The 114,004-nt window shown below is 71.6% G+C and carries 112 protein-coding genes (1 of these 112 cut by a window edge); 78 read left to right on the forward strand and 34 right to left on the reverse strand.

The window, feature by feature from the left end; translation table 11 throughout:
* Positions 1-214: 214 nt before the first annotated feature.
* The gene (locus FFT09_RS16275; protein WP_024876661.1) at positions 215-952 is read right to left on the reverse strand and encodes an IclR family transcriptional regulator; all 738 of its coding nucleotides are present in this window, start codon (positions 950-952) and stop codon (positions 215-217) included.
* A gap of 88 nt (positions 953-1,040) precedes the next feature.
* Between FFT09_RS16275 and leuC the strand changes: the two genes are divergently transcribed.
* The 3 genes from leuC to FFT09_RS16290 all read left to right on the forward strand — a co-directional run bounded on the left by leuC (position 1,041) and on the right by FFT09_RS16290 (position 4,185).
* On the forward strand, positions 1,041-2,456 hold the full coding sequence (gene leuC, locus FFT09_RS16280; RefSeq protein WP_138383249.1) for a 3-isopropylmalate dehydratase large subunit: 1,416 nt from the start codon (positions 1,041-1,043) through the stop codon (positions 2,454-2,456).
* Between the two features lie 44 nt (positions 2,457-2,500).
* A complete protein-coding gene (gene leuD, locus FFT09_RS16285; protein ID WP_138383250.1) occupies positions 2,501-3,094 on the forward strand; it encodes a 3-isopropylmalate dehydratase small subunit in 594 nt (197 codons plus the stop codon).
* A 245-nt stretch (positions 3,095-3,339) separates the two neighbouring features.
* Entirely contained in the window at positions 3,340-4,185 is an 846-nt protein-coding gene (locus FFT09_RS16290) for an HU family DNA-binding protein (protein ID WP_138383251.1), read from the forward strand.
* Between the two features lie 85 nt (positions 4,186-4,270).
* Here FFT09_RS16290 and FFT09_RS16300 read toward each other — a convergent pair whose 3' ends face one another.
* The 3 genes from FFT09_RS16300 to cofC are packed head-to-tail and all read right to left on the reverse strand — an operon-like array spanning position 4,271 to position 8,220.
* Positions 4,271-5,188: an NUDIX hydrolase gene (locus FFT09_RS16300; protein ID WP_138383252.1), complete on the reverse strand. Its 918-nt coding sequence runs from the start codon at positions 5,186-5,188 to the stop codon at positions 4,271-4,273.
* Complete coding sequence (locus tag FFT09_RS16305; RefSeq protein ID WP_138383253.1) at positions 5,185-7,458, reverse strand: RNA degradosome polyphosphate kinase; 2,274 nt, start codon at positions 7,456-7,458, stop codon at positions 5,185-5,187. Before FFT09_RS16305 ends, FFT09_RS16300 begins: the two co-directional genes overlap by 4 nt.
* Before the next feature lie 57 nt (positions 7,459-7,515).
* Positions 7,516-8,220 carry a 2-phospho-L-lactate guanylyltransferase gene (cofC, locus tag FFT09_RS16310; protein ID WP_138383254.1) on the reverse strand — a complete coding sequence of 235 codons (705 nt, stop codon included), beginning with the start codon at positions 8,218-8,220 and terminating at the stop codon, positions 7,516-7,518.
* Positions 8,221-8,311: 91 nt separating this feature from the next.
* On the opposite strand from cofC, the gene FFT09_RS16315 reads away from it, so the two are divergent.
* The 3 genes from FFT09_RS16315 to FFT09_RS16325 all read left to right on the forward strand — a co-directional run bounded on the left by FFT09_RS16315 (position 8,312) and on the right by FFT09_RS16325 (position 10,809).
* Positions 8,312-9,025, forward strand: a complete 714-nt coding sequence (locus FFT09_RS16315) for a lysophospholipid acyltransferase family protein (RefSeq protein WP_081194389.1) — start codon at positions 8,312-8,314, stop codon at positions 9,023-9,025.
* Between the two features lie 2 nt (positions 9,026-9,027).
* Entirely contained in the window at positions 9,028-10,038 is a 1,011-nt protein-coding gene (locus FFT09_RS16320) for an NAD(P)H-dependent glycerol-3-phosphate dehydrogenase (protein ID WP_024876653.1), read from the forward strand.
* Positions 10,039-10,314: 276 nt separating this feature from the next.
* A complete protein-coding gene (locus tag FFT09_RS16325) occupies positions 10,315-10,809 on the forward strand; it encodes a cysteine dioxygenase (protein ID WP_081194391.1) in 495 nt (164 codons plus the stop codon).
* On the opposite strand, the gene FFT09_RS16330 is transcribed toward FFT09_RS16325, so the two are convergent.
* Positions 10,731-11,423, reverse strand: a complete 693-nt coding sequence (locus FFT09_RS16330) for a pyridoxamine 5'-phosphate oxidase family protein (RefSeq protein WP_138383255.1) — start codon at positions 11,421-11,423, stop codon at positions 10,731-10,733. The genes FFT09_RS16325 and FFT09_RS16330 overlap by 79 nt on opposite strands.
* An 84-nt stretch (positions 11,424-11,507) precedes the next feature.
* Here FFT09_RS16330 and pdxR point away from each other — a divergent pair, with 84 nt between their 5' ends.
* Positions 11,508-12,890, forward strand: a complete 1,383-nt coding sequence (gene pdxR, locus FFT09_RS16335; protein WP_138383256.1) for a MocR-like pyridoxine biosynthesis transcription factor PdxR — start codon at positions 11,508-11,510, stop codon at positions 12,888-12,890.
* Between the two features lie 10 nt (positions 12,891-12,900).
* The gene (locus tag FFT09_RS16340) at positions 12,901-13,998 is read left to right on the forward strand and encodes a D-alanine--D-alanine ligase family protein (RefSeq protein ID WP_081194397.1); all 1,098 of its coding nucleotides are present in this window, start codon (positions 12,901-12,903) and stop codon (positions 13,996-13,998) included.
* A 24-nt stretch (positions 13,999-14,022) separates the two neighbouring features.
* Here the strand turns inward: FFT09_RS16340 and FFT09_RS16345 are convergent, their stop codons facing one another.
* Together FFT09_RS16345 and FFT09_RS16350 are read right to left on the reverse strand one after the other, a co-directional pair.
* Entirely contained in the window at positions 14,023-14,580 is a 558-nt protein-coding gene (locus FFT09_RS16345) for a DUF3515 domain-containing protein (protein WP_138383257.1), read from the reverse strand.
* A gap of 19 nt (positions 14,581-14,599) precedes the next feature.
* Positions 14,600-14,833 (reverse strand): Lrp/AsnC ligand binding domain-containing protein, encoded by a 234-nt coding sequence (locus FFT09_RS16350; protein ID WP_024876647.1) that lies wholly within the window; start codon positions 14,831-14,833, stop codon positions 14,600-14,602.
* Between the two features lie 128 nt (positions 14,834-14,961).
* On the opposite strand from FFT09_RS16350, the gene FFT09_RS16355 reads away from it, so the two are divergent.
* Positions 14,962-15,930, forward strand: coding sequence for a thiamine-phosphate kinase (locus FFT09_RS16355; RefSeq protein ID WP_081194401.1), 969 nt, complete (start codon positions 14,962-14,964; stop codon positions 15,928-15,930).
* A 44-nt stretch (positions 15,931-15,974) separates the two neighbouring features.
* Positions 15,975-16,445, forward strand: a complete 471-nt coding sequence (locus FFT09_RS16360; RefSeq protein WP_138383258.1) for a GNAT family N-acetyltransferase — start codon at positions 15,975-15,977, stop codon at positions 16,443-16,445.
* Between the two features lie 287 nt (positions 16,446-16,732).
* On the opposite strand, the gene FFT09_RS16370 is transcribed toward FFT09_RS16360, so the two are convergent.
* Positions 16,733-17,143, reverse strand: a complete 411-nt coding sequence (locus tag FFT09_RS16370) for an RING finger protein (protein ID WP_081194407.1) — start codon at positions 17,141-17,143, stop codon at positions 16,733-16,735.
* A 171-nt stretch (positions 17,144-17,314) separates the two neighbouring features.
* On the opposite strand from FFT09_RS16370, the gene FFT09_RS16375 reads away from it, so the two are divergent.
* Positions 17,315-18,463, forward strand: coding sequence for a helix-turn-helix domain-containing protein (locus tag FFT09_RS16375; RefSeq protein WP_081194409.1), 1,149 nt, complete (start codon positions 17,315-17,317; stop codon positions 18,461-18,463).
* Positions 18,464-18,574: 111 nt separating this feature from the next.
* Positions 18,575-19,252, forward strand: coding sequence for a uracil-DNA glycosylase (locus tag FFT09_RS16380; protein ID WP_138383259.1), 678 nt, complete (start codon positions 18,575-18,577; stop codon positions 19,250-19,252).
* Between the two features lie 64 nt (positions 19,253-19,316).
* On the opposite strand, the gene rpmB is transcribed toward FFT09_RS16380, so the two are convergent.
* On the reverse strand, positions 19,317-19,508 hold the full coding sequence (gene rpmB, locus FFT09_RS16385) for a 50S ribosomal protein L28 (protein ID WP_005462220.1): 192 nt from the start codon (positions 19,506-19,508) through the stop codon (positions 19,317-19,319).
* Positions 19,509-19,656: 148 nt separating this feature from the next.
* On the opposite strand from rpmB, the gene FFT09_RS16390 reads away from it, so the two are divergent.
* The 6 genes from FFT09_RS16390 to FFT09_RS16415 all read left to right on the forward strand — a co-directional run bounded on the left by FFT09_RS16390 (position 19,657) and on the right by FFT09_RS16415 (position 30,177).
* Positions 19,657-21,246, forward strand: a complete 1,590-nt coding sequence (locus FFT09_RS16390) for a DAK2 domain-containing protein (protein ID WP_138383260.1) — start codon at positions 19,657-19,659, stop codon at positions 21,244-21,246.
* 1 nt (position 21,247) lies between these two features.
* Positions 21,248-23,422, forward strand: coding sequence for an ATP-dependent DNA helicase RecG (gene recG / locus FFT09_RS16395; protein ID WP_138383261.1), 2,175 nt, complete (start codon positions 21,248-21,250; stop codon positions 23,420-23,422).
* A 136-nt stretch (positions 23,423-23,558) separates the two neighbouring features.
* The gene (locus tag FFT09_RS16400; RefSeq protein WP_138383262.1) at positions 23,559-26,942 is read left to right on the forward strand and encodes a pyruvate carboxylase; all 3,384 of its coding nucleotides are present in this window, start codon (positions 23,559-23,561) and stop codon (positions 26,940-26,942) included.
* Between the two features lie 139 nt (positions 26,943-27,081).
* Positions 27,082-27,903, forward strand: coding sequence for an arginase family protein (locus tag FFT09_RS16405; protein ID WP_138383263.1), 822 nt, complete (start codon positions 27,082-27,084; stop codon positions 27,901-27,903).
* A 174-nt stretch (positions 27,904-28,077) separates the two neighbouring features.
* The gene (locus FFT09_RS16410; RefSeq protein WP_081194421.1) at positions 28,078-29,301 is read left to right on the forward strand and encodes a PucR family transcriptional regulator; all 1,224 of its coding nucleotides are present in this window, start codon (positions 28,078-28,080) and stop codon (positions 29,299-29,301) included.
* Positions 29,302-29,502: 201 nt separating this feature from the next.
* Complete coding sequence (locus tag FFT09_RS16415) at positions 29,503-30,177, forward strand: haloacid dehalogenase type II (RefSeq protein WP_138383264.1); 675 nt, start codon at positions 29,503-29,505, stop codon at positions 30,175-30,177.
* 99 nt (positions 30,178-30,276) lie between these two features.
* Here FFT09_RS16415 and FFT09_RS16420 read toward each other — a convergent pair whose 3' ends face one another.
* Genes FFT09_RS16420 through FFT09_RS16465 form a run of 10 tightly spaced genes read right to left on the reverse strand, consistent with a single transcriptional unit; the run spans position 30,277 to position 39,470 of the window.
* Positions 30,277-30,774: a hypothetical protein gene (locus tag FFT09_RS16420; protein ID WP_138383265.1), complete on the reverse strand. Its 498-nt coding sequence runs from the start codon at positions 30,772-30,774 to the stop codon at positions 30,277-30,279.
* Complete coding sequence (locus FFT09_RS16425) at positions 30,771-31,292, reverse strand: hypothetical protein (protein ID WP_244231396.1); 522 nt, start codon at positions 31,290-31,292, stop codon at positions 30,771-30,773. Before FFT09_RS16425 ends, FFT09_RS16420 begins: the two co-directional genes overlap by 4 nt.
* A complete protein-coding gene (locus tag FFT09_RS16430) occupies positions 31,277-32,470 on the reverse strand; it encodes an MCE family protein (protein WP_138383266.1) in 1,194 nt (397 codons plus the stop codon). Before FFT09_RS16430 ends, FFT09_RS16425 begins: the two co-directional genes overlap by 16 nt.
* Entirely contained in the window at positions 32,470-33,507 is a 1,038-nt protein-coding gene (locus tag FFT09_RS16435; RefSeq protein ID WP_081194593.1) for an MCE family protein, read from the reverse strand. The genes FFT09_RS16430 and FFT09_RS16435 overlap by 1 nt, the downstream gene beginning before the upstream one ends.
* Positions 33,508-33,548: 41 nt before the next feature.
* Complete coding sequence (locus FFT09_RS16440) at positions 33,549-34,547, reverse strand: MCE family protein (protein ID WP_138383267.1); 999 nt, start codon at positions 34,545-34,547, stop codon at positions 33,549-33,551.
* Between the two features lie 5 nt (positions 34,548-34,552).
* The gene (locus FFT09_RS16445) at positions 34,553-35,533 is read right to left on the reverse strand and encodes an MCE family protein (RefSeq protein ID WP_024876632.1); all 981 of its coding nucleotides are present in this window, start codon (positions 35,531-35,533) and stop codon (positions 34,553-34,555) included.
* Positions 35,530-36,540: an MCE family protein gene (locus FFT09_RS16450; RefSeq protein WP_138383268.1), complete on the reverse strand. Its 1,011-nt coding sequence runs from the start codon at positions 36,538-36,540 to the stop codon at positions 35,530-35,532. The genes FFT09_RS16445 and FFT09_RS16450 overlap by 4 nt, the downstream gene beginning before the upstream one ends.
* Entirely contained in the window at positions 36,537-37,823 is a 1,287-nt protein-coding gene (locus FFT09_RS16455) for an MCE family protein (RefSeq protein WP_138383269.1), read from the reverse strand. The genes FFT09_RS16450 and FFT09_RS16455 overlap by 4 nt, the downstream gene beginning before the upstream one ends.
* Complete coding sequence (locus tag FFT09_RS16460; RefSeq protein ID WP_024876629.1) at positions 37,820-38,665, reverse strand: MlaE family ABC transporter permease; 846 nt, start codon at positions 38,663-38,665, stop codon at positions 37,820-37,822. The genes FFT09_RS16455 and FFT09_RS16460 overlap by 4 nt, the downstream gene beginning before the upstream one ends.
* Before the next feature lie 4 nt (positions 38,666-38,669).
* Entirely contained in the window at positions 38,670-39,470 is an 801-nt protein-coding gene (locus FFT09_RS16465) for an MlaE family ABC transporter permease (protein ID WP_081194439.1), read from the reverse strand.
* A 473-nt stretch (positions 39,471-39,943) separates the two neighbouring features.
* Here FFT09_RS16465 and FFT09_RS16470 point away from each other — a divergent pair, with 473 nt between their 5' ends.
* From FFT09_RS16470 to FFT09_RS16480, 3 genes are all read left to right on the forward strand, one after another.
* Positions 39,944-40,570: a hypothetical protein gene (locus FFT09_RS16470; RefSeq protein ID WP_138383270.1), complete on the forward strand. Its 627-nt coding sequence runs from the start codon at positions 39,944-39,946 to the stop codon at positions 40,568-40,570.
* A 100-nt stretch (positions 40,571-40,670) separates the two neighbouring features.
* Positions 40,671-42,242, forward strand: coding sequence for a DUF6801 domain-containing protein (locus FFT09_RS16475; RefSeq protein ID WP_138383271.1), 1,572 nt, complete (start codon positions 40,671-40,673; stop codon positions 42,240-42,242).
* A 49-nt stretch (positions 42,243-42,291) separates the two neighbouring features.
* Positions 42,292-43,272, forward strand: coding sequence for a hypothetical protein (locus tag FFT09_RS16480; RefSeq protein WP_081194445.1), 981 nt, complete (start codon positions 42,292-42,294; stop codon positions 43,270-43,272).
* A 122-nt stretch (positions 43,273-43,394) separates the two neighbouring features.
* Here the strand turns inward: FFT09_RS16480 and FFT09_RS16485 are convergent, their stop codons facing one another.
* Together FFT09_RS16485 and FFT09_RS16490 are read right to left on the reverse strand one after the other, a co-directional pair.
* A complete protein-coding gene (locus tag FFT09_RS16485; RefSeq protein ID WP_081194447.1) occupies positions 43,395-44,108 on the reverse strand; it encodes a SagB family peptide dehydrogenase in 714 nt (237 codons plus the stop codon).
* 101 nt (positions 44,109-44,209) lie between these two features.
* Positions 44,210-46,333: a HelD family protein gene (locus FFT09_RS16490; RefSeq protein WP_138383272.1), complete on the reverse strand. Its 2,124-nt coding sequence runs from the start codon at positions 46,331-46,333 to the stop codon at positions 44,210-44,212.
* 108 nt (positions 46,334-46,441) lie between these two features.
* Here FFT09_RS16490 and rsmD point away from each other — a divergent pair, with 108 nt between their 5' ends.
* The 9 genes from rsmD (at position 46,442) to FFT09_RS16535 (ending at position 52,501) form a co-directional block, all read left to right on the forward strand.
* The gene (rsmD, locus tag FFT09_RS16495; protein ID WP_138383273.1) at positions 46,442-46,996 is read left to right on the forward strand and encodes a 16S rRNA (guanine(966)-N(2))-methyltransferase RsmD; all 555 of its coding nucleotides are present in this window, start codon (positions 46,442-46,444) and stop codon (positions 46,994-46,996) included.
* A gap of 62 nt (positions 46,997-47,058) precedes the next feature.
* Positions 47,059-47,532, forward strand: a complete 474-nt coding sequence (gene coaD / locus FFT09_RS16500; RefSeq protein WP_024876621.1) for a pantetheine-phosphate adenylyltransferase — start codon at positions 47,059-47,061, stop codon at positions 47,530-47,532.
* Positions 47,533-47,649: 117 nt separating this feature from the next.
* Positions 47,650-48,339: a DivIVA domain-containing protein gene (locus FFT09_RS16505; RefSeq protein ID WP_024876620.1), complete on the forward strand. Its 690-nt coding sequence runs from the start codon at positions 47,650-47,652 to the stop codon at positions 48,337-48,339.
* A gap of 94 nt (positions 48,340-48,433) precedes the next feature.
* On the forward strand, positions 48,434-49,036 hold the full coding sequence (locus FFT09_RS16510) for a YceD family protein (protein WP_024876619.1): 603 nt from the start codon (positions 48,434-48,436) through the stop codon (positions 49,034-49,036).
* 79 nt (positions 49,037-49,115) lie between these two features.
* Positions 49,116-49,298, forward strand: coding sequence for a 50S ribosomal protein L32 (gene rpmF / locus FFT09_RS16515; protein WP_081194453.1), 183 nt, complete (start codon positions 49,116-49,118; stop codon positions 49,296-49,298).
* A gap of 11 nt (positions 49,299-49,309) precedes the next feature.
* Complete coding sequence (rnc, locus tag FFT09_RS16520) at positions 49,310-50,083, forward strand: ribonuclease III (RefSeq protein WP_138383274.1); 774 nt, start codon at positions 49,310-49,312, stop codon at positions 50,081-50,083.
* A gap of 6 nt (positions 50,084-50,089) precedes the next feature.
* On the forward strand, positions 50,090-50,956 hold the full coding sequence (mutM, locus tag FFT09_RS16525; protein WP_138383275.1) for a bifunctional DNA-formamidopyrimidine glycosylase/DNA-(apurinic or apyrimidinic site) lyase: 867 nt from the start codon (positions 50,090-50,092) through the stop codon (positions 50,954-50,956).
* Positions 50,957-51,044: 88 nt separating this feature from the next.
* Complete coding sequence (locus FFT09_RS16530) at positions 51,045-51,368, forward strand: PadR family transcriptional regulator (protein ID WP_024876218.1); 324 nt, start codon at positions 51,045-51,047, stop codon at positions 51,366-51,368.
* On the forward strand, positions 51,365-52,501 hold the full coding sequence (locus tag FFT09_RS16535) for a DUF1700 domain-containing protein (protein ID WP_138383276.1): 1,137 nt from the start codon (positions 51,365-51,367) through the stop codon (positions 52,499-52,501). The genes FFT09_RS16530 and FFT09_RS16535 overlap by 4 nt, the downstream gene beginning before the upstream one ends.
* Positions 52,502-52,508: 7 nt before the next feature.
* On the opposite strand, the gene FFT09_RS16540 is transcribed toward FFT09_RS16535, so the two are convergent.
* From FFT09_RS16540 to FFT09_RS16550, 3 genes are all read right to left on the reverse strand, one after another.
* Positions 52,509-53,030, reverse strand: a complete 522-nt coding sequence (locus FFT09_RS16540) for a YflT domain-containing protein (protein WP_081194461.1) — start codon at positions 53,028-53,030, stop codon at positions 52,509-52,511.
* Positions 53,031-53,142: 112 nt separating this feature from the next.
* The gene (locus FFT09_RS16545) at positions 53,143-54,438 is read right to left on the reverse strand and encodes an ROK family protein (protein ID WP_081194463.1); all 1,296 of its coding nucleotides are present in this window, start codon (positions 54,436-54,438) and stop codon (positions 53,143-53,145) included.
* Between the two features lie 184 nt (positions 54,439-54,622).
* Positions 54,623-55,354: a hypothetical protein gene (locus FFT09_RS16550; RefSeq protein ID WP_138383277.1), complete on the reverse strand. Its 732-nt coding sequence runs from the start codon at positions 55,352-55,354 to the stop codon at positions 54,623-54,625.
* 112 nt (positions 55,355-55,466) lie between these two features.
* Between FFT09_RS16550 and FFT09_RS16555 the strand changes: the two genes are divergently transcribed.
* The 4 genes from FFT09_RS16555 to FFT09_RS16570 all read left to right on the forward strand — a co-directional run bounded on the left by FFT09_RS16555 (position 55,467) and on the right by FFT09_RS16570 (position 60,934).
* The gene (locus FFT09_RS16555) at positions 55,467-55,754 is read left to right on the forward strand and encodes an acylphosphatase (RefSeq protein WP_167305394.1); all 288 of its coding nucleotides are present in this window, start codon (positions 55,467-55,469) and stop codon (positions 55,752-55,754) included.
* 286 nt (positions 55,755-56,040) lie between these two features.
* Positions 56,041-59,640 carry a chromosome segregation protein SMC gene (smc, locus tag FFT09_RS16560; protein ID WP_138383278.1) on the forward strand — a complete coding sequence of 1,200 codons (3,600 nt, stop codon included), beginning with the start codon at positions 56,041-56,043 and terminating at the stop codon, positions 59,638-59,640.
* A 111-nt stretch (positions 59,641-59,751) separates the two neighbouring features.
* Entirely contained in the window at positions 59,752-60,048 is a 297-nt protein-coding gene (locus tag FFT09_RS16565; RefSeq protein ID WP_081194469.1) for a hypothetical protein, read from the forward strand.
* An 82-nt stretch (positions 60,049-60,130) separates the two neighbouring features.
* A complete protein-coding gene (locus tag FFT09_RS16570) occupies positions 60,131-60,934 on the forward strand; it encodes a DUF3239 domain-containing protein (RefSeq protein ID WP_081194471.1) in 804 nt (267 codons plus the stop codon).
* A 39-nt stretch (positions 60,935-60,973) separates the two neighbouring features.
* On the opposite strand, the gene FFT09_RS16575 is transcribed toward FFT09_RS16570, so the two are convergent.
* Together FFT09_RS16575 and FFT09_RS16580 are read right to left on the reverse strand one after the other, a co-directional pair.
* The gene (locus FFT09_RS16575) at positions 60,974-62,482 is read right to left on the reverse strand and encodes a sodium:solute symporter (protein WP_024876209.1); all 1,509 of its coding nucleotides are present in this window, start codon (positions 62,480-62,482) and stop codon (positions 60,974-60,976) included.
* 8 nt (positions 62,483-62,490) lie between these two features.
* A complete protein-coding gene (locus FFT09_RS16580) occupies positions 62,491-63,696 on the reverse strand; it encodes an anhydro-N-acetylmuramic acid kinase (RefSeq protein ID WP_138383279.1) in 1,206 nt (401 codons plus the stop codon).
* Between the two features lie 133 nt (positions 63,697-63,829).
* Here FFT09_RS16580 and ftsY point away from each other — a divergent pair, with 133 nt between their 5' ends.
* Positions 63,830-65,269, forward strand: a complete 1,440-nt coding sequence (ftsY, locus tag FFT09_RS16585) for a signal recognition particle-docking protein FtsY (protein ID WP_138383280.1) — start codon at positions 63,830-63,832, stop codon at positions 65,267-65,269.
* A 21-nt stretch (positions 65,270-65,290) separates the two neighbouring features.
* Here ftsY and FFT09_RS16590 read toward each other — a convergent pair whose 3' ends face one another.
* Positions 65,291-66,067, reverse strand: a complete 777-nt coding sequence (locus FFT09_RS16590) for an IclR family transcriptional regulator (RefSeq protein ID WP_138383281.1) — start codon at positions 66,065-66,067, stop codon at positions 65,291-65,293.
* Positions 66,068-66,162: 95 nt separating this feature from the next.
* Between FFT09_RS16590 and aceB the strand changes: the two genes are divergently transcribed.
* Both aceB and FFT09_RS16600 read left to right on the forward strand, forming a co-directional pair.
* Entirely contained in the window at positions 66,163-67,737 is a 1,575-nt protein-coding gene (gene aceB / locus FFT09_RS16595; protein ID WP_138383282.1) for a malate synthase A, read from the forward strand.
* 70 nt (positions 67,738-67,807) lie between these two features.
* Complete coding sequence (locus FFT09_RS16600; protein ID WP_138383283.1) at positions 67,808-68,569, forward strand: LamB/YcsF family protein; 762 nt, start codon at positions 67,808-67,810, stop codon at positions 68,567-68,569.
* 12 nt (positions 68,570-68,581) lie between these two features.
* Here the strand turns inward: FFT09_RS16600 and FFT09_RS16605 are convergent, their stop codons facing one another.
* The 3 genes from FFT09_RS16605 to FFT09_RS16615 all read right to left on the reverse strand — a co-directional run bounded on the left by FFT09_RS16605 (position 68,582) and on the right by FFT09_RS16615 (position 70,664).
* Complete coding sequence (locus tag FFT09_RS16605) at positions 68,582-68,992, reverse strand: pyridoxamine 5'-phosphate oxidase family protein (RefSeq protein WP_024876203.1); 411 nt, start codon at positions 68,990-68,992, stop codon at positions 68,582-68,584.
* Positions 68,993-69,117: 125 nt separating this feature from the next.
* Entirely contained in the window at positions 69,118-69,792 is a 675-nt protein-coding gene (locus FFT09_RS16610) for a (2Fe-2S)-binding protein (protein WP_138383284.1), read from the reverse strand.
* Between the two features lie 8 nt (positions 69,793-69,800).
* Positions 69,801-70,664 (reverse strand): putative RNA methyltransferase, encoded by an 864-nt coding sequence (locus FFT09_RS16615; RefSeq protein ID WP_081194481.1) that lies wholly within the window; start codon positions 70,662-70,664, stop codon positions 69,801-69,803.
* A 185-nt stretch (positions 70,665-70,849) separates the two neighbouring features.
* Between FFT09_RS16615 and FFT09_RS16620 the strand changes: the two genes are divergently transcribed.
* From FFT09_RS16620 to FFT09_RS16725, 22 genes are all read left to right on the forward strand, one after another.
* Positions 70,850-72,151 carry an ammonium transporter gene (locus FFT09_RS16620; protein WP_138383285.1) on the forward strand — a complete coding sequence of 434 codons (1,302 nt, stop codon included), beginning with the start codon at positions 70,850-70,852 and terminating at the stop codon, positions 72,149-72,151.
* Complete coding sequence (locus FFT09_RS16625; protein ID WP_024876199.1) at positions 72,148-72,486, forward strand: P-II family nitrogen regulator; 339 nt, start codon at positions 72,148-72,150, stop codon at positions 72,484-72,486. The genes FFT09_RS16620 and FFT09_RS16625 overlap by 4 nt, the downstream gene beginning before the upstream one ends.
* 9 nt (positions 72,487-72,495) lie before the next feature.
* The gene (locus FFT09_RS16630) at positions 72,496-74,868 is read left to right on the forward strand and encodes a [protein-PII] uridylyltransferase (protein WP_138383286.1); all 2,373 of its coding nucleotides are present in this window, start codon (positions 72,496-72,498) and stop codon (positions 74,866-74,868) included.
* 143 nt (positions 74,869-75,011) lie between these two features.
* A complete protein-coding gene (ku, locus tag FFT09_RS16635; protein WP_081194487.1) occupies positions 75,012-75,863 on the forward strand; it encodes a non-homologous end joining protein Ku in 852 nt (283 codons plus the stop codon).
* Positions 75,864-76,229: 366 nt separating this feature from the next.
* Positions 76,230-77,774, forward strand: a complete 1,545-nt coding sequence (ffh, locus tag FFT09_RS16640; RefSeq protein ID WP_081194489.1) for a signal recognition particle protein — start codon at positions 76,230-76,232, stop codon at positions 77,772-77,774.
* Positions 77,775-77,780: 6 nt separating this feature from the next.
* A complete protein-coding gene (locus FFT09_RS16645) occupies positions 77,781-78,857 on the forward strand; it encodes an amidohydrolase family protein (protein ID WP_138383287.1) in 1,077 nt (358 codons plus the stop codon).
* A 57-nt stretch (positions 78,858-78,914) separates the two neighbouring features.
* Positions 78,915-79,646, forward strand: coding sequence for a CPBP family intramembrane glutamic endopeptidase (locus tag FFT09_RS16650; protein WP_024876194.1), 732 nt, complete (start codon positions 78,915-78,917; stop codon positions 79,644-79,646).
* Between the two features lie 153 nt (positions 79,647-79,799).
* On the forward strand, positions 79,800-80,534 hold the full coding sequence (locus tag FFT09_RS16655) for a CPBP family intramembrane glutamic endopeptidase (RefSeq protein WP_081194598.1): 735 nt from the start codon (positions 79,800-79,802) through the stop codon (positions 80,532-80,534).
* Positions 80,535-80,652: 118 nt separating this feature from the next.
* On the forward strand, positions 80,653-82,194 hold the full coding sequence (locus FFT09_RS16660) for an aldehyde dehydrogenase (NADP(+)) (protein WP_138383288.1): 1,542 nt from the start codon (positions 80,653-80,655) through the stop codon (positions 82,192-82,194).
* Positions 82,195-82,350: 156 nt separating this feature from the next.
* Complete coding sequence (rpsP, locus tag FFT09_RS16665; RefSeq protein WP_081194495.1) at positions 82,351-82,839, forward strand: 30S ribosomal protein S16; 489 nt, start codon at positions 82,351-82,353, stop codon at positions 82,837-82,839.
* Complete coding sequence (locus FFT09_RS16670) at positions 82,836-83,075, forward strand: RNA-binding protein (RefSeq protein WP_024876190.1); 240 nt, start codon at positions 82,836-82,838, stop codon at positions 83,073-83,075. The genes rpsP and FFT09_RS16670 overlap by 4 nt, the downstream gene beginning before the upstream one ends.
* A gap of 19 nt (positions 83,076-83,094) precedes the next feature.
* A complete protein-coding gene (gene rimM / locus FFT09_RS16675) occupies positions 83,095-83,619 on the forward strand; it encodes a ribosome maturation factor RimM (RefSeq protein WP_024876189.1) in 525 nt (174 codons plus the stop codon).
* A 54-nt stretch (positions 83,620-83,673) separates the two neighbouring features.
* Complete coding sequence (gene trmD / locus FFT09_RS16680) at positions 83,674-84,423, forward strand: tRNA (guanosine(37)-N1)-methyltransferase TrmD (RefSeq protein WP_208544460.1); 750 nt, start codon at positions 83,674-83,676, stop codon at positions 84,421-84,423.
* Between the two features lie 140 nt (positions 84,424-84,563).
* Positions 84,564-84,923: a 50S ribosomal protein L19 gene (gene rplS / locus FFT09_RS16685; RefSeq protein WP_024876187.1), complete on the forward strand. Its 360-nt coding sequence runs from the start codon at positions 84,564-84,566 to the stop codon at positions 84,921-84,923.
* 30 nt (positions 84,924-84,953) lie between these two features.
* Positions 84,954-85,967, forward strand: a complete 1,014-nt coding sequence (lepB, locus tag FFT09_RS16690; RefSeq protein WP_425273065.1) for a signal peptidase I — start codon at positions 84,954-84,956, stop codon at positions 85,965-85,967.
* Between the two features lie 4 nt (positions 85,968-85,971).
* Positions 85,972-86,820 (forward strand): ribonuclease HII, encoded by an 849-nt coding sequence (locus tag FFT09_RS16695; protein WP_024876185.1) that lies wholly within the window; start codon positions 85,972-85,974, stop codon positions 86,818-86,820.
* Positions 86,817-87,140: a DUF2469 domain-containing protein gene (locus FFT09_RS16700; RefSeq protein WP_024876184.1), complete on the forward strand. Its 324-nt coding sequence runs from the start codon at positions 86,817-86,819 to the stop codon at positions 87,138-87,140. The genes FFT09_RS16695 and FFT09_RS16700 overlap by 4 nt, the downstream gene beginning before the upstream one ends.
* Before the next feature lie 152 nt (positions 87,141-87,292).
* Positions 87,293-87,697, forward strand: a complete 405-nt coding sequence (locus FFT09_RS16705; protein ID WP_081194501.1) for a YraN family protein — start codon at positions 87,293-87,295, stop codon at positions 87,695-87,697.
* Positions 87,698-89,209 carry a YifB family Mg chelatase-like AAA ATPase gene (locus FFT09_RS16710; RefSeq protein WP_138383289.1) on the forward strand — a complete coding sequence of 504 codons (1,512 nt, stop codon included), beginning with the start codon at positions 87,698-87,700 and terminating at the stop codon, positions 89,207-89,209. It abuts the gene before it with no gap.
* A complete protein-coding gene (gene dprA, locus FFT09_RS16715; protein ID WP_081194505.1) occupies positions 89,206-90,360 on the forward strand; it encodes a DNA-processing protein DprA in 1,155 nt (384 codons plus the stop codon). Before FFT09_RS16710 ends, dprA begins: the two co-directional genes overlap by 4 nt.
* A gap of 111 nt (positions 90,361-90,471) precedes the next feature.
* Entirely contained in the window at positions 90,472-91,449 is a 978-nt protein-coding gene (locus tag FFT09_RS16720; protein WP_081194507.1) for a tyrosine recombinase XerC, read from the forward strand.
* A complete protein-coding gene (locus FFT09_RS16725; RefSeq protein ID WP_138383291.1) occupies positions 91,421-92,458 on the forward strand; it encodes a FliA/WhiG family RNA polymerase sigma factor in 1,038 nt (345 codons plus the stop codon). Before FFT09_RS16720 ends, FFT09_RS16725 begins: the two co-directional genes overlap by 29 nt.
* Here the strand turns inward: FFT09_RS16725 and FFT09_RS16730 are convergent.
* Positions 92,384-93,052: a M23 family metallopeptidase gene (locus FFT09_RS16730; protein ID WP_138383292.1), complete on the reverse strand. Its 669-nt coding sequence runs from the start codon at positions 93,050-93,052 to the stop codon at positions 92,384-92,386. The two genes, FFT09_RS16725 and FFT09_RS16730, sit on opposite strands and share 75 nt — an antisense overlap.
* A gap of 360 nt (positions 93,053-93,412) precedes the next feature.
* Here FFT09_RS16730 and rpsB point away from each other — a divergent pair, with 360 nt between their 5' ends.
* The 5 genes from rpsB to FFT09_RS16755 all read left to right on the forward strand — a co-directional run bounded on the left by rpsB (position 93,413) and on the right by FFT09_RS16755 (position 97,403).
* A complete protein-coding gene (gene rpsB / locus FFT09_RS16735; RefSeq protein ID WP_024876177.1) occupies positions 93,413-94,240 on the forward strand; it encodes a 30S ribosomal protein S2 in 828 nt (275 codons plus the stop codon).
* Positions 94,241-94,283: 43 nt separating this feature from the next.
* Entirely contained in the window at positions 94,284-95,102 is an 819-nt protein-coding gene (gene tsf, locus FFT09_RS16740) for a translation elongation factor Ts (RefSeq protein WP_081194513.1), read from the forward strand.
* Between the two features lie 101 nt (positions 95,103-95,203).
* Positions 95,204-95,953, forward strand: a complete 750-nt coding sequence (pyrH, locus tag FFT09_RS16745) for a UMP kinase (protein ID WP_024876175.1) — start codon at positions 95,204-95,206, stop codon at positions 95,951-95,953.
* 2 nt (positions 95,954-95,955) lie between these two features.
* The gene (gene frr, locus FFT09_RS16750) at positions 95,956-96,513 is read left to right on the forward strand and encodes a ribosome recycling factor (RefSeq protein ID WP_081194515.1); all 558 of its coding nucleotides are present in this window, start codon (positions 95,956-95,958) and stop codon (positions 96,511-96,513) included.
* Positions 96,513-97,403: a phosphatidate cytidylyltransferase gene (locus FFT09_RS16755; protein WP_081194517.1), complete on the forward strand. Its 891-nt coding sequence runs from the start codon at positions 96,513-96,515 to the stop codon at positions 97,401-97,403. Before frr ends, FFT09_RS16755 begins: the two co-directional genes overlap by 1 nt.
* Positions 97,404-97,414: 11 nt before the next feature.
* Here FFT09_RS16755 and FFT09_RS16760 read toward each other — a convergent pair whose 3' ends face one another.
* Positions 97,415-98,260 (reverse strand): VOC family protein, encoded by an 846-nt coding sequence (locus FFT09_RS16760; RefSeq protein ID WP_138383293.1) that lies wholly within the window; start codon positions 98,258-98,260, stop codon positions 97,415-97,417.
* A 66-nt stretch (positions 98,261-98,326) separates the two neighbouring features.
* On the opposite strand from FFT09_RS16760, the gene FFT09_RS16765 reads away from it, so the two are divergent.
* From FFT09_RS16765 to FFT09_RS16775, 3 genes are read left to right on the forward strand one after another with little or no spacing between them, the layout of a single operon-like run.
* Positions 98,327-99,115 (forward strand): class I SAM-dependent methyltransferase, encoded by a 789-nt coding sequence (locus FFT09_RS16765; protein ID WP_138383294.1) that lies wholly within the window; start codon positions 98,327-98,329, stop codon positions 99,113-99,115.
* Positions 99,116-99,120: 5 nt separating this feature from the next.
* Positions 99,121-100,242: a dual-specificity RNA methyltransferase RlmN gene (rlmN, locus tag FFT09_RS16770; RefSeq protein ID WP_024876170.1), complete on the forward strand. Its 1,122-nt coding sequence runs from the start codon at positions 99,121-99,123 to the stop codon at positions 100,240-100,242.
* Between the two features lie 58 nt (positions 100,243-100,300).
* The gene (locus FFT09_RS16775; RefSeq protein WP_208544445.1) at positions 100,301-100,552 is read left to right on the forward strand and encodes a hypothetical protein; all 252 of its coding nucleotides are present in this window, start codon (positions 100,301-100,303) and stop codon (positions 100,550-100,552) included.
* Between the two features lie 15 nt (positions 100,553-100,567).
* Here the strand turns inward: FFT09_RS16775 and FFT09_RS16780 are convergent, their stop codons facing one another.
* On the reverse strand, positions 100,568-100,828 hold the full coding sequence (locus FFT09_RS16780; protein WP_024876168.1) for a DUF2631 domain-containing protein: 261 nt from the start codon (positions 100,826-100,828) through the stop codon (positions 100,568-100,570).
* Positions 100,829-100,929: 101 nt separating this feature from the next.
* Between FFT09_RS16780 and dxr the strand changes: the two genes are divergently transcribed.
* The 10 genes from dxr (at position 100,930) to FFT09_RS16830 (ending at position 112,721) form a co-directional block, all read left to right on the forward strand.
* Complete coding sequence (gene dxr, locus FFT09_RS16785) at positions 100,930-102,135, forward strand: 1-deoxy-D-xylulose-5-phosphate reductoisomerase (protein ID WP_208544446.1); 1,206 nt, start codon at positions 100,930-100,932, stop codon at positions 102,133-102,135.
* A 3-nt stretch (positions 102,136-102,138) separates the two neighbouring features.
* Positions 102,139-103,347: a M50 family metallopeptidase gene (locus FFT09_RS16790; protein WP_138383296.1), complete on the forward strand. Its 1,209-nt coding sequence runs from the start codon at positions 102,139-102,141 to the stop codon at positions 103,345-103,347.
* 101 nt (positions 103,348-103,448) lie between these two features.
* Positions 103,449-104,600 (forward strand): flavodoxin-dependent (E)-4-hydroxy-3-methylbut-2-enyl-diphosphate synthase, encoded by a 1,152-nt coding sequence (gene ispG / locus FFT09_RS16795; RefSeq protein WP_024876165.1) that lies wholly within the window; start codon positions 103,449-103,451, stop codon positions 104,598-104,600.
* 57 nt (positions 104,601-104,657) lie between these two features.
* Positions 104,658-104,855: a hypothetical protein gene (locus tag FFT09_RS23335; RefSeq protein ID WP_244231397.1), complete on the forward strand. Its 198-nt coding sequence runs from the start codon at positions 104,658-104,660 to the stop codon at positions 104,853-104,855.
* Between the two features lie 64 nt (positions 104,856-104,919).
* On the forward strand, positions 104,920-105,774 hold the full coding sequence (locus FFT09_RS16805) for a GNAT family N-acetyltransferase (protein ID WP_138383297.1): 855 nt from the start codon (positions 104,920-104,922) through the stop codon (positions 105,772-105,774).
* A gap of 77 nt (positions 105,775-105,851) precedes the next feature.
* Positions 105,852-107,678, forward strand: a complete 1,827-nt coding sequence (locus FFT09_RS16810; protein WP_244231398.1) for a penicillin-binding transpeptidase domain-containing protein — start codon at positions 105,852-105,854, stop codon at positions 107,676-107,678.
* A gap of 120 nt (positions 107,679-107,798) precedes the next feature.
* The gene (gene map, locus FFT09_RS16815; RefSeq protein WP_024876161.1) at positions 107,799-108,656 is read left to right on the forward strand and encodes a type I methionyl aminopeptidase; all 858 of its coding nucleotides are present in this window, start codon (positions 107,799-107,801) and stop codon (positions 108,654-108,656) included.
* Positions 108,657-108,745: 89 nt separating this feature from the next.
* Positions 108,746-109,498 carry a 3-hydroxybutyrate dehydrogenase gene (locus FFT09_RS16820; RefSeq protein WP_081194605.1) on the forward strand — a complete coding sequence of 251 codons (753 nt, stop codon included), beginning with the start codon at positions 108,746-108,748 and terminating at the stop codon, positions 109,496-109,498.
* A 51-nt stretch (positions 109,499-109,549) separates the two neighbouring features.
* Positions 109,550-110,869: an MFS transporter gene (locus FFT09_RS16825; protein WP_081195388.1), complete on the forward strand. Its 1,320-nt coding sequence runs from the start codon at positions 109,550-109,552 to the stop codon at positions 110,867-110,869.
* Positions 110,870-110,873: 4 nt separating this feature from the next.
* Positions 110,874-112,721 (forward strand): helix-turn-helix domain-containing protein, encoded by a 1,848-nt coding sequence (locus tag FFT09_RS16830; protein ID WP_081194607.1) that lies wholly within the window; start codon positions 110,874-110,876, stop codon positions 112,719-112,721.
* 22 nt (positions 112,722-112,743) lie between these two features.
* On the opposite strand, the gene FFT09_RS16835 is transcribed toward FFT09_RS16830, so the two are convergent.
* Complete coding sequence (locus FFT09_RS16835) at positions 112,744-113,418, reverse strand: FadR/GntR family transcriptional regulator (protein WP_024876157.1); 675 nt, start codon at positions 113,416-113,418, stop codon at positions 112,744-112,746.
* 50 nt (positions 113,419-113,468) lie between these two features.
* Between FFT09_RS16835 and FFT09_RS16840 the strand changes: the two genes are divergently transcribed.
* Positions 113,469-114,004, forward strand: partial view of a CynX/NimT family MFS transporter gene (locus FFT09_RS16840; protein WP_081194609.1) — the 5' portion only. The gene runs 694 nt beyond the window's last position; the window shows 536 of its 1,230 coding nt (coding positions 1-536); it begins with the start codon at positions 113,469-113,471; the stop codon falls past the right edge of the window.

Genomic DNA, 114,004 nt, shown 5'->3' on the forward strand with positions numbered 1-114,004 from the left:
GGCACAGCTCGTGCTCTACGCCCTGGACGATCTGCTGCTGAGCGAGGCCGCGTTCGGTCTCTTCGCACTCGGGGGCGAGCCCCCGGACCCCCGGCTGGGCGCGTTCGCTTCGCTTCGCTCGCTTGTGCCGACCGTGTCCGCAGTCCGCGTAGTCGTGTCCTCAAGTTGCGTAGTCGTGTCCGCAGGTGGCGTTGCCGTGTCCTCGGGTGGCGCGTCAGAGGCGCGCGTGGAGGGCTTCGGCGGCCTGGAGGAGATCGCCCGCCCACTTCGAGCCCGGCCTGCGGCCGATGCGCTCCACGGGGCCCGACACCGAGACGGCGGCCACCACATTGCCCGCGCCGTCGCGCACCGGTGCCGACACGCTGGCCACGCCCGGCTCCCGCTCCGCCACGCTCTGCGCCCAACCCCGGCGGCGCACCTCCAGCAGGGTGCGTTCGCCGAACACCGCGTCCGCCAGCACCGCCTGCCGCGTGTGAGCGTCGGCCCACGCCGCGAGGACCTTCGCGCCGGAGCCCGCCGTCATCGGCAGGCGCGCCCCCACCGGGACCGTGTCACGCAGCCCGCTCGGCGGCTCCGCCACCGCCACGCACACGCGCACCACGCCGTCCCTGCGGTACAACTGCACACTCTCGCCCGTCAGGTCACGCAACTTCGGCAGCACGACGCTCGCCGCGTCCAGCAGCGGATCGACCGTGCCGCCGGCCAGCTCCGCGAGCGCGGGCCCCGGGCGCCACCGCCCGTCGGGGCCGCGCCGCACCAGCCGGTGTACCTCCAGGCCCACCGCGAGCCGGTGTGCCGTGGCCCGGGGCAGGCCCGTGCGCGCGCAGAGTTCCGCCAGGCCGCTCGGCTGGTCCGCGACGGCGTGCAGCACCGACACGGCCTTGTCCAAGACGCCGATCCCGCTCTGTTGCCCGGGCTCGGCGTCGCTGTTGCTAACATCGGGTTGTCCCACAAGGCGATATCTTAATCTCGTAATCTGGGATAGTCCACGTTCCACGAAGTGAGTCCGCTCGCTTTCCGACGCTCATGGAGGAGCCCTGATGACCGAACGGCGGGGCCGCACACTGGCGGAAAAGGTGTGGGACGCACACACGGTGCGTCGCGGCGAGGGTGCCGAACCGGATCTGCTCTACATCGACCTGCACCTCGTCCACGAGGTGACCAGCCCGCAGGCGTTCGACGGGCTGCGGCTGGCCGGAAGGCCGGTGCGGCGTCCCGACCTCACCATCGCGACCGAGGACCACAACGTGCCCACCACCGGGCTTGATCTGCCCATCGCCGACCCGGTGTCGCGCACCCAGGTGGAGACGCTGCGGCGCAACTGCGCGGAGTTCGGTGTGCGGCTGCATCCGATGGGTGACGACGAGCAGGGCATCGTGCACGTCATCGGGCCGCAGCTGGGCCTCACGCAGCCGGGCACGACCGTGGTCTGCGGGGACAGCCACACGTCGACGCACGGCGCGTTCGGAGCGATGGCGTTCGGTATCGGCACGTCCGAGGTGGAACACGTGCTCGCCACGCAGACGCTGCCGCTGCGGCCGTTCAAGACGATGGCGATCACCGTCGACGGCGAGCTGCGTCCCGGGGTGACGTCGAAGGACATCATCCTCGCCGTCATCGCGAAGATCGGCACGGGCGGCGGCCAGGGCTACGTCCTGGAGTACCGCGGCAGCGCGATCGAGTCGCTGTCGATGGAAGCCCGCATGACGATCTGCAACATGTCGATCGAGGCGGGCGCGCGCGCCGGCATGATCGCTCCGGACGAGACGACCTTCGCCTACCTGAAGGACCGGCCGCACGCGCCGCAGGGCGCGGACTGGGACGCCGCCGTCGCCGCGTGGCGGGAGCTGCGCACCGACGACGACGCGGAGTTCGACGCCGAGGTCCACGTCGACGCCGCCGAGCTGACCCCGTTCGTCACCTGGGGGACGAACCCGGGGCAGGGCCTACCGCTGGGGGCGTCGGTGCCCGATCCCGCCCTGCTGGCCGACGAGAACGAGCGGTTCGCCGCGGAGCAGGCCCTGTCCTATATGGATCTAGTGCCGGGCACCCCGCTGCGGGAGGTCGCGGTGGATACCGTGTTCCTCGGCTCCTGTACCAACGGCAGGCTGGAGGACCTGCGTGCCGCGGCGGAGGTCCTGAGGGGCCACCGGGTCGCCGACGGGGTGCGCATGCTCGTCGTGCCCGGGTCCATGCGGGTGCGGCAGGCGGCCGAGGTCGAGGGCCTGCACGAGGTCTTCGCGGAGGCCGGGGCCGAGTGGCGGGCGGCGGGCTGCTCGATGTGCCTCGGGATGAACCCGGACCAGTTGCAGCCGGGGGAGCGCAGCGCGTCGACCTCGAACCGCAACTTCGAGGGCAGACAGGGTAAGGGTGGCCGGACCCACCTCGTGTCGCCGCTCGTGGCGGCGGCCACCGCGGTGCGCGGCACCCTGTCCTCGCCCGAGGACCTCGCCTGAGCACCCGGCAGCGACCCACATCACCAGCGACGAGGAGCAACGTCATGGAACCGTTCACCACCCACACCGGCGTCGGCGTGCCGCTGCGCAGGTCTAACGTGGACACCGACCAGATCATCCCGGCCGTCTACCTCAAGCGCGTGTCCCGGACCGGCTTCGAGGACGGCCTGTTCGCCGCCTGGCGGGGCGACGCGGAGTTCGTGCTGAACCGTGCGCCCTTCGACCGGGGTTCCGTGCTCGTGGCCGGGCCCGACTTCGGCACGGGCTCGTCCCGGGAGCACGCCGTGTGGGCACTGCTGGACTACGGCTTCCGGGTCGTCGTCTCGTCCCGGTTCGCCGACATCTTCCGGGGTAACGCGGGCAAGCAGGGTCTCGTCGCGGCGCAGTGCGAGCAGGCCGACGTCGAGTGGTTGCAGCGCCTGCTTGAGGACGACCCCGGCACCGAGGTGACGGTGGACCTGCGGGAGAAGACGGTGCGGGCCAAGGACTTCTCCGCCTCGTTCGACATCGACGACTACACCCGCTGGCGGCTGCTGGAGGGGCTCGACGACATCGCGCTGACACTGCGCCATGCGGATGACATCGCGGAGTTCGAGACCCGGCGGCCCTCCCACAAGCCGGTCACCACGCCGAGGTGACGAAAGCCCGGATTCTCCCGGCTGAGCAACGAGAATCCGGGCTCGCCAGGCCGTGAACCACGGTCGGCACCCACGCCGAACGGCACGCGAAAGCCGCCCGAGACGGCTCATCGTGAGGCGTAACCGCGCACACGATAAGGAAAAAAACCGCGTGCCGTTTGGAATTTGTGCTGCGTTGGTAATACCGTGTGCGCATGTCGGCCGGTGTGGCCGGGTAACACGTAGTTCTTCTTGGGAGGACTGGAATGGCCAACAAGGCCCAACTCATCGAAGCGCTCTCCGAGCGCTTGGGCGACAAGAAGGTCGCGTCGCAGGCCGTCGACAACCTCGTCGACATCATCATCCGTACGGTCAACAAGGGCGAGAAGGTCAACATCACCGGCTTCGGGGTGTTCGAGAAGCGCGCCCGCGCCGCCCGGACCGCGAGGAACCCGCGCACCGGCGAGACGGTGAAGGTGAAGAAGACCAACGTTCCCGCCTTCCGCGCGGGCACGACCTTCAAGGACGTGGTCAGCGGCTCCAAGAAGCTTCCGAAGGCCACGACCGCGAAGCGCAGCTCCACCACGTCCACGTCGTCGCGGACGGCGGGAACGGCGAAGACGGCCGCCACCCGTCCGACGTCCACGCGCACGACCACGAGCAGGACCAGGGGTGCCACCACCACGCGGCCCGCCTCGACCCGTACGGCGAAGGCGCCGGCCAAGAGCACGGCCACGAAGGCAGCGCCGAAGTCCACGGCGAAGTCGAGCACGGCGAAGTCGAGCACCACGAAGGCCGCGCCGAAGACCGCGGCGAAGTCGAGCACGGCGAAGTCGAGCACCGCCAAGGCCGCGCCGAAGACCGCGGCGAAGTCGAGCACGGCCAAGACGGCCACCAAGTCGACGGGCAGGACAGCGGCCAAGTCCACCGCGAGCAAGTCGGCGTCGAAGGCCACGACGAAGGCCGCGCCCAAGACCACGGGGAAGACCGCGACCCGGTCGACGGCGAAGAAGTCGACCGCCAAGACGACGAAGGCGGCCACGAAGACGTCGCCGAGGACGACCGCGAGCACGTCCCCCGCGAAGAAGACCACCGCCGCGAAGAAGAAGTAGTGCCGCCCGCCGCGCGTGCGGCGTCAGACTTCTCGGCAGGGCTCCCGCGCCATACGGTGCGGGAGCCCTGCCGTGTGCCGGGCCCTCAGCCGACGTCTCCCAGCGCGCTGGGCACGTAGTGCGCCGCGACGAGCCGCGGCCGGGGCGTGGTCTCGAACGACAGCACCCACACCGAGCCCTTCTTGCTGGGCACCTCGCCGGTGTGCTTGCGGGGAGTCACGTCGACTCCGTCCCGTTCGGCCAGGGTGTCGAGCAGGTGGGGGATGACACCGCCCTGACTGCACACGACGGCGCCGGAGTGGGAGGCGGGAACCGAGCGCAGCCATTCGAGGGCCGCGTCGGTGTCCTTCCAGTACGTCTCCTCCGACATCGACGGTTCGAGACACACGTCGTCGCCGAGGCCGTCGGCGACGGCACGCACGGTCTGCACACACCGCAGGCGTGGCGCCGAATACACCCGTTCGGGCCCGAACGTCCGGAGCAGCGGGCCGAGAGCCGTGGCCTGCCGCGCCCCGGCGTCGGACAGCGGACGCAGGTCGTCGTCCCCGCTCCACGCGTCGCGGTTGCCCGCCTTGCCGTGGCGCACCAGCAGCACGGTGGCGGTGTCCAGCGGTTCACTCAAGGCGAGGTCGCAGACGTCGCGGTCCGCCGGATAGGTCAGCAGGGCACGCGCCTCGTCCGGCGGCAGCCATCGCAGTTCGTCCACCTCCGTATTGGGGACGAACTCGCCGGGCGAAGCGCTCGCGGCGAAGTAGTCGACCGTTTTCGGGGACCCGGCCACGCGGTATTCGACGGTGGTGAGAAAGCGACCGAGAACGGCGTCGAAGCCCGTTTCCTCCGCGATCTCCCGCACGGCCGCGGCGGCGGGTGTCTCCCCTGGGTCCAGTTTGCCCTTGGGCAGGGACCAGTCGTCGTAGTGCGGCCGGTGAACGACCGCGATCTCGGTTGTCGTGGGGTTGCGGCGCCACAGCACCGCCCCCGCGGCTCGTACGAGCATGCTCACCCTGCGGCTCCGTGCTTGCGCAGCATTTCCTTCTGATGGTCGCGGACCTGGCCGCTGTCCGTCGGAGAGGGTACCCATTCCCCGGACGGCAGCAGGACCCAGCACCGCGTCATGGGGGCGAGTGCCGAGTCCAGCACGGCGTCGAGCTGGGCCGTGAGTCGCGGGTCCGCGACCCGCACGAGCGCCTCGATGCGGCGGTCGAGGTTGCGGTGCATGATGTCGGCACTGCCGATCCAGTGGGTGTCGGCGCCCCGGAAGTGGAACACGCGGGAGTGCTCCAGAAACCGCCCGAGAATGGACCGCACGGTGATGTTCTCGCTCAGGCCGGGCACGCCCGGCTTCAGCGAGCAGATGCCCCGCACCACGACCTCGACCGGAACCCCGGCCTGCGACGCGCGGTAGAGGCCGTCGATGACCTGCTCGTCGACCAGCGAGTTGCACTTGATGCGCACGCCGGCCTGCTTGCCGGACTCGGCGAGTGCGATCTCCTCGGCGATGAACTTGAGCAGCCCGAGCCGGACTCCGTTGGGGGAGGTCAGGATGTTGCGGTAGGTCTGCTGCCGGGAGTAGCCGGTGAGGACGTTGAACAGGTCCGTGACGTCGGCACCGATCGCGGGATCGGCGGTGAACAGGCCGATGTCCTCGTACAGCCGAGCCGTTCTCGGGTTGTAGTTGCCGGTGCCGACGTGGCAGTAGCGGCGGATCGTGGACCCCTCCTGGCGCACCACGAGCGCGATCTTGCAGTGGGTCTTGAGCCCGACGAGGCCGTAGACCACGTGGACGCCCGCGCGCTCCAGCGTGCGCGCCCACGCGATGTTGGCCTGCTCGTCGAAGCGGGCCTTGATCTCCACCAGCGCCACGACCTGTTTGCCCGCCTCGGCGGCGTCGATGAGCGCGTCCACGATGGGCGACTCCCCCGAGGTGCCCGACGTGCGGTAGAGCGTCTGCTTGATGGCCAGCACCTTGTCGTCTGCGGCGGCCTGCTCGATGAACCGTTGCACGCTCGTGGAGAACGAGTCGTACGGGTGATGCACGAGCACGTCGCCCTCGCGCAGCGTGGAGAACACGCTCTTGGGCATCTCGCGTTCGCCGAAGGCGTGGTGGGTGGCGGGAACGAACGGCGGGTCCTTGAGCTCCTCCCGGTTCAGCGAGTGCAGCTGCGCCAGGCAGCTCAGATCCAGCAGCCCGGGTACCTCCACCACGTCCTGCGGGTCCACCTCCAGCTCCCGCAACAGGAGTTCGAGCACGTGCTCGGACATGTCGCTGGCGACCTCCAGCCGGACGGGAGGGCCGAACCGGCGCTGGGCGAGTTCCCGTTCCAGTGCCTGCAACAGGTCCTCGTCGCGGTCCTCCTCGACCTCGAAGTCGGCGTTGCGGGTCACGCGGAAGATGTGGTGCTCGCTGACCTGCATTCCGCTGAACAACTCGTCCAGGTGCGCCGCGATGAGTTCCTCGAGCGGAAGGTAGGTGGCGACGCGGTTGTCGCGGCTGGTCTCGATGCGCACCAGGCGGGGCACGTTGTTGGGCACCTTCACCCTGGCGAAGCGTTCGGTGCCGTCGCCGGGGTCGCGCACGGTGACGGCGAGGTTGAGCGAGAGCCCGGAGATGTAGGGGAACGGGTGAGCGGGGTCGACGGCGAGCGGGGTGAGGACGGGAAAGATCTGCTTGGTGAAGTAGGCCGAGAGCCGGGAGCGTTCGTCGGCGTCGAGGTCCGACCAGGCCACGAGCCGGATGCCTGCCTCGGCCAGCGCGGGGCGCAGGCCCTGCTCGAACGCGAGCGCGTGCCGTTCGACCAGCTCGGCGTTGCGCCGGGCCACGTAGGTGAGTTGCTCGCCGGGGGTGAGGCCGTCGGCGCTGCGCACGGCGAGGCCGGTCTGCTCACGGCGTTTGAGCCCCGCGACCCGCACCATGTAGAACTCGTCCAGATTGGACGCGAAGATGGCGAGGAACTTGGCCCGTTCCAGCAGCGGCTGGGAGGTGTCCTCGGCCAGCGCCAGCACCCTGGCGTTGAAGTCCTGCCACGAGAGCTCCCGGTTGAAGTACCGGTCGTCGGGCAGCGCGTCCTCGACCTGACCGCTCTCCGTCGCGGCGGGGGGAGCCGAGGGCACCGGCCGGAACTCCCGATCGCCGTCGGCGGACCGGGGCGGCGGCGTGGTGGCAGCCGACCGCCGACCGGGGTCGGTGGTGCCGTCGTCGCTGGTGACGGCGGGGTCGGGGCTGGTGGCCGCGGGTGCTCTCGTCTCGTCGCTCACCCGGCCATTGTCCCCCATCCGGGGAGGTCCCGGAGCGCTCGGCGGATGCCGTCGCGCCGGTGCCCGCGTGGCGGTTCAGGACAGCAGGCAGGCCCGGTCCAGCACTTCCAGGGTGTGCTCGCCGAGCCCGAGCAGCCTCGCGTGGTCGAGATCACCGGCGGTGTCCACGTCGGCGCGCAGCGACGGCAGCGGGCCTGCCAGAGCGACGGCGCCCGAACGCGCGTGAGCCTGGGCGGACCCGGCCCCGAAGCGGGGGGTCAGCCGCAGGCCCGGCGCGGAGAGCAGCAGCGTGGTGCCCGAGCCGTCGCGGTCGGCGGCGAACGCCCTGCGCCCCGCCGCCTCGGCGAGGGCGGCACCGAGTTCGCCGGGTCGTAATGCGGGCAGATCGGCCTGCAGAGCGCCGACGACGCCGTCCGGGTCGTCGGCACGCAGGATTCGCTCCCCGGTACGCAGCGCCGCGTTCAGGCCGTCGTCCGGGCTCCCGGGTGCGGCTGTGCGATCGGCGGGGTCGGCGGGATCGGTGCGATGGTCACCGGTCGCCCGCTCCCCGACGACCTCCACCCCGAGCCCGCGCAGCGCGGCCAGCGCGACGGGATCGGTACCGACCACCAGCACGCGACGCACTCCCGGCGCCGCGACGGCCGCGCCGAGGGTGTCCGCCGCGAGCGCCAGGACGAGTCCGGCGTGGCAGTGCTCGCTCGCGGCCGTGCCGAGCGCACCCCGTAACCGGGACTTGCCCCGGTTCGGCTCCTTGAGCGGCACGATCAGGTCGACAGCCACGCCACCATCTTTACCCGAGGTGGCCGGTGGGCGGTCGGCGCGGTACGGCTGTGGCAGGATCGTCGGACGTCGGACGTCGAGAGGAACAGCCTTGGCAGAGCGCGAGAAGGGCGGCTTCTGGGTCGGTGCCGCCGCGGCGATGTTCTACCCGCTGACCTGGATGGGGCGCAGCGTGTACCGCCACGCGGACCGCATCCCGCGCCACGGGCCCGCGTTGCTCGTGATGAATCACGTGTCCCACCTCGACCCGGCCGTCGACGCCGTGTTCGTACACCGCAACAAGCGGGTGCCGAGGTTCATGGCCAAGGCGAGCCTGTTCCGCATCCCCGGGTTCGGCAGGATCCTCGGCGGCTCGGGCGGCATCCCGGTGTACCGCGGCTCGGGCGAGGCGGGCGACAGCCTGCGGGCGGCGCACCAGACACTGCGCGACGGCAAGATCGTGCTCATCTATCCCGAGGGGACGATCACGAAGGACCCCGAGGGCTGGCCGAAGCGGGCCTACACCGGGGTCGCGCGGCTGGCGCTGGAGAACGACGTGCCGGTGATCCCGATCGCGCGCTGGGGTACGCAGGACATCTGGAACGGCTACACCAAGAAGTTCCGCCCGCTGCCCCGCAAGACCGTGGTCCACAGCGTCGGCGAGCCCGTCGACCTTTCCGCCTACCGGGACAAGGAGCGCAGCCAGGTCGTGCTGCGCGAGGTCACCGAACTGCTGATGGAGCGGGTGCTGGAGCAGCTCGTGGAGGTCAGGGGACAGCAACCTTCCCGGCCTTCCCGTGCCGACGACGGCGAGGGGCGCGCCTGACGATGCGCGTGCAACGGGTGACGGTACTGGGCGCCGGCTCGTGGGGAACCACGTTCGCCAAGGTGCTCGCGGACGCCGGGCGCGACGTCACGATGTGGGCACGCCGTGCCGAGGTCGCCGACGAGATCCGCGAGCGGCACACCAACACCGCGTACCTGCCCGGTGTGCCGCTGCCCGAGCGCCTGACCGCCACGACCGATGCGCGGGCCGCGCTCGACGGCGCGCAGGCCGTGGTGCTCGCGGTGCCGAGCCAGCGGTTGCGCGAGAACCTGACGGCGTGGCGGGACCTGCTGCCCTCCGGCGCCATCCTCGTGAGCCTGGCCAAGGGCGTGGAGCTGGGCACGCACAAGCGCATGAGCGAGGTCGTCGCCGATGTCACGGGAGGCGAGCCCGGCGACGTGGTGGTGGTGTCCGGTCCCAACCTCGCGAAGGAGATCGCGCGCTGCCAGCCCGCCGCGGCGGTGCTGGCGTGCGCCGACCACGATCGCGCCGTCGCGATCCAGCAGGCGAGTTACACGACCTACTTCCGCCCCTACACCAACACCGACGTGGTCGGGTGCGAGCTCGGCGGCGCCTGTAAGAACGTGATCGCGCTGAGCTGCGGTATGGCGGCGGGACTCGGCTTCGGCACCAACACGATGGCCACGCTCATCACGCGCGGGCTGGCGGAGACCGCCCGGCTGGGCGCGGCGCTGGGGGCGGACCCGCTCACGTTCGCCGGCCTCGCCGGGGTGGGCGACCTGGTGGCGACGTGCTCGTCACCGCTGTCGCGCAACCGCACGTTCGGCGAGCGTATCGGCCGGGGGGAGTCGATGACCGAGGCGCGCGCCGCCCAGGGCGGTCAGGTGGCCGAGGGCGTGACGTCGTGCCGCTCGATTCGTGAGCTCGCTCACGGTGTCGGTGTCGACATGCCGCTCACGGACGCCATGTACCGGGTGTGTCACGAGGGTGTCGATCCGGCCACGGCCGGTGCGGAGCTGTTGGGACGTAAGCAGAAGCACGAGTGGTCGTGACCGCTCGGAACCGTCGCGTGCCGGACCTGGCGGGTTCGACCGAGCGTGTTTCGCGTTTGACGCCGTGCGCACCGCTCTGCTTGTCTGGGGGCATGTTCGACACCCGTGTACCCGGCTCCGTGTCCGGCCCCGCGCTCTGGTCGCGGCGTCGTGCGGTACATGCCGTCGCGGGCTGTCTCTGCTGTTCTCGCCGGTGACTTCGCGCCGCGCCTGACGCGCGTGCGCTCCCGGTAGCCAGCCGCCACTCTTGTCCCACGAATCCGAGGTCTGCTTCGCATGTTCGCCGTGCCCGAGAACACGGTCGCGCCCCTGCCCGCCGATCAGCGTTCGCGCCACCCGGTGCGGACGGCGCTGTCCTTCGCCGCCGACCGCGCGGCCTGGCGCAACCTGCTGCGCTACGACCCCGACGAGCGGTTCGCCGCGCTCGTCGACACCGTGGACGGCCACGAGGTGTGGCTGCTGTCCTGGTTGCCGGGGCAGGGCACCGAGATCCACGACCACGGCGACACCACCGGGGCGTTCACCGTGGTCAGCGGCCAGCTCGACGAGACGGTGCACGCCGGTGGCGCCGCCGTCCGCGACCGGCCGGGGGTGCATCACGTGCGCGCGGGCCAGTCGCGGGTCTTCGGCCCCGGCTACGTCCACGAGGTGCGCAACCCCGGGCCCGATCCGGTGGTGAGCGTGCACGTCTATCAGGACGGCGGGCGCACCGTGCGGTCCGTGACCCGGTCGGCGACGTGCGCGGGCACGGCCACCCCCTTGGGCACGTAGTCCGCGGTGACGGGCTCGCCGAACGTGGTGTGCACCGGCAGCACCCCGGCCCACACGTCGTGCGCGTCGAGATCGGCCTCGTTTTCACCGGGAGCCCCTGCGCGGATCTTGACCGACGCCTCGCCGAGGTCGACGGCGTAGACGAGGGTGCCCGCCAGTTCCTTCGGGCTGGGTGTGCGTGCGTAGTCCCAGGAGCCGGGACTGAGGTGCTCGCTGATCACCCGCAGCGCGTGCCACCGCTCGTCGTCGCCGGTGACGGCGCGGGTGCGGCCGTGGACGACGGCGCAGCGGAAGTTCATGGAGTGGTTGTTGAGCGAGCGCGCGTAGACGACTCCGTCGAGCACCGACACCGTGACGCAGACGTCCGTGCCCTCGGCGGCGGCCCGCACGTTGCCCGATCCCGTGGAGCCGTGCAGGTACAGGGTGCCGCCGTCGCGGCCGTACGCGGTGGGCAGGACCACCGGTGCCCCGTCGACGATCAGACCGAGGTGGCACACCAGCGCGGCGTCGAGCACCTCGTGCAGCGCGTCGCGGTCGGTGGCGTAGCGATGCGGCTTGCGGGTCGGGGTGCTGCGCGGGGTCGGGGACAGGGCGGGTGCCTGCGAGGTGCTCATGCCGACATCGTGCCCCGTACGAGTGGCATGATGGTATGACCACAGTGAGCCAATGCGAGAAGTCCACTTGCGGGGAGTGACGCCATGCGTGGGGACACGACGGTGCCGGTGGCGCTGGACCGCGAGTCCCGCGTGCCGCTCGCCGTGCAGGTCGCGGACGCACTCCGGGAAGCCGCTTCGGGCGGGCACCTGCGCGGCGGCGACCGGCTGCCCTCCACCCGGGCGCTGGCCGCCAGCCTGGGAGTGAGCCGCACCGTCACCGCCGCGGCCTACGAGCAACTCCACGCCGAGGGCTGGATCGCGGGCAGGCACGGTTCCGGCACCTATGTCACCACCTCGCCGCCCACGCGCGCCGAGCGCCGCCGTGTCGTCGCGGGGCACGACCGGGTCCCCGTGCCGGAACTGCTCGCGCTGACGCCGGGCGTGCCGTGGGCCGAGGGCATCGACCGCGCGGCCTGGCGGCGGGCCTGGCGCGCGGCGGCGGACGCGCCACCGCTGCTGGTGGCCGAACGCGCCGGGCTCGTCGAGTACCGCGCCGCGATCGGCGAGCACCTGCTGCGCCATCGCGGCCTCGACGCCGCGCCCCACTCCGTGCTGGCCACCGCCGGGACCACGGCCGCCGTCGTCGAACTCGCCGCGTCGGTGCTGCGGCCCGGCGACCTCGTGGGCGTGGAGGAGCCGGGCTACCAACGGGCCGTGGCGGCGTTTCGGGGCGCGGGTGCCCGGGTGGTGCCGGTGGCCGTGGACTCCGAGGGAATGCGCACGGACGCGATCCCCGCCGGCGTGCGCGCGGTCTACTGCTCGCCCGCGCACCAGTACCCGCTCGGCAGCAGGATGAGCGCCGCACGCCGGGTCGAGCTGGTCGAACGCGCCCGCGCCGACGACTTCCTCGTGGTGGAGGACGACTACGACGGCGAGCTGCGCTACGACGTCGCGCCGCTGCCGCTGCTCGCCTCGCTCGCGCCGGACGTGGTCGTGCATCTGGGAACCACCAGCAAGATCCTCACCCCGACTCTCGGCGCGGGCTGGATGGTGGCGCCGCCCGGCGTGACCGCCGCCGTGCTGGCCTACCGCGACGACGCGGGCACCCGGCCGTCTCCCGCCGGGCAGCGCGTGTTCGTGGAGCTGGCACGGCACGGCGACCTCGGGCGTCACCTGCGCCGGTTGCGGCGGGAGCTGTCGGTGCGCCGGGGACTGCTCGTGGGTGCGTTGCGCACCGCAGGGGTCCCGGTACTCGGCGACGACGCGGGCGCGCACCTGGTCGTCCCACTGGACTCCGGGCGCGACGAGCGTGCCCGGCTGGCGGAGGGCCGCGAACGGGGACTGCTGCTCGACGGGTTGGCCCGCCACTTCGCGGGCACTCCCACCACGGCGGGCGTCGCCGTCGGATACGCGGGCTGCTCGCGCGAGACGTTGCGAGGTGTGCTCGGGGTGCTGGTGGACGTGCTCCGGCCGACGCGAAGGTAGGGTGCCGCCCATGAGTAGCCGCAAGACCCGAGTGGCCGTCGTGTTCGGCGGCCGGAGCACCGAGCACACCATCTCCTGTGTGTCGGCGGGCAGCATTCTGGCGAACCTCGATCCGGACCGGTTCGAGATCGTGCCCATCGGCATCACCCGTGCCGGTGGCTGGGTCCTCGGCACGAACGATCCCGACGGCCTGCGCATCCGCGACCGCGAGCTGCCCACCGTGACCGACGGCCGGGCGCTGGTGCTCGCGGGCGATCCGACGACCGGTGGGGTCGTGACGCTGGAGGAGGGGCAGCGCGCCGAGCTGCTGTCCGCCGTGGACGTCGTGTTCCCCGTGCTGCACGGTGCCTTCGGCGAGGACGGCACCATCCAGGGGCTGCTCGAGATGGCCGACCTGCCCTACGTGGGCGCGGGCGTGTTCGCCAGCGCCGCCGCGATGGACAAGGAGTACGCGAAGAAGCTGCTCGCGGCCGAGGGACTGGAGGTGGGCCGCTACGCCGTCGTCCGCCGTGGTCAGGAGACGCTGCCCGCCGAGGAGCGGGAACGGCTCGGCCTGCCGGTCTTCGTCAAGCCCGCCCGCGCGGGCTCGTCCATCGGGATCTCGCGGGTCACCGACTGGTCGCAACTGGAGGACGCCCTCGCGCTCGCCCGGCGGACCGACCCCAAGGTGCTGATCGAGGCCGAGACGGTGGGCCGCGAGGTCGAGTGCGGGGTGCTGGAGTTCCCCGACGGCCGCGTCGAGGCGTCACTGCCGTCCGAGATCCGGGTCTGCTCGGACGACGCGGATGCCTGGTACGACTTCGAGACGAAGTACCTGGGCGAGGACGCCGAGCTGGACATCCCGGCCAAGCTCGACGACACCGTCACCGAGGGGCTGCGCGCGGCGGCCGTTCGCGCCTTCGCCGCACTCGACTGTCAGGGACTGGCCAGGGTGGACTTCTTCGTGGGTGCCGACGGCACTCTGACGGTCAACGAGGTGAACACCATGCCCGGGTTCACCTCCACGTCGGCGTATCCGAAGATGTGGGCGGTCACGGGGGTCGACTACCCGACGCTGCTCACCACGCTCGTCGAGACCGCGCTCGCTCGCGGCACCGGACTGCGCTGAGCCGCGTCCCGCCCGCCGGGTCGCTCACTCGAAACTCAGCGGCACGGCGGGCAGCGCGTCGGCCACCGTCTCGGAGAGTTGTTGCAGCGGGCCCGTGCCCGCGTCGTCGGGCACGGTCAACGCCGAGTACACGCCGCGGTCGACGACGTACCAGGTCGTGGCGCCCTCGCCCGGCACGGGCAGCCACCGCACCCCGCCGATCTCGCGCAGCGTCGACGTCGGGGTGAGCTCCGGCGGGCGCTGGAGCCCGCACCGCAGCACGACCGGATTGTCCCGGCCCCACGCCAGTGCGGCCGGGGGAGCGGGCTGCGCGAGTTCCCTCCGGCCGAGCTGCTCACCGGCCGACTCCAGCGTGCCGGGCGCGGCGCGGACCAGCGTCGCGCACTCGGCCGAGCCGGACTTGGGGGCGGGGATGGACACCAGCGGCAGCGGGCCCGGCGGGTCGGCCGCTCCATCGGGAGCGTCCTGATCGGAACCGGACGGCAGTACGACGCCGAGCACGGCGACCGTCACCGCCAGCACGGCCGCCAGGACCGCGGCCGCCGCGACGAGACTCCGGGGTGGAGCACCGGTTTCGCTCACACCCCCACTACAGCACAGCTCAGAGGTGGACCACGGGGCAGGTGAGGGTGCGCGTGATGCCCTCCACGTTCTGCACCCTGGCGACCACGAGCTGACCCAGTTGGTCGACGTTCTCGGCTTCGGCGCGCACGATGACGTCGTACGGTCCGGTGACGTCCTCCGATGTGGTGACGCCGGGGATGCCGGCGATCTCGGCGGCCACGGCGGCGGCCTTACCCACTTCGGTCTGGATGAGGATGTATGCGTGTACCACGGCGCTGCTCCCCTTCGTGTCCGGCCGTCTGAGGAAGGATGGGCGTGTAGCCAGCAACGTACCGCAGACCTGCGACGATCGGACATCCGACAGTCGGTGGGCGGTCGACGCGACAACCGGAGGTAGGTGTGACAGACGGCCCCGCGTCCGGGACGGACACCGTCAGGACACTCGGCGAGTTCGGACTGATTCAGCAGGTCACGGCAGGCCGGGCCCAGCCGCCCACGACGTTGCTCGGCCCTGGCGACGACGCCGCCGTGGTCGCCGCGCCGGACGGTCGTGTGGTGATCACCACTGACGCGCTCGTGGAGGGCGTCCACTTCCGGCTCGACTGGTCGACACCACGGCACGTGGGCCGCAAGGCCGTCGCGGTGAACCTCGCCGACATCGCCGCCATGGGCGCGGTGGCGACCTCGGTCGTCGTGGCGCTGGCCTGCCCGCCCGACACTCCGGCCTCGGTGGCCGCCGAACTGATGGACGGCGTCGCGGCCGAGGCGGCACGCGCCGGTGTGGGCGTCGTGGGCGGGGACATGGTGCGCGCGGAGAACGTCGTGCTCAGCGTCACCGCGCTCGGCGACCTCGGCGGCAGGGCCGCGGTGCCGCGTTCGGGCGCGCGGCCCGGCGACATCGTCGCGGTGTGCGGGCGGCTCGGCTGGGCGGCGGCGGGACTCGCCGTGCTGGGGCGCGGCTTCCGGTCCCCGGTCAGCGTCGTGAACGCTCAGCGGTGTCCCGACCCGCCGTACGCCTCGGGACCCGAGGCCGCCCGTGCCGGCGCCACGGCGATGATCGACGTCTCCGACGGGCTGCTCGCCGACCTCGGGCATCTGGCCACGGCCTCGGACGTGGGCATCGACGTCCGCACCGACCGGCTGGCGGTCGCGGAGCGACTGGTCGACGTCGGCACCGCACTCGGCGCGGACCCGCTGCACTGGGTGCTCACCGGAGGTGAGGATCACGCGCTCGCGGCGACGTTCCCCTCCTTCGCGGACCTGCCGGAGGGCTGGGTCACCATCGGCTCCGTCGTGCTGCCCGACACGGGTGTGACGGTGGACGGAACTCCGTACCGGCGGGAATCAGGTTGGCAGCACTGGAGTTGACCAGGTTGACTGTCGCCCGAGCCGAGAGCAGCGAGGAGAACCGAGTGGACGTCCGTGCGGTGCCGTACAGCCATCCCGACGCGGCCAAGCTCATCGAGGCCGTGCAGCAGGAGTACGTCACCCGCTACGGCGATCCCGACGTGACGCCCGTCGACCCTGCCGAGTTCGCCCCGCCGTCGGGCGTGTTTTTGATCGGCTACGTCGGCGCGGAGCCCGCGGTGTGCGGGGGCTGGCGCGCGCACGACGAGCCGGTGGCGCCGCTGGTGGCCGGGGACGCCGAGATGAAGCGGTTGTTCGTCGTGCCCTCACAGCGCGGCAACGGGCTCGCGCGCGGCATGCTCGCGGAGCTGGAACGCTCGGCGGCCGAGGCGGGCCGGACCAGGATGGTGCTGGAGACCGGCGTCAAACAGCCCGAGGCCCTCGCCCTGTACTACGCCGAGGGCTACGAACGAATCCCGCAGTTCGGCGTCTACGCGGGCGACCCGCTGAGCGTGTGCCTGGCCAAACCGTTGTGACGCCGTGTCCGCAGCCCAGGTAGCCGTGTCCGCAGGTTGTGTAGCCGTGTCCGCAGTTCGCGTAGCTGTGTCCGCAAGTTGTGTAGCCCTACGGCAGCCGCCGAAGTCCGTCGAGCACGGCACGGAGGACACTCATCGACGGATGTTCGGTCCGGTGCAGCGCGTTGCGTGCTTCGAAGAGGGCCTCGTCGGGGTCGACGGTAGGCCAGGTCAGTGAGACGGGTTCGACTTGCCACAGCTGTGTGGTTGGCCGCTCATCCAGGGCAGCAAGGATGACTGTGGGGAGATCACGCACGCCGCGTCTCCTCAATGACGGTGTCGAAGCGGTCGGTCTTGCCGAGTGCGTCGACTGGGCACCAGTGGCGTCGGCCGGCGTCATCGAGGCATTGTGCGATGCAGTTGCCACAGAACCGGCCGTCCACGGTGTCGTGAGGCTGATCGGGCCGCGCGACCGGCTCGGTCGAGCACAGGGCGCAGAACACAGCGCACCGCGCTGTCGGGTGCAGCGTGCCGTCGAGTTCAGTGGCACGGGCGATCATGTCGCCTCCGAGTGCGCGGAGTGCGTCGCCGACCTCACGTAGCCCGTCGGCGGGGAGTTCGCCGCCGTCCTGGGCCTCCATCAGCCGTAGCGCGACCCGCCCGAGGTCGCGGTTGACGGCGGCCAGGCGGGCGAGCAGCTCGCGGTCCCGCGCGATCATCGAGCGCCGTCCTCGTGCTCGCGGTGATCACGCTCGATCCGGTCTCCTACGCCGGACTGGTGGCCGTAGCACGGCATTCGGCATCCTCCGTTCCATGTCATGCGCGGAACGTAAGCGCCTCGTTACTCCGGAGGTTTCCTGTGTGGAAACCCAGCAGGTACCGTCGCCAACATGCACAAGATCGGGACATCGATTCGCCGTCTTCGCCGTTGGCGTGGTCTCACCCTGGAACAGGCCGCCGGGTTGGCCGGGATCACCAAGGGGTACCTCTCGAAGATCGAGAACGGCCGGGTGGCGGTCGACCGACGCAGCACTCTCGTCGCCATCGCTGACGCGCTGCGGGTCAGTCTCGTCGACATCACCGGAGACGGACTCGAGATCCGCGACCCGGACGCCGACAGTACCGTGCCCGCGATTCGTACCGCCCTGCTCGACAGCGACTTCGACGACAGCCCACCCCGGGGTGAGCTTTCCGCGTTGCTCGCGGACACGCAGCTCGTGGCCGCCATGCGTCAGGCCAACGAGATGGCCGAGACGGGCCGTCGACTTCCGCCGCTCATCACGGCCCTGCACACCCACGCTCGGCACGCCGAGGCGTTGCGTGCGCTCGTCAGTGTCGCCCACACGACTTCGCTGCTGGTGAAGGGGCTGGGGGCGCCGGACCTGGCGTGGATAGCTGCCGATCGAGGCCACGAAGCGGCGCAGCGATTGGGCGAGCCACACTGGATCGCACTCGCCGCGTTCGCGCGCACGCAGGCGCACTCGGGCCTCGGCGCGCACCGCCGCGCTGGCGCACTGGCTCGCCAGGCGCTGGAGATCGCGCCAGACGACGCGGTCGACGTCCGTGGTGCGCTGACACTGACCACTGCCTTCGTGGACTCCGTGGTCGGTGACGACCCTGCGGCTGCGCTCGACGAGGCCGAGGGGCTCGCGGGACACGTAGCGGACGGCAATCGGCATCATCTGTTGTTCACCCCGGCCAACGTGGTTTTGTGGCGGATGTCGACGGCGCTCGAACAAGGTGACTATGCATCGGCCGCGACGCTTGCCGAGTCGATCCACCCGAGTGACCTAGAGATCAACTCCCGGCGCACCACCTACTTCATCGACTACGCGCGGGCGCTGTGGGGGCTGCGGCGTCCGGATGAGCAGGTGGTCGAACTACTGAAACAAGCGGAGCGAATCGGCCCCGTGCGAGCCAGGAGTAACGCCTTCGTGCGTGAGATCGTGTTCACGATGGTCGAGCGGTCCCGGCAGCAGGCGGTCGCGCGTGAGGCGCGTGGGCTCGCGTCTCGAATGGGCTTGCTCAAGTCCCGCTGACGTAGCCGTGTCCGCAGCCGACGTAGCCGTGTCCGCAGGTTGCGTAGCCGTGTCCGCACTTCCCGTACGCCGGAGTCCGGCCGATCACCCGCTGGACTAGGCTCCCGTGCCGTGACGGCACGACCACTGCACGAGATCATGGACCCCGGCTGGGCGACGGCGCTGGAACCGGTCGCCGACCGGATCGCCGCGATGGGGGAGTTCCTGCGCGCCGAGGTGGCGGCAGGCCGCACCTACCTGCCTTCCGGCGACCACATCCTCCGCGCGTTCCGGCAACCGTTCGACGAGGTCCGCGTGCTCATCGTCGGCCAGGACCCCTATCCCACGCCGGGTCACCCGATCGGGTTGTGTTTCGCGGTCGCGCCGGACGTGCGCCCGCTGCCGAAGAGTCTCGTGAACATCTATCGCGAGTACCGCGACGACCTCGGGCACCCGGAACCGTCCAACGGGGACCTGACGCCGTGGACCGCGCAGGGCGTGCTGCTGCTGAACCGCGCGCTGACGGTGCGGCCCGGCAAGCCGAACTCCCATCAGGGCAAGGGCTGGGAGGAGATCACCGAGCGGGCCATCGTGGCGCTGGCCGAACGCGACCGGCCGCTGGTGGCGGTGTTGTGGGGTAGCAACGCACGCAAGCTCAAGCCGCTGCTCGGCTCGGTGCCGTGTGTGGAGTCGGTCCATCCGAGCCCGCTGTCGGCACGCAACGGCTTCTTCGGCTCCCGGCCGTTCAGCCGCACCAACACCCTGCTCGAACAGCAGGGAACGCAGCCCGTCGACTGGAAGCTGCCCTGACACGGACACGCGAAACGGCCCGGCGACCATGCGGTCACCGGGCCGTTTCTTCACAGTCTGGGGATCAGCCCCGAACGACCTTGCCCGCCTTGAGGCAGGAGGTGCACACGTTCAGGCGCTTCTTCTGGGAAAGCCCGACCCTGGCGTGCACGGTCTGGATGTTCGGGTTCCACCGGCGGTTGGTGCGCCGGTGAGAGTGCGAGACCGACTTGCCGAAGCCCGGCCCCTTGCCACAGACGTCGCACACGGCAGCCACGTCGAACACTCCTCGAAAAGATCGGTAAACGAACCGCCCGGCGGTACCGGGCAACTCGAACAGGGTAGCCGGTGTGCCGCTGTCCGGCTCAGCGGGGTCGTTACGCTCGCTCTCGAACGCCGGGACAGCAGTGACGGAGGATACGCGGGTGCGGGCCTTGGACGGCGCGGCGGTGCGCGAGTGGGCTGACGCCTGCGTGCGTGACCTGGGCGCGGCGCGCGCCGAGATCGACGACATCAACGTCTACCCCGTGGCCGACTCCGACACGGGCTCGAACCTGCTGCACACGGTCACCGCGGCGCGGGACGCGCTCGCCGGGTCGGACCCCGTGGCAGCGGGGCAGGCGCTGACGGTGCTGGCCGGTGCGGCCGTGCGGGCGGCGAAGGGGAACTCCGGCATCATCCTGTCGCAGGTGCTCTACGGCATGGCGCGCTCGGCTGACTGCGCGCGGGAACTCGACGGCCCCGGGCTCGTGGCCGCGCTGCGGGCCGCCGACACCGCCGCCACCGGCGCGGTGACGCGGCCCGTCGCGGGCACCATGCTCAGCGTGCTCCACGCGGTGGCCGTCGCGCTCGACGGGGCGCCGCCCGAGGCCGGGGACGTCGCCACGCTGGCGGCGAAGGCGGCGGCCGACGCGCTGGCGCGGACCCCGGATCAGCTTCCGGCGCTGGCCGCGGCGGGCGTGGTCGACGCGGGCGGGCGGGGCCTGCTCGCCGTGCTCGACGCGCTCGCCGCCACGCTGACCGGCACCCGCGCCACGCCGGTGTCCCCGGCTCCGCTTCCCGCACCTCCGCCCGGCCCGCCGGGGGCGTGGGAGGTCATGTACCTGCTCACCAGTGCGGAGGGCGACGACGGTGCCGCCTCGCTGCGGCGCGCGCTGGCCGCGCTGGGCGACAGCGTGACGGTGGCCGAGGCGGGCGGCGGCGAGTACGCGGTTCACGTTCACTGCGCCGACATCGGGGCCGCGCTGGAGGCGGGTTTGAACCACGGCCGACCGCATCAGGTGCGGGTGGAGCCGCTGGTGACCCCGGGGCGGGCGGCCGAGCCCGGCTCCACCGGCGCCGATCTGGCCGTGGTGGCCGTGGTCCACGGCGACGCGCTGGCGGAGCTGGTCGGCGCGGAGGGCGTGCCGGTGCTCGCCGTGCCGACGGGCGGGCAGCCGAGCACCGAGGACCTGCTCGCGCTCGTCGGGCGCACGGCCGCCGAGCACGTCGCCGTCCTGCCCGGCGGGGTCCGCCTGACCGCCGCGGCCGAACGGGTCACCGACAACCCGGTGCTGGCGGGCCGAGACGTCGTCGTGGTGCCGTGCGCGTCACCGGTGCAGGTGCTGGCGGCGCTGGCCGTGCACGACCGGAGCCGGGGAGCGGGAGCCGACGTGGTCGCGATGGCGGAGGCCGCCGCGGCCACGCGCCGGGGCGAGGTCGTGGTGGCCACCGAGGACGCCATCACCTGGGTCGGCCGCGCGGGCGGCGGGGACGTCATGGGGTTCATCGACGGCGAGGTGGTGCTGATCGAGCCGCCGGACGGCGCCGGCGGTGTCACCCGCGCCGCCGTGGGGGTGCTGGACCGCCTGCTCGCGGTCGGCGGGGAACTGGTGACGGTGCTGCTGGGGGCCGCCGCTCCACCCGGCGTGGCCGACGCGCTCGACGCGCACCTGCGTGCCGAGCGGCCGGACGTCGAACTGGTGTGCTATTCCGGTGGGCAGACCGATGCGGTGCTGCTGATGGGTGTGGAGTGACATGGCGGGGCTGGAGGACGGGCTCACGGGCGTGGTGGGCGCGAGGACGGCGAAGGCGCTGGCGTCCGCGCTCGAGTTGAACACCGTGGGGGACCTGCTGCGGCACTATCCCCGGCGGTACGCGCGGCGGGGCGAGCTCACCGACATCGCCGGGCTGGAGATCGGCGAGCACGTCACCGTGCTGGCGCGCGTCGAGCACGCGACGAAGAAGCCCATGCGCTCGCGCAAGGGCTCGATCCTCGAAGTGACGATCACCGATGGGCAGCGCAGGCTCTCGTGCGCGTTCTTCGGCAACCAGACGTGGCGGGAGCGCGAGTTGCGCCCCGGCCGCACGGGGTTGTTCGCGGGCAAGGTCACCGCGTTCCGCCGCACGTTGCAGCTCGCGAACCCCGAGTACGAACTCGTCGACTCGGAGAGCGACTACGGGACCGACTCCGAGGGCCCCTCGGCGGTGGACGACTTCCTCTCCCAGATCATCCCGGTGTATCCGGCCGCGCAGGGGCTGCCGTCCTGGCGTATCGGCAACGCCGTGCGGCAGACGCTGGAACTGCTCGACCGCGAACCGGACCCGCTGCCCGAGTGGCTTCGCTCCGAGCAGGGGCTCGTGTCGCTGTTCGAGGCGCTGCACGGCATTCACCGTCCCGACAGCGACGACGCGCTCCAGGCCGCGCGGACCCGGCTCAAGTGGGACGAGGCGCTGGCGGTGCAGCTCGTGTTCGCGGGGCGCCGGCACGCGGTGGGCGCCCGGCCCGCGCCTTCGTGTCCACCGAAGCGGGGCGGCATCGCGGAGGCGTTCGACGGGCGGCTGCCGTTCCGGCTCACCGAGGGCCAGCACGAGATCGGCGAGGCGCTGCGCACCGACCTCGCGGGCGAGCATCCGATGAACCGGCTGTTGCAGGGTGAGGTCGGCAGCGGCAAGACGATCGTCGCGCTGCGCGCCATGCTGCAGGTCGTGGACGCGGGCAGGCAGGCAGCGCTGCTCGCCCCGACCGAGGTGCTGGCCGCGCAGCACGCGCGGTCGCTGCGGGACCTGCTCGGCGGGCTCGCGCGGGCGGGCGAGCTGGGCGGCGAGGACCACGCCACCCGCGTCACGCTGCTCACCGGGTCGCTGCCCGCGCGCAGGCGCAAGGAGGCGTTGCTCGACGCGGCGAGCGGGGCGGCCGGCATCGTGGTCGGCACCCACGCGCTGCTCGGCGAGCACGTGTCGTTCGCCGACCTGGCGTTCGTGGTGGTCGACGAGCAGCACCGCTTCGGCGTGGAGCAACGCGACGCGCTGCGCACCAGGGCGGGGGAGAACGTCAGCCCGCACGTGCTGGTGATGACGGCGACGCCGATTCCCCGCACCGTGGCCATGACCGTGTACGGCGATCTGGAGACGTCGTCGCTGCGGGAGCTGCCGTCCGGCCGGTCGCCGATCGCCACCACGGTCGTGCCCGCCGCCGAGAAACCGGCCTGGCTCGACCGGGCGTGGCAGCGGGTGCGCGAGGAGGTGGGCAAGGGGCACCAGGCCTACGTCGTGTGCCCGCGCATCGGCGACGAGCCGCCGTCCGACAAGACCGAGCGTCCGCCGGTCGCCGTGCTGGACGTCGCGCCCGAGCTGGAGCACGGCGCACTGGAGGGGCTGCGGGTCGGCGTGCTGCACGGGCGGCTGCCGGCCGACGACAAGGACGCGGTGATGCGCGCGTTCGCCGAGGGCGAGCTGGATGTACTGGTGGCCACCACGGTCATCGAGGTCGGTGTCAACGTCCCCAACGCCACCGTCATGGTCATCATGGACGCCGACCGGTTCGGGGTGAGCCAGCTGCACCAGCTCCGGGGCCGGGTCGGCCGGGGCGAGGTGCCCGGCCTGTGCCTGCTGGTCACCGAGACGCTCGACGGCACGTCCACGCGCGCGAGACTGGCCGCCGTCGAGTCGACCACCGACGGGTTCGAGCTCTCGAAGCTGGATCTGGAACTGCGCCGCGAGGGCGACATCCTCGGCGCGGCCCAGTCGGGCACGCGTTCGGGGCTCAAGCTGCTGTCGCTGCTGCGCGACGAGGACGTCATCGGCGCGGCGCGGCGGGTGGCCCAGCGGGTGATCGACGACGACCCTGAGCTGACCGGTCATCCCGGCCTCGCCGGTCTGGTGGCCGACACGATCGACGACGACCGCGCGGAGTACCTCGAGAAGACCTGATCGGGCACGGCCCTCACCTGCGCCGTCCCAGATACCGGGCGCATGAGACCCGTCACGGGCGGTTGAACTCCCGCTCGGCGGGAAAAGCGAGGTAACGTGCCTTCGCGACCGATCCGTTGACCAGGAAGGACCGGGCATGTTCCGCAAGGTACTCGTCGCCAACCGCGGTGAGATCGCGATCCGTGCGTTCCGCGCAGCCTATGAGCTGGGCGCGGGCACGGTCGCGGTGTTCCCCCACGAGGACCGCAACTCACTACACCGGCTGAAGGCCGACGAGGCGTACGAGATCGGTGAGCCGGGTCACCCGGTGCGGGCGTACCTGTCGGTCGACGAGGTCGTCGCCGCCGCGATCAGCGCGGGCGCCGACGCGATCTACCCCGGCTACGGGTTCCTCTCCGAGAACCCGGATCTGGCCAGGGCGTGCGCCGAGGCGGGGATCACGTTCGTGGGCCCCGACGCCGAGGTGCTGGAGCTGACGGGCAACAAGGCGCGCGCGGTGGCCGCGGCGCGGGAGGCGGGCGTTCCCGTGCTCGGCTCGTCGGAGCCGTCGTCCGATGTGGACACGCTGGTCGAGGCGGCCGACGAGCTCGGGTTTCCCGTGTTCGTCAAGGCCGTCGCGGGCGGTGGTGGCCGTGGGATGCGGCTGGTGCGTGACCGGGCTTCGCTGCGCGAGTCGATCGAGGCGGCGGCCAGGGAGGCCGAGTCGGCGTTCGGTGACCCGACGGTGTTCCTGGAGAAGGCGGTGGTGGAGCCCCGCCACATCGAGGTGCAGATCCTCAGCGACGGGACCGGCGACGAGGGTGGTGTCATTCACCTGTTCGAGCGGGACTGCTCGGTGCAGCGGCGGCACCAGAAGGTGATCGAGCTGGCTCCGGCGCCGAACCTCGCGCCCGAGCTGCGTGAGCGCATCTGCGACGACGCCGTGCGCTTCGCCCGCCAGATCGGCTACCGCAACGCGGGCACGGTCGAGTTCCTGGTGGACCGCGACGGCAACCACGTGTTCATCGAGATGAACCCGCGCATCCAGGTGGAGCACACGGTCACCGAGGAGGTCACCGACGTCGACCTGGTGCAGTCCCAGATGCGCATCGCCTCGGGCGAGACGCTGCGCGACCTCGGACTGGCGCAGGACACCGTGTCGCTGCGTGGCGCCGCGCTCCAGTGCCGCATCACCACCGAGGACCCCGCCAACGGCTTCCGCCCCGACACGGGCATGATCAGCGCGTACCGGTCGCCGGGCGGGTCGGGTATCCGGCTCGACGGCGGGACCGCGTTCGCGGGCACGGAGATCAGCGCGCACTTCGACTCGATGCTCGTGAAGCTCACCTGCCGTGGCCGCACGTTCGCCACGGCCGTCGACAAGGCGCGCCGGGCGGTCGCCGAGTTCCGCATCCGCGGTGTCTCCACCAACATCCCGTTCCTCCAAGCGGTGCTCGACGACGAGGACTTCCGGGCGGGGCGTGTCACCACGGCGTTCATCGAGCAGCGCCCGCACCTGCTGACCGCCCGGCAGTCGGCCGACCGGGGCACCCGGTTGCTCACCTACCTCGCCGACGTGACCGTCAACAAGCCGCACGGTGAGCGGCCGAAGCTCATCGATCCCCACCGCAAGCTCCCGGCACCCTCCGACGCGGCCCCACCGGCCGGGTCGAAGCAGAAGCTGACGGAGCTCGGGCCCGAAGGTTTCGCGCGGTGGCTGCGCTCGTCGCCGCGGCTCGGCGTCACCGACACGACGTTCCGCGACGCCCACCAGTCGCTGCTCGCCACCCGTGTCCGTACCAGGGACCTGCTCGCGGTGGCGCCCGTGGTGGCGCGCACCATGCCGGAGTTGCTGTCGGTGGAGTGCTGGGGCGGAGCGACCTACGACGTCGCGCTGCGGTTCCTCGCCGAGGACCCGTGGGAGCGGCTGGCCGCGCTGCGCCAGGCGATGCCGAACCTGTGCCTGCAGATGCTGCTGCGCGGGCGCAACACCGTGGGCTACACGCCGTATCCCACGGAGGTCACCGAGGCGTTCGTGCAGGAGGCCACCGCCACCGGCATCGACATCTTCCGCATCTTCGACGCGCTCAACGACGTGGAGCAGATGCGGCCTGCCATCGAGGCCGTCCGCGCCACCGGGTCGGCCGTCGCCGAGGTGGCGCTGTGCTACACCTCGGATCTGTCCGACCCGGACGAGCGGATCTACACGCTCGACTACTACCTCAAGCTGGCCGAGCAGATCGTCGGCGCGGGCGCGCACGTGCTGGCCATCAAGGACATGGCGGGGCTGCTGCGCGCGCCCGCCGCCGCCACGCTGGTGACCGCGCTGCGCAAGGAGTTCGACCTGCCGGTGCACATCCACACCCACGACACGGCGGGCGGGCAGCTCGCGACCTACCTCGCGGCGGTGAACGCGGGAGCGGACGCCGTGGACGGGGCGGTCGCGTCGCTGGCGGGCACCACCTCACAGCCGTCGCTGTCGGCGATCGTCGCCGCCACCGACCACTCCGAGCGGCCCACCGGGCTCGACCTGCAGGCGGTCGGGGACCTGGAGCCGTACTGGGAGACCGTGCGCAAGATCTACGCGCCGTTCGAGGCCGGACTCGCCTCGCCCACCGGCCGGGTCTACCACCACGAGATCCCCGGCGGCCAGCTGTCGAACCTGCGCACGCAGGCCGTGGCGCTGGGACTCGGTGACCGGTTCGAGGAGATCGAGGCGATGTACGCGGCGGCCGACCGCATCCTCGGCCACCTCGTCAAGGTCACACCGTCGTCCAAGGTGGTCGGTGACCTGGCGCTGCACCTGGTGGGCGCCGGGGTGGCGCCCTCGGACTTCGAGGCCGACCCCGCGAAGTACGACATTCCCGACTCGGTGATCGGATTCCTGCGCGGCGAGCTGGGCGACCCGCCCGGCGGCTGGCCGGAGCCGTTCCGCAGCAAGGCGCTGAAGGGCAGGGCCGAGCCGAAGCCGATGGTGGAGCTGTCGCCCGACGACCGCCGGGAGCTGGTCGAGGCCCGGCGCGCCACGCTGAACCGGCTGCTGTTTCCCGGGCCGACGAGGGAGTTCGAGACCCACCGCCACGACTTCGGCGACACGAGCGTGCTGCCGAGCAAGGACTTCTTCTACGGGCTGCGCCCGGGGGAGGAGTACGCCGTCGACCTCGAACCGGGCGTGCGGCTGCTCATCGAACTGGAGGCCATCGGTGAGGCCGACGAGCGCGGCATCCGCGTCGTCATGGCGAGCCTGAACGGGCAGCTGCGGCCGATCCAGGTGCGGGACCGTTCGGTAGCCGGTGACCTGCCTGCCAAGGAGAAGGCCGACAAGCACAACCCGAAGCACGTCGCGGCTCCGTTCGCGGGGGTCGTGACGGCGACGGTCACCGAGGGCGATGTCGTCGAGGCGGGCGACACCGTGGCGACCATCGAGGCCATGAAGATGGAGGCCGCCATCACGGCGCAGGACGGCGGTACCGTCTCGCGCCTGGCGATCAACTCGGTGCAGCAGGTGGAGGGTGGCGACCTGCTGGTGGTGCTGGAGTAGGTGCGGTGAAGGCCACCCCCGCTGCGTCTCGTGCAGTGAAGGCCACCTTGACTGCGTCTCGTGCAGCGAGGGTGGCCTTCACTGCATCCCGTGCGGCGAGGGTGGCCTTCACGGCGCCGCCCGCCGTAGGGTGATTTCCATGCGTCTTCACTCGGTGCCGCAGTGGCAGGGTTCCGGACTGGGTGGGGCGTCCACCCGGCTGCCTGCCGGGTGCGAGGTCCTCACCGCGCTCGCCGAGGACCTGCTCGGCACGCCCGCGCTGCGGATTCCCGTCGGCGCCGACACCTCGGCCGCGGAGCACGGCATCCTCAACCGCGCCGCGCTACTGGACAACCGCGGCGCCCAGCTGACCGCGCTGGAGAACCCCGAGGGCCCCGTGCTGACGATCGGCGGCGACTGCGCCGCCGACCTCGTGCCGCTCGGTGTCGCCCGCTACCGCTACGGCTCCGGGCTGGGGGTGCTCTGGTTCGACGCCCACGCCGACATCAACACGCCGGAGTCCTCCCCGTCCGGAGCGTTCAACGGCATGGTGCTGCGGGCGCTGCTGGGTGAGAGCGACCCGGAGTTCGCCGCCGACCCCGCCGTCGCGCCGGGCCGGGCGGTGCTGGTGGGCACCAGGGCGTTCGACCCCGCCGAGCGTGCGCTCGTCGACAGCGGTGTGGTGCGGCACGTGCCCGTGCCCGCCGACCCCGACGACGTGGTTAAGGCATTGCGTGAGGCCGATGTGAGCGCGGTCTACGTCCACATCGACGTCGACGTGCTCGACCCCGGCGAACTCGTGGGCAGTCATGACCACGAGCCCGGCGGGCTTGGCGTGGAGCGGCTCGTCGAGTGCCTCGACGCGCTCGACGAGTTCGACGTGATCGGCGCCGCCGTCACGGAGTGCGCGACGCGGGACCGCACGGAGGCCGCTCCGCTGGCTCCGGTGCTGGAAGCGTTGCGCCGCAGGCTGGCCCCCTGATTTCCGCCTGGCGACACGCTTTCCTCACCACATGACGAACCGGTGACCGGTTTTTCGTCCGATCGGGCGCAGACGCCTCCGCGTTCCCGGCCCCGGTGATACCTTTCTTGATCGCGACTGGACGGGTCGTGGCGAGTGGTATCCCTCAGTGGCGTGGGAAGGAGCTTGTCGAGCGTGACGGGGCGAGCAGCGGACGGTGCCGCCGACCCGAGCGTGCTGCCGGGTCGGCTCGCCGAGATCATGCGGCCGGAACTGGAAAGCGTCGCCGACGAGATCGTCGCCGAGATCCGTGCGCTGATCCCCGAATACCGCAGGCCGCTGGACGGTCCGTACGGCAAGACGATCAAGGCGGGGGTTCAGCACGCCGTGTCGTTGTTCGCCGCGCAGATCGCCGATCCCAGTGCCTCCAAACAACACGCCCACGAGGTGCACCGCAGGCTCGGGCAGTACGAGATGCGGGAGGGGCGCAGCCTCGACACGTTGCAGGCCGCCTACCGGGCGGGAGCGCGGGTGGCGTGGCGACGCATCATGGAGGTCGGCCGCCGTAGCGGGTTCTCGTCCGGGGTGATGTCGCATCTGGCCGACGCGATGCTCGGGTTCATGGACGAGCTGGCCTCGGTCGCGCTCGACGGCTTTCTTGAGGCCAAGGCGCGGTCCACGGACGCGCTCGACACGTGGCGCAGGCGGCTGCTCCAGCTCGTCCTCGAACGGCCGGCCGTGCCACCGGACGCGATCGAGGAACTGGCGCAGCTCGTGGGCTGGACGACGCCGAAGGCGGCCACCCCGGTCGCGGTCCGCCCGCTGCATCCCCTGAACCCGGCGCAGCGGCCGTCGCTCGATCCGGACGTGCTCGCCGAACTCAGCGGGGTCGAACCCCGGCTGTTGCTGCCAGGACCCCTCACCCGGGAACGGGTCGCGGCGCTCGAACGGGCGTTGCCCCGGTGCCGGTTCGCGGTCGGGCCGTGTGTGCCGCTGGACGCCGTGGCCGACTCGCTGCGTTGGGCACGCAAGGCGCTGGCCCTGGTCGACGAGGGGGTGCTGACCCCGCGTCGCGTGATGTGGGTGCAGGAGTGCCTTCCGGTGTTGTTGCTGCACGCCGACACGGCGCTGGCGGCACAGTTGCGGCGCAGGCTGCTGACCACGCTCGACGGATTGACGCCGCGTCAACGCGAACGCATGTTGGAGACCCTGCGGGCGTGGCTCGACGCGCAGGGGCACGTGCTGGACATGGCGGAGCGGCTGTCGGTGCATCCGCAGACCGTGCGGTACCGGATGCGGCAGCTGGAGGCGACCTTCGGCGACCGGCTGCGCGAGCCGGAGGCCCGGTTCGAGCTGGAACTGGCTGTGCGCACGATGCCGGACCGGATCGCGGGTCCGGCCACGTCTCGCCGGTCGTGACGGTGCGTGTCGTGGCCGATCGGCACCGGCGCGACATCGCGGCGGCCCGCGCGCGACGACGCCGCGCGGGAGCCTGAGCACGACGGGCAGGCGCGAGCCGGGAGCGGGTCCTTCGTCCGGATTACGCTGCCCCTATCCGGGAACCCTGCGTTGGCCCGGCCTCGCGAGGGGGCCGAACTGTCAAGTGCGAGGGAGGTTGTCGTGTCGGCTCGCCTGCAGGCGGTGGCGTTCGATGTGCTCGAAACCATGATGAATCTGGAACCGCTTCGGGAACGGCTGGAGGAGATCGGCCAACCCGCGCAGCTGTTGCAGCCGTGGTTCATGCGGTTCCAGCGCGACTCGCTGGCGCTGACCCTCAGCGGAGATTTCGCGGAGTTCGAGTCGGTGGCACGGCAGGCGTTGCGCACCGACACCGGCCACACCGCCACCGAAGCGGATATCGACCACGTACTTGCGGGGTTCGGTCAGCTACCCGCACACCCGGACGCTCAACCCGCACTGCGTCAGCTCTCCGAAGCAGGGCTGCGAGTCGGCTGCTTGACCGTCGGCAGCGCGGACAACACGGCGAAGTTCCTGGAACAGGCGGGACTGGCGCCTTACGTGGATCACGTCATCACCGCGGCGGAGGCCGGTACCTGGAAGCCCGCCCCCTCGGTCTACCGGGTGACGGCCAACAGACTGGGGACCTCACCGGAGGGCCTGGCGATGGTCGCGGTCCACGCCTGGGACTGCCACGGAGCGAAACGTGCCGGGTGTCTGGCTGGGTGGTGCGAGCGGCTGGAAGGCCGCTACGGTGACGTGTTCACCGCACCGGACGTGAGTGGGTCGGATCTCGTCCAGGTCGCCGAACGCCTGCGGGAACTCCCCTCCGACTGAGCCCGAGGCGGCTACGCAACCTGCGGACACGGCTACGCAACCTGCGGACACGGCTACGCAGGCTGCGGACACGGCTACGCAGGCTGCGGACACGGTGGGTCAGGCGGGGTTCAGGGACGTCACCACCCAGCGGGTGTCCTCGCGGTCGGCGGTCACAAGTAGTTGCGCCGCCGCGTGGGTCGGTTCGCCGTCGCCGCGCACCGCCATCTGGTCGAGGAAGACCAGCACCCGAGCGGTCTCCGAGGTGAGGGACAGCACCGCCGAGTCGGTCACGCGGGTGGTCACCGTGAGGCGCTGTGCGGGCGCGCGGTCGCGGACGGGGGCGAACAGCTGCCGGTACTCCTGCCTGGCCGGGCCGCGCAGCAGGTCCTCGGCGGCACGCTCGGTGGCCTCCACGTCGTCGTGGCTGTAGCTCAGCACCCGGTTCACCGTGCGTGCCACCGCCGAGCGCACGTCGAGGGTGGCCTCTACGTCGACGTGTGCCCGGTTGGTGGCCGACTCCGACGAGCGCAGCGCTTCCACGCGCATTCCTGCGGCGATGCCGAGTCCGGCGAGCACCACCGCCACCACGAGCAGCGTCGCGACCCGGCGGGTCATGCGGCCCCTCCGACGGTGTCCAGCTCCGCCACCTTCCAGCCGTCGCCGGTGTCGCGCAGTTCCAGCCGGTACCGGGTGCGTGCGGCCACCTCCTCGCCGCCCTCGCGGGTCGTGGTGATCGTGACGGAGGCGAGCATCGTGGCCCTGCCGCGCTCGGCGTCGAGTTCGGCCAGCGCCGCGCCGCGCACCTCGGCCGTGGCCACCGTGCGGGCCCGCTCGACGGCGGCGAGCGTGTCCGGCTCCGTCGCCGCCAGCTCGTCCCGCAACGTACCGGTGGTGACCTCCAGCCAGCGGCGCAGACCGGTCTCGACGTCGTTGTGGTCCATTGTGGTCAGTGCGACGACGTGGTCGCGTCCGGCGGCCAGCGCCTCGTCGCGGACGGCCGCCGTGTCGAGGGTGTCGTCCGTGGCCGCGGAGACCCAGGCCACGGCGTTCCACACCGCGAACACGGCGGTGGCCACGACCACGGCGAGCGCGAACCTGGCCCGGTCATCGCCGGGGATCACTCGTCGAGCCACAGCAGCTCCTCCAGCGAGCCGAGGCTGGTGCCGCCGCCCACGGCGGGGCCGGGCACGGCCACCCGCGGCAACCCCGCCTCCGGGGCGTGCTGCGAGCCTCGCACCAGCCGGGGATCGCCGGGAGGCAGGCTGCATTCGGCGCCGGTGTTGAACTCCGCGTCGCCGCCAGGGCCGACGTCCTCACCCGCCCGGTAGGTCGTGCCGTCGTACCCGGCCAGGCAGGGCTGGGGATCGAAGAACGTCAGCGCCAGCGAGAACCGGTCGCCGTCGAGCGCGGCCGAGGTGGCGCCCGTGGCCTTGGGCAGCATGACCAGGAGGTGTTCGAGGCCGTCGGTGCGGTCGGCGAACACCCGGGACGTGGTGAGCAGGTTGGCCACGAGCCGAGACAGCCCGGGGTCGTTGTCGCGCAGCAGGCTGCTGATCTCGGTCGCGGCGCCGGGGGTGCGTGCGATGAGTTCCCGCAGGTCGCCGTCGGCGGAGGCCAGCTCCGCCGCGAACAGCTTGGCGTTGCCCGCGAACGAGCGCCAGGCTTCGGCGGATTCGGCCTGGGTGCGCAGGACGGTGGCGCCGTCGTCGATGAGTGCGGTGGTCTGGGGCAGGTACTCGGTGGCCGTGTGGGTGAACTCGCGGGACGAGTCGAGCAGCACCTGCAGGTCGTCACCGGTGCCCTGGAACGCGGTGTAGAGCTCGTCCACCACCGTGCGCAGCGACTCGGTGGGGACGGACTCGGTGAAGGCGGTGAGGTTGGACAGCAGGTCGTGTACGCCGAGCGGCAGGGTGGTGGCCTCGCGCGGGATCACCGAGCCGTCGGTCAGGTACGGCCCGACATCCGTGCGGGGCCGGAGGTCGACGTACTGCTCGCCGACGGCCGAGCGGTGGGCGACCACGGCGGTGGAGTCGGCCGGAATCCGGGGCGCGCCGTCGTCGAGCACGAGCTCGGCCTCCATCCCGTCGTCGGTCAGGCGCAGCTCGCCGACCTCGCCGACGGCCACGCCGTTGTAGGTGACCTCGCTGCCCCGGAACAGCCCGCCGCCGTCGGCGAGTTGCAGGCGGACCACGTCGCCGCTGTCGCCGAACAGGCGGCCGAGTCCCGCGTAGTTCGCGCCGACGAACGCGGTGGCGGTCAGTGCCACGATGACGAACGCGACGACCTGGATCTTCACGCGCCGGGTGAGCATCAGCGGTCACCTCCGCCGGACGGACTCGTCCCGGCCGCCTCGTCCGGCAGCGGCAGCAGGGGAATCGGCGGGGTGTAGCCGTCGGCGGGTTCGACCTCGACGATGCTGTTGAGGTAGTCGCCGTCGATCCCGTCGAGCACCGCGTCGGTGAACGGGAACGACGCCAGGATCTCCAGTGAGCGCGGCAGGGACTGCCCCGCGTCGGCGAGCGCGTCCAGGGTGGGTGCGAGGGCGTCGAGGTCGGCCACCAGGTCGTCCTTGGTCCGGGTGACGACGTCGACGGCGATGTCGGAGAGCTCGTCCAGTGACTCCAGCATGGTCACGAGCTGCTCGCGCTGGTCCCGCAGCTCCGCGAGCCCCGGGGTGAGGTCGTTCAGCGCGCCCTCGATGGCGTCCTCGCGGTCGGCGAGGGTGCCCGCGAGGCGATTCAGCCCGTCGAGCGCGGCGGTGATGTCGTCGCGGTGGGCGTCGAGGTCGGACACCAGGTGGTCGACGTGGGACAGGAAGCGCTTGATGTCGCTCTCGTTGCCGGTCATCGCGTCGTTGAGCTCCTGGTTGATGGTGCGAAGCTGCGCGATGCCGCCGCCGTTGAGCAGCAGTGACAGTGCCCCGAAAACCTCCTCGACCTCCACGTGCCGGTTGGTGCGCGAGGCGGGGATGAGCGCGCCGTCCGCCAGCGGCGCGCGGGCGGTGTCCCCGTCGTGGCGCGGTGCCGAGAGGTCCACGAACTTCTCGCCGAGCAGGCTGGACTGGCGGATGTTGGCGAGCGCGTCGGCGGGCAGGGTGACGTCGCCGTTGACGAGCAGCACGACCTCGGCCTGCCAGTCGTCGGTGTCGGCCAGCTCGATCGAGGAGACCCTGCCCACCGCGACGTCGTTCACCTTCACCGCCGCGTTCGGCACCAGGTCGAGGACGTCGTCGAACCGCGCGGTGACGCGGTAGGGGTCGTCACCGAGGTCGGCACCACCGGGCAGGGGAAGGTCCTGGACGCCGTCGAACTCGGCCGAACAGCCCGTGGCCAGCAGGCACGCCGCCATCGTCGCGACGATGGCGCGCCGGGGGCCTCGTCCGGTCTCGTTCACCGGTCACCTCCCGTCGCCGTGACCAGGGGCAGGAACTCCAGCGGGTTGGCGCGGCTCTGGAGCGTGCCGCTGTCCGGATCGAACGTGCGGTAGGCGTTCTCGGCGGCCACCGGAGCGATGTCGAGCGCTTCGGCCAGTGAGGCGCGCTGGTCGACCACGACGTCGGTGATGTCGGCCAGATCGGTGATGCCGGTCGTCAGTGCCTCGCGGTGGTCGGTCACGAACGACTGGAGGTCGGCGAGCGCGTCACCGAGGGTCGCCAGTGCCGCGGAGAGTTCCTCCCGGTCGGCCGCGAGCAGGTCGGAGACGTTGGCGAGCTGGCCGGTGGCCTCGCGCACCGCGCCGTCGTTGCCCGCCAGCATGGCGGTGAAGGTGGCCAGCGAGTCGACGGTGGCGAAGAGGTCGTCGTCGGAGTCGGCCAGCGTGCGCGCCAGATCGCCGAAGTTGCGGACACTGGCCGAGAACGCCTCACCGTTGCCGTCCAGCACACCGGCCCCGGTGTCGAGCAGGTCGGACAGCGCGCCGTCGGCGTTGGCGCCGTCCGGTCCGAGCGTGGCGGCGAGGTCGTCGAGGCTGGAGTACAGCTCATCGAGTTCCACCGGTTCGGCGGTGCGCGAGCGCGGGATGACCGTGCCGTCGGCGATCCGGGGGCCGCCGCGGGCGAGGTCGGACAGTTGTACGTACCGGTCGGCCACCACGCTGGGCGACACGATGAGCGCCCTGCTGTCGGCCGCCACGGGCGCGTCGCCGTCGACGCGCAGCACCAGCTTCACGCGGTCGGGCTCTGGCGACACGGACTCCACCGTGCCGACGGGCACGCCGAGGACTTTCACGTCCGAGCCCGCGTACACGCCGACGGCGCGGTCGACGTAGGCGGTGATCCGCTTGTCGCCGTGGTCGGCGAAGACCCACCACAGGGCTCCGGCCGTGGCCACGGCGGCCACCGTCAACACCACGGCGAGCCGTCGCGCTCGCCACCGGAAACGGGTCGTCACCGGTGTCACCTCCGATCCGGTGGCTGGCAGGGATGGCGGTTGTCGGGCACGAGCCCGCAGAGGTACACGTCGAGCCAGTGCCCGCTGCCCACCGTGTTGTTGACCACGCGGAAGTACGGTCCGGCGAGTTCCAGCGTGCGGTCGAGGTCGTCCCGGTGCCGTCGCAGGATGTCCGTGACCTCGGTGAGCGAGGAGAGCGTGGGCCCGAGCTGCTCGGTGTTGTCGGCGACCAGCCCGGACACCTGCTCCGCGAGGTCGCGGGTGCCCACGAGGAGCTGGTGGATGGCCTCGCGCCGGTGGTCCAGCTCGGTGAGCAACAGGTTGCCGTCGTTGATGAGCCGTTCGAACTCGTCGCTGGAGCCCGCGAGGGTGTCGGAGATGGTGTGCGCGTGCTCCAGCAGGGTCTGGAGTTCCGCGTCGCGCGAGGCGATGGTCTGGGACAGTGCCGAGAGCCCGTCGAGCGCACTGCGCACGTGGTCCTCCGCGCCGTCGAACGTGTCGCCCAGCGTGCGGAAGCTCTGCGCGAGCTGGTCGGTGTCGATGGCGCCGGCGGTGGTGGCGAGCTGCTCGAACGCCGTGGTGACGTCGTAGGGCGTGGTGGTGCGGCCCAGCGGGATGGGGTCGTCGGGGTCCTGCACGGCGTCGCCGGTGGGATGCAGCGCCAGATACTTCTGGCCCAGCAACGTCTTGATCTTGATTTCGGCGGTCGTGCGGTTGCCCACCCAGGCGTCGGAGACCCGGAACGACACGAGCACCCGGTCCTCGGCCAGCTCCACGTCGGTGACCTCGCCGACCTTGATCCCGGCCACCCGCACCTCGTTGGCCGCGGCCAGGCCCGCCGCCTCGCCGAACTCGGCCTCGTAGGTGGTTCCGCCGCCGACCAGCGGCAGTGCCTCGTAGTTGAGCGTGGCCACGGTCGCGGCGGCCAGCACGGCGGTGCCCACCACCCCGAGGCGGAGCGTGTTGCGGTCGCGTCGGGACGTCATCGGCCACACCTCGCGGGAACGGCGCCGTCGTTGATGCCGGTGGGCGGGTCGGTGAGGAGCACGGCGTCGCACAGGTAGACGTTGAGGAACGAGCCGTACGAGGCCGCCCGCCCGACGGCGGTGTACTTGTCGGGTGTGTTGACGAGGAACCGTTCGAGGTCCTCGGAGCCGGACACGAGTTCGCTCGTCACGCCCTCCAGCCCGGCGATGCTGTCGGCGAGCGGTGGCCTGGCGTCGTCGAGCAGGCCGGCGGTGGCGTCGGTCAGCATCGCCATGCCCTCGACGGAGTCTCCGATGGCCTGCCGGTCCTGGGCCAGCCCCGACACCAGCTCGCTCAGCGTGGACACGAGGGTGGACAGCGCGTCCCCCTCGCCGTTGACCGTGTCGAGCACCGAGTTCAGGTTGTCGATGACCTCGCCGATGACCCGGTCGCGGTCGGCGAGGGTGGCCGTGAGCGAGCCCGTGTGGTCGAGCAGGCTCTCCACCGTGCCGCTTTCCCCCTGCAGCACCTGCACGATCTCGCCGGAGAGCTGGTTGACCTCCTCGGGATCGAGTGCCGAGAACAGCGGCTGGAAGCCGTGGAAGAGCTCGGTCAGATCGAGCGCGGGCCGGGTTTGCTCCAGGGGGATCTCGTCGCCGGGGTTCAGCGTGTCGGGGCTGCGCTGCTCGCCGCGTTCGAGCGCGACATAGCGTTGCCCGAGCATGTTGCGGTAGCGGATGGTGGCGGTCGTGTCGGTGGGGACCGGCCTGCTCTCGTCCACCGAGAAGTGGACCAGTGCCAGGTGCTGATCCACGATCTCCAGTTCCTCCACCTGGCCCACCCGCACGCCGGCGATGCGCACGTCGTCCCCGGCGCTGAGCGAGGTGACGTCGGTGAACCGGGCACTGTAGACCGTGCCCCGGTCGAGCCCGGCTCCCGAGATCGACACCGCCAGCAGCGCGGTCGCCACGGTGGTGACGAGCACGAACGCCAGCCCTTTCAGCAGGGGGCCCGTGATCCTGTTCATCGCACCGTCACCTCCGTGCCCCGGTACACCGGACCAGCGAGCACGCCACCCCACTCGGGCACGTCCTCCGCCGCGACCTCCAGCTCCCCGGCGAGCAGTGTGGCCAGCAGGTCCTGTTCCTGTGGCGAGTTGGCGACGCCCAGATCGGCGTCCGGGTCGGGTAGCAGCGCGCCCGCGCCCTGCTCCGGCCCCGCTGACGGAGCGGGCGGCATTCCCTCGCCCGGCACGACCCCGCTCGGATAGCAGCGCGGGCCCGAGTCGGCGTGGTAGCCGGGGTCGTCGGCTCCGGGCCGGTACGCGCCGCGCGATTCGGTGGTGATCGTGCCGCGCAGGCGCAGCCCCGGCCGGTCCGTTCCCGCGCCGAGCGCCGCGTCCATCGCGGGCTTGAGCTCGTCCAGCGCCCGCAGGGTGCAGGCGAAACTGGGGGAGTACCGGGCCGCGACCTCCAGCGGCTGTCTGCTCTCGGCCGACAGCGCGATGAGGTTCGCGGCGTTGGCGCGCAGGAACTCCGTCACGTCGGTCGACGTGGTGGTGACCTGGGCGTACAGGCCCCGCAGTTCGCCGCCGCGCTCGTCCACCGTGTCGAGCGTGACGGCCGTGTCGGTGAGCGCGTCGAGGACGTCCGGCGAGATGTCGCCGTAGAGCTGCGCCACCTCGCCGAGGTCGCGGACGTTCTCGTGCAGGCGGGGCAGGTTCGGGTTGAACTCCTCCAGGTAGTCGGCCGCCACCACGAGCGTGTCACCGAGCTGCTCGCCCCGGCCCTCCAGCGCCGTGGCCACCGCGCTCAGCGTGCTGGCCAGCTTCTGCGGTTGCACCGACTTCAGGACGGGGAGCAGTTCGTCGAAGACCCGCTCCAGCTCGATCGCGTTCTCCGAGCGATCCTGCGTGATGACGTCGCCGTCGGTGAGCGGTGCCGCCGTGGAACCGTCGGGAACGGACAGTTGCACGTAGCGTTCGCCGAACAGGGTCTTCGGTACGAGCAGGGCGGTGACGTCGTTGGGCAGCCACGACACGGTGTCCGGGTCGAGCGCGAGATCGATCTCCGCGCCGTCCGGTACGGCACGGATGCCTCGCACGTCGCCCACGAGCACACCCCGGGCCTTGACGTCGGAGTTCTCGCGGAGCTGGTTGCCGACGTGATCGGCGTGCAGCGTCACCGACACCGACTCGGTGAACTCCTTGTTGTAGATCCGCACGGACAGGTTCACCAGCAGGACGAGGACCAGGCAGAACGCCAGGCCCGTGAGGCGGGTTCCGAGTTTGCGCAGCCGACGGTGTCTCATCCCGCCACCCGCACCGTCGTCGTCGCGCCCCAGATGGCGAGGCTGGCGAAGAAGTCGAGGAGGCTGACGGCCACGATCGCCGTCCGCACTCCCCGTCCCACGGCAACGCCGACTCCCGCCGGCCCGCCCGTGGCGCGGAACCCGTAGTAGCAGTGGGTCAGCACCACCACGACGCTGAACAGCAACACCTTGCCGAACGACCAGAGCACGTCCTCCGGTGGGAGGAACAGTGTGAAGTAGTGGTCGTAGGTGCCCGCCGACTGCCCGTAGAACCAGATCACGATCTGCCGGGACGCCACGTACGAGGTGAGCAGGCCGATCGCGTACAGCGGGATGATCGCGCAGAACCCGGCGATGATCCGGGTCGTCACGAGGTAGGGCACGCTGGGCACGCCCATGACCTCCAGCGCGTCGACCTCTTCGGAGATGCGCATGGCGCCGAGTTGCGCGGTGAACCCGCAGCCGACCGTGGCCGACAGGGCGAGCCCGGCCACGAGCGGCGCGATCTCGCGCGTGTTGAAGTAGGCCGACAGGAACCCGGCGAACGCCGCCGTCCCGACCTGGTTCAGCGCGGTGTAGCCCTGCAGGCCCACCACCACGCCGGTGAACAGGGTCATGCCGATCATCACGCCGATCGTGCCGCCGATCACCGCGAGTGCCCCGCTGCCGAAGCTCACCTCGGCCAGCAGGCGCACGATCTCGCGGGGATAACGGCGTAGTGCTCTGGGAACCCAGGCCAGAGCCCGCAGGCTGAACAGCACCGCGTCGCCCAGGGTGTCCAGAAACGACAGTCGCGCGTCGAGAGCCTCGGCGGCCCGGCGCCGGGCAGGGCTGATGGTCACGGCCTCACATTCCCTTCGGCGGCACGAGCTGCAGGTACACGGTCGTCAGCACGAAGTTCAGGACGAACAGCAGCAGGAACGTGATGACCACCGACTGGTTCACCGCGTCGCCGACGCCCTTGGGGCCCGCGGCGGGGTTGAGACCGCGGTACGCGGCGACGACTCCGGCGACGAAGCCGAAGATCAGGGCCTTGATCTCGCTGATCACCAGATCCGGCAGCTGTGCCAGCGCCGAGAAGCTGGCGAGGTAGGCGCCGGGCGTGCCGTCCTGCAGCACGACGTTGAAGAAGTAGCCGCCGCACACGCCGACGACGCTGACCATGCCGTTGAGGAAGACCGCGACGCCCATGGCCGCGAGCACGCGGGGCACGATCAGCCGCTGGACGGGCGAGACGCCCAGCACCTCCATGGCGTCGATCTCCTCGCGGATGGTGCGCGAGCCCAGATCGGCGCACATCGCCGAGCCGCCAGCCCCGGCGATGAGCAGTGCGGTGACGATCGGACTGGCCTGCTGGATGATGGCGAGGACGCTGGCCGCGCCGGTGAACGACTGCGCGCCGATCTGCGTGGTGAGGGAGCCGACGTGCAGCGCGATGACGCCGCCGAACGGGATGGCCACGAGCGCCGTGGGCAGGATCGAGACGCTGGCGATGAACCAGAACTGCTGCACGAACTCCCGGAACTGGAACGGCCTGCGGGCGATGTTGCGCAGCACGTCGATCGCGAGCGCGTAGAGCCTGCCCGTCTGGCGTAAAGCGGCCGCGCCCGGAAAGGTCCGGCCGCCCCGTTCGGCGTCGAGCGCCACTCGCGTCTCCTTCGGTCGGCGAAAACCGCGTTTCACTCTCCGGTAAAACGGCGGTTCTGTTCGTCGACACGCCGCTGTGTGCGTGTGCTGACAATAACGGCGGTTTCGCTCGCCGGTTACGGGAAATTGTTAGGAGCTTGGTGACAAGTTTCTGTGCCGCAGTGTGAACCCGGGTGAGTATGCCGGTCGGGGCGCAGGGTGGTCTGAGTTTGTACGCCGTGCCGCACAAGGGGGAACGGCGTTTTGCTCGGCTCGTGACAATCGTTGCGCCAAACGAGCGAGCAGGCCCCCGGGAAAGCGTTGTGTTTCTTGTTCGTTTCCTGGGCAGCGGCTAACGTACTCGCTGGTAGGTTGCCGTAGGCGCCTACCGGGCAAGCATCGTCGGCCGATGTTTTTTTCGCGTGGAGGAAGCACTTCCCGCTCCGCGCCGCTTGTCCTGCCCGTTCACCTGCCCAGCTCGGAAAGGAATCGCTATGCGTAGGCGCGTTTCCAGTATCGTCGCCACCGCCGCCGCGGCGACGTTCGCCCTCGGCTTCAGCGCGATGTCCGCATCGGCCCAGCAGCAGGAGTGGGTCATCGACCCCGGTGGTGACTACACCGCCGCCTCCGGCACCACCGTGCTCACCAACACGAGTAACGGCGTCACGCTGAACTGCTCCGGTTCGGACGCCGAGGGAACACTGAACACCAACGCCAGTGGCTCGCCCGCCCAGATCGGCACCATCGCGGGCATCTCGTGGGAGAACTGCTCCGGCCCGCTCGGCCTGAGCTTCGACGTGGAGCCGCAGAACCTGCCGTGGAGCATCAACGGCGAGTCCTACGACGCCGCGACCGGTGTCACCACCGGCTCCATCGGTGGAGTCACCGCCGTGCTCTCGGGTACCAGCTGCAACGCCACCGTCGAGGGAGCGACGCCCGGTACGTACGACAACGCCAGCGACACGCTCGCGCCCGGCCCGATCGCCGGGTCGCCGCACGAGCTGACCGTCACCTACGTCGACCCGGGTGCGGGCTGCTTCGGCCTCATCAACACCGGCGACACGGTGACCTTCGAGGGCGCCTATGTCGTCTCGCCGGGCCAGGACGTCACGCTCCAGTGATGTCCGGCTAGGACGTCCTGCCCGGCCGGGGGTTCCGGCATCCGGCCGGGCAGGACGCCGACCGAGCCTCACCCGTTCGACAACGACAGTGGAGGAACCCGTGCGCGTGGCGAGCGGAAGGGCAGTGCCGGCCGTGGCGGTCGCCGTGGTGGGCCTGACCGGAATACTGGCGACACCCGCCGCCTCGAAGCAGGACACCGGGCCGCGGTCCGATGTGGTGCACGCGGACGGTTCCGCGCTCCCGTTCCGCTGCGAGACCGAAGGGGGCGAGCGCGAGGTGAGCGTCCGCTTCGGTCTGTCGCTGCCGGAGCGGGTGCCGATCGGTGAGCCGATCACCCCGGAGGACGTCACCGTCGAGGTGACGCTGGGCGACGAGGCCACCGCCGACCTCACCGGACGGGACATGCCGTCGGTCACCGGGTCCGCCGAGGTCGTCCTCGCCGCGGCGAACGAGGACCGGGAGACCGACGAGGTGCCGCTGGTGTGGCCCACGCTGGCCGTACCGGCCACACCGGTTCCGGAGCAGGGACGGGCCGAGGTCACCGCGCGGGGGAAGGCGCCGTCGTTCACGCCCGAGCAGGCGGGGCGGTGGACACTGTCCGCGCGGGAGGTGACGCTGTATCTCGCCACCCCGCCCCCCGACGGCGATGCACCCGGCCCCGACCCGATACCCGAGCCCGAACCCGAGCCCGAGCCCGAACCCAGCGGGCAAAACGACGCCGGGTCCGCGGCCGAGGAGCCCGGCTCGGCCGCGGACACCTCGGCACCGTCGAGTACGACCGACACCGAGGTGCCTCCGGCGTCGCCACAACGCGCGCTCACCCTCGACTGCGCCCTCGCTCCGGACGCCGCAGCCGATCCGCTGCTGTCCTGGCACGTGGCCGAGGACGGTGAGAACGGTGAAGCCGGTGAGGGGCAGGACCGGGACGGCACCGGCTCCGCCCCGGGCGAGGCGGACGGCACCACCGATGCGCTCGCGGAGGCGGCCGACGTGCCGGAGGACTGCGAGGACTTCGCCGACGAGCCCACCGCCTGGTGCGCCTACCTCGGTGGGTTCAACAACATCAACGCGATGGGCTCCGCCGCGAGGATCGAGCCCGGCATTCTCAACTTGGCCGTGCCCAACCCGGGACCCTGCCCCGACGGCCCCCCGCTGTGGTTCTGCCAGAACGTGACCGGCGAGCTGAGCCACGACGGAAAGCAGGAGTTCCCCCCGTCCGACAACGCCTTCCACGCCTTCGACTTCATGCCGAACGCCGCCACCGTGGAGGTCAGCCAGGTGGCCCCGATGGACATCGAGGTGCAGTTCCAGATCGTCGCGCCGTACGAGGGCTCCGTGGTGGCGCGCACCGAGATGTCCGTGCGAGCGGACGACGTGACCGTGAACGGGAAGCGGCTCGACGTGGGCGAGGACTGCCGCACCGCGGAACCGATGCCCGTCACCCTCACCGCCGACTATCCCGACGGCTACGTGGTGGACCGGGGCGGCACGCTCGACGGCACGGTCGACATCCCCGAGTTCGCGGGCTGTGGCAGGGCGGGGGAACTCGACTCGCTGATCACCGGCCTGATCTCCGGTCCCGGCAACTACGTGAAGATGACGCAGGGCAGCGTGTGCGACGTCCGTAACACCGGTGGCTGCCCTCCGCCGATTCCCACCCTCGCGCGCTGAGCCGCCCGTGGCCTGCGCGTCATCCCCACCCATCCCGAAGGAGAAGTCGATGAGGAGATCCCCCGTGACCAAGCGCAGATCCGGCCGCCTGCTGGGCTCCGGCGTCGCCGCGGTGGCGCTGGCCGCCACGGCCATCGGAGCGGCGCCGGCGGCCGCCGACACGGACGACACCCGCGATGCGCGGGCCGCCGCGTCGCTCGCGGGACACTGGGCGCCGTTCGACCGGTGCCCCGTGGACGATCCGGCGATGCTGGCCGCCGACGGCGACGAGCTGGCCGCGCTGTGCATGGCGTCGTCGTCGGAGTCGGGGACGATGACCATCGGCGAGAAGACCGTGCCCACGGCGGGGACGAATCTCCAGCTGGGACTCCTCGGGGACGGAGTGGACTACGCGGCCGTGTCGCCGGAGGGCGCGGGCATTCAGGCCGAGCCCGTCGCCGTTCCCGGCGGCCTGCTCAATCTGATGTGCCCCAGCGAGATTCCCGTGCTGACGTCGTTGTGTGAGAAGGCCGCGGACAGCACTCTCAACCGGGTGGTCGCGACCGTGGAGCCCGCGGGCACCCCGACCGACTTCGACCTCAACGCCGGCCTGGGGGTGGGGCAGCCGATCGTCACGCTGCCGGTGAAGATCCGCCTCGACAACCCGCTGCTGGGCGGACGCTGCTACATCGGATCGGAGGCCGACCCGATCGTGCTGCGCCCGGCGCACACCTCGCAGCCCACGCTGGGGCTCGTGCGGTACGGCCCCGACGGGACCGAGGTGGCGGGCGGGGAGCTGAGCAACATCGGTCTGTCCGGCGCCGACCAGGTCGACGACTCGTTCGCCGTGCCCGAGGCCGACGGGTGCGGCTTCCTCGGCACGCTGGACTGGGCCGTGAACGCGCAGCTCGGCCTGCCCTCGCCGGAGGGCGCGAACAGCCTCGTGCTCGACGCCGCCAGCACGACCACCGGCGGCTTCTACACCCCGGCGCAGTACACCCCCGACCAGGGACAGCGCCTCGCCGACTACTGGCACGCCGCCGCGCGCTGACCGCGTTCCGGTTGCGGCGAAGGCCACCTTGACCGCGTGTGGCGCAGCGAAGGCCACCTTGACTGCGTGTGACGCAGTGAGGGTGGCCTTCGCGGCACCCCCGGCACCCCCGGCGACGCGCGTCAGGCCGGGGGGCGGCCGGTGGGGAAGAGCATCGTCGGGATCTCGTTCTCCGGCAGGCCCAGCAGGGTGCCCAGCGCCGCGTCGTCGAAGCCCGCCACCGCGCACCCCGCCAGCCCCAGCGCCGTACCCACCAGGTACAGGTTCTGCACGGCCACGCCCGAGTCGACGTGCAGTGTCCGGTAGTGCCGCAGCGGGTACTTGTCGAACGCGACGTCGAGACGGGCGGTGACGGCCACCGTCACCGCGGGCTGCCAGGCGAACTCCTCCTGCAGATACACCTGTTCGAGCTGCGGGCCCGGGTCGGTCTCGGCGAGCTGCACCAGTTCGTGCGACACCGGTTCGTAGCGGTACACACCCTGGTCCAGACCCGTCACCCGCCGCACCACGGCGTAGGCGCGCAGGATGTCCAGACCGCCCGCGCTGGGAGCCATGCTCAGCGGATACTCCTCCACCCCGTAGGCGGGCACGAACCGCTGCACGCCCATCGAGAACCGCAGCAACGCGCTCAGCGCGGGCAGTTCGAGTTCGCCGTCGTCGTACTCATAGGCCGAATGGCGGCGCGCGAGTGCCGCCACCAGCCCCGTCTTGGGCGGGCGCACGTCCGGCAGCGCGATGTGCCGGGACAGCGGCAACGGCTGGACCGGTACCGGCCGCTGGGCGTTCAGCAGGCGGTGTACCGCCAGCGCGCGTTCGGTGGTATCCCGACCATTCACGACGGCTCCCGTCGCTTCCCCACGTCACCGGCCACGGCGGCATGGTAACCCGTTCGAGTGGCTGGGTGCGGCGGATCGGGGACGGTTCCGCGTCGGATCCGTCACTCTCCGGCGGCCAGCCACCGATCGTCCGAGGCCAGCACCGTCAACCGCTGCGTCGCCCGCGTCAGCGCGACGTACAGCACCCGGCGCCCGGTCAGCGACTCGTCGACCAGCTCACTCGGCTCCACCAGCACCACCGCGTCGTACTCCAGGCCCTTGGAGTCGAGGCTGCCCACCACCCGGAGCCGGTCGTCGTCGTAGCCCGACAACCACCGGCCGACCTCGTCGACCCGGTTCATGGCACAGATCACGCCCACCGTGCCGTCGACGGCGTCGAGCTGCTCCTTCGCGGCCAGCTGCGTGGCCGACTCCCGGTTGCCGGGGTCCGTGCGCCGGATCTGCGGCGTCAGTCCCGTGGTCCGGACCGCGTGCGGCAGCTCGTCCTCCTCCGCGTGCCCCGCCACCACCCTGGCGGCGAGGTCGAAGATCTCCGCGGAGTTCCGGTAGTTGGTGCGCAGGGTGTAGCGCCTGCGGGGGGTGCGAGCGCCGAACGCCTGGTCCCGCGCCGCCGCCGCCTCGCCAGGGTGGGGCCAGGAACTCTGCACCGGATCACCCACGACGGTCCAGCTCGCGTACCGGCCCCGCCGGGCCACCATCCGCCACTGCAACGGGGAGAGGTCCTGCGACTCGTCCACGACGACGTGCGAGTACTCGTCGTAGTGCTCGGGCCGGTGCCGCGCGGGCCCGCCGCGCTCCGGTGGGGACTCGGCACCGGCCGACTGCCCCCGGCGCCGTTTCGGCGGCGGTCCCAGCAGCACGCGCAACTCGTCGAGCAGGGCGACGTCGGCCACCGTCCACTCCCGATCCGGCTCGGCCAGCGACGCGGACAGCAGCGCGACCTCCGGAGCGGTCAGGACGTTCTTCGCCGCGCGGGCCAGGCGCCGTTCGTCGCCGAGCCACCGCAGGACCTGCGCCGGATACAGCACCGGCCACCACACCACCAGAAAGCGGTGGAAGTCGAGGCGTTCGCCGAGGTCGCGCACCAGCTCGGCCCGGTCGAAGGAGCGACCGTCGTCGCGCGCGTACTGCTCCGCCCGGTCCGCCAGCGCCTCCAGCAGTGCCTCGGCGGCCCGCACCCGTGCCCGGTTCGGCGGCTGGGAGTGGCCGTGGACCTTGCGCCGCACCTTCTCCAGCTCCCGCGCCGAGAGCTTGAGCACCTCACCCCTGTAGACGATCCGCATCTCGGTGGGGGCCTCGGGTGGCGTGTCGCGCAGCGCCTTGCCGAGCACCTTGCGCATCCGCAGCGAGCCCTTGACCGCCGCCAGCGCCGCCGGATCGTGGCGGGTGGCGTCGATCCCGTCGAGAACCTGGCCGAGCGATCGCAGTTCGACGTTGGTCTCGCCCATCGACGGCAGCACGCGCGAGATGTAGTTCGTGAACACGCCGGACGGCCCCACCACGAGCACTCCGGCGCCGCCGAGCTGACGCCGGTGGCGGTACAGCAGGTACGCGGCGCGGTGCAGCGCCACCGCCGTCTTGCCGGTCCCCGGGCCGCCCGTGATCTCGGTCACGCCACGCCACGGCGCGCGGATCACGTCGTCCTGCTCTTTCTGGATGGTGGCGACGATGTCCCGCATGGTGTCGCCGCGGGCCCGGCCCAGTGCCGCCAGCAACGCGCCCTCCCCGACCACGTTCATGTCGTCGGGCACCGCCTCCGGCATGAGGACGTCGTCGTCGATGTCGAGCACCGACTGCCCCGAACAGCGGATCACCCTGCGGCGCACCACGTCCATCGGTTCCTCGGCGGTGGCCTGGTAGAACGCCGCCGCCGCGGGAGCGCGCCAGTCGGTGACGAGGTTGTCGAAGTCGGCGTCCCGGATGCCGAGCCTGCCCACGTGGACCGGCTCCGCGCTGCCGTGGTCGAGCCTGCCGAAGACAAGGCCCTCGTACTCGGCGTCCAGCGTCTGCAGCGTCTGGTTGGCGTGGAACACCATCATGTCGCGCTCGTACAGCATCGACGCCTGCTCGAACACGGCCTCACTCTGGGCGCCGCGCCCCAGTTCGTAGCCACGGGTGCGCATGGCCTCGGCCTGCGCGCGCAGCTCCGCGAGCCGGATGTACACCCGGTCCACGTGGGTTTGTTCGATGGCGATCTCGGCCCGTCTCACCCGGGATTCCGACACTCGCGCTCCTCGCACTCCTCGCCTCGGAAGGGGAAGAACGACTTTACGCGATCGCGGGCCGTGCCCGACCCCGTCCCGTGTCCCGGACGCGGGTGCGAGCATGGCGATGTGACAAGGATCGTGGCCGGGCAGGCAGGTGGGCGCACCCTCCGGGTTCCGCCCAAGGGAACGAGACCCACCACCGAGCGGGTTCGGGAGGCGTTGTTCAGCGCGCTCGACGCCGCCGACGAGGTCGCCGGAGTGCGGGTGCTGGACCTCTACTCGGGCTCGGGCGCGCTCGGCCTCGAGGCGTTGTCGCGCGGCGCTCGCGAGGCGGTGTTCGTGGAGGCCGACCGCACCGCGGCCGAGGTGCTGCGCGGCAACATCGCGCGCGTCGGGCTCGGCGGCCAGGTGCGCGAGGGCAGGGCCGAGACCGTGGTCGCCGTCCCACCCCCGGAGCCCTTCGACCTGGTGCTGGCCGACCCGCCCTACGCGGTCGACGCGGAGACGCTCGGGGTGGTGCTGGGCAGGCTGGTGGACAACGGATGGCTGGCCGACGGCGCGCTCGTGGTGATGGAGCGGCGGCTGCACGACGGGCCCCCGCACTGGCCGGACGCGCTGCGGGTCCTGCGCACCCGGGAATACGGTGACAACGCGTTGTTTCGTGCGGAGTACCGGGTGTAGCACGGACGAGGCGTGGGTCACCTCACGCGCGTCGCGCCGTCGCGCTTGGTAGCGTCCGCGCCATGCGGCGAGCGGTCTGTCCCGGTTCCTACGACCCTGCTACCAACGGGCATCTCGACATCATCGAACGCGCCGCGAGCCTGTTCGACGAGGTCGTCGTGGCCGTGCTCATCAACAAGAAGAAGCAGGGACTGTTCACCGTTGAGGAGCGCCTCGACATGCTCAGCGAGGTGACCGCGCGGCTGCCGAACGTGCGGGTGGACTCCTGGCACGGCCTGCTGGTCGACTACTGCCGCGCGCACGGCATCGCCGCCATCGCCAAGGGCCTGCGCTCGGTCAGCGACTTCGACTACGAGCTCCAGATGGCGCAGATGAATCGTGAGCTGTCCGGGGTCGAGACCCTGCTGATGTCGAACAACCCGGCCTACAGCTTCCTGTCCAGCTCGCTGGTGAAGGAGGTCGCCACCTACGGCGGTGACGTCTCCGACATGGTGCCCGCCGTGGTCCGGGAGCGGCTGCGAGCCAAGCTCGCCTGACCGGCGTGACGGCAGGGTCACGCTCGGACACGCCTGGATCGCCGGTTACCGCCGAACGGGGGCTCAAGGCGGCAGACTGGTCACGTCGCGTGGAATCGATGCCGCGAGGGAGTGGCCGTGTACCGGGTTTTCGAGGCGCTCGACGAGCTCGTCACGATCGTGGAGGAGGCCCGTGGGGTCCCCATGACGTCGAACTGCGTCGTCCCGCGTGGTGACGTGCTCGAACTGCTCGACGACGTGCGGGACGCGCTGCCGGGTGAGGTGGACGACGCCCAGGACGTGCTCGACCGCAGGGACGAGGTCATCCGCACCGCCCGCGAGCAGGCCGACGAGACCGTTGGTTCCGCGAACGAGGAGGCCGAGCGGCTCGTCGCGGAGGCGCGGGCGCACGCCGAGCGCATCGTGGCCGACGCGCGGGACGAGGCCGAACGCACGGTCGCCGCGGGCGAGGCGTCCTACGCCGACCTCACGGAGCGGGCGCGCGCCGAGGCCGACCGCATGGTGCAGGCCGGTCGCGACGCCTACGACCGCGCTGTCGAGGACGGCAAGCACGAGCAGGCCCGGCTGGTGTCGCAGACCGAGGTCGTGCAGGCCGCGCACAACGAGGCGGCCCGCATCGTCGACGAGGCCCACGAGGAGGCCGACCGGCAGCGGGTCGACTGCGACGCCTACGTCGACGGCAAGCTGGCCGAGTTCTCCGACCTGCTCGCCACCACGCTGCGCACGGTCGACTCGGGCCGCAACCATCTGCGCACGCCGCTGCCCGCGACCTCGCGGACGCCGGTGTACGACTACCAGGCCCAGTGACCCCTGCGCTGGCGTAGGCTAGTTGCCGACGTCGCCGCAGGTTTCACAGACCGTGCGGAAACATTCGTGCAGGAAGCCGCGTTAGTAGATCTTGATGCCTGAAGGAAAATCCAGCCCGCAGCGCGCCGACGCGCGCAACCCGTGGCTGTTCGACACCCACGAACTCAGCCGCCGCCCCGGTTCGAGCCATCAGCTGCGCCGTGACCTGCCCGTCGAATCGACGCTGGGCGTGCCCGACGTCGTCGAGGTGGAAGAGGGCACGACCGTGGCCGCCGACCTGCTGCTGGAGTCGGTGGTCGAGGGTGTGCTGGTCAGCGGAACGGCCACGGCCGCGACGCGGGGCCACTGCTCGCGCTGTCTCGATCCCGTGTCGGGCGAGACCGAGGTCAGCGTCACCGAACTGTTCGCCTACCCCGACTCCACGACCGACGAGACCGCCGACGAGGACGAGGTCAGCAGGATCGTCGACGACTACATCGATCTCGAACCCCTCGTGCGGGACGCGCTCGTGCTCGCGCTGCCGCTGGTTCCGCTGTGCAGCGACGACTGCGAGGGACTGTGTTCGGGTTGCGGCGCGAAATGGGCCGATCTCGAGCCCGGACACGGGCATGAGACGATAGACCCTCGGTGGGCCGCGCTGGTGCAACGCCTGGAGGAGACTCCGGGGGACGGCACCGCGGACGGTTCCGACCGGTGACCGGGTCGGGCTGTCGAGGCCCGACGTGTTCGTACGATCGCTCGCTCCCGCGAGCAGACCTGTGTGAGGAGACCCAGCCGTGGCCGTCCCGAAGCGGAAGATGTCGCGTTCCAACACTCGCTCGCGCCGCTCGCAGTGGAAGGCGAACCCGGTGCAGCTCGTGGCCTGCCAGAACCGCGCGTGCCGGCAGCCGAAGCCGCAGCACGTGGCCTGCCCTGCCTGTGGCCAGTACGCCGGCCGACAGGTAGTCGAGCCTGCGTAAGGGCCGCCGGAATGGGGGGTAAGTCGCCAACTGGACCGGCAGCCGATCCCACATCCCTGCTCGACGCGCTCGGTGTCGGATTCGACAGCGAGCTGCTGACGCTCGCCCTGACCCACCGGTCCTACGCCTACGAGAACGGGGGACTCCCGCCCAACGAGCGGCTGGAGTTCCTCGGTGACGCGGTGCTCGGCCTGGTGGTCACCGACCACCTGTACCGGCAGCACCCGGATCTGCCCGAGGGGCAGTTGGCGAAGCTGCGCGCCAGCGTGGTCAATATGCACGCGCTGGCCGGGGTCGCGAGGGAGCTCGGAGAGGGTGGGCTCGGCGCGCACCTGCTGCTTGGTAAGGGGGAGGAACTCACCGGCGGCAGGGACAAGGCCAGCATCCTCGCCGACGGCCTCGAAGCCGTCATCGGAGCCGTCTATCTGGCGCACGGCATCGAGACCGCGCGGTCACTGGTACACCGGCTGTTCGGGACCCTGCTGGACGAGGCGCCGCGCCGGGGCGCGGGGCTGGACTGGAAGACCAGCCTGCAGGAGCTCACCGCGTCGGCGGGTCTCGGCGTGCCCGAGTACAAGGTCGCCGACACGGGCCCCGACCACCGTAAGGAGTTCAGCGCGGTGGTGCTCGTGAGCGGTCGCGACCTGGGGCACGGGGACGGCACCACGAAGAAGGAAGCCGAGCAGAAGGCCGCCGAGGCCGCCTGGCGCGCGCTGGACGACGAACTGGCGGCCGACGGCAGACCCGGAGCACCCGCGGCCGAGCAGCCCGAGCGGGCGGAGTAGCGCCCGGTGCCCGAACTGCCCGAGGTCGAGGTGGTGCGGTCCGGCGTCGAGCAGCATTTGATCGGCCGTACCGTGGCCGCTGTCGAGGTGCTGCACCCCAGGGCCGTCCGGCGGCACGTGCCGGGTGCGGCCGACTTCACGGGCAGGCTCGTCGGCACCAAGATCATGGCGGTGCGCCGCAGGGGCAAGTACCTCTGGTTCGACCTGTCGGACGGTGACGCCGTCCTCGCGCACCTCGGCATGAGCGGGCAGCTGCTGGTGCAGCCACCGGAGGTGCCGGACGAGAGACACCTCCGCGTGCGGGTCCGCTTCGCCGACGCGGGGCCGGAGCTGCGGTTCGTCGACCAGCGCACGTTCGGTGGTCTGTCGCTGGCCGAGCTGGTGGAGGTCGACGGCACCGTGGTGCCCACCACCGTCGCCCACATCGCACGTGATCCGATGGACCCGCTGTTCGACGTGGCGGACACGGCACGCCGACTGCGGTCGCGCCGCACCGAGGTCAAGCGCGTACTGCTGGATCAGACACTCGTGTCCGGCATCGGCAACATCTACGCCGACGAGGCGTTGTGGCGGGTCAAGCTGCACGGGACCCGGCCTGCGGACCGCCTCACGGCGGCGCAGGCGCGGGGCGTGCTCACCGCCGCCGCCGAGGTGATGGCGGACGCCTTGCGCGCGGGCGGGACGTCCTTCGACGCGCTCTACGTCAACGTCAACGGCGAGTCGGGCTACTTCTCGCGTTCCCTCGACGCCTACGGGCGCGAGGGCGAACCCTGCCGCCGGTGCGGGGCACCGCTGGTGCGGGAGTCGTTCATGAACCGCTCGTCGTTCAGCTGCCCGAGCTGCCAGCCGAAACCGCGCGCCCGCCGTCGCTGAGGTGCCCTCCCGCTGCAACGGTTGAACTCTTGTGCGCAGTACTGTGCTTTGCGTGGTAGTGTCCATCGCGCAGAAGGAGGGTGGGCCGGTGGAGACGAGCCAACTGCTCAAGGGGGTGCTCGACCTCGCGGTGCTGGCGGTCCTGCGGCACGACGACGGCTACGGCTACGACGTCCTGCGCAGGTTGCGCCAGGCAGGGCTGGACGAGGTCGGCGACGCCTCCGTCTACGGCACGCTGCGGCGGCTGTACAAGGCCGGGTGCCTGACCACCTATGTCGTGGCCAGCGAGGAAGGGCCCCACCGCAAGTACTACGGCCTCAACGACCTGGGCCGCGCCCGGCTCGTCGAGTCGACGACGACGTGGCGCGACTTCGCGGTCACGATGGAGCGCCTGTTGGGAGACTATTCATGAGCACACACAGCCAGCCCGCCGTGCGCGCCTACCTGGCTCGGGTGCGGACGGCGCTGTCGGATCTGCCCGACGGGGAGATCGACGAGATCGTCGACGACGTCCGCCCGCACCTCGCGGAGATCGCCGAGGGCCTGGGGGAGCGCGCCAGCGTGGCCGCCATGACGGAGGAACTGGGGACGCCGGAAAGCTACGCGGCCGAGGTGCGGGCGGCGGGGGAGTACCCGCCTGCCCCACCCGCGAAGGGGGACGGCCGGGAGCTGGAGTCCGGTCGGGCCGGTGCGCGGATGGCGCTGTACGGCATGCTCCTGGGCGCGGTCATCGCCGCGTTCGCCGGAGGAGGGGCTGCGGCGAGTCTCGATTCCGAGCCTCTGCTGTTACTGCTGCTGGCGGCGCCGACTGTCGCGATGTCGGTCGCGTACCTGGTGACTCGGGGTACGGCGGCGATAGCAGCACTGCCCGAGGTGCGCGCGGTCACCGCAGCGGGACGGGGTGACAAGATGGCCCCCGCGGTGCGCTGGTTACGCACGGCGGGGCCTGTGTGGTGGGTGCTGGCCGCGATCGGTCTGGTCTACCTGGGCATCGTGCTGGTGGTCAAGAACGGGTCCGCGGTGGCCCTGCTCGGGCTGCTCGTGCTCGCGGGCCTACTGTTGTGGGCGGGCCCGAAGTCCGGCCGCGACCGTGCACTGGTCGCTGTCACGCTGCCGCTGTCGGCGTTCGTGCTCGGTGCGGGCCTGGGCTTGGCGGGCAGTCTGATCGAAACCACCCGCTTCTCGGAGTTGAGGGCGGAGCAAGTCCCCACCTACTACCCCCAGGGGCCCAACGGTGAGCCGCTGCTGCGTTACGGCGACCAGGACATCGACAACCTGTACGTGTTCGACTCCGAGGGCGCGCCGTTGACCGACGTCTTCCTCTACACCGAGGACGGCAGGCCGCTGGTCGTGCCGCGCCACGGTTGCGACCCGACCACGCAGGAGCGGATCAGAACGGGCGAGGACAACCGGTTCCCGCGTCCGCACATCGAGCAGGGCGGCTACGACGACTACGGCGTGCCCAACGGCTACAACGCCCACCAGCCGTTCTGCCGGGAGGTCACGGAGGTTCCGTTCACGGCCGCCATCCCGGTGCCGAGGTAGGGCCCGGTCAGAACCAGCGCTTCGAGGACATCGCCAGCTGGGCCAGCAGGTCACGTCCGCTCTCGGCGTTGCGTGGCTGGCACAGCACGTCGTAGCGGCGGGCCACCAGCTGGCTCTGGGAGACGAAGTCGCGGCGGCCCCGGGTCGCCGCGTACCCGGCCGCGGCGAACGCCATCCCGAACGCGACACCGGACAGCAGGCCGATGAGGATCGGCGCGAGCCCGGCGCCCGGGGTGAAGAGGCTGAGCAGCAGCCCGACGAACAAACCGAACCAGGCCCCGGACATGGCGCCGCTGGTGAGCACCTTGCCCCACGTCAGCCGTGCGGAGACGCGCTCGACCACCAGCGGGTCCACCCCGACGATCGTCACGTCCTGCACCGGGAATTCCTTGTCGGCGAGGTGATCGACGGCGTGCTGCGCCTGCTCGTAGGTGTCGTAGGACCCGATCGGCCAGCCCGTGGGCATGGTCGGCAGCTTGGGGGCCTGGGGCGCGCGGGTGAACGCCGCCTGGGTGAACGCCTGGGTCATGAGTGCTCTCAGTCTGGTCGGAACGTGCCTGCACCCGGTTCAACGTGGCCGGGCACCGGGTCTGTGCCCGGAAGGGCGGAACTCACAGATCCCTCTCAGGATTGCCGGCGCGTCATGCCGGGGCCAGGCCGTGCCGCACGTGACCGTTGGTGCCGTGCAGGTCGGGGATGCCGCTGGGCGACCCGGCGTACAGCCACTTGCCGAAGTGGCGGACGGAGAACAACTCGTCCAGCACCATGTACGCCGCGCCGACCAGCCCGCCCTCCTCGCCGAGCCGGGCCTTCTCGATCCGCAGTTCCCGGGTCGACAGCGGCAGCGAGCGGCGGTAGATCGTTTCGCGGATGGTGGCGAGGAACAGGTCCCCGGCACCGGCCACCTTGCCGCCGAGCAGGATGGTCGAGGGGTTGTAGAAGTTGACCATCGTGGCGAGCATGGCCCCGATGCGCCTGGCGGCGCCGACCAGGAGCTGCACCGCGTGGTGGTCACCCGCCCCCGCGGCGGCCGTGACGTCCGCGCCGGTGACGGTCCCGGTGGCCTCCAGCACGGCGGCCAGCGCCGGACTCTGGCCGTCGCGGGCCAGCCGTTCGCCGCCTCGGGCCAGCGCCGCCCCGCCCGCGACGGCCTCCAGGCATCCCGTCTTGCCACACCGGCACACGACGCCGCTGTCGTCGGACACGGCGGCGTGCCCGATGTCGCCCGCGCAGCCCTGGGCTCCCCGGTGGAGCATGCCGCCGTGGCTGATGCCCGCCCCGATCCCGGTACCGATCTTGACGTAGAGCAGGTCGCCCGGTTCGTCGGGAAGGCCGGGCGTGCGCAGTTCCCCGAGGCACAAGAGGTTCACCTCGTTGTCGACCCACACCGGTGCGGAGTAGCGCGCGACGAGGCGCTCACGCACCGGGTAGTTGTTCCAGCCCGGCATGATCGGGGGTTCGGACGGGCGCGCGGTGGCGAACTCCACCGGTCCCGGCAGCCCCAGCCCGAGCCCCCAGACGTCGGCCGGCGAGTCGCCGAGTTCGGTCAGCAGGTCGTCGAGCGTGGCCTCGACCTCGGTGAGCACGGGCTCCGGACCCAGCGCGATGTCGCAGTCGCGGTGGCGGATGGTGAGGACCGTGCCCATGAGGTCGGTGACCCCGGCGGTGAAGCCGGTGGCGCCGAGTTCGGCGGTCAGGATGCGGCCCGCGTTTCTCCGGAAGCGCAGCGTCCTGGCCTGTCTGCCACCCGTTGAGGGGTTGAGTTCGCCTTCCTCCAGCAGGCCCGCGTCGAGGAGCGTGGTGGTGCGCTGCGTGATCGCCGTGCGGCCGAGCCCGGTGCGGTGGCTCAGCGCGGGCCGGGTGTCGGCGGCTCCGCTGCGCACGAGATCGAGCAGGCGCGCGTAGCTCTCCAGCAGTTCGGCACTCGGCTCTTCCACCAACGGACCCCCTTATGTCTGCGTCTCCCCAGCATATATCCGAAACAGTAGAACTTTTGTTTGTTTCAGACGTTAGAGGGTAGATCGAATGCCTAAGCATGGCATTCGCGCACCGTGGTCGCACGGAGGGGGCCAGAACGGGCGAATGAAGAAGAACCCGTTCGGGTTAACTGAGCACGAAGCGTCAGCTCGTGCTCGTCACCGTGGTGGTGGAAGTGGTGGTGGAACCCGTCGCGGGTGCCGCCGAATGGGACGTCGTAGTCGGTGCTGGCGCGCCGGTGGACGAGCCGCCGCCGGGGGAGGGCTCTGGCTCGTCGGTGGGCGGAGTGGTCCCGTCGTCTCCGTTGTCGTCGTCACCGCCGCCGTTGTCGTCATCGCCGTCATCCGGTGGCGTTGTCGTCGGATCTGTCGGGTTCGGGCCCGGGTTGTCCGGCGTCGAGTCGTCCGACGACTCGTCGTTGTCGTCTCCGCCGCCGTCGTCACCGTCACCGCCGCCATCGTCGGGGGAGGACGGGCCGCCCCCGGTCGGCCGGGGGTCGTTCGGCGGCTGGTGTACCGACGTGCGGGTGTTGCCGTTCTCGTCGGTGGTGATGACGGTGGTCGGCGAGCCGGACGAGGTGGGCATCGTGCCCGTCACCGCGACCCCGTCGACGACGACCGTGGACTCGGCAGGCACGGCCTGGCCGGGCACCAGGTCGGTGGCGCTGCCGCCACCGGTGGAGCGGCCGGTCTGGGTGGTCTGACGTGGCGCGTCCGCGTCGTCGGGCTGGATGACCTGGGCGACGCCCGCGAACGCCGTGCAGATCGCGAGGCCGCTGGCCGCGAGGGCGAGGTAGCCGGTGCGGTGCAGCCGTCCCGCGGACTCGCGAGGCGGCGCGACCTGGTCACGTGGCGGCTGCCCTGGCGAGGTGGTCATGCACGCTCCCTGAGTTGCTGGCAGAGGCCCCCGAGTGTCCGCGCGGCACAGTATCACCGGTGCCGATCGGGCCGCGAACGCGCTCACCCGGCCGTTGCGGCACGATGAGGGCGTGAGTGACGAGAACGAGGTGACCCGCCTGACGGCGTGGGTCCACGGCAGTGTGCAGGGAGTCGGTTTCCGCTGGTGGACCCGCAGTCGCGCGCTGGAACTCGGTCTCGTGGGCAGTGCGGCCAACCTGGCCGACGGCCGGGTCGAGGTCGTCGCCGAGGGACCGAGGCCCGCGTGCGAACGGCTACTCACCGCCCTCCGCGCGGGAGAATCACCCGGTCGTGTGGACCATGTCGCCGATCGCTGGTCGGAACCCCGCGGCGGTCTCCGGGGTTTCGTCGAACGCTGAACCGCTGACACTGTTCTCCCAGTTGGGGAGTGCGAGCGCGGGTCGAATCGCACTGCCCGGTTCCAGCTCGGCGGTGACGTCCTCATTACGGTCAAAACGGTCGTCGAATTCGTGAGCGCGCATCGATGTCGGATTCTGCCAAGCCGCTAGTCGCTCACCGACCCGCCCGGCCACGCCGACGCCCCGGCTACCACGGGCGGCCACGGCTCGCCGGTAGCATCATCCGATCGGACACCGGCCGGTGGGCCGGAAAGCAGGACAGCCGGGACGGAAGGGTCGACGCCGCGTGTACCTGAAGAGCTTGACGCTGAAGGGCTTCAAGTCCTTCGCGTCGGCGACCACCCTGCGGTTCGAACCGGGTATCACCTGCGTGGTCGGTCCCAACGGGTCCGGCAAGTCGAACGTCCTCGACGCGCTGCGGTGGGTCATGGGCACCCAGGGAGCGAAGGACCTGCGCGGCGGCAAGATGGAGGACGTCATCTTCGCCGGCACGGCCGGACGGTCGCCGCTTGGCCGGGCCGAGGTCACGCTGACCATCGACAACGCCGACGGCGCGCTGCCCATCGAGTACACCGAGGTCTCGATCACCCGGCGGATGTTCCGTGACGGCGCCAGCGAGTACGAGATCAACGGCAGCACGTGCCGGTTGCTCGACATCCAGGAGCTGCTGTCCGACTCGGGTATCGGCCGCGAGATGCACGTGATCGTGGGGCAGGGACAGCTCGCGGAGATCCTGCAGGCCAAACCCGAGGAGCGCCGTGCCTTCATCGAGGAGGCCGCCGGTGTGCTCAAACACCGCAAGCGCAAGGAGAAGGCCCTGCGCAAGCTCACCGCGATGCAGGGCAACCTCGACCGGCTCAACGACCTGACCGCCGAGCTGCGCCGCCAGCTCAAGCCGCTCGGCAAGCAGGCCGAGATCGCGCGTCGCGCCCAGGCGGTGCAGTCGGAGCTGCGGGACGCCAAACTCCGTCTCTTCGCCGACGACCTGGTCACGCAGCGCACCGAGATCGAGCGCGACGAGGCCGACGAGAAGGCCGCGCGGGCGCGCCGTGCCGAGGTCGAGCAGACCCTCGAACTGGTGACCTCGGAACAGACCGAGCTGGAGGGCGTGCTCGCCGAGGACGCGCCGAAGCTCACCGCGGCCCAGGACACCTGGTACAAGCTCTCGGCGCTCGCGGAGCGGCTGCGGGGCACGGTGCGCCTGGCGGCCGAGCGCAAGCGGCACCTGTCGGAGGAGGTCGAGACCGGCGGGACGGGTCGCGACCCCGAGGAACTGCTCGCGGAGGCCGAGCGCGTGGCCGAGCGCGAGGCCGAACTGACCGAAGGCGTGTCGGAGGCCCGCTCGCTGCTCGCCGAGACCGTGGAGCGCCGCGAACACCTGGAACGGGTGGTGCAGGCCGCCGAGCGCGCACACCTGGCGGCCGTGCGGGCCATCGCCGACCGGCGGGAGGGCATCGCCAAGCTCTCCGGTCAGGTCGAGGCGCTGCGCAGCAAGAGCGGCGCCACCGCCGAGGAGGTCGACCGGCTGACGGCGGGGATCGAGGAGGCCGTCGCGCGTGCCGAGAGCGCGAGCGAGGACCTGGAGGAGGCCAGGGCCGAGGGCGGGGTCGAGGACTCCGACGACGAAACCCTGCGCGAGCACCACGAGCGCGCCGTGGCCGCGCACCGGGCCGCGAAGGAGCGGGTGGAGGAACTGGTCGCCGCCGAGCGGACCGCCGAGCGCGACATCGCGTCGGAGAAGGCGCGCGTCGACGCGCTGTCGATGGGACTGAATCGCAAGGACGGTGCGGGAGCACTACTCGGTGCCGCCGACGACCTGCCGGGCCTGCTGGGCTCGGTGGCGGCGCTGCTGACCGTCGACCCCGGCTACGAGGTGGCGCTGGCCGCCGCGCTCGGCCCGGTGGCGGACGCGGTGGCCGTGTCGGCCCGTGACGACGCCGTCGCCGCCCTGCGCCACCTCAAGGACACCGAGTCGGGGCGCGCCGGTCTGCTGCTGGGCGACACCCCGGCCCGGGTGGACCCGTCGGCCCTGCCCGCGCTGCCCGCCGGAGCGCGGTGGGCACGCGAGGTGGTGGCCGCACCGGAGGCGCTGCGCCCTGCTGTGGAACGCGCGCTGGAACGGGTCGCCGTGGTGGGCGAGCTGGCCGACGCCCGTGCGCTGGTGGCCGACCACCCGGACGTCACCGCGGTCACGAACGACGGCGACGTGCTCGGTGCGCACTGGGCCACCGGCGGCTCGGCGCGCGACGAGAGCGTCATCGAGGTGCAGGCCGCCGTCGACGAGGCGCAGGACCGGCTCGCCGCGGCCGAACGCACACTGGAACGCACGGCGGCCGAGCTGGAGGGCGCCCGCGCCGAGCAGCACGACCGCCGCGCCGAGCTGGACCGGACCAAGGACGCGCTGGGCGAAGCGAAGGTCCGCCGGGCCCGCTCCACGGAACGGCTGGCCAGCCTCGACCGGGCCGCCCGGTCGGCGCAGTCGGAGGTCGAGCGGTTGAGCGACCAGCGCGCCAAGGTCGAGCGGACCAGGGAGGACGTGCTCGCCCAGCTCGCGGAGTTGGAGGACCGTCTCGCGGCCGTGTCGGAGCAGCCGGTGGACGACGACGTCGACACCAGCGAGCGCGACGAGGCCACCGAGTCGCTGTCCGAGGTGCGCCAGGAGGAGATGGACGCCCGCCTCGCGCTGCGTACGGCGGAGGAACGCGCCAGGGGCATCGCGGGCAAGGCCGACTCGCTGCGCCGCGCCGCCGAGGCCGAGCGGCAGGCGAGGGAGCGCGCCGAGCGGGCTCGCGTCGCGCGGGAACGCGGCGCGACCATCGCCGCCGCCGTCGTGGACGGCGGGGAGGCCGCGCTGGAGCGCATCGAGACGTCCCTGCACCGCGCGGCGACCGAACGCGACGCCATCCAGGCCCGCCGCGAGCACACCGAGCAGGCGCTGCAACAAGTGCGCCACCGCGTGCGGGAACTGACGGTGGAGCTGGAGAAGCTCACCGATGCGGTCCACCGCGACGAGGTGCTGCGAGCCGAGCAGCGGCTGCGGCTCGAACAGCTCGAAGCGAAGATCACCGAGGAGTTCGGCATCGCGCTGGACGACCTCGTCACCGAGTACGGCCCCGAGGTCCCGGTGCCGCCCGGCCCCGGCGAGGTGGCCGAGTACGAGGCGGCCAAGGAGCGCGGTGAGACGGTGATGGAGCCGCAACCGATCCCGTACGACCGCGCGACACAGGCCCGCCGCGCCAAGCGCGCCGAGCGTGACCTCGCCCAGCTCGGCAAGGTCAACCCGCTGGCGCTGGAGGAGTTCGCGGCGCTGGAGGAACGCTACAAGTTCCTGTCCACCCAGCTTGAGGACCTCAAGGAGACCCGCAAGGACCTGCTGACCGTCGTCAAGGAGGTCGACGACAAGATCCTGGAGGTCTTCACCACCGCCTACCACGACGTCGCGCGCGAGTTCGAGACCGTGTTCTCCGTGCTGTTCCCCGGCGGCGAGGGCCGGATGGTGCTGACCGAACCCGGCGACATGCTCGCGACGGGCGTGGACGTGGAGGCCCGGCCGCCGGGGAAGAAGGTCAAGCGGCTGTCGCTGCTGTCCGGTGGGGAGAAGTCGCTGGTGGCGGTGGCCATGCTGGTGGCGATCTTCCGCGCCCGGCCCTCGCCGTTCTACGTCATGGACGAGGTCGAGGCGGCGCTGGACGACACCAACATGCGCAGGCTGATCGGGCTGCTGGAGCAGCTGCGGGAGAACTCGCAGCTCATCATCATCACGCACCAGAAGCCGACGATGGAGATCGCCGACGCGCTCTACGGCGTGAGCATGCAGGGTGACGGCATCACCAAGGTGATCTCCCAGCGCCTGCGCGCGGCGGACGCGGTGGAACAACCGGCGTAGCCGGTCGGCGGGACCGACACCGAGGTGTCACTTTTTCGCGGCGGGAAACGTCGAAACGACGGAGACCCGAGTTCATATCCGACATTTCGCCGTTCGAGGAGATATCCGCTGATGAGCGTACAGATGGTCCGTTTTCGCACGACCGAGAATCAGGCCGCGGCGGTGGCCGAGCAGCTCGACGAGGTGTTCGCGGCGGTGCATGCCGCCGCTCCGCGGGGAATGAGGTACACGGCGCTCCGGGACGCCGAGGAACCCGTGTTCACCCTCATTCTCGAACTTCCTGAGGGGGCGGAGAACCCGCTCCCGTCGATTCCCGCCGCGGCGGCCTTCCGCGGCTGGCTTCCCGGCCGGACCGACGACGATCCGGCGCCGCGCCCGTGCACCGTTGTGGGCTCCTACGGCGCATGACGAGGCCGTGAGCGCGCAGTCTGACCGGCACAAATCACCCCGTCGGGTGTCTTGAGGCGGGAAGGTCTGCCACGATTCCCGCATGATCGAGCAGACGGAGCACGGCTGGCCGACGGGCGATCCGCGCCGGTTCTTCGACGCCCCGATCGATCCGGCGCACCTGCGCGCGAGTAGCCCGAACGTGTACCGGCGCGCGTGGCGGCTCGCGGTCGGCGTCGTGGTCGGTGGCGGGCTGGTCGGGCTGGGGATCTGGGCCCTCGTCGCGGGTTTCGGCGCCGCCGAGGTGTCGTGGCCACTGATGGTGGCCGGCGTGGTGGCCGTGCTGGCGGGAGTGGGCCTGTTGCTGTTCGGCCTGCTGACCGGCGGGGCGGCCACGCCCTATCGGGGCGGACAGCTGGTGCCCGGCATGGTGGTGGAACACGCCGACGCCGACGTGCAGATCCTCACGCTCGCCGACACCTCTCGCGACCCGGCCGCGCCGCCGGACTTCGCCTACCGCCTGGTCAGCTTCCACGCCCGCGAGGGCACCCGGTTCGTTCCGGGACAGCCGGTGCCGTGTGTCGCGCACGGGTTCGTCGCGCCGCCGTGGAGCAGGCGATGGTGGAGCTTCCAGGCGTCCCCGGTGGCCTGGGCGACGGCCGAGGCCGAGCTGGTCGACGCGGCGGGCCGGGCGGTGCCGGCCGCCGAGTGGGATCTGGTGCTCTCCGGGGCCGAGCGGGTGGCGGACATCCGGCGGCGGCTGACCCGCGTCGGCCGTATCGCGCCGGACGACCTGCCGGAGAGCCTGCGCCGCCCGCCGACCCGGCTGGGCGTGCCGGTCGAGTGGCAGGCCGACGGGCGTGCGCGGTTCGTGGGTTCGGTCGCGCACACCACGTCGGCGGGCTGAGCCCGCCGGGCGCCGTCGCGGACGCCCGGCGGGACTCGCTCAGGAGGCCGGTTCCTTGACCCGCTCCAGCTCGTCGGGGCCCTCGGCGCGGTGGCGCAGCGACAGCAGACCGCCGACCAGCAGCGTCACGATGACACCCAGCGGCACGTACCAGGGGAAGGCCAGCGTGGCCTCCTCACCGTCGACGGTGAACGTGACGCCGAGGATGAAGATCGCGGCCACGACGATCGTGCTCACGAACGCCACGATCGCGTCGGTCTGCCGGGCCCGCTTCACGAAGATGCCCAGGGCGAACGCGCCCAGCAGCGCGCCGTAGGTGTAGCTGGCGATGCTGAGGCCGACCTCGACCACCGGCTCGTCGGTGCTGGTGAACATCGACGCGAACAGCACGAACACCACGGCCCAGATCAGCGTCCACATCTTGGCCTGCTTCAGTACCACCGCGTCGGGCAGCTCCTTCTTCGTCACGCGCTGGTAGATGTCGCTCACGGTGGAGGTCGACAGCGAGTTCAGCGACGACGAGATGGTGCTCATCGCGGCGGCGAGGATGCCCGCTATCAGGATGCCCGACAACCCGGCCGGGAGTTGCTCGACGATGAACTTCGGGAACAGCTCGTCGTTGCTGCCGAGGCCCATCGACGCCGGGTCGGCGCCGTCGTAGAACGACCACAGCATCGCTCCGACCACCAGGAACAGCGCGAACTGCACGAACACCACGACACCGCTGGCGATCACGGCCTTCTGGCTGTCGCGCACGGTCTTGCAGGCCAGCAACCGCTGGACCATCAGCTGGTCGGAGCCGTGCGAGGCCATCGCGAACAGCGCGCCACCGACGACGGCGGTGATGAACGCGTACTGGTTCGTGACGATGTCGGAGGAGAAGTCGAAGAACTGGAACTTGCCCTCGTCGGCCAGCGAGCCGAACCAGCCTTCCGGCAGCTTGCCCGCGAGGATGAACACCGCCGCGATCGCGCCGACGACGTAGATGCTCATCTGGATCACGTCGACCCAGATGACCGCTTTGATCCCGCCAAGGTAGGTGTACACGACGGCGACCACGGCGATCGCCGCGATGATCATCCAGTAGGAGACGTCGAGACCCAGCGCTTCGAGGACCAGCTTCACCGGGATCGCGGTGGCGAACAGCCGCACCCCGTCGGCGAGCAGCCGCGTGACCAGGAACGTCACGGACGCCGTGCCCTGGAGCTTGCTGCCGAAGCGCTGGCCGAGGAACCCGTAGGCGCTCACCATGTTGCCCGCGTAGTAGCGGGGCAGGAGCACGAAGGCCACCACGATCCGGCCGATCAGGTAACCGATCGCGAGCTGGAGATAGGTGACGTTGCCGAGGTAGGCCACCGTCGGCACGCTGATCACGGTGAGGGTGGAGGTCTCGGTGGCGACGACCGAGAACGTCACCGCCCACCACGGCACCTGCCTGCCGCCGACGAAGTAGTCGGCCGACGTCTTCTGCTTGCCGCCGAGCATGATGCCCAGCAACGGCGAACCGATGAGGAATATCGCGATGATCGCGAGATCCAGGGGTCGCATGCTGTCTCCTACGGTTTCTCGGGGGTCACGACCCGCAGGCGGGTCACGGGCCGGGGGTGGGGATGGGGCAGCGTCAGCGGACCCGCGCCCGGTGTGATGGCGCCGAGCAGGCGCGGTCCGCGTGCGCCCGTCGCGCTCGGCACGGTGGCCGGGAGGCCGTTCCATGTCAGCCACCCCAGCAGTGCGCTGAGGTAGGCCTCCTTGCCGTCGGAGGGCAACCCGTTCTCGTCGCTGGGCACGACGGTCAGCCGCGTGCGCAGCGCGGCCACCAGTGCGGGATTGCGCAGTCCGCCGCCGGAGGTCACGACGGTGCCGACGCCGTGCCGCTCGCACTCGGCGGCCACCGTCGCCGCCGTGAGCTCGGTCAGGGTGGCGAGCAGGTCGGGGCCGTCGATCGGGGCCAGCCCCTCGGTGGCCTGCCGCAGGTAGGCGGCGTGGAAGTACTCCTTGCCGGTCGATTTCGGGGGTTTCCGGGCATAGTACGGATCGGCCAGCAGGCGCGACAGCAGGTCCTGCCTGACCGTGCCGTGTGAGGCGAGCGCGCCGTCGACGTCGCTGTGCCGTTGCCCGCCGGTCACCTCCGTGGCCGCGAGATCGAGCAGGGCGTTGCCGGGACCGGTGTCGTAGGCGAGTGCCGTGCCGTCCGGGTGCACCACGGTGATGTTGGCGATCCCGCCGATGTTGAGCGCCGCGACGGGGCGCCCTTGCTCCTCGGCCGCCCCGCGCAGCCACAGGACGTCCAGGGTGCTCGCCAGCGGTGCGCCGTGTCCGCCCGCGGTGACGTCGCGAATCCGCAGGTCGGCCACGACGGGCAGGCCGGTGCGTTCGGCGATCCACGCGGGCTGCCCGAGTTGCAGCGTGCCCTCGGCGGTGCCGCCCTCGACCCAGTGGAACACGGTCTGGCCGAGGGAAGCGACGAGATCGGCCCGCCCGCCCGCGAGGTCGGCCACGGCGGTGGCCGCGGCCTCGGCGAACGCCTGCCCGATGCGCGTGTCGAGCTTGGTGAGCTGCTCGGCGCTACTGCCGGCTGGCGGCAGCGCCGCGAGGACGTCCTGCCGCAGCTGTTCGGGATACGGCAGTTCCCAGTGGCCGAGCGGGGTCAGGGTGAGCTCGTCACCCGCGACCCGGAACGAGGCCACGGCCACGTCGATGCCGTCCACCGACGTTCCGGAGAGGAGCCCGACGACGCGGAGCTCGGACTTGCTTTCTACCACGGTGGTGGTCTAGTCCACGGCGGCCCGCCGCGCAAGATGTGCGGTGAAGGATTGTCCAAAAAGATGTGTAGTGGGTTGAACGCTGACCGTGGCTGGTGAGGGCGCCCTGCCACCGACGAGGGCGGATGCGAGGATGGCAGGCGTGTCGAACACCTGGTTGTGGATCACCGTCATCGCGGCCGTTGTGCTGTTGGTCGCACTCGTGGCCGGGCTGGCGATCGCGCGTCGGCGCCGCATCACCCTGGAGCGGGAGCGCGAGCAACAGCCCCAGGGCGGCCGGTACCAGGCCGGCGGTGGCATCGCACTGGCGCCGGGCGGCACGAAAGCCGAACCCGAGCAACCCGAGCACCCGGTGGCGGAGCGCACGGAGACCGACGGCGAGCCGGGTGTTGGCGACGACGCCGCCGTGCCCCGGGACGCGCCGCGCCGCGACATCGTCGACGTCACGCTGCCCGACCGCACTCGCGAGGCCGTGCCGGAGACGCCGGAGACGCCGCAGATGCCGGAGCCCCGGCCCGAGGCCGAATCCGCCACGGACACGACGGTCGTTCCTGAGACCCCCGAGGTCCCGCCCGCGGCCCCGGAGCCGGAACCCCAACCCGCGCCCGAGGCTGTCGCCGCCGAGCCGAAGGAGGAGGTGCCGCCCGCCGCGGGGCGCATCGAGCGGCTGCGCGGGCGGCTGTCCAAGTCGCGGTCCGCGCTCGGGCAGAGCCTGCTGGGGCTGCTGGGCGCGGGCGACCTCGACGAGGATTCGTGGGAGGAGGTCGAGGACACCCTCCTGATCGCCGACCTCGGCGCGGCCACCACCACCGAGATCGTCGAAACGCTGCGTACCGAGCTGTCCGCGCGCGGCGTTCGTACGCCCGAGCAGGCGCGGGCGGCGTTGCAGGACGTGCTGGTGGACGCGCTGGGACGCGACACCGACCGTGCCGTGCGGGCGCTGCCGCACACGGTGGACGGTGCGAAGCAACCCGCCGTCGTGCTGGTCGCGGGAGTCAACGGCACCGGCAAGACCACGACCACGGGCAAGCTCGCCCGCGTGCTCGTCGCGCAGGAACACCAGGTGGTGCTCGGCGCGGCCGACACCTTCCGTGCCGCCGCGGCCGACCAGCTGCAGACCTGGTCGGAGCGGGTCGGGGCCGAGGTCGTGCGCGGCAAGGAGGGCGCCGACCCCGCTTCGGTGGCGTTCGACTCCGTCAAGCGTGGCATCGACACCGGCGTGGACGCCGTGCTCATCGACACGGCGGGCCGGTTGCACACCAAGACTGGCCTGATGGACGAGCTGGGCAAGGTCAAGCGCGTCGTGGAGAAGCAGGCCAAGGTCGACGAGGTGCTGCTCGTGCTCGACGCCACCACGGGACAGAACGGGCTCGCGCAGGCGCGGGTGTTCTCCGAGGTCGTGGACGTCACCGGCATCGTGCTCACCAAGCTCGACGGCACGGCCAAGGGCGGCATCGTGTTCCAGGTTCAGCGCGAACTCGGCGTGCCGGTCAAGCTCGTCGGCCTCGGCGAGGGTCCCGACGACCTCGCTCCCTTCGAGCCGGAGGCGTTCGTCGAGGCCCTGCTGGCGTAAGCGGGCGGTGCCTTCACGGCGTCACTCTGGGGGCGGGGGCTGCGCGAGTTGCGCCGCCAGGCGGGTCGCGGTGCGGAGGACGGAGGGGGCCATCCGGCGCACGGCGTCGTCGGTGATCCGGCCCTCGGGCCCGGACACCGACACGGCCGTCGGTACCGGTGCGTGCGGCACGGCCGCCGCGAGGCAGCGCACACCGAGTTCCTGCTCGCTCTCGTCGAGCGCGTAACCCGTGTCGGCGATGGCCTTGAGGTGGTCGAGCAGTGCCGCCGGTTCGGTGTGCGTGTGCTCGGTGTAGGCGGGCATGCCGGTGCGCTCCAGCAGTGCGCGTGCCTGGTCCGGTTCCAGCGTCGCGAGCATCGCCTTGCCCACGCCGGTGCCGTGGGGCAGCAGCCTGCGCCCCACCTCCGTGAACATGCGCATCGAATGACGGCGCGAGGCCACCTGCGCCACGTACACGACCTCGTCGCGTTCCAGCACGGCCAGGTTGGCGGTCTCGCCGACCTCCTCCACCAGCTCGGCGAGCAGCGGCCTGGCCCAGGTGCCGAACTGGAGACTCGCGTTCTCGCCCAGCCGGATGAGCCGTGCCCCCAGCGCATAGCGGCGGTTGGCGTTCTGCCGCACGTACCCGAGCGTGACCAGCGTGCGGATCAGCCGGTGGATCGTGGGCATCGGCAGCCCGGAGGCGTGTGCCAGCTCCGACAGCCCGGCCTCACCTCCGGTGTCGGCCAGTCGCTCGAGCAGTTCGAACGCCCGCTCCAGCGACTGCACGCCCCCGTTGCCCGATCTGGCAGGCGCCACCGGTGACTCCTCTCGCGTTGAGGTTCCGCATTGTAGAAACTATAGTCCGATATACAGAAAGTTCGCGTGTTGTCTGTCCTGGTTTGGGGTGTTCGATGTCTGAGGTGCGCGTGCTCGGCGGTGCTGTCGAGCGTGACGACGAGATTCTGACGGACGAGGCGCTGCGGTTCCTCGGCGACCTGCACGACTCCTTCGCCGCCACGCGGGACGAGCTGCTCGCGGCGCGGGGCCACCGTCGCGAGGAGGCCAGGCGGACGGGCAGGCTGGACTTCCTGCCCGAGACGAGGGAGATCCGCGAATCCGAGTGGCGGGTCGCCGAGGCTCCGCCCGCGCTGCGCGACCGCCGGGTGGAGATCACCGGCCCGACCGACCGCAAGATGACCATCAACGCGCTCAACTCCGGGGCGAAGGTGTGGCTGGCCGACTTCGAGGACGCCAACACGCCCCACTGGGCCAACGTCGTGTCGGGGCAGGTCAACCTCTCCGACGCGATCCGCAAGTCGATCGAGCTGGACACCGGCGTGAAGCGGTACTCGCTGCGCGACGACGTCGAGCACGCCACGATCGTGGTGCGCCCGCGCGGCTGGCACCTCGACGAGCGCCACCTGGAGATCGGTGGCCGCAAGGCCGTCGGCGCACTGGTGGACTTCGGGCTGTACTTCTTCCACAACGCCAAGGAACTGCTCTCGCGCGGAGCGGGCCCGTACTTCTACCTGCCGAAGATGGAGAGCCACCGCGAGGCACGGCTCTGGAACGACGTGTTCACCCACGCCGAGCGGGTGCTGGGGGTCGAGCACGGCACCATCCGCGCCACCGTGCTCATCGAGACCATCCCCGCCGCGTTCGAGATGGAGGAGATCCTCTACGAGCTGCGCGAACACGCGTCGGGCCTCAACGCGGGCCGGTGGGACTACCTGTTCAGCGTCATCAAGTACTTCCGCGACGCGGGTGCCGACTTCATCCTGCCCGACCGCAACAGTGTCACGATGACCGCGCCGTTCATGCGCGCCTACACGGAGCTGCTGGTGCGCACCTGCCACAAGCGCGGTGCGTTCGCCATCGGTGGCATGGCCGCGTTCATCCCCAGCAAGGACCCCGAGGTCAACGAGAAGGCGTTCGCGAAGGTCCGCGACGACAAGGCGCGGGAGGCGGGCGACGGCTTCGACGGGTCGTGGGTGGCGCACCCGGGCATGGTGCCGCTGTGCGCCGAGGAGTTCGACAAGGTTCTCGGTGACCGCCCGAACCAGCTCGACCGGCTGCGCGAGGACGTGTCGGTGTCCGCCGACGCGCTGCTGAACGTGGCCGCGACCGAGGGTGCCGCCACGAAGGCGGGCCTGCGGGGCGCCGTGGACGTCGGGGTGCGCTACATCGCCTCCTGGCTGGGTGGCAACGGTGCCGCCGCGCTGCACAACCTCATGGAGGACGCCGCGACGGCCGAGATCTCGCGGTCGCAGGTGTGGCAGTGGGTGCGCAACGGCGTCGAGCTGGACACCGGTGAGACCGTCACCGAGGAGCTGGTGCGCTCGGTGCTCGCCGAGGTGCGGGGTGAGCTGGCGGCCGACATTCCGGCCGAGCTGCTCGATCCCGCGGTGGAGTTGTTCGAGCAGGTGGCGCTGGCCGAGGTGTTCGCCGACTTCCTCACGCTGCCGGCCTACGACCGCATCGACTAGGGCCTGCGTGTCCCTCACGGGCCCCGACGCGCCGCTACCGGGCGCGTCGGGGCCCCGTTAGGCTGGCGTTGTGGACGCGGTGATCGATCTCAACAGCGATCTGGGCGAGGGTTTCGGAGCCTGGCCGCTGGGCGACGACGACGCCCTGCTGGACGTGGTGACCAGCGCCAACGTGGCGTGCGGCTTCCACGCGGGCGATCCCAGCGTGCTGCGCCGCGTCACCGACCGCGCCGCCGAGCGTGGCGTCGCGGTCGGGGCCCAGGTCGGCTACCGCGACCTCGCCGGGTTCGGCCGCCGCTTCATCGACATGGACCCGCACGAACTCGCCAACGACGTCATCTACCAGATCGGCGCGCTCGACGGGTTCGCGAAGGTGGCGGGCACGTCCGTGCGCTACGTCAAGCCGCACGGCGCGCTCTACAACGCCGTGGTCCACCACGCCGAGCAGGCCGCCGCCGTCGTGGAGGCGATCAGCCGCTACGACCCGGCGTTGCCCGTGCTGGGGCTGCCGGGATCGGAGCTGGTCAAGCAGGCGCGCCAGGCCGGGCTCGCGGTGGTGCTGGAGTCGTTCGTCGACCGCGCCTACACCCCGGAGGGCGCGCTGGTGTCGCGGCGGGAGCCGCATGCCCTCGTGCGCGACGCCGACGAGGTGGTGCGGCGCAGCGTCCGCATGGCCCTCGACGGGGCGGTGGAGGCCGTGGACGGGTCGCGGCTGTCGTTGCGTCCGCAGTCGCTGTGCGTCCACGGTGACACGCCCGGTGCGGTGGAGTTGGCTCGCCGCGTGCGCAAGGCACTCGCGGACGCCGGGGTGTCGGTGCGCTCCTTCGTGTGAGGGAAGCGGGGATCAGGCCGGTGCGAGGGAGAGCCTGCGCCCGCTGATCTCGCCGGTGCGGATCAGCAGGTACCGATCGCGCGGTCCCGGCGCCCACGGCCGGTGCCGGAAGTCGGTGACGCGCACCAGGGCGTCGATGTCGGTGAGCACGGTGGCCGTGCCGAGCAGGACGACACTCCAGCCGGAGTGATCGGCGGGCACGATGTGATCGACCTCGAAGGCCACCACGGTGTCGGCGACCCTTCGAGCCCAGGAGTCCGCCGTCGTCCGGATGACCACGTCCCGGCCGTCGAGGACGAAGTTGACCGGCCGGATGGCGGGCAGGGCGTTCTCGGTGAACACCAGGCGCCCCACCGGCTCGGTGCTCAGCAGCGCGAGGCACTCGGCTTCGGTGAGCGTGGTCATCTCCATGGGCGTGGTCATCGTTCCTCCGGCCGTGGCGGGTCAGGTGCCTGTGTCACCGACTCTGCGTCACGGCCGCCGGTCGCCAGCAGGGCACAAAGGCCCGTCTGCGGCTACCCTCCGCCACGGCCGGGGGTGCCGCCGGGTCAGCCGCTCAGCTGGCCGCGCACGCGGCGCTCGCGTTCCGCCGGGGTTTGGCGGGGGCAGCTCACACAGGTCACCTCGCCGGCGGTCGGTGTCTCGTAGATCAGGCAGCACGACACCCGCCGCACGATGACGCGGTCACCCACGGTGGTGAAGCGGGGCCGGGGCGAACCGCGCCAGCGGCACCCCGGCACGTCGTGCGCCGCGCGTGCCATGTGCTCGGCCAGCTCGCCCGCGAGCCGCACGCCCTCGACATGGTCGGCTCCGGTGGCGGAGGCCGCCCACAACAGCCGGTTCGCGATCGAGTCGACGGCCACCGCCCACAGCGCGCGTTCCCGTGCTCCGCAGGCCGCCGCGAAGGCGGTGACGGCGGCGTCGACCGCGCGCACGAGCGCCGCGCCGAGGTCGGCGGGATCGGGGCCGAGTCCGCGCGTCGAGCTGGCGTCGAGGAACCGGCCGTCCGCCAGGTCGAGCCGCACGGCGTCCAGCGCGGGGTCGCGGGCGAGGCCGGTGTGGACCCACGGCTCCAACGCGGCGGCGACCAGCACCGACGACGCCGAGTACCACCGCACCGTGCCGAGCACGGCGCGTGGTGCCGGGCCGTACAGCGTGCGTGCCCTGCGCAGGTCCTCGGCCAGCCACGTGGGGTCGGTGAGCACGGTGGCGGGGACGCCCATGGCCCGCCTCACCCGCGCCGCTCGTAGACCGAGACGGTGAACGCCGTCGTCACGTCCGTCGGCTCGCTGAGGGCGGCGAGCCGCTCGCCGAGCGCGTCGCGGTGCAGGTGATGTGCGTTCGGGCCCATGCGGACCACGCGCCGCAGGTCCTCGGGTCGCAGGGTGACCGGGCCACCGACCTCGACGCGCTCGACGAGGTCGAAGTGCTCGCCGAGTGCGTCGTCGAGCCGTTCCGACTTGTCGTCGCCGATGTCGAGCAGGGGCAGCGACGTGGCGAGTTCCCGCAGGTGACCAGCACCGGGCCCCGCGACGAGCAGCCTGCCGCCCGGGGCCAGCACGCGGTGGAACTCGGCGGGGTTGCGCGGGGCGAAGACGTTGAGGACCAGATCGGCCACGCCGCTGCCGACCGGCCACGGCTGCCACAGGTTCCACACGGCCGCGCCCAGCCTCGGGTGGGCGCGCGCGGCCCGGCGTGCGGCCGGTGCGGACACGTCGAGGGCGAGGCCGAGCGCGTGGGGCAGCGCGTCCAGCACCCGGGCCAGGTAGTGACCGGTGCCCGCGCCCGCGTCCACCACGAACGCCCCTCGCGCCCGCGTGGCCAGCGCGTCGGCCAGCGGCGCGTAGTGATCGCCGCTCAGGAACTCCTCGCGCGCGGTCACCATGGCGGCGGTGTCGGCGGTGCCCTGATCGACGGCGGCGTGCAGCAGGTTGACGTAGCCCTGGCGGGCGAGGTCGAACGTGTGTCCGTTGTCGCAGCGCAGTGCCCGCCCGGTCAGCGTGAGCGCGGCGGAACACACGGAGCACCGCAGCGCCGCCACCACCCCTTCCGGGGGCGCGTGCACGGGTCTGACGGCCGGGCCTCGCTCGCTCATGGCCCCATTCGACCACGGACGGAACTCGCGGGAAACGCAGCCGTAACGGCTTCGGTGGCGGGGTTCACACGGGTGAAACAGCGGAGGCGCATCCGCGCAACACGCCTTGCCGATGCTCGTGCTTCGACCCGCGCACGCGCTCGGCGCCGAGTGCGGCCGACCGCAGACCGACTCAAGGAGGCAGCGTGGAAGGGAATACGGCCTGGTTGCTCACCAGCGCCGCGCTGGTGTTGCTCATGACGCCGGGGCTGGCGTTCTTCTACGGGGGCATGGTGCGCTCGAAGAGCGTGCTCAACATGCTGATGATGTGCTTCGGCGCCATGGGCCTCGTCGGGGTGCTGTGGATGGTGTTCGGTTACTCGATGGCCTACGGCACCGACATCGCGGGCCTGCTCGGCAACCCGTTCGACTACCTCGGCCTCTCGGGCCTCATGACACCGGACGGCGACCCGACGGCGGGCACGGTGGACGTGGCGTTCCAGGCGATGTTCGCGATCATCACGACCGCGCTGATCGCGGGCGCCGTCGCCGACCGGCTGCGGTTCGGCGCGTGGCTGCTGTTCGCGGGACTGTGGGCGACGATCGTGTACTTCCCGGTGGCGCACTGGGTGTGGGGCGACGGCGGCTGGATCGACGAGCTGGGCGCGCTCGACTTCGCGGGCGGCACCGCCGTACACATCAACGCGGGCGCAGCCGCGCTCGGCCTGGTGCTGGTGTTGGGCAGGCGCACCGGCTGGCCGGCCGAGCCCATGAAGCCCCACAACCTGCCGTTCGTGATGCTGGGCGCGGGACTGCTGTGGTTCGGCTGGTTCGGGTTCAACGCCGGGTCGGCCTACGCCGCCGACGGCGTCGCCGGGATCGCCTTCGTCAACACGGTGACGGCGACCTGCGCCGCCATGCTGGGCTGGCTGCTCACCGAGCGGTTGCGCGACGGCAAGGCCACCAGCCTCGGCGCGGCGTCCGGTGTGGTCGCGGGACTGGTCGCGATCACCCCGGCGTGTGCCTATGTGGACACCTGGGGCGCGCTGACGATCGGCGTCGTGGCCGGAGTGCTGTGCGCGCTGGCGGTGAGCCTCAAGTACCGCGTCGGGGTGGACGACTCGCTCGACGTCGTGGGCGTTCACCTCGTGGGCGGGCTCGTCGGCACGGTGCTGCTGGGCTTCGTCGCGACGTCGTCCGTGGTCGGTGAGGACGGGCAGGACGGCCTGTTCTACGGCGGCGGAGCCGGGCTGCTCGGCGCGCAGGTCCTCAGCGCCGTCGCGGTGATGGCGTACTCGGCGGCGGTGGCCGTGGTGCTCGGCCTGCTCGTCAAGGCCGTCACCGGTGGCCGCGTCAGCCGCGAGGCCGAACTCACGGGGATTGACGAGGCGGAGCACGCCGAGACGGCGTACGACTTCGCCGGGGCCAGGGGCGGCGGCAGGACCGCCTCGGTGGACACGGGGGCGCAGCCGGCGCCGGCCAGGAAGCTGGAGGGGAGTACCTCATGAAGCTGATCACCGCGATCGTCAAGCCGTTCACGCTCGACGACGTCCGCTCCGCGCTCGAACAGCTCGGGGTGCTGGGCATGACGGTGAGCGAGGTCCAGGGATACGGCAGGCAGAAGGGCCACACCGAGGTCTACCGGGGCGCCGAGTACGCGGTGGACTTCGTGGCCAAGACCCGCATCGAGGTGGTCACCGACGACGACGGTGCGGACCGGGTGGTGGACGCCGTCATCGCCGCCGCGCACACCGGCAAGATCGGTGACGGCAAGGTGTGGGTGACACCGGTGGAGACGGTCGTGCGGGTGCGCACGGGCGAACGCGGCACGGACGCGCTGTAGGCGCCGCTCGTGACCGGACCCGGGCTCGTCGAGGCGGCGAACCGGTTGCTCGACGGCCACGGTGCCCGGAGCGGGAGGTCAGGGGCGGTGGCTCTGCGCGCCGCGCTGGTCGACCTCTACGAGTTCTGGTTGCACCGGGCCGCCGCGGCGGCGGGCGTGGGCACCGAGGGTGTCGCGCTCGCCGCCGTCGGCGGTCTCGGCCGCAGGGAGCTGGTGCCGTTCTCGGACGTGGACCTCGTGTTGCTCCACACCGGACGGCGCGACCTCGGTGGTCTCGCCGAGGCCGTCTGGTATCCCCTGTGGGACTCGGGCGTCGGCGTGGACCACTCCGTCCGCACTCCGGACGAGGCGCTGGCCGTGGCCGCCGAGGACGTTCGCACGGCGGTGGGTCTGCTCGACCTCCGGCACATCGCGGGGGACGGCGCGCTCACCGCGCGGGTGCGGGAGGCGGTGCGGGAACAGTGGCGGCGCCTCGCGCGGCGTGCCCTGCCCGAGCTGGCGTCGTCGGCGCGCCGCCGATGGGAGCGCGCCGGTGAGATCGCCCAGTCGGCGCAACCGGACCTCAAACACGGGCGCGGTGGCCTGCGCGATGTGGGGCTGCTCGACGCCCTCGCGGCGGCGCAACTGGCCGACCGCCCGAGCCAGGAGGTGACGGAGGCCCGGCGCCTGCTGCTCGACGTCCGTACCGAGCTGCGCAGGAACCTGCGCCGCGACCGTGACCTGCTCGACCCGTCGCAGGCCGAGGTCGTGGCCGACCAGCTGGGCCTGGCGGACCGCTTCGCGCTCGCGAGGGCGTTGTCGGGCGCGTCGCGGGCGGTGGCGTACGCGGTGGACGTGGCGTTGCGGGTGGCGACCCGGCTGCCCGGAACGGCCTCGCGCCGCGTGCCGCCGCGGACGCCCGTCGACGACGGCGTGGTGCTGCACGGCGCGGAGGTCGCGCTGGCGCGGGGAGCCAGGCCCGCACGGGACGCCTCCCTCGTCCTGCGGGTCGCGGCGGCCTCGGCCACCACGAGCGCCCCGATCGCGCAGGGCACGCTCACCGCGCTGGCCGAGTCGTCGCCCGAACCGCGCACGCCGTGGCCTGCCGCCGCCCGAGACACGCTGACGCGCCTGCTCGGCGCCGGTGAGGGCCTGGTCCCGGCTGTGGAGGCACTCGACCGCGCGGGCCTGTGGGGCAGGCTGCTGCCCGAGTGGGGCGCGGTGCGGGACCTCCCGCCGAGGGAACCGGTACACACGTGGACGGTGGACCGGCACCTCGTGCGCACGTGTGTGGAGGCCGCCCGGCTCACCACGACGGTGTCGCGACCGGATCTGCTGCTGCTCGCCGCGCTGTTGCACGACATCGGCAAGGGCCGCGACACCGATCACTCCGAACTCGGTGCCCGGATCACCGCGCGGGTCGCGCAGCGCCTCGGACTGTCCTCCCGCGACGGCGCGCTGCTCGCGGCCGTGGTGCGCCACCACCTCCTGCTGCCCCACACGGCCACCCGCCGCGACATCGGCGAGCGGGCCACGGTGCGGCGGGTGGTGGACACACTCGACGGCGACGTGACCCTGCTGGAACTGCTGCACGCGCTGACCGAGGCGGATGCGCGCGCCACCGGGCCGGGTGTGTGGACGGCGTGGCGGGCACGGCTGGTGGGCGAGTTGGTGGCGCGCTGCCGGGCGCTGATGCGAGGTGAGCCGCACGCTGCGCCCGAGCGGTTCACGCCCGCGCAGCGGGAGCTGGCGGCCGACGCGGTGCGCGTGGGCGCGGGCCGGGCGCGCGTGCGGACCGTCCAGGGCGCGCCCACCGACAACGCCGCCGACGCCGACCCCGCCGAGGTGCTGACGACGGTGGAGTTCGCCGTGCCGAGGGGGGCTTCGCTGCTGGCGCCCGCCACGGGGGTGCTCGCGCTGAACTCGATGCGCGTGCTCTCCGCCGTGGTGCGGGAGCACGGGGGCGGCGTCGTCGGTGTCCTCACCGCGTCGCCCGTGTTCGGCGGTCCTCCCGATCCCACGCTGTTGCGGGACCAGTTCGCGCGGGCCGTGGCGGGGCGGCTGGACCTGCGTGCCCGCCTGGCGGAGAAGGAACGGGCCTACGCCGGCGTCGCCGCCACGCCGAGAGCCGCCGTGCTGTGGTTCGACGACGAGGCAGCCGACGACGCCGTGGTGCTCGAACTCCGCGCGGTGGCCCGGATCGGCCTTCTGCATCGCGTGGCTCGCGCGCTGGACGAGCACGGCGCGCGCGTCCGGTGGGCGAAGGCCGCCGAACTGGGTGGCGGTGTCGTCGACTCCTTCGCGGTGTCGCCGTCGCGGGGCGCACCCGACGCCGCGTGGCGGGCCCGGCTGGAGCGGGCGGTACTCGAAGCCGCCCTGGCGGCCGTACCGCGCGGGGGATAGGTCGTGCCGGGCGGGCTCGGCTGCCCGGGTGAACCGGAGCCCCGGGCCGGGCCGTCGCACACACGCGACGTGGCGGGCCCGTCCCGGCGCGGCCACCCGTTTGTCGCTGTCGAGCTGGGGTTTCGTCTCGTTACGCTCGGGTGATGGGGCCGCGAATGCGCAGCGTGTGGCAGGGCAGTATCGGTTTCGACGACATCGGGGTTCCGGTGCGGGCGTACGTCGCCGCGGGCGAGCGACGCAGCGGCCTGGTGCAGGTCCACACCACCGACGGGGGCCGGGTGCGGTACCGCCGGGTGTGCGAGGCCGACGGCGCCGAGGTGCCGCGCGGCGAGGTCGGCAGGGGCGTGCTCACCGGTGGCGGCACCAGCGGGGAGGTCGCGGTCCTCGATGACGACGACCTCGCCGCGCTCGACCCGCCCACGGCGCGGACGATGCGGATCGAGTCGTTCCTGCGGCCTGCCGATCTCGACCCGGTCCACGTGGCGGGGCACTACTACCTCGAACCCGCACCCGACGATCCCGGTGCCGTGACCCCGTACGTGCTGCTCGTCGAGGCTCTGCGCCTGGCGGAGCGGGTGGCGCTGGTGAAGGTGACGATGAACCGCAGCGAGCGCCTCGGCGTCCTCGTGCCCCGCGACCAGCTGCTGGTGCTGCGGACACTGCACTGGCCGGCCCAGGTGCGCACTCCCGACTTCCCGTTCCTGCACGACGACGTCGAGTTGCGGTTGTCACAGGTGCGCGCGGCGGCCACGATGATCGAGGAACTCACCGGTCCGTACGAGCCGGAGGCGTTCTCCGACGACTATGCCGCCGCGCTGGACCGGCTGGTGGCGGCCAAGGTCGAGGGCGGTGACGTGCTGCGGCCCTCCGCTCCGGCGGGCGACGAGCGGGTGGCGCGGTTGCTGCGCCTGCTCACCGAGGCGGCCCAGTCGGCCCGGCGAGACGTTCCCGCGCAACGGGAAACGGAGCCGGAGGTGGCGCCCGCCCGCGACTGACCGGAATGGGTCGCGGAGAACCGTGTCGGGTTGCGTAGGACTACTCACGGCTACTCGGTGTCTTCACGCTGCCGGGGGACGGTCTCCGGCGGGCATGCTGTTGTCACTCCCGGACGAGGTGCTCGACCCGGCCTCGCGGTCGCCAGTTCACTGGGGGTCTGGCGAACGCCGTCGGCCCGTCGGCCGATCGACGTAGCCGGACCCGGCGGCACCTCGCGGGAGCAGGCCCGTCCGGCCGGGAGGGGGACGCACAGGGGGGAGCGTCCGGCTGGGCGGGCCGACCGTGGGCGGGCTGGTGTCGGCTAGGCTTGGGGTTCGCGGTCGGCCCGCATCCCGACACCTTCGACCTGCTGGAGCGTGCACCCCGTGTTCGACACCCTCTCCGATCGGCTCACGTCGGTCCTGCAGAACCTGCGCGGCAAGGGCAAGCTCTCCGACGCCGACATCGACGCCACGGCGCGGGAGATCCGTATCGCGCTGCTGGAGGCCGACGTCGCGCTGCCGGTGGTCCGCGAGTTCATCAAGCAGGTCAAGGAGCGGGCCAAGGGCGCCGAGGTCTCGCAGGCGCTCAACCCGGCCCAGCAGGTCATCAAGATCGTCAACGAGGAACTGGTGGCGATCCTCGGCGGCGAGACCCGCCGGATCAATCTCGCGAAGAACCCGCCCACCGTCATCATGCTGGCGGGTCTGCAGGGTTCCGGTAAGACCACGCTGGCGGGCAAGCTGGCCCAGTGGCTCAAGAAGCAGGGCCACGCCCCGATGCTGGTCGCGTGTGACCTTCAGCGGCCCAACGCGGTGACCCAGCTCCAGGTCGTCGGCGAGCGCGCGGGCGTCACCACCTTCGCGCCCGAGCCGGGCAACGGCGTCGGTGATCCGGTGGACGTCGCCCGCCGGTCCGTGACGGAGGCGGGCCGCGCCCAGCACGACGTGGTCATCGTCGACACGGCGGGCCGCCTCGGTGTGGACGAGGAGCTGATGCGGCAGGCCGCCGACATCCGGGACGCGGTCACGCCCGACGAGACGCTGTTCGTCGTCGACGCCATGATCGGTCAGGACGCGGTGACCACGGCGGAGGCGTTCCGCGACGGGGTGGGCCTCACCGGCGTGGTGCTGACCAAGCTCGACGGCGACGCCCGCGGTGGTGCGGCGCTGTCCGTGCGGCACGTCACGGGCGAGCCGATCCTGTTCGCCTCCAACGGGGAGAAGCTGGAGGACTTCGACGTCTTCCACCCCGACCGGATGGCGAGCCGCATTCTCGGCATGGGTGACATGCTCACCCTGATCGAACAGGCCGAGGAGGTCTTCGACCAGGAGAAGGCGGAGCAGGCGGCGGCGAAGCTCGGCACGGGCGAGCTGTCGCTGGAGGACTTCCTGGAGCAGATGCAGGCCGTGCGCCGGATGGGGCCCATCGGCAACCTGCTCGGCATGCTGCCCGGCGCCGGGCAGATGAAGGACCAGCTTTCGCAGGTCGACGACGCGCAGCTCGACCGGCTTCAGGCCATCATCCGCGGCATGACGCCCGACGAGCGGGCCAACCCGAAGATGATCAACGCGTCGCGCAGGCAGCGCATCGCGAAGGGGTCCGGCGTCACGGTGCGCGACGTCAACGACCTGGTGAACCGCTTCTTCGAGGCCCGCAAGATGATGCAGCAGATGGCGGGCCGGTTCGGTCTCGGGGGCGGCGGCAGCGCCACGAAGAAGCAGCGCAAGGGCAGGAAGGGCAAGAAGGGCAAGAGCAAGGGCCCCACGCAGCCCAAGGTCAAGGGCGGCTTCCCCGGCGGTTTCCCCGGTGGCTTCCCCCAGGGTGGCGGTGGCGGCGGGATGCCCGACCTGTCCCAGCTCGGTGGCGGGCTCAACGACCTGCCCCCCGGCTTCGACCCGTCGAAGCTGAAGCTGCCGAAGCAGAAGTAGGCGGCCGTGACCGCCGCGCGGTATCACCTTCGTGCCGTCGTGCTGCCCGACGGGGACGAACGTGATCTCTGGATCAGCGAAGGCAGGGTGACGTTCTCGCCGGTCGAGGACGCCCTGCCGTTGGACGGTGCGGTCGTCGTGCCGGGGCTGGTGGATGCCCACTGCCATCCCGGCATCGGTCCCTCGGGGCCGGTGTCGCTGGCGGAGGCGGCCGAGCAGGCGGCCCTGGACCGTGCCGCGGGCACGCTGTTGATCAGGGACTGTGGTCTTCCGCTGGACGTGCGTCCGCTTCAGCGGCGCGCGGACCTCCCGCGCATCATCCGCAGCGGGCAGCACCTCGCACTGCCCAAGCGCTACCTGCCGGGGTTGGGGCTCGAACTGGACGATCCCGCGCAGCTGCCCGAGGCGGTGGCGGCACAGGCCGCCGACGGCGACGGCTGGGTCAAGCTCGTCGGCGACTGGATCGACCGTTCGGTGGGAGACCTGGCGCCGTTGTGGCCCGACGACGTGCTCGCCGAGGCGATCGCGGTCGCGCACGCCGCGGGCGCGCGCGTCACGGCCCACGTGTTCGGCGAGGCCGCTCTGCCGGGCCTGCTCGCGGCGGGGATCGACTGCCTGGAGCACGGGACCGGCCTCGCGCCCGACCAGTTACGGGAGCTCGCGCGCCGGGGTACCGCGCTGGTGCCGACACTGATCAACATCGACAACTTCCCCGGTATCGCCGACCGGGCTGGCCGCTATCCCACCTACGCCGCCCACATGCGCGCGCTGTACGCCGGGGTGTCCGACATGGTGGGCGCCGCGATCGACGTCGGTGTGCCGGTCTACGCGGGTTCCGACGCGGGCGGGATGGTCGACCACGGCAGGCTGGTCGACGAGATCGAGGCGCTGCACAAGGCGGGACTGTCCAGGGAGGGCGCGCTGGCGGCGGCCTCGTGGGCGGCGCGCGAGTGGCTCGGCGCCGACGGCCTCACCGAGGGAGCGTCCGCGGACCTGCTGGTGCTCGATGCCGACCCGAGGCAGGATCTCGCCACGCTGCGGTGCCCCCGCCACGTCGTCCTGCGCGGAGCGGTGATCGACTGACGTGGCCGTTCGCGTCGCCGTAGGGTGGGGCCCACGGCGGCACGAACGGGAGGTGCGGTGGAGCAGGACGACGGTTCGCCGTCCGTACGCGACGGACTGGTCCTGGGCGCCCACTGGGGACTGCTGGCCTTCCTCGCCTCGCTCGGGCTGTACTACGGGTTGTCGCTGGCCATCACCGGCTTCGCCTTCGGTGAGCACGTCGGGACGGCGGAACTGCCCGATCTCGGACCGGTGATCGTGCTGGCGTTCCTGCCGAACCTGCTGCTGGGGCTGGGGCCCGTCTTCGCCGCCCGGAAGTGGGGCCGGGGCGTGCTGGCCGAGTTCGGCCTGGTTCCCACCTGGCGCGACGTGCGGATCGGGCTCGCGTGTGGTGGGTTCTCGCTGCTGGCCGCGTTCGTGCTGAACCTGCTGCTGCTCCAGGTCTACGGCGACGAGTTCCTGACCGACTCCACCACGGACGTGCTGCGGAGCATGACGTCGAGTGTCGGCTGGCTCGTCGTGGCCGCGATCGTGGTGGTCGTGGGCGCCCCGCTGACCGAGGAACTGCTGTTCCGGGGTGCGCTGTGGAACGGTCTGGCTCACTACCGGGTTCCGCCGTGGGCGATCCTGGTGCTGACCGCGCTCGTGTTCGCCCAGGTACACGGCGAACCGACCCGCACCCTCGCCCTGCTCGGGCAGGGCATCGCGCTCGGGGCGGCCCGGATGATCACCGGCAGGGTGAGCGCGAGCGTCGTCGCCCACGCCACCAACAACCTCCCTCCCGCGTTGTTGCTGTTCGGCGCCTCGTGACCGGGCCACGACGCACAGTAGGCTCGAACGACACGTAGCGGCGCTACTGCGGAGGAACGGGTGACGTCAGGCAACTCGCGGGAGCAGGCCGGCAAGAGCCCCGCCGGATCAGCCGAACCGGCCGGGACCGAACCGGCTGCGCCGACGCCACAGGTGCGGCCGTCGCTGCCGCTGCAACCCACCCACCGCTGGGGCTTCGGCGCGTTCCTGCTGGTCGAGGGGGTCCTGCTGGCGACGGCGGCGCTGCTCGGCGCGCTGCTGGGCCGGGGCTCGCTCGACGCGATGCCGGTACGCGACGTCCTGATCGGCACGATGGCGCCGACGATCATCGCCGCGCTGGTCGCACTGGCCATTACCAGCATCAGGGGCAACGGACCCGCCGCCGACCTGCGCCTGTCGTGGCGTTGGGACGACGTGGTGGTGGGCCTCAAGTTCGGTGCGCTGGGTCTCGTGTGCACGGTCACCGGCGTGTGGATCTGGACCAGGGTGGTCGGGGAGGACAACGCGACCTCGGCCATCGGCGCGCTGGTGGAGGACAAGCCGATGTCGGTGTCGGCGGCCGTGGCGATGTTCGTCTACCTGTGGCTGCTCGGCCCGATCTGCGAGGAGGTCATCTTCCGCGGCCTGCTGTGGGGCGCGGCCGAACGGCTGGGCTGGGGCAGTGAGCGGTGGGGGCGGTTCGCGGCGTTCGTGCTCTCCACCGCGGTGTTCGCGGTCAGCCATCTCGAACCACTGCGGACGTCGCTGTTGCTGGTCATCGCGGTGCCGATCGGTCTGGCGCGACTGGTCACCGGGCGGTTGCTGGGCAGCATCGTGGCCCACCAGTTGAACAACTTCCTGCCCGCGCTGGCGATCCTGCTGACTGCACTGGGAGTGCTCGCCGACTGAGCCCGATCGCTCAGAGCCCCACACGGTGGTCTTCTTCGAGGGTGCCGCGAGAGCCTGGGCGCGGGCCTACCGCGCCCTCGGTGTCCCTACTCGTCAGCCGTACACGTGAAAGGAAACCATGACCCCACCGATCCCCAGCGTCGATCCGGCCACGGCTCGAACGAGCGGGGCCCCGATCCCGCCGAGCACGGCCGCTGACGTCGACGCCGCCTGTGCCCGCGCCACCACGGCCTTCCACGAGCTCGCCGAGCGCGACCGCGCCTGGCGGGCGGGACTGCTGCGCGGTATGGCCGACGAGCTGGACACGCGGCGCGACGACATCGTCGCCACGGCGGACGCCGAGACCGCGCTCGGCGCCGCCCGGCTCAACGGCGAACTCACCCGTACCTGCTACCAGCTCCGGTTCTTCGCCGACGTCGTCACCGACGGCGGCTATCTGGAGGCGGCGATCGACCACGCGGGGCCCACCCCGATGGGGCCGAGGCCCGACCTGCGGCGCATGCTCGTCCCGCTCGGGCCCGTCGCGGTGTTCGGCGCGAGCAACTTCCCGCTCGCGTTCTCCGTGCCCGGTGGCGACACGGCCGCCGCGCTCGCCGCGGGCTGTCCCGTGGTGGTGAAGGCCCACGAGTCGCATCCGCGGACGTCGCGGCTGTGCGGGCAGGCACTGGCGGCGGCGGCCTCCGCGTGCGACGCGCCCGAGGGCACCGTGACGGTGGTGTACGGGCGCGAGGCCGGGGCCCGGCTGGTGCGGCATCCGGCCGTGACCGCCGTCGGATTCACCGGTTCGCTGCACGGTGGCCGTGCCCTGCTTGAGCTGGTCAACTCCCGGCCCGACCCGATCCCGTTCTACGGAGAACTGAGTGGGATTAACCCACTCGTCGTCACGGCCGACGCCGCCCGTGACCGCGCCGAGGACATCGGCACCGGGCTCGCGTCGTCCGTGCTGCTCGGGGCGGGGCAGTTCTGTACCAAGCCCGGCCTCGCGTTCGTCCCGGCGACCGCCGACGGCGACCGTCTCGTCGCCGCGCTCGCGGGCGCCGTGGGTGCGGCGAGCGCTCCGGTGCTGCTCAACGAGGGCATCCGGGACGCCTACGACGAACTCGGCGCCGCGCTCACGGCCGAGCCGGGCGTGACCACCGTCGCGACCGGTGAGCCCTACGACGGCGACGGCTACGGCGTGCGGCCCCGCGTGCTGTCCGTGGACCTCACGAGCGGCGCCGAACTGACCGGGGCCCTGACCCGCGAGTGCTTCGGCCCCGTCGTCGTGGTGGTGCGTTACGGCGGCGACGCCCAGGACGATCAGCTGATCGACGCGCTGGCCGGACTGGAGCCGTCACTGACCGCCACGGTGCATCTCGCGGCCGGGGAGGCGGCCCGTCGCGGGGAGCTGCTGACCCGGTTGCAGCGGCTGTCGGGCAGGCTCGTGTTCGACGGCTATCCCACCGGGGTGGCGGTGTCGTGGGCCCAGCACCACGGCGGCCCGTGGCCGTCGACCAACGCCGTCCACACCTCCGTCGGTGCCACCGCGATCCGCCGCTTCCTGCGGCCCCTCGCCTGGCAGGACGCCCCCGAGTCGGTGCTGCCCGCCGAGCTGCGGGACGGCCCGGCTCCGGTGCCCCGGCGCGTGGACGGCGCGTTGACGCTCCCCGGCACGGACTGAGTTCGTCCGATCTGGCAAAATGGTGGCTTGCCCGCTCCGGTCCGGGCCCTCTCACCGTGCCGGAGCGACCACCTACCTGCGGGCACCTGGATCCGGCTCCCCACTCGGATCGTGTCCCGACCCGAGTACGAGAAGACGACAGGAGTACCCACACCCGTGGCTGTCAAGATCAAGCTGCAGCGCCTCGGCAAGATCCGCGCGCCCTACTACCGCATCGTGGTCGCGGACGCCCGCACCCGTCGTGACGGCAGGGCCATCGAGAACATCGGCAAGTACCACCCGAAGCACGAGCCGAGCTTCATCGAGGTGGACTCCGAGCGCGCGCAGTACTGGCTGAAGGTCGGCGCGCAGCCCACCGAGCCCGTGCAGCGCATCCTGGAGATCACCGGCGACTGGCAGAAGTTCAAGGGCCTGCCGGGCACCGAGGGCTCGCTCAAGGAGCCGGAGGCCAAGCCCTCCAAGCAGGACCTCTTCAACGCCGCGCTGGCCGCCGCCAACCAGGAGCCCTCCGTCGAGGCCACCACGCCCAAGAAGCGGGGCGGCGGCAAGAAGGCCGACAAGGCGGACAAGGCCGACAAGCCCGAGAGCTCCGAGGCGGCCGAGGGCACCCAGTCCGGTGACGAGAAGAAGGCCGACGAGGCGTGAGCTTCCTCGCCGACTCGCTCGAACACCTGGTGCGCGGCATCGTCGACAATCCCGACGAGGTGCAGGTCGAGTTGATCACCACGAGGCGGGGGAGGACGCTGGAGGTCCACGTCCACCCCGACGACCTGGGCAAGGTGATCGGTCGCGGCGGTCGTACGGCCACCGCGCTGCGCACCGTGATGGGGTCGGTCGGTGGTCGGGGCGTCCGGGTGGACGTCATCGACACCGACCGCTAGCGCACGGAAGAGCCCTGGCGTGCAGGTCGTCGTGGGCCGGGTCGCGAAGCCGCACGGCGTCCGCGGTGAACTCACCGTGGACGTGCGGACCGACTCCCCCGAAGAACGTTTCGTCCCGGGCGCGGTGCTCGTCGGCCGCGCCCGGGACGGTGCCACGCGGTCGCTCACGGTGGCGTCCGTCCGCCCGCACGGTGGTCGGCTGCTCGTGCGGTTCACCGAGGTCGGTGACCGCACGGCCGCCGAGGAGGTGCGTGGCCTCACCCTTCTGGTCGACACCGCCGACCTGCCGCCGATCGACGATCCCGACGAGTTCTACGACCACGAACTCGAGGGGCTGCGCGTCGAGCTGACCGACGGCACTCCCGTCGGCACGGTTCGGGAGGTCCTGCACTCACCCGGTGGCGAACTGCTCTCGGTGCTCGTCGGTGAGCCCGGCTCCGAGCGTGAGGTCCTGGTGCCGTTCGTGGCGGCGATCGTGCCCCGGGTGGAGATCGCCGGGGGCAGGGTCGTGCTCGACCCGCCCGACGGCCTGCTCGACGGCTGAGGTGGGAGCCGACCGATGGAGGACGATCAGGTGACGCGGCCGGATTCGCGGCCGTTGCGCATCGACGTCGTGACGATCTTTCCCGAGTACCTGGAACCGCTGCGTGCCGCGTTGCTGGGCCGGGCACTCGACCGTGGGCTGCTCGAACTCGGCGTACACGACCTCAGGGACTGGACCCACGACGTCCACCGCGCCGTCGACGACGCGCCCTACGGCGGCGGCCCCGGCATGGTGATGAAGCCGCAGGTGTGGGGCGACGCCCTGGACGACGTGTGCGGCGAGCGCACCCGGCTGATCGTGCCCACCCCGGCCGGCCGCCCGTTCACCCAGCGGCTGGCGCACGAGTACGCCGAACAGGAGCATCTCGTGTTCGCGTGCGGCCGGTACGAGGGCATCGACCAGCGGGTGCTGACCGACGCGGCCCGGCGGATGCCCGTCGACGAGGTGTCGATCGGCGACTACGTGCTCGTCGGGGGCGAGGCCGCGGTGCTCGTCATCGCGGAGGCCGTCGTGCGGTTGCTTCCCGGCGTGCTCGGGAACCCGGTCTCGGCCGAGCAGGACTCCTTCTCCGAGGGACTGCTCGAGGGGCCCAGCTACACCCGCCCCGAGGTGTGGCGTGAGCTGGCGGTGCCCTCGGTACTGCGCTCGGGCAACCACGCGCTCATCGAACGCCACCGGCGCGACGAGGCACTGGCCCGCACGTTCCACCGCAGGCCCGACCTGCTCGAACGGCTGGCCGCCGACGACCTCGACGCGCGCGATCGCGCGGTGCTCGACGACCTTCGCCGGGAGGCCGGTGACTGACGGCGGGGCCCGTCTGCCATACTTGCGAGGTTGGCGCGACCGGTTCACGCGCCGAAGCTCCTGGGCCGCCCGCTGTCAGCGGCTGGCGCGTGCCCGGATTGTGAAGCCACATTGCCAGACAAGGACGAGGACGGACACCGATGAACACCCTGGACGCGTTGGACGCTCAGTCGCTGCGTTCCGACATCCCCTACTTCCGCCCGGGCGACACGCTCAAGGTTCACGTCCGCGTCATCGAGGGAAACCGCGAGCGCAACCAGGTGTTCGAGGGCGTGGTCATCCGCCGTCAGGGCGGCGGCGTGCGCGAGACGTTCACCGTGCGCAAGGTCTCCTTCGGTGTCGGCGTGGAGCGCACCTTCCCGGTGCACACGCCGAACATCGCGAAGCTGGAGGTCGCCAAGCGTGGCGACGTGCGGCGCGCGAAGCTCTACTACCTGCGTGATCTGCGGGGCAAGGCCGCGAAGATCAAGGAGCGCCGGGAAACCCCCTCTGCCTCCTGAGTAGTCGTCCGGCTACCGTAATCTGACGACGTGGTGGAGTCAGTGCCCTCGAACGCCGCGGAAGACGAGCCGGATCGACCCGACGACAGGACGGAGTCGACGGCGTCCTCGGACGCCGTCTCGCACTCCTCCGAGTCGGGCGGTCCGCCGCCTGCCGGGCAGAACGCTGCCGATTCGCACGACGCGGAGGGGCAGGGGGAGCAGGGCAAGGGCGGCCACAAGAAGCAGCGTTCCTTCTGGAAAGAGCTGCCGATTCTGATCGTCGTCGCGCTGGTGCTGGCGTTTCTGATCCAGCAGTTCGTCGCGCGGGTCTACATGATCCCGTCGGGCTCGATGGAAGAGACGCTGCACGGTTGTCCCGGCTGCACGCCCGACCGCATCCTGGTCGACAAGGTCACCTACCACTTCGCGGACCCCGCTCCGGGCGACGTCGTGGTGTTCCGGGGGCCCGACGCCTGGGTGGAGGACGACCCGCCGTCGGAGTCGTCCAACCCGATCGCCGGGTTCTTCCAGAACGTCGGGTCGGCGTTCGGGCTCGCGCCGCCCGACGAGCGGGACTTCGTCAAGCGCATCATCGCCACGGGCGGGCAGACGGTCGAGTGCTGTGACGACCGCAATCGCGTGCTCGTGGACGGGCAGCCGCTCGACGAGCCCTACATCCACTGGCAGAGCAGCGACAGCGAGCAGCGCGAGTTCGGTCCGGTCACCGTTCCCGAGGGGACGGTCTGGGTGATGGGCGACAACCGCAACAACTCCTCCGACTCCCGTTATCAGGGCGGGGGCGGCGAGCGGGGCGCCGTTCCGGTGGACAACATCATCGGCAAGGCCCGGCTCATCGTGCTGCCGCCGTCCCGCTGGGGTGTCGTGAGCGACCACGACCCGCAGGAGGCCGCGGCGAGCAGGGCGCTGGACGCGCCGTCCTGGCAACAGGGAGTGCCGTTGGCCGCCGGACTGCTCGCGGCATGGCCCACGCTGGTCGTGGGCCGCAGGGCCGGAGCGGGTACCCGGCGAATGGTCGTGAGGCTGGTCGAACGGGGGCGATAGGGCAGTGACCGCGCACAGCGTGAGCGTGCTCCGCCCACCCCGCGCCGTCATCCGTGGCGACACGTCGTGGGCGTTGCAATCCGCACTGGACCGGCGCGGGCTCGGACCCGTGGCCGGGGTCGACGAGGCGGGCAGGGGTGCCTGCGCGGGACCGCTCGTCGTCGCGTCCTGCGTGCTGCGCCCCGCCGACGGCCCTCGGCTGGCGGAACTCACCGACTCGAAGTTGCTCACCGCGCTGGCCCGCGACCGCGTGTACGAGCAGGTGGTGCGCCGCGCTGTCGACTACGCGATCGTCGTGATACCGCCTGCCGAGATCGACACGAAGGGTATTCACGTCACCAATATCGAGGGCATGCGGCGCGCGGTCGCGGGACTCGCGCGCAGGCCCGGCTACGTACTGATCGACGGGTTCCGGGTGCCGGGGCTGCCCTCGCCGAGCATGCCGGTGGTCAAGGGCGATCGAGCGGTGGCGTGCGTCGCGGCGGCGTCGGTGCTCGCGAAGGTCACCAGGGATCGCATCATGGCCGCGCTGCACGGCGAGCACCCCGGGTACGGCTTCGACGTACACAAGGGCTACAGCACTGCCGAGCACGGCGCGGCGCTGAGCGAGCACGGTCCGTGCGAGGCGCACCGGTGGTCGTTCGCGAACGTCGCGGCGGCGGCGATCGCCCGGGGGATCCGGCCGCCGAGGCGGGTGCTGCTCACCGCTGCCGCGTTGCAGAGCGGCGTAGTGGGTGGTACCCAGACGCCGGAGTTCGACGCGGCGGGTGCCGACGCGGCGGTGGTGAGCGAGAATGGGTCTTCTGCCGACGACCGGTGGGAAGGCGCGCGAGGAGGGGCTCGGGTTTCATGAGCGCAGAGGATCTCGAGAAGTACGAGACCGAGATGGAGCTGTCGCTGTACCGGGAGTACCGCGACATCGTCGGTCAGTTCTCGTACGTCGTGGAGACGGAGCGCCGCTTCTACCTGGCCAACGCGGTGGACGTGCAGGTGCGGGACGGTGGCGGTGACGTGTATTTCGAGGTGCGGATGTCCGACGCCTGGGTGTGGGACATGTACCGGCCTGCCCGGTTCGTGAAGAACGTCCGGGTGATCACGTTCAAGGACGTCAACGTGGAGGAGCTCGACAAGCCGGAACTCCGGCTCCCCGAGGAAGGGCCGTTCGGCGGCTGAGCACACGGGAGCCGGTCTGTCCAACGGCTCACCCGGGTTGTCCACAGGAGGCCGGTTGTCCACAGGTCCGCGAGTGTGACCTGGCCGCCCCGATGTTCGTGCTGGCAGCGTGAAGACGCATCAGCGGGAACGACCATCGGGGGTGAGGCGTCATGCGCTCCGCAGGCGCGGGAATCGGAACGTCACGGGCTCCGGACCGGCCGGGGACTCCGGCCGCGCTCGGCCGGAGGGGAGAGGACCTCGCCGGTGTGTACCTGCGTCGCCAGGGCCTGATCGTCCTGGAACGCAACTGGCGCTGCCGGGAGGGCGAGCTGGACGTCCTGGCCACCGACGGCCGCACGCTCATCGTGTGTGAGGTCAAGACCCGGTCGGGGCGTGGATACGGCAGCCCCGCGGAGGCTGTGACCCGGGACAAGCGCAACCGGATTCGCGGGCTGGCGCTGCGCTGGCTGGCGGCCCGCCGGGTGGCGTGGTGCCCGATGCGGTTCGACGTGATCGCCATCGACCATCCACCGGGAGGCCCACCCCGGCTGCGACACGTGGTGGGGGCGTTCTAGATGGCGCTCGCGCGCAGCTACTCCGTCGCCCTGCTCGGTCTCGAGGGGCGCCTGGTGGAGATCGAGGCCGACATCGGCGCCGGGATGCCCGGCACGAAGCTGGTCGGTCTGCCCGACCCCGGCCTGCGCGAGGCCAAGGACCGGGTTCGTGCCGCCGTCCGCAACAGCGGTCAGTCGTGGCCCGACACCAACGTCACGCTGGGGTTGTCGCCCGCCGACCTGCCCAAGGTCGGGTCCTCCTACGACCTGGGGATCGCGGTGGCGGTCCTCGCCGCCGCGGCGGCCGTGCCCTCGGACCGGCTCGCGGGCACCGTGCTGCTCGGTGAGCTGGCGCTGGACGGCAGGCTCCGTGCGGTGGCCGGAATTCTGCCCGCGCTCCTGGCGGCGCGGCGGCTCGGATACCGGCGGGCACTCGTGCCGGTCGACTCGGTCACGGAGGCGGCACTCGTGGACGGCGTCGAGGTCCACGGGGCGCCCACGCTGGCCGACGTCGTGGCCTGGCTGCGGGACGAGGCGCCGCTCTGCGAGCCGGGCCCGGTCCAGCCGGTCGTGGCGGGTTCGGCGCCCGATCTCGCCGACGTGGTCGGGCAGCCGGAAGCGCGGTGGGCGCTGGAGGTCGCCGCCGCGGGCGGGCACCACGTGCTGCTCACCGGACCGCCCGGCATCGGAAAGACCATGCTCGCCACCCGGCTGCCGGGGTTGCTGCCACCGCTGTCGGCCGACGAGGCACTGGAGGTGGCCGCGATCCGGTCGGTGGACGGGTCGTTGAGCCGCTCGGCCCCGCTGGCCACGGTCCCGCCGTTCGTCGCGCCGCACCACTCCATCTCGCGGGGAGCACTCGTGGGAGGTGGCAGTGGGCTCGCGGCACCCGGAGCCGTCAGCAAGGCCCACCGGGGAGTCCTGTTCCTCGACGAGGCGGCGGAGTACGGGGCCGAGCGGCTCGAATCGCTGCGGACGGTGCTCGAAGAGGGCGAGATCCGGCTGGCCCGGATCCGGGGTGTGGTGCGCTACCCCGCGGCCTTCCAGCTCGTGCTGGCCAGCAACACCTGCCCGTGTGCGCCACCCCGTGACACCGACTGCACGTGTACGCCGTCGGCGCGACGGCGGTATCTGAGCCGCCTGTCGGGACCCCTGCTGGATCGCGTCGATCTGCGGGTGCGGATGCGGCCGGTGACCGTGATGCGGACCGACGACGGTGCCCGTCCCGAGGACACCACGTGTGTGCGGCAGCGGGTCGTCGCCGCTCGGCGGCGTGCCGCCGACCGCTGGTCCCGGCACGGCTGGCGGACCAACTCGGCGGTGCCCGGCCCGGCGCTGTGGCGCGAGTTCGCCCTGCCCAGTTCCAGCACCACCGTGGTCGAACAGGGCCTGCGGCGCGGTGCGCTGACCGCGCGAGGCGCCGATCGCTGTCTGCGGGTCGCGTGGACGCTGGCCGACCTGGCCGGGGCCGACCGGCCCGACGGCGACCACGTGGCCGCGGCGCTCGACTTCCGGGATCGGAGGGCGGCATGACCGCGACCGCGCAGCGTCTGGCCCGCGCCTACCTGCTCCGGGTGGCGGAACCTCCCGCACCGGCGGTGTCCCGGCTGGTCGACGAACTCGGTCCTGTCGAGGCGGCGGCGCGGGTACGGCGCGGGGCCGTGCCCGACGCGGTGGCCACGGAGACCGCCGCCCGCAGGGAGGTCGACCGCGCACGGCGGGACCTCGACGACGCGGCGGAACAGGGAGCGAGGCTGCTCACTCCGGAGGACGACGAGTGGCCCGCGTGGCCGCTGCTCTCGCTCGAGGTCGCGGCAGGGCGGGGAATCCCGGGGATGGCACCGCCCATCGCGTTGTGGGTGCGCGGTCCGGCGCCGCTGGACGACGCGCTGACGAGCGCCGCCGCGATCGTCGGCGCGCGGGCCGCGACCGACTACGGCGAGACCACGGCCGCCGAGTTCGCCTACGAACTCGCCGAGGCGGGCACGACCGTCGTGTCCGGCGCCGCGTACGGCATCGACGGAGCCGGTCACCGGGGCGCACTCGCGGCGAGCGGGACCACCGTGGCGGTGCTGGGATGCGGCCTCGACGCCGGATATCCGGCCGGCCACGTCGGCCTGCTCAACCGGGTGGCAACGCGGGGAGCCGTGGTCTCGGAGTACCCGCCGGGCACTCAGCCTGCCCGCCACCGGTTTCTCGTCCGCAACCGGCTGATCGCCGCGCTCACCGCGGGCACGGTCGTGGTCGAGGCGGGGCGCCGCAGCGGCGCAAGGAACACGGCCACCACGGCGGGGCTGCTGGGCAAGGTGGTCATGGCCGTGCCCGGCCCGGTGGGCTCGGCGTTGTCGGTGGGCTGCCACCACCTCGTCCGCGAGTCCCAGGCGACGCTGGTCACCTCGGCCGCCGACGTGCTGGAGACCGTCGGCCGGGTCGGCACCGGCCTCACCCGGAAGCGGGAGGAACCGCGCAGGCAGACCGACGGGCTCGATGCCGAGTCCCTGCGGGTCTTCGAGGCGCTCCCGACCCGCGGCGGCCGCTCGGCGGACGAGGTGGCCACGAACTCCGGCATCGCCCTCACACGCGTGCGTGGACTGCTGCCCGTGCTCGAACTCGACGGCCTGGCGCGGCGAGGCGAGGCCGGGTGGCGGCGTGCGGGCAACGACGGAGCTGGTCGCGCGCGATGACGATCACGTTCTGCCGGGTAGGTGTGGCGAAGCTTGACTGTACGGGGGGTGACAGCGCAGCGTCATGACATGACGACTAGGGGTCCTCGGCGTCGTGGTACTGCCGTCGGCGTGGCACGCCTGCGTGCCACACTGCCGCGTGCGGCGGGCCGGATCGTGGCCGACTACGAGGACCACCTGCGCGACGAGCGTGGCCTGTCGGCGCACACCGTGCGTGCCTACGTCGGTGACGTCGTGTCACTTCTGGCGTTCGTGCATGGTGTGACCGGAGTGGAACCGCAGGACGGCGTTTCCGACTCGCCCGAACACGCTGACGGTCTCGCCTGCCTCGACATCGGTGTGCTGCGGGCCTGGCTCGCCCGCCAGCGCGACGAGGGCCGGAGCCGGACGACGCTGGCCCGCAGGGCGGCGTCGGCCAGGACGTTCTCGGCGTGGGCCCACCGTCGGGGACTGCTGGAGTCCGACCCGGGAGTTCGACTCGCCGCGCCGCGTCCGCATCGCACGCTGCCCGGAGTACTGCGGACCGACGAGGCCGAGCAGCTCATGCGCGTCAGCGCCACCGGAGCCGAGGAAGGGCATCCTGTCGCGCTGCGTGATCACGCTCTGATCGAGTTGCTGTACGCGACAGGTGTGCGAATCTCGGAACTGTGCGGACTGGACGTTGAGGACGTCGACTTCGACCGACGGGTCGTCCGCGTTCTGGGAAAGGGGAGGAAACAACGCATGGTGCCGTTCGGACTGCCCGCGGAACGCGCTCTCCGCACGTGGCTTCGGCATGGCCGCGCCAGCCTGGCCACCGCAGACTCCGGCGCCGCGATCTTCCTGGGCGTGCGTGGACGGCGAGTCGACCCCCGCACGGCACGCCGGGTGGTGCATGCCGCCGTGGCGTCCGTGCCGGGTGCCGCCGACATGGGGCCGCACGGTCTCCGGCACTCCGCGGCGACCCATCTCCTCGAGGGCGGAGCCGACCTTCGCAGCGTTCAGGAACTGCTCGGTCACGCTACGCTGGCCACCACGCAGCTCTACACTCACGTGACAGTCGAGCGGCTGAAGGCGATCCATGACCAGACCCACCCCCGTGCCCAATGAGGCCGCGACAGCGGAGGCCGACGCACCCGCGCCGCCGCAGGGCGGGCGACGAGGCGGGCAGGCCGTGAGCGCACCCACCGCCGACGGCACCAGCGCCGCACGGGCCGGGACCGGCCGCCCGGCCACCCCTTCCGGCGCTGCTGACACCGCCGTCCCGGCCGACGCCGACGGGACGCCCGGTGCGGACGGTGTGGACAGCACGGAGAGTCAGGACAATACGGACCGTCCCGAACCCGATGGCGTTGTCGAGTCGACCATCGAGGCCCTGTGGCGGGAGTTCTCCCGGTCGCCGAGCCAGCGAGTCCGCGATCGGCTCGTGCTGCACTACGCACCACTCGTGAAGTACGTCGCGGGGCGCGTCGGCACCGGGCTGCCCACCCACGTCGACGTCGCCGACCTCATCCAGTCCGGGATCTTCGGACTGGTCGACGCCATCGAGAAGTTCGACGTGAGCCGCGGGTTGCGGTTCGAGACGTATGCGATGCAGCGCATTCGCGGCGCCATTCTCGACGACCTGCGCTCGCAGGACTGGGTTCCACGGGTGGTGCGCAGCAGGGCCCGCGAGGTCGAGCGCGCCCACGAACGGCTGGGAGCCCGCCTGCGGCGCACTCCGACGGATGCAGAGGTGGCGGCCGAGCTGGGCATCGGCCTGCGCGAGCTGCGTGACCTCTACGGTCAGCTGCGGCTCACGAGTGTGGTCGCTCTCGACGACCTCGTCGGGCCGAACAAGGACAGCGGGGTGGGGTCACCGGCGGAGACACTGCCCGACGACGGTGCCGTCGACCCCGCGGCCGTCCTCGTCGACGAGGACAACCGCAAGCAGCTGGCCGAGGCCATCGCCCAGCTCACCGAACGCGACCGCATCGTGGTGAGCCTGTACTACTTCGAGAACCTGACCCTGGCCGAGATCGGCAAGGTGCTGGGGGTGACCGAGTCACGGGTCAGCCAGCTGCACACGAGGGCCGTCCTGCGGCTGCGCGCGAAGCTTGTCGAGAACGCGAGCTCCTGACCTCGTTCGCGCGTTCGGTGGACTCCGGGCGTCCCACGGCTTGAGCCGCAGCGCGGAGTCCGTCGCGACGAGCCGTAGCGGGTCGAGGTAGTCCGGACCCCGCCGGACACCCCAGTGCAAGCACGCTTCGGCCGGGCAGGGTGCGTGTCCCGGCTCGACGGTCCCGATGACCTCCCCGCGGTGGACCCGCTGTCCGGCGCGTACCTCCCACCGGAGAGGCTCGTAGGTCGTTCGCAGGCCGCCGTCGTGATCGATCGACACGACGCCCCGGCCCCCGACCGGCCCGGCGAACACGACGAATCCCTCGCCCGAGGCGAGCACGTCGCCGCCCGGACTCGCGGTCAGGTCGACTCCGCGGTGCCCCGGCGCGTAGGTGCTGGCCGGGCGCTCGAAGGGACGCGCCACGGTCGGGGTCCCCGGCAGCGGCCAGCCGAACCGAGGTGGGGACGCGGCGGGCGGCGGTCCCGACTGCGCCGACGGGGCCGACGGGACCGCCTTGGCCGGTGCGGGCAGCGGCAGCCAGGTCGCGAGGACCAGGGCGCAGGCCGGCGCGATCCAGGCAGGCGGAGCGGGGCGGCGGGCGATGGGGGACATGGCACCAGGCTGGTGTGAGCGGTGGCGGGGCGGAAGGGGCGGGTTCGCGGGCTGTGGACAACGCACCAGCAGCGACCGTTCGGCTCCGCGGTTGTGCACAACCGCCCGCCGAGTCGAAGCCCGGTCCCGTGTCGGCGTACACTCAAGCCCGCAGTCTGTGACCTCACAGATTGACTTCGCGTGCACGTGCCGTTCCGGTGACGGGACACAGGTGTTCGGCGGTCTCCGCAAGGTGCTTCCCGCGCCGCACGGAGTCCGGACATCCGCACGGCACCAGGGCGGAGGCCCACCCGGACCTCCGCGACAACCGGCCCACGCGCGCTCCGGCGCGCAGAACACAGAAGAGGTGCGAATCCGGCCATGGCCGTCGTCACCATGAAGCAGTTGCTCGATTCCGGCGTGCACTTCGGGCACCAGACCCGCCGCTGGAACCCGAAGATGAAGCGCTACATCCTCACCGAGCGCAACGGCATCTACATCATCGACCTGCAGCAGACGCTGTCGTACATCGACCGCGCCTTCGAGTTCGTCAAGGAGACGGTCGCCCACGGCGGCAGCATCCTGTTCGTCGGCACGAAGAAGCAGGCGCAGGAAGCGATCGCCAACGAGGCGCTGCGGGTCGGCATGCCGTTCGTCAACCAGCGCTGGCTGGGTGGCATGCTCACCAACTTCCAGACCGTGCACAAGCGCCTGCAGCGGCTCAAGGAGCTCGAGTCGCAGGAGCAGACCGGTGGTTTCCAGGGGCTGACCAAGCGGGAGATCCTCACGCTCACCCGGGAGAAGGACAAGCTGGAGCGCACCCTCGGCGGTATCCGCGACATGTCCAAGGTGCCCAGCGCCGTGTGGATCGTGGACACCAAGAAGGAGCACATCGCCGTCAACGAGGCGCGCAAGCTCAACATCCCGGTCGTCGCCATCCTCGACACCAACTGCGACCCGGACGAGGTCGACTACCCGATCCCGGGCAACGACGACGCGATCCGTTCCGCCGCCCTGCTCACCAAGGTGGTCGCCGAGGCCGCGGCCGCGGGCCTGATGGCGCGGTCCGGTCGCAACGGTGCCGCCGCCGAGGGCGAGGAGAAGCCCGCCGTGGCATCGGACGAGCCGCTCGCCGAGTGGGAGCAGGAGCTGCTCGCGGGCTCGGACGCAGGCTCGGGGCAGTCGAGCGAGCAGACCACCTCCTCCTGATCACCTACCACCGCGTACCGCACGAAGGAACGGACAACGCACGATGGCGAACTACACTGCGGCAGACGTGAAGCGCCTCCGCGAGCTCACCGGCTCGGGCATGATGGACTGCAAGAAGGCCCTGGAGGAGAGCGGCGGCGACTTCGACAAGGCTGTCGAGTACCTGCGCATCAAGGGAGCCAAGGACGTCGGCAAGCGCGCCGAGCGGGCCACCGCGGAGGGCCTCGTGGCCGGTGACGGCGGCGTGCTGGTCGAACTGAACTCCGAGACCGACTTCGTCGCCAAGAACGAGGAGTTCGGCGCGCTGGCCGACAAGATCGTCGAGGCGGCCAAGGCGACGCGTGCCAACGACGTCGAGCAGCTCAGCGCTGCCGAGATCGAGGCGGGCAAGACCGTCGCCGAGGCGATCCAGGAGCTGTCCGCCAAGATCGGTGAGAAGCTGGAGCTGCGGCGCGTCGTCAGCTTCGGCGGTCAGGTGAACACGTACCTGCACCGTCGTGGCGCCGGGCTGCCTCCGGCCGTCGGTGTGCTGATCGAGTACACGGGTGACGACGCCGAGGCGGCCCGCGCCGCCGCGCTCCAGGTGGCCGCGCTCAAGCCGAAGTACCTGACCCGGGAGGACGTGCCGGCCGAACTCGTCGAGAACGAGCGGCGCATCGCCGAGCAGACCGCTCGCGAGGAGGGCAAGCCCGAGCAGGCCCTCACCAAGATCGTGGACGGTAAGGTCAACGCCTTCTACAAGGACGTCGTGCTGCTGGAGCAGCCGTCGGTCACGGACAACAAGAAGACGGTCAAGGCCCTGCTCGATGAGGCCGGTGTGACCGTCACCGGGTTCGCGCGGTTCGAGGTCGGCCAGGCATAGCCTGCCGGCAGGCAGTTGTGCCCCGTCTCCCGCCAGTCCAGGAGGCGGGGCACAGTTGTGAGTAGGCGCAGCACCCCAGCACGAGAGCGGGCGGAGGCGAGATGAACGAGGACGGTGCCGCCAGGCCAGGACACGGCTACCGGCGAGTGCTGCTCAAGTTGGGTGGGGAGATGTTCGGCGGCGGGTCCGTCGGCGTCGATCCCGACGTGGTGCATTCCGTGGCCGTGCAGATCGCCGACGTCGTCCGTAACGGCGTGCAGGTGGCCGTGGTCATCGGGGGTGGCAACTTCTTCCGTGGCGCCGAGCTGTCACAGCGGGGCCTCGACCGGGACAGAGCCGACTACATGGCGATGCTCGGCACGGTGATGAACTCGCTGGCTCTCCAGGACTTCATGGAGAAGGAGGGCGTGCCGACCCGAGTGCAGACGGCGATCACGATGGGGCAGGTCGCCGAGCCCTACATCCCCCGCCGCGCGGAGCGGCACCTGGAGAAGGGCCGGGTCGTGATCTTCGGTGCGGGCACCGGGATGCCGTACTTCTCGACCGACACCGCAGCCGCGCAGCGGGCGCTGGAGATCGGCTGTGACGTGGTGCTGATGGCGAAGGCGGTGGACGGGGTCTACTCGGCCGACCCGCGCAGCGACCCCGGTGCGAAGCTCTTCGAGGAGATCACCCACCGGCAGGTCCTGGAACAGGGCCTCAAGGTCGCCGATGCCACGGCCTTCAGCCTGTGCATGGACAACAACATGCCGATCATCGTGTTCAACCTTCTCACCGAGGGCAACATTGCTCGCGCCGTGAGTGGTGAGAGGATCGGCACAGTGGTCAACACACCAACACATCTGGAGTAGCCGTGATCGACGAGACCCTCTTCGACGCCGAAGAAAAGATGGAGAAAGCGGTCTCCTTCGCCAAGGACGAGCTGGCATCGGTGCGGACCGGCAGGGCGACTCCCGCGATGTTCTCCCGCATCGTGATCGAGTACTACGGTGCGCCCACACCGCTCAACCAGCTCGCGAGTGTCAACATCCCCGAGGCCAGGATGGCCGTCATCAAGCCCTACGATGCCTCACAGCTCAGGGCGATCGAGAAGGCCATCCGTGACTCGGACCTCGGGGTGAACCCGACGAACGACGGCACCATCATCCGAGTGGTGATCCCGCAGCTCACCGAGGAGCGCCGCAGGGAGATGGTGAAGGTCGCCAAGGGCAAGGGCGAGGAGGCCCGCATCTCCATCCGGAGCGTGCGGCGCAAGGCCAAGGAGGAACTCGACCGGATCGCCAAGGACGGTGAGGCCGGCGAGGACGAGGTCGCCCGCGCCGAGAAGGAGCTGCAGAACCTCACCGACCGTTATGTTCACCAGGTCGAGGACCTCGTCAAACACAAGGAATCCGAGCTCCTCGAGGTCTGATGACTACAGTGAGCGACCATCAGGGCGGCCGCGGAGACTCGGCGCAACCCGACGGGTCGAAGGAGCCTGGCGGAAAGCCGTCCCGAGCCGGGCGTGATCTACCGGCGGCCATCGGCGTCGGAGTCGCGCTGGGCGCGGCGATCCTCGGGTCCCTGTTCACCGTCCGCTACCTGTTCATCGCCATCATCGCGGCGGCGATCGTGGTGGGGACGGTCGAGCTGGCCGGCGCGTTCCGCCGGGCCGCGGGCATCCGGATCGCCGTGGTCCCCGTGCTGGTGGGCGGCCAGGCGATGATCTGGCTGGCGTGGCCCTTCGGGCAGGACGGCGCTCTGACGGCGTTCGTGGTGACCGTGATCGCGTGTCTGCTGTGGCGGCTCAGAGCGGGCGCCGACGGCTACCTGCGGGACGTCAGCGCGTCGGTGTTCGCCGCGGCCTATCTGCCGCTGTTCGCCGCGTTCGCGGCGATGCTCGTGCCGCCCGAGGACGGCGTCGGCAGGGTGCTGTCGTTCATGATCGTCGTCGTGGCGAGTGACACCGGCGGCTACATCGCCGGGGTGCTGCGCGGCAGGCATCCGATGGCGCCGAGCATCAGCCCGAAGAAGACCTGGGAGGGCTTCGCGGGTTCGCTGACCACCGGGATCACCGGTGGCGCGCTCTCGGTGGCGTTCCTGCTCGGTGGCCAGGCGTGGCAGGGCGTGGTCTTCGGTGCCGCGGTCGTGCTGACCGCCACGCTCGGCGACCTCATGGAGTCGTTGATCAAGCGCGACCTGGGGATCAAGGACATGGGCAACACGTTGCCGGGGCACGGTGGTCTGATGGACCGCCTCGACTCGTTGCTGCCCTCCGCGGTGGTGTCCTGGTTGCTGCTGAGCGCGTTCGTGCCCGCGTAGCGAGCGGAGAGTCAGTCGTCGTGCGGGTCGTCGACCTCGGCCCTGCCCACACCGAGGTCCCTGGTGCGTGAGTGGTCGATGACCGCCAGCGGGCAGCCATCGGGATCGCTGAGCAGGGCGGTCCGCCCGAACGGCGTGTCGTAGGGCTCGGCGAGCACTCCGCCGCCGTGTCGCAGGGCGAGCCGAGCGAGCGTGTCCGTGCCGATCGTGGGGTCGGCCTGGAAGTACACCAGCCAGTGCGGCGCCACCGTCGACCCTTGCCGGACGTCCATGACACAGCGGTAGATCACCGGTTCGTGTCCCAGTCGCCACTCGGCGTAGTCGATGTCGTCGGCGCCGATCTGCTGGCTGCTGAGTCCGAACAGCTTGCAGTAGAACTCGTCCGCGGCATCGCCGTCGTGGGTGTTGAGATCGGCACCGCTGAACATGCGGGGCAGACCGGTCCCGAAGGCCCAGTCCGAGGGCGGCTGCCAGAACACGACGGGAGCCCCGCTGGGATCCACGGCATGCAGGACGGTGCCCCGCTCGGGTACGTCGAGCGGGCCGAGCGCCAGCGACCCGCCGAGATGCGTGACCCAGTCGGCGGTGTTGACCGCGTTGCCCACGGCCAGGTTCACGGACCATCCGGCGGGCCGGTCGGGGGCAGCCTGGTAGAGCCCGGCGACCTGGACGCCGTCGCAGAGGGCCAGCGCGTACCGGCCGTCGGCGCCCACGGGGTCGTGCTTGCGGTGGAACTCCCAGCCGAACAGTTCGCCGTAGAACGCGCGGGCGGCACTCTCGTCGCGGGCGGCGAGCTCGACCCAGCAGGGCGCGCCGGGCGGCAGGCTCGAGGCGGACAGGGCGGTGCGGAGGGACATGCGACACCTCCTCGCTACGGTCGCTCGATCATCCTAGGCCGTACGGGGGCCGGTTACGCTGACTTCGTGAAAATCTTCGGCCGCCGCGCGGAGGTCGTGCCCAGTCCCAACATCTGGTACCACACCGAGGTCTACGAGCGGGAGAACGAGATCCAGGACGCCGACGGCGACCTCTGGAAGCATCTCGCCGCCGTCGCGCCCTGGGGCGACCGCGATGTGGTGGACGTGGGGTGCGGGGACGGCTTCCATCTGCCGCGCTTCGCGACGACCGCGAGGTCGGTGGTGGGCGTGGAGCCCTACTCCCCGTTGGTGCGCCGCGCCCGGCGGCGGCTGGCGGGGCATCCGTGTGCCGACGTCGTGACGGGCACCGCGCAACGCCTGCCCCTGCCGGACGGCAGCGCCGACGTGCTGCACGCGCGCACCGCGTATTTCTTCGGCCCCGGTTGCGAGCCCGGTCTGCGGGAGGCGGAGCGGGTGTTGCGGCCGGGCGGAGCCCTCGTCATCGTCGATCTCGACGTGCGCACCCCGCCCTACGGCGAGTGGATGCTGGCGGACCTTCCCCACTACCGGGCGGACAAGGTGGACGCCTTCTTCGCCGCCGAGGGGTTCACCTGTGAGCGCGTCGCGACGAGGTGGCGGTTTCCGGACCGCGGGAGCCTGGAGGCGGTGCTGCGGATCGAGTTCAGCCCGAGAGTGGCCGCGCGGGCCGTGGTGGAGACACTGCGCCGCAATTCCGGCCGCCGTGGCGAACTGGAGCTGGTCGTCGGGTATCGCGTCCTGCTGCGCCGGGAACCGGCGGGCCTCCTCCGGCCGTCGGAGCCGCTGGCCGGGCGTGGGACACTGACGGAGTTATGACTGCCATGACTGGTCTGCCTCTCGTCTTCGACGCCCCCCGCCGCGGCCTGCCCCAGCGGCATCTCGCCGACCTCACTGTGGCCGAACGCGCTGAGGCCGTCGCCGCGCTGGGCGAGAAGCCGTTTCGCGCGAAGCAACTGTCCCACCACTACTTCTCCCGCCTTACCGTGGACCCCGAGTCGATGACCGACATCCCGGCCGCCTCCCGGCAACGGTTGGTGGACGAGCTGATGCCGTCGCTGCTCACGCGGGTCCGGGCCCTCGACTGCGACGGTGGCGGTACCCGCAAGACGCTGTGGCGCGCCCACGACGGCACGCTCGTCGAGAGCGTGCTCATGCGCTACCCCGACCGTGCGACGTTGTGCATTTCCAGTCAGGCCGGGTGCGGCATGGCGTGTCCGTTCTGCGCGACGGGGCAGGCCGGACTCACCCGCAACCTCTCGACCGCCGAGATCGTCGACCAGGTGCGCGACGCCGCGGCCGTGATGCGCGACGGTCTGCTGCCCGGGCCGGACGGCACACCCGCACCGGGGCGGCTGTCGAACATCGTGTTCATGGGCATGGGTGAGCCACTGGCCAACTACAAGCGGGTGCTGGCCGCGGTACGGCGGATCACCGAGCCCGCTCCTGCCGGGCTGGGGATCTCCCAGCGCTCGGTGACGGTCTCGACGGTGGGACTGGCTCCGGCCATCCGGAAGCTCGCCGACGAGGGTTTGCAGGTGCGGCTCGCGGTGTCCCTGCACACTCCCGACGACGAGTTGCGCGACGAGCTCGTGCCGGTGAACAACCGCTGGTCGGTCGACGAGGTGCTGAGCGCGGCACGCCACTACGCCGACACCACGGGCAGGCGGGTGTCGATCGAGTACGCGCTGATCCGCGACATGAACGACCAGCCGTGGCGGGCCGAGCTGCTCGCCAGGCGGCTTCGCGAGCATCTGGGCAGGCTCGTGCATGTGAACGTCATCCCGCTGAACCCGACGCCGGGTTCGAAGTGGGACGCGAGTCCGAAGCCGGTGGAGCGGGAGTTCGTGCGCCGCGTCAACGAGGGCGGTGTGGCCTGCACGGTCCGGGACACGCGGGGCCAGGAGATCGCCGCGGCCTGCGGACAGCTCGCCGCAGAGGAGTGAGCGAGCGGCCAGGTGACCACGAACCGTGCGGCCAGGTGACCACTGATCTTGCGGCCAGATGACCACGAAACCTGCGGCCAGCTGGGTCGACGCCGTGCTGGAGACTCCGGACGGCAGAGTCGTGGGCGTGGCGGTCAAGGCCGGTGCCACCGTGCGCGCGGAGGACCTCACCGGGTTGCGGCAACTGGAGCGCATACTCGGCGACCGGTTCGTCGCCGGGTACGTGTTCTACACCGGGCAGCAGACGCTGCCGTTCGGTCCCAAGCTCAGGGCGCTGCCGCTGGAGGCGTTGTGGGCGTTGGCGCCCTGACTGCCCGGCTCCGGCTCAGCGGCGCCAAGCGGTGCGCCTGCGCCGCAGGTCGAACAGCAGGAAGACGATGATGCCGACGCCGGTCACGATGAGGACGACGTCCTCGGTGCGGTTCTGGTGGTTACCGATCAGCATCAGGAACATGATCGCGGCGGTGGCCCAGGCACCCGCGCGGGCGGCCTTGGGGAAGCTGCCGTGCCAGCCCCACTCGGCCGACGGCTCGTCCCTCGGGTCGACCTCGGTACCGGTGCGCTTCTCGACCGCCTTGCCCGCCACGATCACTCCTCACCTGCGACCACGTCGCGCTTGTCCTGCGATGCGATGATCCCACACGCCTGGCGACCGGGACGCGGGGGACGTCCGCGACAATGGTCACCATGAGTTCCCCACGCACGGTGCTGGTTCTGGGGTCCACCGGTTCCGTCGGCACGCAGGCCCTCGATGTCACCGGTCGCAACCGCGACCTGTTCCGGGTGGCGGGGCTGGCCGCGGGCGGTTCCGACCCCGCGGCGCTGGCCGCGCAGGTGATCGAGCACGCCGTGGACGCGGTGGCGATCACCCGGTCGACGGCGCTGGAGGATCTGCAACTCGCCCTGTACGCGGAGGCCCAGCGGCGCGGGTATGCGCAGGGCGATTTCCGGTTGCCCCGGGTGTTCGCCGGACCGGACGCGGTGGAGGCGCTGATCGAGGCGGTGCCCGCCGACGTGGTGCTCAACGGCCTTCCCGGCTCGCAGGGGCTCGGCCCGACGTTACGCGCGTTGAAGACGGGCGCGTCGGTGGCGCTGGCCAACAAGGAGTCGCTGATCGCGGGAGGCCCGCTCGTGCGGGCGGCGGCGCGGCCGGGGCAGCTCGTGCCGGTCGACTCGGAGCACTCGGCGCTGGCGCAGGCGTTGCGCGGTGGCCGGTCCGAGGAGGTGGACCGACTGGTGCTCACGGCGAGCGGCGGGCCGTTTCGGGGCCGGACCCGCGAGCAGATGGCCGACGTCGGGGTGGAGGACGCGCTGGCCCATCCGACGTGGGCGATGGGGCCGCTCATCACGATCAACTCGGCGACGATGGTCAACAAGGGGCTGGAGCTGATCGAGGCTCACCTGCTGTTCGACATTCCGTGCGAGCGCATCGACGTCGTGGTGCATCCCCAGTCCATGATTCACTCGATGGTGACGTTCGTGGACGGCTCCACGTTGGCGCAGGTCAGCCCGCCCGACATGCGACTGCCGATCGCGCTGGCCCTGCACTGGCCGGACCGGGTGCCCGGCGCCGTCCCGCCGTGCCGGTGGGACGAGGCGGCCACGTGGACCTTCGAGCCGGTGGACGACGCCGCCTTCCCCGCCGTCGAGCTCGCGCGGCACGCCGGGAGCGCGGGCGGGTGCCTGCCCGCCGTGTTCAATGCCGCGAACGAGCGAATGGTGAGCGAGTTCCTCGCGCACAACAGCGGCTTCACGACCATCGTGGACACTGTTTCCCAGGTCGTCGAGGCCGCTGATCAGTGGCGCCGCCCGCCCCGGGACCTGGCCGACGTCCTCGCTGCGGAAGAATGGGCTCGCGACCGTGCGGCCACGATCATGTCGGGAGGGAAGTAGCGCGTGCTCGTCTACATCCTGGGGGTCGTGCTCTTCGCGCTCGGCATCTGCGTCTCGGTGGCGCTGCACGAGGCCGGTCACATGGTGGCGGCCAAGTCGTTCGGCATGAAGGTGCGGCGCTACTTCGTGGGGTTCGGTCCCACCGTGTTCTCGTTCCGCCGTGGCGAGACGGAGTACGGCCTGAAATGGATCCCGCTGGGCGGGTTCTGCGACATCGCCGGGATGACCGCGCTCGACGAGGTGAAGCCCGACGAGGCGCCGCGTGCGATGTGGCGGTTCCGGACGTGGAAACGCACGGTCGTGCTGGCCGCGGGATCGTTCACCCACTTCGTGCTGGGCTTCGTCGTGCTCTACCTCATGGCGGTCACGATGGGGTTGCCGAACCTGGCCGACCGGCCCGTCATCAACGAGGTGTCTGACTGCGTGCGCAGTGCCACCACGGCGGAGGCCTGGAACGACCCCACCTGTGGCGCGGGCGATCCGGCACCGGCCAAGGCGGCGGGGCTGCGGCCCGGCGACGAGGTGATCTCGGTGGGCGGGACGCCGACCGACACGTGGCAGGACCTGCTGGGCGCCGTGCAGACCGCCACGGGGCCGACACAGGTCGAGATCCTCCGTGACGGGCAGCCACAGACCCTCACCATCGACGTGGCCCGGGTCACCCGGCCCACGGGCGAGGGGGGCACCGAGCAGGTCGGCGCCATCGGGGCGTCGCAGGCGCCGATGTTGCCCTACGGCGCGGTGGCGGCGCTCGGCGGCTCGGCTGCGTTCACCGGTGACCTGCTCGTGCAGACCTGGGAGCGGCTGCTGGAGTTCCCGGAGAAGATCCCGGCGGTGGTCGACGCCATCTTCGGTGCTGAACGCGACCCTGAGACACCCGTCAGTGTGGTGGGTGCCAGCCGGATCGGTGGCGAGGCGGTGGAGCAGGGACTGTGGGAGGTCTTCCTGCTGCTGCTGGCGAGCCTGAACTTCTTCGTCGGCATCTTCAACCTGCTGCCGCTGCTGCCGCTCGACGGCGGGCACATCGCCGTGACCTGGTACGAGCGGGTCCGCGACTGGTTGCGCAAGCTCCGGGGCAAGGCGGCGGGCGGGCCCGTCGACTACTCCAAGCTGAACGCGGTCACGGGCGTGGTCATCCTGATCGGCGGCGCCATCGTGTTGCTCACCGTGACGGCGGACATCGTCAACCCCATCAGGCTCATCCAACCGTAGTAGCGCTCGCGGGGACGAGTCCGTGCCGTCACGTATCGTGGATACGGCAGTGACCTCGTGACTCGCCAGCGACCAGGTTCAGCGACAGTGCAGAGGATTCGATGACCGTCGATCTGGGTTTGCCCACCACGCCGCCCCCCGTTCTCGCCGAACGCCGCAAGACCCGGCAGCTCCAGGTGGGCGCGGTCGGCGTCGGCAGTGACCACCCCATCTCGGTGCAGTCCATGACGACCACCGTGACAGCCGACGTCAACGCCACGTTGCAGCAGATCGCGGAGCTCACCGCGGCGGGCTGCGACATCGTCCGCGTCGCCTGCCCGAGCGCCGACGACGCCGAGGCGCTGCCCGCGATCGCGGCGAAGTCGAAACTTCCGGTGATCGCCGACATCCACTTCCAGCCGAAGTACGTGTTCGCGGCCATCGAGGCGGGGTGCGCGGGCGTGCGGGTGAACCCCGGCAACATCAAGAAGTTCGACGACAAGGTCGCCGAGATCGCCAGGGCGGCCAAGGACCACGGCACTCCCATCCGCATCGGGGTCAACGCCGGGTCGCTGGACCCCCGGCTCATGCAGAAGCACGGCAAGGCGACCCCCGAGGCGCTGGCCGAGTCGGCGTTGTGGGAGGCGTCGCTGTTCGCCGAGCACGGCTTCCACGACCTGAAGATCTCGGTGAAGCACAACGACCCGGTCGTGATGGTGCGCGCCTACGAGATCCTCGCCGAGCAGTGCGACTACCCGCTGCACCTGGGTGTCACGGAGGCCGGGCCGGCGTTCCAGGGCACGATCAAGTCGTCCGTGGCGTTCGGCGCGCTGCTGCGGCAGGGCATCGGTGACACCATCCGCGTCTCGCTGTCGGCCCCGCCCGTGGAGGAGGTGAAGGTCGGCGACCAGATCCTGCAGTCGCTGAACCTGCGCCCGCGCAAGCTGGAGATCGTGTCGTGCCCGTCGTGCGGGCGCGCACAGGTGGACGTCTACAAGCTGGCCGACGAGGTCACCGCGGGCCTGGACGGGCTGGAGGTACCGCTGCGGGTGGCGGTGATGGGCTGTGTCGTCAACGGGCCTGGCGAGGCCAGGGAGGCCGACCTGGGCGTGGCCTCGGGTAACGGCAAGGGCCAGATCTTCGTCAAGGGCGAGGTCATCAGGACCGTGCCGGAGCACCAGATCGTGGAAACGCTGATCACCGAGGCGATGCGCATCGCCGAGGAGAACGGTGACTCCGAGGGCAGCGGGGAGCCGATCGTCACGGTGAGCTGACTCCCGGCGGCAGCGCGACTAGCGTGCTACATTGAGTCGGTGTCGAACAGTGCGCCGATGAGCGCTGCGAAAGTCGATACTCCGTTGAGCTGGGACGACCTGGTGCGCATCTGGTGCGAGCTGGATGTCCCGGAGGGGTGGCGGCCCGAGACGGCGAACGACGGCACCTACAGGCAGGCGTGCCGGGTGGCGTTCGGCAAGGACGTGCGGCTCGCCGAGCCGTTCGGCGTGGTGTTGGGGACCGCCGCGTTCTGATCATGCGTCACCGGAGGCGCCGGGCGGTCCCCATGAACGGCGCTGATCTGGCAATCTTGTCGTTGTGTTGCGGCTGGCCGGTGCGAGGCTGCTCGACGAGAAGGACTACCCGGCGGTCCGATCGCTGCTGGCGACGGACCCGGTGGGCAGCTGCATGGTGTCCGCCCGGGTGGAGCTCGCCGGGCTCGCCCCGTGGCGGCTGGGTGGCGAACTCTGGGGCACCGATGGACGCCGCCGTGGCACGAGCGGCCTGTCCGGATTGTGTTTCGCGGGACCGAACCTGATCCCGCTGCGGGGCAACGCGGCGGCGCTGCGCTCGTTCGCCGACCGGGCGCTGCGCCGGCCCCGCGCGTGCTCGTCGCTGGTGGGGCCCGCCGACCAGGTGCTGGGGCTGTGGGACGAGCTGGGCGCGGAGTGGGGCCCCGCGAGGGAGGTGCGGCCGGAGCAGCCACTGATGGCGCTCGACACCCGCCCCTCGGTGCGGCCCGAGGAGGCCGTCCGCCCGGTGCGGCCCGAGGAACTCGACGTCTACTTCCCGGCGGCCGTGGCGATGTTCCGCGAAGAGGTGGGTGTCGATCCCCGGCTGGGTGACGGCGGCGCGGGTTACCGGGCCAGGGTGAGCGAGCTGATCGCCGCGGGGCGCGCGTTCGCCCGGTTCGAGCGCGGCGAGGTCGTGTTCAAGGCCGAGATCGGGGCGATGTCGGACACCGTGGGGCAGATCCAGGGCGTGTGGGTGCATCCCCGGCACCGGGGCGCCGGTCTGGGCGCGGCGGGGACGGCGGCTGTCGCCGACCGGCTCGTCCGCGGCTTCGGCCGGATCGCGAGCCTGTACGTGAACTCGTACAACGCGCCCGCGCTGGCCGCGTACCGGAGGGTGGGGTTTCGCGAGGTCGGGCGGTACGCCACGGTGTTGTTCTGAGTTGGTCTCAGTCGTTCGGATTCCCTGCCAGCGGTTCTGCCCGCGAGTGTCGGCGGGTGCGGGCATACTGCCTCATCGTGACGTTCGTGCTCAGTCCTCCCAGCCGGGCCGCGCGCTCGCGGCGCCGGGCCGGTTCACTGTTGCTCGTGGCGGCGCTCGGTCTCAGCGGCTGCGGCGTCTTCGGCTCCGACGGCCCTGACGAGGTGGCCTCCGCGTTCGTGGCGGCATTCGCCGAGGGCGACACCGCCCGTGCGGCGGAGCTGACGGACTCGCCGGACGCCGCGCGCCGCGGTCTGGACGCGGTGCGCTCGGCACTGGAGCCACAGGGGATGGACGCCGAGGTCGTCGCCGTGCGCGAGCGAGGTGAGACGGCCGAGGTGGCGTACGAGCTGAGCTGGCGGTGGGCGCGGGACCGGCGCTGGGAGTACGAGGGCCGCGCCACGCTGCGATCGGTGGGCGGCGAGTGGTCGGTGAACTGGCAGCCGTCGGTGGTGCATCCCCGGCTCGGCCAGGGGGAGACGGTGGCGCTGCGCACCGACCCGCCCGCGCTGGCGCCGGTGCTGGACCGGGACGGTGCCGAGCTGCTGCGTCCCGACAAGGTCGTCAGCGTGCTGCTGCACCCCGACGAGGCCGGTGAGCAGCTCGACGACGTCGTGGCTGCATTGGGGCAGGCACTGGAACCGCTCGACGCGGGCATCAGCGAGCGCTCGATCACGCGAGGGCTGGAGGAGACCGAGGACGGCGAGCCGTACGTGGTGGCGGCTCTGCGGTCGGCCGACTACGGGGCGGTCGAGGAGGAGATCTACGAGCTGCCGGGGGTGCGGTTCACCAGCAGGCAACGGTTGCTGTCCCCGGATCGGGACCTCGGCAGCCAGCTCGTTCCCGCCATTCGCGCCGCCGTGGCGGAGCAGGTCGAGGGCAAGGCCGGTTGGCGGGTCGTGACACTGGGCCCGCAGGGCGCCGAGGTCGACCAGTTACACCGCACGCCGCCGGAACCGGCGGAGGCCGTGCGGTCCACGGTGAGCCTGCGGGCGCAGCAGTCCGCCGAGGCCGCACTGGCGGACGTGGACGGGGCAGGCGCGATCGTGGCGCTGCGGCCCGACTCGGGCGACATTCTGGCCGTGGCGCAGAACGAGGACGCCGACGACGAGGGTGCCATCGCGCTCACGGGCCGGTATCCGCCCGGCTCGACATTCAAGATCGTCACGGCGGCGGCGGCGCTCGACGAGGGCCTCGTCAGCGTGGACGAGAAGGTCGACTGCCCCGCCACCACCGTGATCGAGAACCGGCTGATCCCGAACGACGGCGAGTTCGAGCTGGGCACCGTGCCGTTCCGGACGGCCTTCGCGCAGTCGTGCAACACGACCTTCGCTCACCTGGCGACGGACCTGCCCGCCGAGTCCGTGACCGAGGCGGCGCTGCGGCTGGGCATCGGCGCCGACTTCGTGGTGCCGGGCATCACCACGGTGACGGGGTCCGCCGAGCCGGGCGACGGTGTGGTGGCCCGTGCCGAGGCGGGTTTCGGGCAGGGCACCATGCTCGCCAGCCCGTTCGGGATGGCGCTCGTGGCGGCCACCGTCGCCCACGGGAGCACGCCGGTGCCGACACTGCTGGACGGGGCCAGGACGGAGGCCACCGTGCGCGGTGAGGCACCCCCGGCCGGGGTGGTCGACTCGCTGCGAGAGCTGATGCGGGCCGTGGTCACCGACGGCTCCGCCGCCGCCCTGCGCGACCTGGGTGACGTCCACGGGAAGACGGGTACGGCCCAGTACGGGGACGGCTCCCGCGCGCACGGCTGGTTCGTGGGCTACCGCGACGACGTGGCGTTCGCGGTGCTGCTGGTCGGTGCCGACAGTTCGGGGCCCGCGGTGTCGGTGGCCGGGGAGTTCCTGCGAGGGCTGTGACCCGGCGACCCGGCGACCGGCCACCCGGCGACCAGCCGGTGACGAGCACCACGCCCGGTGCGGGTGGTGAACCCGGCGGGCGCGGAACCGCCGGCACGGGTGAGTCGTAGGCTGGTGCCCATGCCCGATCGCGCACCGTTGACGCCCGGCGTTCAGTCGCCGCTTCGCCCCGTCCCGCCCGCCATCGCCCGCCCCGAGTACGTCGGCAAGCCCGCCCCGAAGCGGGACACCGGCAACGGCGTGCGCTCGCCGGAGGTCATCGAGGCGATGCGCAAGGCGAGCCGGATCGCGGCGCAGGCGCTAGAGGAGGGCGGCAAGGCCGTCAAGCCCGGCAACACCACCGACGACATCGACCGGGTGGTACACGAGTTCCTGCTCGACCACGGCGCGTACCCGTCGACGCTCGGGTACCGGGGCTTTCCCAAGTCGTGCTGCACGTCGCTCAACGAGGTGATCTGTCACGGCATCCCCGACTCGACGGTGATCCAGGACGGCGACATCTGCAACATCGACGTCACGGCCTTCATCGGTGGGGTCCACGGCGACACGAACGCCACCTTCGTCGCGGGTGAGGCGGCCGAGGAGGTCCGCCTGCTGGTCGAGCGCACCAGGGAGGCGACCCAGCGGGCCATCAAGGCGGTGCGGCCGGGACGGCAGCTCAATGTCATCGGCAGGGTCATCGAGTCGTACGCCAAGCGGTTCGGCTACGGCGTGGTGCGTGACTTCACCGGCCACGGCGTCGGGCCCGCGTTCCACACGAGCCCGACGGTCCTGCACTACGAGGAGCCGTCGGTGACCACGCTCATCGAGCAGAACATGACGTTCACGATCGAGCCGATGATCACTCTCGGCACGATCGACTACGACGTGTGGGACGACGACTGGACCGTCACCACCAAGGACAAGAGCTGGACCGCCCAGTTCGAGCACACCCTCCTCGTCACCGAGAGCGGCGCGGAGATCCTCACCCTGCCCTGAGTGGTGTGTGGCGCCCCCATGCCTGTCCGTGAGGTTGTGGGCGCCGAGCACATGGTTGCGGGGGCGGTCGCCTTCTACCGTCGGCTGTCATGCCGACCAGCTCACTGACCGGGAGAACGGCGCTCGTCACGGGCGGCGCGAACGGGATCGGGCGCGCCTGTGTCGCGGCCCTGCGCGTGGCGGGCGCCGACGTGCATTTCGCCGACGTCGACCGTGCCGCCGCGACCGAGGTGGCCGACGCCCACGGTGCCGTGGCGCACGTCGCCGATCTCGCCGACCCGGACGCCGTCGAGTCGCTGCCCCGCGACGTCGACATTCTCGTCAACAACGCGGGCGTGCAGCACGTCGCGCCGCTGCCGGAGTTCCCGCCCGAGCGGTTCGCGCTGATCCAGCAGCTCATGGTGACCACGCCGTTCCTGCTCCTGCGACGCTGCCTTCCCGCCATGTACGGCCGGGGATGGGGCCGGGTCGTGAACATCTCCAGCGTCCACGGGTGGCGAGCCAGCCCCCACAAGGCCGCCTACGTCGCCGCCAAGCACGCGCTGGAGGGGCTGAGCAAGGTCACCGCGGTGGAAGGCGCGGAGCACGGCGTCACCAGCAACTGCGTCGCGCCCGGCTATGTCCGCACCGACCTCGTCACCAACCAGATCGACGCGCAGGCGGCCTCACGCGGCATCCCCGCCGACGCGGTGGTCGACGAGGTGTTCCTGCGCCGCACCGCCGTGAAGCGCCTGATCGAGCCCGACGAGGTGGCCGAGACGGTCGTCTGGCTCTGCGGCGAGCGAGCCGGGCACCTCACCGGCGCGTCGATCCCGCTCGACGGTGGCTGGACCGCCACCTGAGCCCCCGGAGTTCGCACGAGTCCACGTCAGCACAACGAAGTGGTGATCAACATGTCCGCTCCAGCCACGTCCATCAAACGCGTCGTGGGCGCCAGCATGATCGGAACCACGGTCGAGTGGTACGACTTCTTCCTCTACGGTTCCGCCGCGGCGCTGGTGTTCAACAAGCTGTTCTTCCCCGAGGCCGACCCGCTGGTGGGAACCATGCTGGCGTTCGCGACCTACGCGATCGGCTTCGTCGCCCGGCCGCTGGGCGGTCTGGTGTTCGGCCACTACGGCGACAAGCTCGGCCGTAAGAAGCTCCTGGTGCTGAGCCTGCTGCTGATGGGTGGCGCCACCTTCGCGATGGGGCTGCTCCCGACGTACGCCACGATCGGCGTGGCGGCCCCGCTGTTGCTGATCCTGCTCCGGCTGGTCCAGGGCTTCGCGGTCGGCGGCGAGTGGGGCGGTGCCGTGCTCATCGTGTCCGAACACGGTGACGACCGGCGGCGCGGGTTCTGGGCGTCGTGGCCGCAGGCGGGAGTGCCCGCGGGCAACCTGCTCGCGACCGCCGTGCTCGCGGTGCTCGCGGCCGTGCAGAGCGACGCCGCCTTCGAGAGCTGGGGCTGGCGGATCCCGTTCCTGCTGTCCGGGCTGCTGGTGGGGATCGGCCTGTGGATCCGTCTCGCGGTCGAGGAGTCGCCGATCTTCGTCGAGGCCGTGCGCAAGGCGGGGGATCGCCCCGCGCCGGAGAAGGCTCCGATCATCACGGTCTTCCGGAACAGCTGGCGCGAGGTGCTCATCGCGATGGGCGCCCGGTTCGCGGAGAACGTGTCCTACTACGTGATCACGGCGTTCGTGCTCGTCTACCTCACCACGCACCTCGGGATGCCGAAGTCGCTGGGGCTCAACGCCGTGCTCGTGGGCTCGGCACTGCACTTCCTGGTGATCCCGGTGTGGGGCTGGTTGTCCGACGTCGTGGGCCGCAGGGTCGTCTACCTGTTCGGCGCGGCGGGCATGCTGGGGTGGAGTTTCGCGTTCTTCCCGATGCTCGACGCGGCGTCACCGCTGGCCACGATCGGCGCGGTGTCGATCGGGCTGGTGCTGCACGGCGCCATGTACGGGCCGCAGGCCGCGTTCTTCTCGGAGTTGTTCGGCACCAAGGTGCGCTACTCGGGCGCGTCGATCGGCTACCAGCTCGCGTCCATCGTGGCCGGCGGTATCGCTCCGCTGATCGCGACGGCACTGCTCGACTCCTTCGGCAGCGGCCTGCCCATCTCGATCTATGTGGCCTCCACCTGTGTGGTGACGCTGGTGGCCGTCTACCTCGCGAAGGAGACGAAGGGGACCTCGCTGTCCGACGTCGACCGCTCGTCGTCGGTGGCAGCATGAGGCCGTGACCGACACGGCCTCCGCCGACGACCCGGCCGCCCGGCGGCTGCTGGAGCTGCTGTCCTCGGGCGCGAGCAGCGAGGAGCTCGCGCGCGTGCCCGCGGACGGCGCCACCATGCGGCTCGCTCTGCACATCCGGCGCACGCTGGACGCGCACAGCCGCCGGGAGGCCGAGTTGACGGCGCTGTTCGACACCGCGAGCGACCTCGCGAGACTGCGGGACCTGGACGCGGTACTGCGGTCGATCGTGCGGCGCGCCCGCATGCTGCTCGGCGCCGACGTGTCGTACCTGACGCTCAACGACCACTCCGACGACGGCAGCACCTACATGCGCGTCACCGATGGCTCGGCGTCGGCGGTGTTCCAGCAGTTGCGGCTCGGGGTGGGCGAGGGGCTGGGTGGCCTGGTGGCCCAGACCGCACGGCCCTACGCCACCCGTGACTACCCACGCGACAGCCGGTTCGACCACACGGGGGCCATCGACGGCGCCGTCAACGACGAGGGACTCGTCGCGATCCTCGGCGTGCCGCTGTCGCTGGGGGAGCGGGTGATCGGGGTGCTGTTCGCCTCCGAACGCAGGCCGCGCTCGTTCTCGCCCGACGAGGTGGCGCTGCTGTCGTCGTTCGCCGACCACGCGGCCATCGCCATCGACAACGCCAGGCTGATCGAGGAGAGTACCGCCGCGCTGGCGGAGCTGGGCGCGGCCAACGAGACGATCAAAGCGCACCACGAGGGCCTGGCTCGCGCACAGGACGCGCACGACCGGCTCACCGAGGTCGTGCTCGGTGGTGCCGACGTCGCCGGGGTGGCTGCCGCCGTCGCGGCGATGCTCGGCGGCGGGATCGTGGTGCGCGATGCCGAGGGCAGGGAGCTGGGCCGCTCCGGCGCGGGCCGGGCCGGGCCGGAGCAGGCGGTGCTGTCCCGGGCGTTACGGGCCTCCCGTACGGCGGGCAAGGCCGTCGCGGAGGGCGGCGCGTGGGTGTGCGCGGTCATGGCGGGACCCGAGCTGCTGGGCAGCATCACCCTCACCGGCAGGGCCGGGCTCGACGACGCCGACCGGCGGCTGTTCGAACGGGCGGGAGTCGTGACGGCACTGTTGCTGCTGCTGCGGCGCTCGGCGGCGGAGGCGGAGGACCGCGTGCGGGGCGAGCTGGTGGCCGACCTGCTGACCGCGCCCGAACGCGATCCGGCGACCCTGCTGCACCGGGGGCGCAGGCTCGGCGTGGACCTCACCGCGCCGCACGCGGTGCTCACGCTGCACGCGGACGACGTGTCGCGGGCGCGGCTGACGTCCGTGGCGGCGCGCAGGGCCGTGCTGGCCGGGGTGTACGCGGAACGGGTGGTGATGCTCGCCGACACGGCCGATCCGGGCGAGCTGGCGCGCCGGACGGCGGTCGAATTGAGCCACGCGCTCGGGTCTCCGGTAACGGTCGGCGGCGCCGGTCCCGCCTCGGGCCCGGCCGAGCTGGCGCGTGCGCACGCCGAGTCGGTGCGGTGTGTCCGGGCGCTGCTGGCGCTCGGCAGGCAGGGGCGCGGCGCGGCACCGGCCGACCTGGGTTTCGTCGGGCTGGTCCTCGGGGACCGCACCGACGTCGCGGATTTCGTGCGGGCCACGCTCGGGCCGGTGCTCGACTACGACGCCGCACGCGGGACCGAGCTGCTGCGCACGCTGCGCGCGTACTTCGCGTGCGGTGGCAACCTGACCCGCGCCAGAAGCGAGCTGCACGTCCACGTCAACACCGTCGCGCAGCGGCTGGAGCGGGTCGCTTCCCTGCTCGGTTCCGACTGGCAGCAGCCCGACCGCGCGCTGGAGATCCAGCTCGCGCTGCGGCTGCACACGCTGTCCGGCTGAGGCAGGCCGCGTCTCCCGGGCCTCAGCCGAGGTGGCGGGCCACGAGGTCGTCGAGGAACTCCGTGGTGTGGCGGGCCGCGCGGTCCGCGTCGCCGTCGGCGATCGCGGCCACGATGCCGCGGTGATCCACGGGTTCGGCGTGGTGGAGATCGGCGCTCGACGTCGTGACCACGCTGGCCGTGACCAGCTCCGTCAGCCCCCGGTAAAGCTCGGAGAGCACGCTGTTGTGGGCCGCGTCGACCATCGCGAGGTGGAACTCCGCGTCGCAGCGGGCGAAGTCGTCGACCCGGCCGCGCGACCACAGCGCGTCGCGCTCGCCGAGCAGCCGGGTGAGGGTGTCGAGGTCGGCCCCTGTGCGCGCGGCGGCGGCGAGGCGCGCCCCCTCGACCTCCAGGATGCGGCGGACCTGAAGTGCCTCGCGCAGCTTCGACTCGCCCAGCCTGCGCAGCGCGCCCGAGACCTCGCTGGTGGCCCTGACGTAGGTCCCGTCGCCCTGCCGCACCTCCAGCAACCCACCGTGGGCCAGTGCGCGAACGGCTTCGCGCACGGTGTTGCGCCCCACGCCGAGCGTGGCGGCGAGTTCCGCCTCGGTGGGAATGCGCTCGCCCAGAGCCCACTCGCCCCGCCGGACCGCGTCCCGGAGCTGGTCGATGACCTGGTCGACGAGACCGGTTCGCCGGGTGGACGCCAACGGCACGTGAACATCCTTTCAGCCGATCATCCTACCTCTTTGTTACGGTAGCGAACATGGCGATCGAGCGCGAGGCGTCCGTCCGGGCCGCGGGGGAGCATCCCGGGCGGACGCCCGCCGCACTCGGTGGAGGACTGCTGCTCGCGGTCGCCGTCGTGCTCACGGCGCTGAACCTGCGGCCCGCCATCACCTCGGCCGGTGCCGTGCTCGACGAGGTGCGGGACGGCCTCGGCGCGTCGGACACCTGGGCCGGCGCGCTCACGACCCTGCCCGGGCTGTGTTTCGCGGTGGCGGGCCTCGCCGCGCCCAGGCTCGCGCGACGGGTCGGACTGCGTTCGGCCGTGGCGGGCGCGCTGGTGGTGCTCGGTGCCGGGCTCGTGCTGCGCGTACTGAACGGACCGTTCGTCGTGCTCGGGGGAACCCTGATCGCCTGCACGGGGATCGCGCTGGCCAACGTCCTCATCCCGGTCGTGGTCAAGGCGTCGTTCGCCACGCGCGTCGGGCTCATGACCGGCGTCTACACCGCCGCGCTGCAGGCGGGCGGCGCGCTCGGGTCCTCGGTCACCCCGCCGCTGGACTCCGCTGTCGGCGG

The organism is Saccharomonospora piscinae, assembly GCF_005862235.1.
Classification (GTDB): Bacteria; Actinomycetota; Actinomycetes; order Mycobacteriales; family Pseudonocardiaceae; genus Saccharomonospora; species Saccharomonospora piscinae.

What these genes read in the sequence shown, in the direction of transcription:
- FFT09_RS16435 (WP_081194593.1), bottom strand. Translation starts at nt 33,507, where the DNA reads ATGGCGGCGTGCCTGCTGGCCACGGGCTGTTCGGCCGAGTTCGACGGC.
- FFT09_RS16405 (WP_138383263.1), top strand. Translation starts at nt 27,082, where the DNA reads ATGCGTCTTCACTCGGTGCCGCAGTGGCAGGGTTCCGGACTGGGTGGG.
- ku (WP_081194487.1), top strand. Translation starts at nt 75,012, where the DNA reads ATGGGGCCGCGAATGCGCAGCGTGTGGCAGGGCAGTATCGGTTTCGAC.
- pyrH (WP_024876175.1), top strand. Translation starts at nt 95,204, where the DNA reads ATGAACGAGGACGGTGCCGCCAGGCCAGGACACGGCTACCGGCGAGTG.
- rpsB (WP_024876177.1), top strand. Translation starts at nt 93,413, where the DNA reads ATGGCCGTCGTCACCATGAAGCAGTTGCTCGATTCCGGCGTGCACTTC.
- FFT09_RS16700 (WP_024876184.1), top strand. Translation starts at nt 86,817, where the DNA reads ATGAGCGCAGAGGATCTCGAGAAGTACGAGACCGAGATGGAGCTGTCG.
- FFT09_RS16825 (WP_081195388.1), top strand. Translation starts at nt 109,550, where the DNA reads ATGTCCGCTCCAGCCACGTCCATCAAACGCGTCGTGGGCGCCAGCATG.
- FFT09_RS16450 (WP_138383268.1), bottom strand. Translation starts at nt 36,540, where the DNA reads ATGAACAGGATCACGGGCCCCCTGCTGAAAGGGCTGGCGTTCGTGCTC.
- FFT09_RS16420 (WP_138383265.1), bottom strand. Translation starts at nt 30,774, where the DNA reads ATGACCCGCCGGGTCGCGACGCTGCTCGTGGTGGCGGTGGTGCTCGCC.
- FFT09_RS16470 (WP_138383270.1), top strand. Translation starts at nt 39,944, where the DNA reads ATGCGTAGGCGCGTTTCCAGTATCGTCGCCACCGCCGCCGCGGCGACG.
- aceB (WP_138383282.1), top strand. Translation starts at nt 66,163, where the DNA reads ATGTCTGAGGTGCGCGTGCTCGGCGGTGCTGTCGAGCGTGACGACGAG.
- rlmN (WP_024876170.1), top strand. Translation starts at nt 99,121, where the DNA reads ATGACTGGTCTGCCTCTCGTCTTCGACGCCCCCCGCCGCGGCCTGCCC.
- FFT09_RS16605 (WP_024876203.1), bottom strand. Translation starts at nt 68,992, where the DNA reads ATGACCACGCCCATGGAGATGACCACGCTCACCGAAGCCGAGTGCCTC.
- ispG (WP_024876165.1), top strand. Translation starts at nt 103,449, where the DNA reads ATGACCGTCGATCTGGGTTTGCCCACCACGCCGCCCCCCGTTCTCGCC.
- ftsY (WP_138383280.1), top strand. Translation starts at nt 63,830, where the DNA reads ATGGCAGGCGTGTCGAACACCTGGTTGTGGATCACCGTCATCGCGGCC.
- FFT09_RS23335 (WP_244231397.1), top strand. Translation starts at nt 104,658, where the DNA reads ATGAGCGCTGCGAAAGTCGATACTCCGTTGAGCTGGGACGACCTGGTG.
- FFT09_RS16575 (WP_024876209.1), bottom strand. Translation starts at nt 62,482, where the DNA reads ATGCGACCCCTGGATCTCGCGATCATCGCGATATTCCTCATCGGTTCG.
- FFT09_RS16775 (WP_208544445.1), top strand. Translation starts at nt 100,301, where the DNA reads ATGACCACGAAACCTGCGGCCAGCTGGGTCGACGCCGTGCTGGAGACT.
- rplS (WP_024876187.1), top strand. Translation starts at nt 84,564, where the DNA reads ATGAACACCCTGGACGCGTTGGACGCTCAGTCGCTGCGTTCCGACATC.
- FFT09_RS16730 (WP_138383292.1), bottom strand. Translation starts at nt 93,052, where the DNA reads ATGTCCCCCATCGCCCGCCGCCCCGCTCCGCCTGCCTGGATCGCGCCG.
- rnc (WP_138383274.1), top strand. Translation starts at nt 49,310, where the DNA reads ATGGGGGGTAAGTCGCCAACTGGACCGGCAGCCGATCCCACATCCCTG.
- FFT09_RS16725 (WP_138383291.1), top strand. Translation starts at nt 91,421, where the DNA reads ATGACCAGACCCACCCCCGTGCCCAATGAGGCCGCGACAGCGGAGGCC.
- FFT09_RS16540 (WP_081194461.1), bottom strand. Translation starts at nt 53,030, where the DNA reads ATGACCCAGGCGTTCACCCAGGCGGCGTTCACCCGCGCGCCCCAGGCC.
- FFT09_RS16305 (WP_138383253.1), bottom strand. Translation starts at nt 7,458, where the DNA reads ATGGGGGACAATGGCCGGGTGAGCGACGAGACGAGAGCACCCGCGGCC.
- FFT09_RS16705 (WP_081194501.1), top strand. Translation starts at nt 87,293, where the DNA reads ATGCGCTCCGCAGGCGCGGGAATCGGAACGTCACGGGCTCCGGACCGG.
- FFT09_RS16375 (WP_081194409.1), top strand. Translation starts at nt 17,315, where the DNA reads ATGCACAAGATCGGGACATCGATTCGCCGTCTTCGCCGTTGGCGTGGT.
- FFT09_RS16320 (WP_024876653.1), top strand. Translation starts at nt 9,028, where the DNA reads ATGCGCGTGCAACGGGTGACGGTACTGGGCGCCGGCTCGTGGGGAACC.
- leuD (WP_138383250.1), top strand. Translation starts at nt 2,501, where the DNA reads ATGGAACCGTTCACCACCCACACCGGCGTCGGCGTGCCGCTGCGCAGG.
- FFT09_RS16710 (WP_138383289.1), top strand. Translation starts at nt 87,698, where the DNA reads ATGGCGCTCGCGCGCAGCTACTCCGTCGCCCTGCTCGGTCTCGAGGGG.
- leuC (WP_138383249.1), top strand. Translation starts at nt 1,041, where the DNA reads ATGACCGAACGGCGGGGCCGCACACTGGCGGAAAAGGTGTGGGACGCA.
- coaD (WP_024876621.1), top strand. Translation starts at nt 47,059, where the DNA reads ATGCGGCGAGCGGTCTGTCCCGGTTCCTACGACCCTGCTACCAACGGG.
- FFT09_RS16755 (WP_081194517.1), top strand. Translation starts at nt 96,513, where the DNA reads ATGACTACAGTGAGCGACCATCAGGGCGGCCGCGGAGACTCGGCGCAA.
- recG (WP_138383261.1), top strand. Translation starts at nt 21,248, where the DNA reads ATGGCGGGGCTGGAGGACGGGCTCACGGGCGTGGTGGGCGCGAGGACG.
- FFT09_RS16535 (WP_138383276.1), top strand. Translation starts at nt 51,365, where the DNA reads ATGAGCACACACAGCCAGCCCGCCGTGCGCGCCTACCTGGCTCGGGTG.
- FFT09_RS16660 (WP_138383288.1), top strand. Translation starts at nt 80,653, where the DNA reads ATGACCCCACCGATCCCCAGCGTCGATCCGGCCACGGCTCGAACGAGC.
- FFT09_RS16290 (WP_138383251.1), top strand. Translation starts at nt 3,340, where the DNA reads ATGGCCAACAAGGCCCAACTCATCGAAGCGCTCTCCGAGCGCTTGGGC.
- FFT09_RS16480 (WP_081194445.1), top strand. Translation starts at nt 42,292, where the DNA reads ATGAGGAGATCCCCCGTGACCAAGCGCAGATCCGGCCGCCTGCTGGGC.
- FFT09_RS16400 (WP_138383262.1), top strand. Translation starts at nt 23,559, where the DNA reads ATGTTCCGCAAGGTACTCGTCGCCAACCGCGGTGAGATCGCGATCCGT.
- map (WP_024876161.1), top strand. Translation starts at nt 107,799, where the DNA reads ATGCCCGATCGCGCACCGTTGACGCCCGGCGTTCAGTCGCCGCTTCGC.
- FFT09_RS16340 (WP_081194397.1), top strand. Translation starts at nt 12,901, where the DNA reads ATGAGTAGCCGCAAGACCCGAGTGGCCGTCGTGTTCGGCGGCCGGAGC.
- FFT09_RS16565 (WP_081194469.1), top strand. Translation starts at nt 59,752, where the DNA reads ATGAGCGTACAGATGGTCCGTTTTCGCACGACCGAGAATCAGGCCGCG.
- FFT09_RS16550 (WP_138383277.1), bottom strand. Translation starts at nt 55,354, where the DNA reads ATGACCACCTCGCCAGGGCAGCCGCCACGTGACCAGGTCGCGCCGCCT.
- FFT09_RS16615 (WP_081194481.1), bottom strand. Translation starts at nt 70,664, where the DNA reads ATGAGCGAGCGAGGCCCGGCCGTCAGACCCGTGCACGCGCCCCCGGAA.
- pdxR (WP_138383256.1), top strand. Translation starts at nt 11,508, where the DNA reads ATGCGTGGGGACACGACGGTGCCGGTGGCGCTGGACCGCGAGTCCCGC.
- FFT09_RS16760 (WP_138383293.1), bottom strand. Translation starts at nt 98,260, where the DNA reads ATGTCCCTCCGCACCGCCCTGTCCGCCTCGAGCCTGCCGCCCGGCGCG.
- FFT09_RS16610 (WP_138383284.1), bottom strand. Translation starts at nt 69,792, where the DNA reads ATGGGCGTCCCCGCCACCGTGCTCACCGACCCCACGTGGCTGGCCGAG.
- dxr (WP_208544446.1), top strand. Translation starts at nt 100,930, where the DNA reads ATGAGTTCCCCACGCACGGTGCTGGTTCTGGGGTCCACCGGTTCCGTC.
- FFT09_RS16625 (WP_024876199.1), top strand. Translation starts at nt 72,148, where the DNA reads ATGAAGCTGATCACCGCGATCGTCAAGCCGTTCACGCTCGACGACGTC.
- dprA (WP_081194505.1), top strand. Translation starts at nt 89,206, where the DNA reads ATGACCGCGACCGCGCAGCGTCTGGCCCGCGCCTACCTGCTCCGGGTG.
- FFT09_RS16370 (WP_081194407.1), bottom strand. Translation starts at nt 17,143, where the DNA reads ATGATCGCGCGGGACCGCGAGCTGCTCGCCCGCCTGGCCGCCGTCAAC.
- FFT09_RS16430 (WP_138383266.1), bottom strand. Translation starts at nt 32,470, where the DNA reads ATGCTCACCCGGCGCGTGAAGATCCAGGTCGTCGCGTTCGTCATCGTG.
- FFT09_RS16325 (WP_081194391.1), top strand. Translation starts at nt 10,315, where the DNA reads ATGTTCGCCGTGCCCGAGAACACGGTCGCGCCCCTGCCCGCCGATCAG.
- FFT09_RS16455 (WP_138383269.1), bottom strand. Translation starts at nt 37,823, where the DNA reads ATGAGACACCGTCGGCTGCGCAAACTCGGAACCCGCCTCACGGGCCTG.
- tsf (WP_081194513.1), top strand. Translation starts at nt 94,284, where the DNA reads ATGGCGAACTACACTGCGGCAGACGTGAAGCGCCTCCGCGAGCTCACC.
- FFT09_RS16510 (WP_024876619.1), top strand. Translation starts at nt 48,434, where the DNA reads ATGCCTGAAGGAAAATCCAGCCCGCAGCGCGCCGACGCGCGCAACCCG.
- FFT09_RS16330 (WP_138383255.1), bottom strand. Translation starts at nt 11,423, where the DNA reads ATGAGCACCTCGCAGGCACCCGCCCTGTCCCCGACCCCGCGCAGCACC.
- FFT09_RS16820 (WP_081194605.1), top strand. Translation starts at nt 108,746, where the DNA reads ATGCCGACCAGCTCACTGACCGGGAGAACGGCGCTCGTCACGGGCGGC.
- FFT09_RS16445 (WP_024876632.1), bottom strand. Translation starts at nt 35,533, where the DNA reads ATGACGTCCCGACGCGACCGCAACACGCTCCGCCTCGGGGTGGTGGGC.
- FFT09_RS16570 (WP_081194471.1), top strand. Translation starts at nt 60,131, where the DNA reads ATGATCGAGCAGACGGAGCACGGCTGGCCGACGGGCGATCCGCGCCGG.